Below are 115,343 nucleotides of genomic sequence, written 5' to 3'. Positions count from 1 at the left end.
ACTTTTTTCCTTAACCTGAATTACATCGCCTGGATTCAATAAGTAAGAAGGAATATCAACTAACTGATTGTTAACAAGAAAATGACGATGTTTAATCAATTGTCTTGCTTGTTTTCTTGAAGAAGCAAAACCAATCCGGTAAACTACATTGTCCAATCTTCTTTCAAGAAGTTTAACAAGGTTTTCACCTGTCTTACCTTTTTGCTTTATAGCTTTCTCAAAATAGTTTCTGAACTGAGTTTCGAGTAAGCCATATATTCTTTTAATCTTCTGCTTTTCTCTAAGCTGAACACCATATTCAGAAATTTTAGCACGACGCGAAACTCCATGTTGACCAGGAGGATAGTTTCTCTGTTCGATTGGGCATTTATCAGTAAAACATTTCTGCCCTTTCAGAAACAATTTCTGTCTTTCTCTTCTACATAATTTACAAACTGAGTCTGTATATCTTGCCATTTATGAACTCTCCGTTAAATTAAACTCTTCTTTTCTTTGGTGGTCTGCATCCGTTATGCGGAATAGGAGTTACATCTTTAATCGAGGTAATCTCGAGACCAGCTGTGTGTAATGCTCTTATTGCTGCCTCCCTGCCAGAGCCAGGACCTTTAACATAAACTTCTACTTTTCTTAAACCTAAATCATAAGCTTCCTTAGCTGCTGCTTCTGCAGAAACCTGAGCTGCGAAAGGTGTATTCTTTCTTGATCCTTTGAAACCATTTTTTCCGGCAGAAGACCAGGAAATTGTATTACCATAAATGTCTGTAATGGTAACAATAACATTATTGAATGTTGCTTTGATATGAGCAACACCATTTGCATCAACATGAGCACGCTTCTTAACTTTTTTTGCAGTTTTTGCCAATTCAAATCCTCCGAATTACAATTATTATTTCTTAGATGGAGCTTTTTTCTTTCCAGCAACAGTTTTTCTTTTACCTTTTCTGGTTCTGCTGTTGGTTCTGGTTCTTTGACCGCGAACAGGTAAACCTCTTCTGTGTCTTAATCCGCGGTAAGCACCAATATCCATTAATCTCTTTATATTCTGTTGAACTTCAGATCTTAAAGCACCTTCAACTTTGTAATCGGCTGTAATAACTGATCTGATTTGAGCTACTTCTTCTTCGTGAAGATCGCCGACTTTTTTATTCGGGTCAACATTAGCTTTCTGAAGAATCTCAGCAGCGGTTGTTCTTCCAATACCATAAATGTACTGAAGACCATATAAAATTTTTTTTGCTTTTGGTAAATCTACACCTGCTATACGAGCCAAAGATAATCTCCTTCTTTAATAATAATTAACCTTGTCTTTGTTTGTGTTTTGGGTTTTTGCAGATAACTCTTACAACACCCTTTCTTTTAATTATCTTGCACTTATCGCACATCTTTTTAACTGAAGCTCTTACTTTCATTTTATTATCCTACTTATATCTGTAAGTTATTCTTCCTTTTGTTAAATCATATGGAGATAATTCAACAGATACTTTATCTCCAACTAAAATTTTTATGTAATGCATTCTCATCTTACCGGAAATGTGAGCTAATATTTCGTGACCATTATCCAATTTAACTCTGAAAGTTGCATTGGGTAAAGTTTCAGTAATAACTCCATCAACTTTAATTGGTCCTTGTTTAGCCATTATGCTACCGTTAAAATTTCCGGTTTATTTCCATTAACCAAAATTGTATGTTCAAAATGAGCAGAAGGTAAACCATCCGCTGTAACAACTGTCCAACCATCATCCAATGTTTTAACTCTCCAATCGCCTGCATTAACCATAGGTTCAATTGCCAGTGTCATTCCGTTCTTAATCTTTGGTCCAGTTCCTTTTATTCCATAATTCGGAATTGATGGGTCTTCGTGTAAAAATCTTCCGACACCGTGTCCACATAAATCCCGAACGATAGAAAATCCATTTGCTTCAACATAACTTTGAACAGCAAAAGAAATATCATGAATTCTGTTTCCGACAATTGCCTGAGCAATTCCTTCGTAAAGTGATTTTTCTGTAACCTCAAGCAATTTTCTTTTTAATTCAGATATTTCTCCAACACCAACTGAAAGAGCAGCGTCGCCATAGTAATTATTCTTTAACACACCTACATCAATCGAAATGATTTCCCCTTCTTTCAAAATTCTTTTTCCAGGGATTCCATGAACAACCTCATCATCAATTGAAGCGCAAATCGAACCCGGAAAAGGTTTTGTCCCCGGCTGCGAATAACCCTTGAATGCCGGAGTACCTCCATTGCTTCTGATATAATCTTCAGCAATCAAATCAAGTTCTTCAGTTGTTACCCCAGGTTTTACTTTTGACTTTACCAGATGCAGTGTCTCAGCAACTATTCTGCAACTTTCTGCTATGTAATCAATCTCTTTTTTACTTTTAATCAGTATCACAAAAAATTATCTTCTGCCTTTTATCTTTCCTGATTTCATAAAGCCATCGTAATGTCTCATCAATAAATGCGATTCAATCTGCTGCAATGTATCAAGAGCAACACCAACAATAATAAGCAAACTTGTTCCACCAAAGAATTGAGCAAACTGACCGGTAACTCCCCAGGCAGATACAAATGCAGGAAGAATTGCAATGATTGCCAGGAATATTGAGCCCGGTAAAGTAATCTTGGTCAGAATGTTATCAATAAAATCTGATGTTTGTTTTCCAGGTCTGATGCCGGGAATGAATCCTCCCTGTTTCTTCATATTGTCTGCAACATCTTTCGGATTGAAAGCAATTGCTGTATAAAAATAAGTGAAAAATATTATCATCAATGCATAGATTATTGAGTAGACTGCAGACTGATAATGAAACAAATTAGCAACTGACTGTAAAAATTCATTATTTGGAAAGAACGATAAAACTGTATTCGGTATAAACATAATTGCCTGAGCAAAAATTATAGGCATAACACCGGCAGTGTTAACACGAAGAGGAATATATTGTGTAACACCACCATAAATCTTTCTACCAACAACTCTTTTAGCATATTGGACAGGAATTCGTCTTGTGCCCTGAGTAACAAGTACAACACCAGCAATTATCAAAAACATAAACGCAAAAATTATAATCTCAACTATAATTGATCTCTGTCCTGCCTGAATAAGTCTGTATTCGTCAAGTAAAGCAAATGGAAATCTGGCAATGATACCGATAAAGATTATAAGAGATATTCCGTTACCGATACCTTTCTCAGTAATTTGCTCACCCATCCACATCATAAAGATTGTTCCTGCAGTCATAATCACGATAGTAGATAACACCCATCCAATTCCTCTTACAGGGTCCGGAACGATTGGCATTCCATTAACTTCAAGATTTAAAAGTCTTACAGTTACTCCCCAAGCTTGCATTGCCGAAATCAAAACTGTTCCGTAACGAGTAAGCTGTGTAATTTTCTTTCTGCCTTCTTCACCTTCCTGCTGAAGCTTCTGGAAATAAGGAACCACTGCACCAAGCAACTGAAGAATAATTGATGCAGAGATGTAAGGCATAATGCCTAGTGCAAATATTGCTGCATTATGAAAAGCACCACCAACAAACAAATCATATAAACCAAAAAGACTATCAGATGATTGATTCTTCATGCTTTCAGTAAGCAACGCAGCGTCAACACCCGGAGTTGTAAGATGCGAGCCAAGTCTGACAATAAATAAAAGAACTAAGGTATAAATTATTCTTTGCCTGAGTTCGTGTATTTTGAAAATATTTCTGAAAGTATCAGTAAATTTTGACATTTGGTCCCGTGTTAAATCTTTGTGATTGAACCACCAGCAGCTTCTATTTTCTGCTGAGCTGATTTACTAAATGCATTTGCCTGAACAGATAATTTGGCTTTCAATTCACCTTTGCCAAGAATTTTTACTGGTTTATTAACTGATGAAATCAAACCAAACTTTTTAAGGTCTTCTAAGGTTAAAGTTATATTATCAAGTGCATTTTCATTTGCAATTCTTTGCAGTGCATTAAGGTTAACTACCTGATATTCTGTTTTAAAGATATTAGTAAAACCAAACTTTGGAATTCTTCTTTGTAAAGGCATCTGACCGCCTTCAAACCAGGCTCTGAATTTTGCACCTGATCTTGATTTCTGTCCATTCATTCCACGAGTTGCCTGACCACCGTGACCAGAGCCTTCACCACGGGCAATTCTTTTTCTGTTTTTCTTTGCACCTTTTGCATATTTAAGATTACTTAAAATATCCATGATAATTTCCCGCTTATTCTTTTACTTCTTCTACTTTAACTAAATGACTAACTTTTCTAATCATTCCTCTGATTTGAGGAGTATCGTTGTGAACTTTGAAATAATTAGGTCTCCCTAACCCCAAAGCTTTGATAGTTCTTTTCTGGTCTTCAGGACGATCTATTATACTTCTAACTTGTGTAACTTTTATTTTAGACATTTTATCCTCAGTTAGCAAATAATTCTTTTACAGTTACGCCTCTTTTAGTTGCCATCTTTCTGGCATCAACTTGCTGTGTGAGAGCTTTAAGAGTTGCTTTAACCTGATTATGCGGATTACTTGAACCCAAAGATTTAGTAAGAACATCAGTAATGCCGGCAGCTTCAAGTACTGCTCTTACTCCACCACCAGCAATAAGTCCGGTTCCGGGTGAAGCTGGTTTAAGCAACACCTTACCTGCTCCATACTTACCAATGATTTCGTGAGCAACAGTTCCGCGAATTACAGGAACCTGAACAAGATTTTTCTTTGCGTCATCAACACCTTTGGAGATTGCATCAGTCACTTCGTTAGCTTTTCCAAGGCCAACTCCAACTATTCCATTACCGTTTCCAACAACAACAATAGCGTTAAAGCTAAATCTTCTTCCACCTTTAACAACTTTAGCAACTCTGTTGATGTGAACGACTTTTTCTTTTAATCCTTCAACATCTGTAGGCTTTGCAACTTTAAATTTATTCTCCACTTTTTACTCTGCTTTAATTATTAGTTAAACAAAATTTTTCCTTTGGCTGCCGGGAGAGGATTCGAACCTCTACATACGGCTCCAAAGGCCGCTGTCCTACCATTAGACGACCCGGCAAGATTCAAAACTTTAAACCACCTTCTCTGGCACCATCAGCAACAGCTTTTATTCTTCCGTGGTAGCGGAATCCGTTTCTGTCGAAAACAACTGTTGTAATATTATTCTCCAGAGCTTTCTTTGCAATTAGAGTTCCAACAAGCTTACTTTTAGAAACCTTGCCGGAAGTTTTTTTAACATCATCAAGAATTTCTTTAGATAAGCTTGATGCAGCTACAAGAGTTTTTCCTGTAGTATCATCTATAATCTGAGCGTAAATCTGATTAAGACTTCGGTAAACTGATAATCGTGGTCTTTCAGGAGTTCCGAAGATTTTCTTTCTTACTCTGATTTTTATTTTTTCTCTTTTTTTGGTATCTCTCTTAAACATTATAATCTCCCAATCTCTTATTTACCAGCTGTCTTTCCAGCTTTTCTTAAAATCTGTTCATCAGAATATTTAATTCCTTTACCTTTATAAGGTTCAGGTTTTCTGAATGATCTTATTTTTGAAGCAACCTGTCCAACAAGCTGTTTGTCAATTCCGGATACAATTATTTGTGTCGGAGTTGGAGTTTCTAATTTTATTCCAGCAGGAGGAATAAAATAGATTGGATGCGAATAACCAATAGTAACTAACAGATTAGTTCCTTTTAATTCAGCTTTGTATCCAACACCAACTATGTCCAAAACTTTTTTATAACCTTCAGAAACACCTTTAATCATATTCTGTATAAGTGCTCTTGTAAGTCCGTGCAAGGCACGATTTTCCTTAAAATCATCAGGTCTTTTAACTTCAATAACATTGTTCTCCATCTTAACAGAAATATTCGGATGAACAGTGGTTTGAAGTTCACCTTGAGGACCTTTAACTTTAACAACCTGACCGCTTACTGTTACTGTTACTCCAGCGGGCACTTCTATCGGTTTTTTACCAATTCTTGACACTTTATCTCTCCAACTAAAATTTTACCAAATATAGCAGATTACTTCGCCACCAATTGACTGGCTTCTTGCTTGCTTATCAGTAAGTAATCCTTTTGATGTAGATATGACTGCAGTACCAAGTCCGTTCAGAACTCTTGGTAATTGTTCTGCAGGTTTGTAAACTCTTAATCCTGGTTTACTGATTCTTCTTAAACCACTTATTGCCGGGACCCCACCACGATATTTCAACTGAATACGAAGAATGTTCTGTTTGTTGTCTTCAATGATTGTATAGTCGTGTATATATTTTTCAGTCTTTAAGATTTCAGCAATCTGAATTTTCATTTTCGATGCAGGTATATCAACTCTTAGCAATCTAGCTTTAGAAGCGTTTCTAATTCTTGTTAAAAAATCTGCTATCGGATCTGTAACTGCCATTTAATAACTCCTTTTTTACCAACTTGACTTTTTTAATCCGGGAATTTCACCTCTAAGAGCCATTTCTCTTAGAACTAATCTTGATACACCAAACTTTCTGTAATAAGCTCTTGCACGACCAGTAAACATACATCTGTTTTTTAATCTTGTAACAGATGAGTTTCTAGGAAGCTTTTGAAGAGCTTCATAATCACCTTTTGCTTTAAGTTCTTCACGAAGTTTTTTGTATTTCTCGTAAAGCTTTTTTCTTTTTTCGTCTCTTACTATTGAACTTAATCTTGCCATTTAATTATTTCCTTTTAAGCTTGGTTAACTTCTTTTTTTCTAAATGGAAATCCGAAACCTTTGAGTAACTCGTAAGCTTCATTATCAGTTTCGGCTGTAGTTACTATTGTAACATCCATTCCAACTATTCTGCTTACTTTATCAACATTAATTTCCGGAAAAATAATTTGTTCTTTTACACCTAAAGTATAATTACCTCTTCCATCAAAAGATTTATCAGATAATCCTCTAAAGTCTCTTACTCTCGGAAGAGCAATGTTTATGAGTCTATCTAAAAATTCATACATCTTTTCTCTTCTTAAAGTAACAGTTGCACCTATGTTCATTCCAGCACGAAGCTTAAAGTTAGAAATAGCTTTCTTAGCTTTTCTGATACTTGCTTTCTGTCCGGTAATTGCTTCAAGTTCTTTTACTGCTTCTTCAAGAATTTTAGGATCTGAAACTGCTGCACCAAGTCCCATATTTACAACAATTTTAGAAATCTTAGGAACCTGCATAACATTTTTATAATTAAATGTTTTCATAAGTTCCGGTGCAACAACATTCTTGTAATATTCAGCAAGTCTGCAGCGGATTTTAATTTCTTTTTCGGATGCTTTTGAAACCTCAGCTTTAGGAGCATCCTTTTGTTTAGTTTGTTTATCAGCTTGTTTAGTTTTCTTTTCAGCCATTATCTAAAACCCTAATATTATTTTATAACATCTCTCCGGAAGCTTTGCTAACCCGAGCAATTTTCTTTTTTCCGGTTTTTTCATCCAAAATTATTTTAGCGCCTATTCTTGTTGGTTCATTAGTTTTAGGATCAATTATCATAACATTTGAAATGTGAATAGGAGTTTCTTTCTCAAGAATTCCGCCCTGAGGATTTCTCTGAGAAGGTTTTGTATGTCTTTTTCTCAGGTTTATTCCTTCAACAATAACGCGGGATTCTTTAGGAAACACTTTTAATACTTTTCCGGTTTTACCTCTGTCATTACCGGCAATTACCATTACTGTATCGTTTTTCTTTATTTTCATTCTCATAAATCCTTATAAAACTTCAGGAGCTAATGACACAATTTTTGTAAATTGTTTTTCTCTGAGTTCACGGGCAACAGGACCAAAAATACGTGTTCCTCTTGGTTCGCCCTGGTTGTTAATAAGCACTGCAGCGTTTTCGTCAAATCGGATATAAGTTCCGTCTTTTCTTCTGACTTCTTTTTTGGTACGAACGACAACTGCTCTAGAAACTTCGCCTTTTTTAACAGCGCCATTAGGGATAGCTGACTTCACGGATACAACAATTGTATCACCAACAGAAGCATATCTTCTGTTACTGCCTCCGAGTACTCTTATACAGCGTACTCTTTTGGCTCCGGAATTATCAGCTACAACAAGATTAGTTTCTTCTTGAATCATTTTTTATCAAACTCCTTACTTGGCTTTTTCAACAATTTCTACTAAACGCCATCTTTTTCTTTTGCTAAGAGGACGTGTTTCCATAATTTTTACTTTATCACCAACAGAGCATTCTCTTTTTTCATCGTGAGCCATAAGCTTTGTAGTTTTCTTAAAATATTTTTTATAAATAGGATGAGCTACTCTTCTTTCAATTGCAACAGTAATAGTTTTATCCATTTTATTACTTACAACAATACCAATTCTGGTTTTTCTAAGCGAACGTTTTTCCATTAAGATTTAGCTCCTTCTTTGGTTTTGCTATTAGCTTCTTTCTGAGCTTTAAGTTCTCTTTCTCTAAGAACTGTTTTCATTTTTGCAATATCTCTGCGGACGAGTTTTAGTTTAGCAGTGTTAGTCAATTGTTTAAGATGATGAGAGAAACGAAGATCAACAAGATTTCTCTCTTCTTCCTGAATTCTTTTAATTAACTCGTCAGTGCTCATTTCTCTTATTTCATAAATTTTCATTTTACAATCCTCTATTCGTAATCAGGTCTCTGAACTACTTTTGTTTTAATTGGCAGTTTATAAGAGCAAAGTTTTAAAGCTTCGTTAGCTAATTCTTTCGAAACTCCACCAACTTCAAACATTATTCTTCCTGGTTTAACAACGGCAACCCAAAATTCCGGAGCGCCTTTACCTTTACCCATTCTTGTTTCAAGAGGTTTTTTACTAACTGGTTTATCAGGGAAAATTCTAATCCAAACCTTACCATCTCTTTTCATAGATCTTGAAAGAGCAACTCTGCAAGCTTCAATCTGTCTGCTTGTAATCCAGGCTGGTTCCAAGGCTTTTAATCCAAAATCACCAAAAGCAACTGAAGAACCGCGATAAGCTTTACCTTTTCTTCTACCTCTTTGTGCTTTTCTGTATTTAACTCTTTTGGGCATTAACATAAGAATAAACTCCTGGTAAAATTATTCTGAAACTCTTTTGCCCAGAATTTCTCCTCGGCAAATCCAAACTTTAATTCCTATTGAGCCGTAAACTGTTTCAGCTCTTCCATTTGCATAATCAATATCTGCTCTTAAAGTGTGTAAAGGAATTCTTCCCTCCTTATACTGTTCAGCTCTTGCTATTTCAGCACCAGCCAAACGTCCTGAACACATTACTCTAATTCCCTCAGCACCCATTCTCATTGCAGCAGTGATTGCCATTTTCATTGCTCTTCTGTAAGAGACTCTTCCCTCAATCTGACTGGCAATGTTTTCAGCAACCAGATAAGCATCGAGTTCCGGTCTTTTTATTTCGGATATCTGAACTTTTACATCTTTATTACTGATTGTTTTTAATTCTTCTTCGAGCTGTGTTATTTCTTTACCGCTTTTACCAATAACAACACCCGGACGCGAAGTATGAATATTAACTATAATATTCTTAGATGTTCTATCAATTACAATTCTTGAAATGCCAGCTTTCTTTAATCTGTTTCTGATATAAGCTCTTAGTTTACTGTCTTCCTTCAACTTTGGAGCGTATGATTTCTTTTCATACCAGTTGGAATCCCATCCTCTAATTACTCCAACTCTTAATCCGATCGGGTTTGTTTTCTGTCCCAAAAATATTCCTCCTGATTTTAAGCTTTACTGGCTACTACAATTGTTAAATGACAAGATCTTTTTCTAATTCTGTAGGCACGACCCATAGGTGCCGGTGAAATTCTTTTTAAAGTGGGTCCTTGATTTACATAAACTTCTTTAACATACAAATTTTCAGGTTCAACTCTTTCATTCTCATTTGAATTTACTGCATTGGCAACAGCAGATCTTAAAGTTTTTTCTACATGCTTTGCTGCCGCTTTAGGAGTAAAATGTAAAACTTCCAATGCTCTTTCAACCGACATACCTCTGATGAGATCAACAACTAATCTCATTTTTCTGGGTGATGAACCTATGTATTTATTTACTGCTCTGGCTTCCATAATACTTTCTCTACCTAATTATTAACCTTTAGCTGCTTTATCAGCTTTTGTTCCCGGATGACCTCTGAAAATTCTGGTCGGTGCAAATTCACCTAATTTGTGTCCCACCATATTTTCAGTGATGTAAACAGGAATCATTTGTTTTCCATTATGAACAGCAATAGTGTGTCCGACAAATTCAGGAATAATTGTAGATGAACGAGACCAGGTTTTAATAATTTTTTTCTGATTGGTATCGTTTAGCTTTTTAACTTTTTCGTAAAGTTTATAATCTACAAATGGACCTTTTTTAACCGACCTTGGCATAATGTGATTCCTATTACTTACTTACGTCTTTTAATAATGAATTTGTTTGATTGTTTTTTTCTTTTTCTGGTTTTCAAGCCTTTAGCTTTTTGACCCCACGGAGAAACCGGATGACCACCACCTGATGTTTTTCCTTCTCCACCACCCATCGGATGATCAACTGGATTCATCGCAACTCCTCTTGTATGAGGTCTGATTCCAAGCCAACGACTTCTTCCTGCTTTACCGATACTTATATTTTCATGTTCAGCATTTCCTACCACACCATAAGTTGCATAACATTCACTTCTTACCATTCTCACTTCGCCTGATGGCATTTTTAGCTGAGCATAATCACCTTCGCGAGCCATAAGCTGAAGTGATGTTCCGGCGCTTCTTCCTAACTGTCCACCTTTGCCTGGTTTTAATTCCACATTATGAACAAATGAACCTAATGGCATTTCTTTAAGCGGAAGAGCATTACCAACTTTAATTTCACTACCAGGACCAGACATTACTGAGTCACCAACTTTTAATCCGTCTGGAGCGATGATATATCTTTTTTCTCCATCAGCGTAGTGTAATAGTGCTATTCTGCAAGTTCTGTTCGGATCATATTCAATTGAAAAAACCTTTGCAGGAATTCCATGTTTATCGCGTTTAAAATCTATGATACGATATTTTCTTTTATGTCCGCCACCGCGATGTCTTGCAGTAACTCTTCCTAAATTGTTTCTACCACCAGATTTCGTTAAAGAAACTAATAATGATTTTTCAGGTGTTTCTTTGGTAATTTCTTCAAAAGTAAAATTAGTTCTGAATCTTGTTCCTGGTGTTACTGGTTTTAATTTTTTTATACCCATTTTTTATCCTGACTATACTTGCTCAAACAATTCTATTGTTTCGCCTTCTTTAAGAGTAACGATCGCTTTTTTGAATTTTGCTGTTCGTCCTTCAAATCTACCGCTTTTTCTGAATTGAGTTTTAGTTTTGCCTTTGTAGTTAATTGTTTTAACATCAACTACATGAACATTAAATTTCTGTTCAATTGCTTTTTTAATTTCTATTTTATTTGCTTTAGGATTTACAATAAATCCGTATTTACCTTTATCAGCAGTAAGATTTGTCATCTTTTCAGTAATAAGCGGTCTAATTAAAATCTGATGCATATTAGTTCACCGCCTCTCTACTCTTTGAAAGAATATTTTCTATTACATTCACGGCACTTTTTTGCATAACCAGAACCTGGTTATTCAGTAAATCATAGGTTGTTGCTTTTGCAGCTTCAAGTACCTGAACTTTTGGTATGTTACGACCTGATTTATAAACTTCCGGTTTATAATCGCCTGTAAGCAAAAGAACTTTCTTACCTGATAATTTTAATGATTCAAGAACATTAACAAAATCTTTAGTCTTCGGTTTGTCGAAAGAAAAATCTTCCACAACAATCAACTGCTCATCTTTTACTTTATAACTTAAAGCAGATTTACGAGCCAGCTGTTTAACCTTTTTAGGTAAATCCTGTCTGTAATCTCTAGGTCTTGGTCCAAAAATAGTTCCGCCACCAACCCAAAGAGGTGATCTTATCGTACCTGCACGAGCACCGCCTCTACCTTTTTGTTTCCATGGTTTCTTACCACCACCTCTGACTTCTCCTCTTTCCTTCGCCTTATGAGTTCCTTGTCTTTGGTTAGCAAGGTATGCTTTCACATCAAGGTAAATTGCGTGGTCATTAGGTTCGATTGCGAAAATATTTTCAGAGAGTTCGATTGTCTCTCCGCTTTTTGAACCATCTATTTTTAATACATTAACTGTCATTTTTTACCACTTAATTCTTTATCAGTTCTACTATAGAGTTAATTGCACCGGGAACAGCTCCCTTAACAAAAATTAAATTTCTTTCAGGATCAACTTTTACAACTTTTAATCCTCTTACGGTTACATTCTCATAGCCCATTCTTCCAGCCATTCTCTGACCTTTAAATACTCTTGAGGGATATGAACTTGCACCAATTGATCCCGGAGCTCTTACACGATCACTTTGACCGTGAGTGGTCATTCCAATTCCACCAAAACCATGTCTTTTAACAACACCTTGAAAACCTTTTCCTTTGCTTTTACCTGAAACTTTAATGATATCACCTTCGCTGAAGATTGAGCATTTTATCTCATCTCCAATTTTGAATTCCGATACATTAAAGTTTTTGAATTCTTTAAGTACACGTTTTGGTGAAAGATTATTTTTCTTAAAATGACCTGCCAAAGGTTTATTTACTTTTTTCTCCTTCACACTTCCAAAACCTAACTGAAGCGCCTGATAACCATCTTTTTCTGTGGTCTTAATATCAACCACAGTGCAAGGTCCTGCTTCAATCACGGTAACCGGAATGACTTCACCTTCATTTCCAAAAATACTTGTCATTCCTAATTTTTTTCCGATGATACCAGACATCTTTTCTCCAATATTCATTAAAGCTTAATCTCAATATCAACACCCGCCGGAATATCAAGCTTACTTAAAGATTCGACGGTTTTGTTGTTTGAATTGTGTATATCAATGATTCTTTTATGTGCCCTGGTTTCAAACTGTTCTCTGGATTTCTTATCAACATGAGGAGATCTTAAAACAGTAAAAACAGTCTTTTTTGTCGGAAGCGGAATGGGTCCAGATACAACAGCACCAGTGCTTCTAACTGTTTTGATAATTTTTTCTGTTGATTTATCAATCAGAATATGATCGTACGATTTCAACTTTATTCTAATCTTTTGTCCGGGCACTTAAAATTCTCCTTATTTTATTAGATAAGAAAAGGGAGAAGTTATCTCCCTTTTCAGCAAACATAATTTTTTATTCAATGATCTTTGTTACAACACCAGCACCAACAGTTCTACCACCTTCACGAATAGCGAATCTTAATCCTTCTTCCATAGCTATTTCAGAAATTAATTCAACAGTCAATCTTACATTGTCACCTGGCATAACCATTTCTGTTCCTTCTGGCAACTGAGCAACACCGGTAACATCAGTAGTTCTGAAATAGAACTGTGGTCTGTAACCGTTAAAAAATGGTGTGTGTCTTCCACCTTCATCTTTTGAAAGAATGTAAACTTCACCTTCAAATTTCTTGTGTGGAGTAATTGAACCTGGCTTAGCCAATACCATTCCTCTTTCGATTTCTTTTTTATCAACACCTCTCAAAAGTAATCCTGCGTTATCACCAGCAATAGCTTCATCAAGTTCTTTTCTGAACATTTCAATACCGGTAACAACTGTTTTCTTGTGAACACCTAAACCAATCAACTCAACTTCTTCGTTTAATTTTACTCTACCTCTTTCTACTCTACCAGTAGCAACTGTACCACGACCTGTAATTGAGAATACATCCTCAACAGGCATTAAGAATGGTTTATCAATATCTCTTTCTGGTAATGGAATGTAGCTGTCAACAGCATCCATTAAGTCCCAAATGCACTGATATCTTGGGTCATCTACAGGGGCATTTTCCTGTCCTGCTTCAAGAGCTTTCAAAGCAGAACCTTTGATAATTGGAATCTCATCACCCGGGAATTCATATTTGGATAAAAGATCTCTTAACTCTACTTCAACTAATTCAATCAATTCAGGATCATCAACCATATCGATCTTATTCATAAATACAACTATTCTTGGAACACCAACCTGACGAGCTAAAAGAATGTGCTCTCTTGTTTGAGGCATAGGACCATCAGTTGCAGCAACTACAAGAATAGCTCCGTCCATCTGAGCTGCACCAGTGATCATGTTTTTAACATAGTCTGCGTGACCAGGACAGTCAACATGTGCGTAGTGTCTTTTCTCAGTAGAGTATTCTACGTGAGCAGTTGCGATAGTAATACCTCTTTCTCTTTCTTCAGGGGCATTGTCAATACTATCGAATGTTCTTACCTGGGATAAACCTTTTTTTGCAAGAGCCATTGTAATGGCTGCAGTTAAAGTAGTTTTACCATGATCTACGTGACCAATAGTACCTACGTTAACGTGAGGTTTACTCCTGTCAAATTTTTCTTTAGCCATCGGAATCTCCTTTTTATTTTTCTTCTTTTAGTTTTTTAATTCTGAATTATGTAGTTGCTGTTGATCTCTTTGATGTTGATTTTTCTGCAATTTCTTCTGCAATTGATTTTGGCACTTCTGCGTAATGATCAAATTGCATTGTATATAAAGCTCTTCCCTGTGTCATTGATCTTAATATGGTTGCGTAACCAAACATTTCAGACAATGGTACAAAAGCTTTTATTACCTGAGCATCTTTTCTTGCAGAAAATCCTTCTATCTTTCCTCTACGGGAGTTCAAATCTCCCATAACATCTCCGAGGTATTCCTCGGGTGTGATAACTTCAACAGACATAATTGGTTCGAGTAATACAGGGTTAGCTTTTCGGGCGGCAGCCTGAAATGCCATTGATCCTGCAACTCTGAATGAAATTTCATCTGAGTCTACATCGTGATATGATCCATCGTATAGCTTTGCTTTAATATCTACCATTGGGAATCCGGCAATAACACCATTCTTCATTGCATCCTGAATTCCCTGTGAAACTGCCGGAATGTATTCTTTAGGAACAACACCACCAACAATCGCATTTATAAATTCATACCCTTTACCTGGTTCATTCGGCGAAACTTCAATCCAAACATGACCATATTTTCCTCTTCCACCAGACTGCTTAACAAACTTTCCTTCTGCCTGAACAGTACTGGTAATTGTTTCTCTGTAAGCAACCTGTGGTTTTCCAATATTAGCTTCAACTTTAAATTCTCTTTTCATTCTATCAACGATGATCTCTAAGTGTAACTCACCCATTCCGCTAATTAATGTCTGACCAGTCTCTTCATCAACCTTAACTTTAAATGTCGGATCCTCGTCTGAAAGCTTGGATAAAGCTTCTGATAATTTATCCTGATCAGCTTTTGTTTTTGGTTCGATAGCAATCTGAATAACTGGTTCAGGAAATGTCATTCGTTCAAGTACAACAGGATCATTTTCTGTACAAAGAGTATCACCTGTTTTAGTAAATTTCAATCCAACTGCGGCAGCAATATCTCCTGCTCTTACCTCACTTATTTCCTCTCTATGATTAGCGTGCATTTGAAGAAGTCTGCTAATTCTCTCTTTTTTTCCGCTAACCGAATTAAAAACATAAGAACCGCTTGAAAGTGTACCTGAGTAAACTCTGAAGAATGTTAATTTACCTACATAAGGGTCATTCATTATTTTGAAAGCTAATGCAGTGAATTTCTCATTTTCATCAATTTTTCTCTTTACAATATCATTCATTCCAATATGATGAGCTTCAATCTCTTTCAAATCAGCTGGCGATGGTAAGAAATCAACAACTGCATCAAGAAGTTTCTGCACGCCTTTGTTTTTGAAAGAAGAACCACAGAGAACAGGAACAATTTTAAGTTCAATGGTTGCTCTTCTAAGAACAGATTTAATTTCATCAGGAGTTATTTCTTTACCTTCCAAATATTTCTCGAGCAATGTATCATCCACATCAGAAACTGCTTCAAGCATTTGGGTTCTGTACTTATTAGTAATCTCCTGTAAATCTTTGGGAACAGCTATTTCATCATAGGTAGTACCTAAGCTGTCTTCGTGATACATTCTTGCATTGTTCTGAATTAAATCAATCACACCCACGAACATATCGCCTTCACCAATTGGCAGATTGATTGGAATCGCGTTTGCACCAAGTCTTTCCCTCATCATCTCAACTGCGTGGTAAAAATCCGCACCAATTCTATCCATTTTATTTACAAAAGCGATTCTCGGTACACCATATTTATCTGCCTGACGCCAGACTGTTTCAGACTGAGGTTCAACACCACCCACAGCACAAAATAATGCAACTGCTCCATCCAAAACTCTTAATGATCTTTCAACTTCAACTGTAAAATCAACGTGACCAGGAGTATCAATTATATTAATCTGATGGTTATTCCAATAACAGGTAGTAGCAGCACTGGTAATTGTAATACCACGCTCTTTTTCCTGCTCCATCCAGTCCATTGTTGCTGCACCATCGTGTACTTCACCAATTCGATGCGTTTTGCCGGTATAATACAGAATTCTTTCTGTAGTTGTGGTTTTACCGGCATCAATGTGAGCCATAATCCCAATATTACGAACTTTATCTATACTTATCTTATTTGCCATTGATTTCTAAACCTACCTTACCATTTAAAGTGTGCAAACGCCTTATTGGCTTCTGCCATTTTGTGAGTATCTTCCTTTTTCTTAACTGAGGAACCTTCATTATTTGATGCAGCTAAAAGTTCACCCGCTAATTTTGCAGCCATAGATTTTTCTCCGCGGGCACGTGAGTAAGTTTTAATCCATCTCATTGCCAGCGCAGTTCTTCTTTCAGGTCTTACTTCAGTTGGGACCTGATAAGTAGCACCACCAACTCTACGGCTTCTAACTTCAATAACCGGAGCTACATTTGAAATAGCTTTCTTAAAAACTTCGAGTCCGGATTTTTTAGATTTTTCTTCAATAATATCAAATGCTGTATAAACAATATTTCTTGCGGTAGATTTCTTACCGCGAAGCATTATACTGTTTATAAATTTAGCCACCAATACATCATTGTATTTAGGGTCTGGCTTTACATATCTTTTTTCTGCTCTTCGTTTTCTCATAATTATTTAGCTTTTGGTTTTTTAGCTCCGTATTTAGAACGTCCTTTTTTACGATCTTCAACACCACTGGTGTCGAGGGTTCCTCTGATTATATGGTATCGAACACCAGGTAAATCTTTTACTCTACCACCACGAATCATAACAAGTGAGTGCTCCTGCAAATTGTGCCCTTCACCGGGAATATAAGCTGTCACTTCAATATTGTTTGTAAGTCTAACACGGGCAACTTTTCTAAGTGCTGAGTTAGGCTTTTTAGGAGTTGTAGTGTAAACTCTTGTACAAACACCCCTCTTCTGAGGACAACCTTCTAATGCCGGAGCCTTGTTTTTAGAAAGAATTTTAACTCTTCCTTTTCTAACTAATTGATTTATTGTGGGCACAAAATCTCCTAATGTTTAACTTTTCAAATTTTTTCAGACTTCAAATATATCCTTTAGTTCAAATTTTGTCAAGAAAATAGAACTAAAATTATTAAACTCATTTTAGTGTGTGATTATAATTCACACCTAATTACTTTGACTTTCCTTAATCTCAGATTCTTTAGGTTCTGCTTCTTCGGATTTAAGGATGATGTTTCTGTATTTTTTCAATCCTGTTCCGGCTGGAATCAGATGACCCATTACAATATTTTCTTTTAATCCGAGTAAGTGATCAGTTTTGGCTTCTATTGCAGCATTTGCCAGTACCTTTGTTGTTTCCTGGAATGAAGCCGCAGATAAGAAGCTCTCAGTTGAAAGTGCTGCCTGGGTAATTCCTAAAAGTATATGTTCAAATGTTGCTGGCTCAGCATCTCTAGCAATAATTTCCTTTTTACCTTTCTTCTTCAGATCAGCATTAATTTCTCTGTATTTGCTCTTAGTTATCAATTGACCATTCTTAAATTTAGAATCACCCTTATCTTCAATGTAAACCATATTTGAAATACGGTTATTTTCCTGAATAAATTCTACACGATCAACTAAATCTTCTTCAAGGAATTTTGTATCTCCGGGAGAAACAACTTTCACTTTCTGCAACATTTGTCTAACTATTACCTCAATGTGCTTATCATTAATCTTAACACCTTGAAGTCTGTAAACATCCTGTATTTCATTTACAAGATATTCCTGAACTGCACTCGTTCCTTTGATAGCAAGAATATCGTGCGGATTAACTGGCCCGTCTGTTATTTTTTCACCGGCAGGAATTTCGTCACCATCCTGAACAAGAATATGTCTTTGCAACGGAACACTATATCTCTTCTCATCCGAGCCGTCAACTGCCTGGACAATAATTTCTCTGGCTCCTTTCTTCCTTGAACCGAACTTTACTATACCTTCAATCTCTGAAACGATAGCTGGTTCGTGAGGGCTTCGGGCTTCAAACAATTCAGTAACACGAGGCAGACCACCTGTGATATCTCTACTCTTAGCTGTTTGCTTTGAGATTTTTGCAAGTGTAGTTCCGGCGGAAACCGATTCTCCTTCTTCAACACTCAGATATGATCTAACAGGTAAGTTGAACGATTTAACTTCTCCGTTTTCTGCTTTAATTAAAATGCTTGGGGTTAGATTTTTATCTTTTGATTCCAGTACAACTTTCTGAACATGTCCAGTTTGCTCGTCAGTAACTTGTTGTAAAGTTACCCCATCAATCAGATCAACAAATTTTACAACACCGGCAACATCTGTGATAATCAAAGAGTTATAAGGATCGTGATTGTAAAGCGGTTGACGCTTTTTAACAGGTTGTCCATCGTTTACGAGAAGCTCTGCACCGTAAGGAACATCATATTTCTTGAGTTGTCTGTTATTTTCATCTAAAATTTCAATAACACCTCTACGACCGGTAACAACTTTCACTTTAATGTCCGGACCACCAAACGGATCTCTTTCTATCTTCTCAACAAACTGAATTCTTTCATATTTTACGATACCGTCAGTGTTTGTTTCAACCTGGCTTTGGGATGCGATACGAGAAGAAGTACCACCAAGGTGAAATGTTCTGAGAGTAAGCTGGGTTCCGGGTTCACCGATTGACTGAGCAGCAATAATTCCAACTGCTTCACCAATCTCAACCATTTTGCCTGTTGTTAAATTTCTTCCATAACATTTAGCACAAACACCTCTCTTCGATTCACAGGTAAGAACTGTTCTGATATAAACCGAATCGATATTTGCATCTTCAATTCGTTCAGCTATTTCTTCGGTAACCATGTTACCAGCTTCAATAATAAGCTCATCTGTTCGCGGATCGTAAACATCCTGCTGAACTACTCTTCCGGTGATTCTTTCTGCAAGTGGTTCGCGCTCTTCTTCAACATCTTTCAGTGCTTTGACTTCAATTCCTAAAATTGTTCCGCAATCTTCTTCTGTAATTATAACATCCTGAGAAACATCAACTAATCTTCTCGTGAGATATCCTGCATCTGCAGTTTTTAATGCAGTATCTGCAAGACCTTTTCTTGCACCGTGTGTTGATATGAAGTACTCAAGAACTGACAAACCTTCTTTGAAGTTTGCTACAATTGGATTCTCGATAATTTCACCTGCCTGACCAGTCAGAGACTTTTGAGGTTTCATCATCAATCCTCTCATTCCTGCAAGCTGACGAACCTGTTCCTGAGAACCTCTAGCACCTGAGTCAACCATCATATGCAATGAGTTAAAGCCCTGATTATGATGACGAATCTTCTCCATCAAAGCGCGGGCAACATTGTTTGTTGTGTGTGTCCAAACATCAATAATCTTATTGTATCTTTCAGCATCAGTGATAACACCCATTTCGTGTTCATTTAATATTGCTTCAACCTTTTTGTTTGCCTGAGCAATGAGGGTGTCTTTTTCTTCAGGAACAACCATGTCTATAAAGCTTACTGAAATACCACCAGCAGTTGCATATCTGAATCCTAAGTCTTTCAAATCATCAAGGAACTTAGCAGTAACTTTATTTCCGAGCTTCATAAACATTTTACCAATTATACTGCTGAATGCTTTCTTCACAAGTAACTGGTTAATGAAGCCCATTTCTTTTGGAACAATCTGATTGAAAATGATTCTACCAACAGTAGTTTCAATCATTTGTCCATCAATTCTAACTTTAATTTTTGCATGAAGTCCAACAACTTTATTATCATAAGCAATCAACACTTCTTCAGGCGAGGAAAATGTCATACCTTCGCCAAGATCACCTTCTTTCATCTTTGTAAGATAATAGCAACCTAATACGATATCCTGTGTTGGAATAACGATAGGACTTCCATTTTGTGGTGAAAGAATGTTATGACTACTGAGCATCAATAACATTGCTTCGAGCTGAGCTTCATAAGATAAGGGAACATGCACCGCCATCTGGTCACCATCAAAGTCTGCGTTAAATGCAGTACAAACCATTGGATGAAGCTGAATTGCTCGCTCGTCAATCAGAACAGGTTGAAACGCCTGAATACCTAATCGGTGAAGCGTTGGAGCTCTGTTTAATAATACCGGATGTCCTTCAATGATTTTTGCAAGTATCTCCCAAATAATAGGATCTTTTCTGTCAACAACTTTTCTTGCACTTTTAACAGTTTTATTGTGTCCCCGCTCGATGAGTTTTCTGATAATAAATGGCTTAAACAATTCAACAGCCATATCTTTTGGAAGACCGCATTGATGTAATTTCAATTCCGGACCAACAACGATTACTGAACGACCGGAATAATCAACTCTCTTTCCCAGAAGATTCTGTCTGAATCTTCCTTGTTTTCCTTTAAGCATATCGCTTAATGATTTCAGAGGTCTGTTGCTATCGCTTCTTACGGCACTTCCGCGTCTTGAATTATCGAATAATGCATCAACAGCTTCCTGAAGCATTCTCTTTTCGTTTCGAAGAATTACTTCAGGAGCTTTAATATCTATAAGTCTTTTTAATCTGTTGTTTCGAATAATTACTCTTCTGTAAAGATCATTCAAATCACTTGTTGCAAATCTTCCACCTTCCAATGGAACCAAAGGTCTAAGTTCTGGTGGAATAACAGGAATGTAACTTAATACCATCCATTCAGGTCTGTTCGGAACTTTACCTTCCTCTTCTTTGAAAGCTTCAATTACACGAAGTCTTTTCAGAAGGTCTTGTTTCTTCTGTTGTGATGTTTCAGTTTTTAATTGTTCTCTTAATTCAGTTGAAAGCTGTTCAATGTTAGTCTTACGTAAGATTTCTCTAACGGCATCTCCGCCAATTCTTGCAACAAATTTTTTCGGATCTTCATCATCAAGTTTTTCATTACCATCAGGTAAAGAGTTAAGAACTTCATAATACTGTTCTTCAGAAATTAAATCTAAACGGTTCAATCCTGTTGGTCCCGGATTAAGAACAAGATAAGATTCGTAATAAATTACTTTTTCTAATTCTTTAAGACTTAATCCGATTATGTTTCCGATTTTAGAAGGTTGAGTTCTGAAAAACCAGATATGCACAATTGGAACCGCAAGAGCGATGTGTCCCATTCTTTCTCTGCGCACACTTTTCTGAGTAACTTCAACACCACATCTGTCGCAGATAATTCCTTTATATCTTATTCTTTTGTATTTGCCGCAGTAGCATTCCCAATCTCTTGTTGGACCGAAAATCTTTTCGCAGAATAAACCATCTTTTTCGGGTCTGAATGTCCTGTAATTAATTGTTTCAGGTTTTGTTACTTCACCATAAGAGCGTCCGAGAATATCGTCAGGACTTGCTAAACTGATGGTAATACTGTTAATATCTTTCATTGCATTTTCTTGAATTCTAAATGCCATTTTTATAATCTCCTAATTTCTATTTAAGGATTTACACACCTTTTAGTTAATCTTAATATCGAGACCAAGACCTTGTAATTCTTTAATCATTACATTAAATGCTTCAGGAATATTTGGTTCAGGAAGATTTTCACCTTTAACCAAAGCTTCATAAACCTTTGCACGACCAGCAACATCATCGCTCTTAACAGTCAGAATTTCCTGAAGAATATGCGAAGCTCCATAACCTTCTAATGCCCAAACTTCCATTTCTCCAAATCGCTGACCACCAAATTGAGCTTTACCGCCGAGTGGCTGCTGAGTAATAAGTGAGTATGGTCCAATTGACCTTGCGTGAATTTTATCATCTACAAGGTGACTGAGTTTAAGCATATAGATGTAACCACAGGTTACTTTCTGATGGAATTTTTCACCTGTTCTTCCATCATATAAGTCAGTTTTCGAACCAGGATCAATTCCTGCTTTTTGTAACCATTGCTCAACATCTTCTAACTTTGCACCATCAAAAATTGGAGTAGCGAATTTGACTCCCATTTTCTTACCGACCCAACCAAGAACGGTTTCATATAATTGTCCAAGGTTCATTCTTGAAGGAACACCAAGTGGATTAAGTATAATATCTACAGGAGTTCCATCTGGTAAGAAAGGCATATCTTCAACCGGGACAATCTTAGCAACAACGCCTTTATTTCCGTGTCGTCCAGCCATTTTATCACCAACAGAAAGTTTACGCTTTTTAGCAACATAAACTTTTGCAAGCTGAACAATTCCCGGAGGTAATTCATCTCCACTTTGAATTTTAACTTTTTCTTTTTTGTACTCTTCTTCAATATCAACTTTTATATCAAAGTAATTCTTGAAGAGAGTCTTAACCATATTATTTACTTTTTTAGATTCGAACCAGTCAGCAGTATAATCAAGCTTTGTAACATCTTCCATTTCAGAAAAAGTTTTTTCTTTAATGGTTGTTCCGCTTCTTAAAACAACGCTTCCATCAAGATCTCTGATGCCTGTTGTAGTTTCGCCTTCAGTAATCTTTGTCAATTTCTCAACTAGCTTGTTATAATGCTGTTGTAATTTCTTTTTGAAATCCTGATCAAGCTGTTCAAGTGCAGCTTTCTCTTGTTTTTTAGATTCATTATCTCTTTTCTTGCGACTGAATAATCTTGTTTTGATTACAGTACCTCTCAAACCAGGCGAAGCACGTAGCGAGGCATCTTTTACATCACCCGCTTTATCTCCGAATATTGCACGAAGAAGTTTTTCTTCCGGTGTAGGATCGGTTTCACCTTTCGGAGTAATTTTTCCGATAAGAATATCACCTTCTTTAACTTCAGCACCTTCTCTTATTATACCGTTTTCATCAAGATTCTTTACTGCTTCTTCACTGACATTTGGGATTTCTCTTGTTAATTCTTCTTCGCCTCGTTTTGTTTCTCTAACCTGCAACTCAAATTCTTCAATGTGAATTGAAGTATAAACATCTTCTCTAACAACTCTTTCACTAATAATTATAGCATCTTCAAAGTTATAACCTCTCCAAGGCATAAATGCTACAAGAACATTTCTACCAAGTGCGAGTTCACCCTGATCAGTTGCAGCTCCATCTGCTAATACATCTCCTTTTTTAACTCGCTGACCTTCTTTAACAATTGGTTTTTGATTTACACAAGTTTCCTGGTTTGTGCCCTGGAATTTTGTGAGTTCATAAACTACTTCTCTGGTTTCGTTAAAGCTGGTAAGAGCTTCAAAACTATTGGGATTAATATCATACTTAACAACTATTCTGTTTGCATCAACACTTGCAACAACACCATCATCTTCAGCTATAAGTAAAGCTCTTGAATCATAGGCAACTTTTCTTTCCATACCAGTTCCAACAATAGGAGCTTCTGGTTTAAGCAATGGAACTGCCTGGCGTTGCATGTTTGATCCCATCAATGCTCTGTTAGCATCATCGTGTTCAAGAAATGGAATTAATGCTGCTGCTGCACTTACAATCTGAGCAGGTGCAACATCCATATAATGAACTTCTTCAGGATGTACTATTGGAAATTCACCTTTGTATCTTGCTTTTACTCTTTCATTGATAAACTTGCCTTGTTCATTTATAGGTGCATTTGCCTGAGCAATAATAAATTTATCTTCCTGCTCAGCAGAAAGATATTCAACTTCATTTGTAACTTTTCCTTTAACAACTTTTCTGTAAGGAGTTTCTAAAAATCCATATTTATTAACGCGAGCATAAATTGTAAGAGAAGAGATAAGACCGATGTTTGGTCCTTCAGGAGTTTCAATCGGACAAAGTCTTCCATAATGAGTATAATGAACATCTCTTACTTCAAACCCTGCTCTTTCGCGGGTAAGACCACCAGGACCTAATGCAGACATTCTTCGCTTATGAGTCATCTCAGCCAATGGATTAGTTTGATCCATAAATTGTGATAGCTGATTTGTTCCGAAGAATGCATTTATAACACTTGTGATAGTTCTTGCATTTACCAAATCCTGCGGTGTAAAGTTTTCGGTATCGCGCATATTCATTCTTTCTTTAATTGTTCTTGCCATACGCGCCATACCAACATTAAACTGCTGCGAAAGTTGTTCTCCAACAGTTCTGATTCTTCTGTTTCCTAAATGATCAATATCATCAACCGGAGCAATTCCATTTTTAAGATCGATGATGTATCTCATTATTGCAACAATATCTTCGTTTGTCAGAACAGTCACATTTTCAGGAACATTCAACTTCAACTTGTCATTCATTCTGTGACGACCAACTTCACCTAAATCATATCTTTTATCATTAAAGAATAATTTTTCAATTAGCTGCTCGGCAGATTCCAAATCAGGAGCTTCACCGGTTCTTAATTGTCTGTAAATTGAATAAAGTGCTTCTTCTCTTGATGTAGAAGTGTCTTTCTGAAGAGTATTAACTATTAAATCCTGATCAGGTGAACGATCAGATTTTATGAACTTCAAAACATCTATTTCTGCTTCTTTAACTCTTTCAACATCTTCTTCACTGAAGATTGCACCACGAGTTAGAAAAATTTCACCAGTTGACATATCGAATAAGTCGCTGGCAACCATTCTTCCGATAAAGTTCTCAAGCTTGGATTTTTTAACCGGTACTTCTTCAACCAAATCAAAAAGTTTTAAGATTTGTTCGTCAGATTCATAGCCGATTGCTCTGAGTAGTGTGGTTGCAGGGAATTTTTTTCTGCGATCGATATAAACATACATTACATAGTTTATATCTGTTGCGAATTCAACCCAGGAACCTCTCAGAGGGATAATTCTGGCTGTGTAAATAGGAGTACCATTTGGATGCAGAGTTTGAGAGAATGCAACTCCTGGTGAACGATGTAATTGCGATACAATTACTCTTTCAGCACCATTAATAATAAATGTTCCCTTCTCTGTCATAAAGGGAAGATTGCCAAGATAAACTTCTTGCTCAACAGTATTGATAAATTCCTGAGTATCCTGATCTTTAGTTGAAAGTCTGAGTTTGGCTTTCAATGGTGCAGAATATGTTAAACCTCTTTCAAGACATTCCTGAACAGTGAATCTGGGTTTTTCAACATAGTATTCCAGAAAATCAAGACGGTAGTTTTCTTTATTATCAAGCACAGGGAAATTTGTCAAGAAGACCTGTTGAAGTCCTTTGTTCTCTCGCTTTGAAGGTGGAACATTGTGCTGCAGGAAGTCTTCAAATGTTTCCGTCTGAATACCTAACAGATCAGGAACATCAAGAACAGATTTAATTCGGCTAAAAGAAATGCGGTTATTATCCAATTGGAATCCTCCTAAAAGATTTCAAATTCATTAAAACTTATTACTAAAAACACAATTCATAAATACAACAAAGCGATAAGACGGTAATTTTCCGCCTTATCACTTTATTTAATGCAAAAAATCGAAAAATAAATTATTTAATAGTTACGGTAGCGCCGGCTTCTTCTAATTCTTTTTTGATTTTTTCAGCTTCGTCTTTTGATACACCTTCTTTAACTGTTTTTGGTGCACCATCAACGAGATCTTTTGCTTCTTTCAAACCTAAACCGGTGTGTTGTCTTACTACTTTTATAACATTGATTTTCTTGTCACCAGCTGACTGAAGGATAACATCAAATTCTGTTTTCTCTTCAGCAGGTGCTGCATCACCACCAGCAACAGGACCACCAGCCACTAAAACCGGAGCAGCTGCTGTAACACCGAATTCTTCTTCAAGTGCTTTCTTTAATTCAGCTGCTTCAACTAATGAAAGGGCTTTAATTTTTTCAACTATTTCAGCAATTTTTTCTGACATTTTACTTCTCCTGATTATTAATTTTCATAATTAAAATTTATGCTGCTTTTTTAGAAATCTGATCAATAACACTTACCAGATCTCTGAATACAGCGTTAATTGAACCAACAATGCCTGAGGCAGGCGCGTTTATGCTTGAAAGTATTCCGGCAATTAAATCTGCTTTAGTTGGCAATGTTGCTAACTGATCTAACTGATTTCCGGAATAGAATTCAGTTTCAATGTAGCAGGCTTTAAGCGAAAACTTTTTATTCGCATCAAAATATTTTTTGATAATCTTTGCAGGTGCAACAGGATTGTCAAATGCAAATGCAAATCCTGACATACCTTCAAGATTATCAGCTAATTTTGAGTACTTACCTGTTTCAGCTAGAGCGCGCTTGAATAAAGTATTCTTGAAAACTTTATAGGTAACACCCTCTTTTCTGAATTGGTTTCTGAGTTCGCTAATGTCTGCAACATTAACTCCTGAATAATCTGCCACATAAACAGCAGTAGATTTTTCAATTAGTTCTTTCGCCTCGGCAATGATCTCAGATTTTTCGTTCTTATTCATATTTCTCCTGTTTCAGAGTTTATTAAATCGAGTCGGTTAGAAGCATTTTTTTGAGTGCGTAAACTCTTTAATAATTATATTGCAATTTCTTCTTTAGATATCTTAAGCCCAGGACCCATTGTACTTGAGAGATATAAACTCTTAACATACTGTCCTTTTGCTGTAGGTGGCTTAAGCTTAATAATAGTGTTGAGAAATGCTTTGGTATTCTCAACTAATTTATCAACTTCAAAATTCAATTTGCCAACTGACGTGTGAACGATACCTGTCTTTTCAACACGAAATTCAATTTTACCGGCCTTAACTTCTTTAACAGCTTTTGCAACATCCATAGTAACAGTTCCACTCTTTGGATTTGGCATTAGACCTTTCGGACCTAATACTTTTCCTAATTTACCTAAATCAGCCATGGTGTCTGGTGTTGCAATAATAACATCAACATCAGCCCAACCACCTTTAATTTTTTCAAGATATTCTTCAAAGCCAGCATAATCAGCACCAGCATCAAGAGCTTCCTGAATTTTTGGGCCTTTAGCGATTACAAGCACCTTGACTTCTTTTCCGGTTCCGTGAGGCAGAGATACTGTTCCTCTTACCATCTGATCAGCGTGTCTCGGATCTACACCAAGTCTGATTGCAACATCCAATGATTCAACAAACTTAACCGAAGAAAGCTCTTTTAGTGTTTTAACTGCCTCTTCAATTGAATACTCTTTTTTAGTATCAACTTTTTCTAAAATTTTCTTATTTCTTTTTGTTAGCTGCATTTCTCTTTCACCTTCTTTTCATTAAAATTAGTCTTCGACTGTAAGTCCCATACTACGAGCCGTTCCGGCGACCATACTCATTGCATGTTCGATGTCGTGAGCATTTAAGTCTGGCATTTTAAGCTGAGCAATTTCTTTAATCTGGTTCTTTGAAACTTTACCAACTTTAGTTTTATTTGGCTCTGCAGAACCTTTTTCAATCTTTGCTGCTTTTTTCAAAAGTACTGCTGCCGGAGGAGTTTTCGTAATGAAGGTAAATGATTTATCACTATATACAGTAATAACAACAGGAATAATCAATCCTTCTTTATCCTGAGTTCTTGCATTAAACTGCTTGCAGAACTCCATAATGTTTACACCCTTTTGACCTAGAGCTGGTCCAACAGGTGGTGAAGGATTAGCTTTACCAGCTGGTATCTGAAGTTTTATATAACCATCAATCTTTTTAGCCATAATTATATCCTAAAATAAGTTAAGTTATTTTTCTAATTCTGCCTGAACAAAGTCAATTTCTACCGGAGTTTTTCTTCCAAAAATTGAGACCATCACTTTTATTTTCATTTTCTCTTCATTTACTTCTTCAACGGTTCCGGTAAAATTATTAAATGGACCATCAATAATTTTTACAATATCACCACTTCTGAAAATAGTTTCGATTCGTTCTGTATTACCATCCTGAGTGATTCTTCCTACAATTCTTTTTACTTCATCAGGTTGAAGCGGATTTGGTTTCTTTCCAGAGCCAAGAAATCCCATCACTGATGGAGTATTCAGAATAAACTCTTTCACACGGTCATCCAAATCAGCATTAACCAGTAAATATCCCGGGAAAAAGTTTTTTGTTTTACTTTTCTTCTTACCGTCTTTAACTTCTATTACTTTTTCAGTAGGAACTAAAATGTCCTGAATTTTCGCTCTAAATTCTTCGTTATCACGCAATCCTGCTTCTAATAAAGCTTTGACTTTATTTTCGTGACCTGAAAAAACTCTTAAAACATACCACTTTGGTTCCATTACCTAAAAAATTCCCTTTAATACTTGATTAATTAACATATCAATTACATAAGTAAAAGCAGCAAGTACCAGACAAACTACAATCACAATTTTTGTAGATTCAAAAAGCTCATCCTTGGTTGGCCAGGTAACCTTTTTCATTTCCTTTACAACATCCTGGAAGAAAGTAATGATTTTTTCTTTCATATTTGACTCAATAGTTTATAACTATGTTCGCACGTCAGGAGGGACTCGAACCCCCAACCTGCGGTTTTGGAGACCGCTGCTCTAGCCAATTGAGCTACTGACGTATCTAAAAATTTATTTAGTTTCTTTGAAGATAACATGTTTTTTTGCCACCGGATCATACTTTTTATACTCAACCCTTGAAGGATGAGTTCTTTTATTTTTGGTTGTGGTATATCTATATCCGGTACCGGCCGTACTCTCAAGAACGATAATTTGACGAGTGTTTCCTTTTGCCATAAAAATATCTCCAAATTTGTTGAGCTGACGACCGGGATTGAACCGGTGACCTCATCCTTACCAAGGATGTGCTCTACCAACTGAGCTACGTCAGCAGCTATATTTAAAACATTAAAATATCCCTCAACAGGGATATTGATTGAGCGGGAGACGGGACTCGAACCCGCGACCAACAGCTTGGAAGGCTGTGACTCTAGCCAACTGAGTTACTCCCGCAAAATTTAGTGGGCGGCGAGGGATTCGAACCCCCAAAGGCTCACGCCAACGGATTTACAGTCCGCCCCGGCTCTCCAACTCCGGCGTCCGCCCGCACTTCTCTTATTAAAAGAGAGCCACAAATATATTTTCTATAATGTAAAAATGCAAATTTTTATCCATTGCAGATTTTTATTTACCTTTTTGAGTAGGAATTCGGTAAAAATTACCGAAAGGTAATTTCTATCTGGTAGGATTTCCTCAAAAAGTCGAAAAATCACTTAATTTCTACAAAATCGAATTTTAAAATGGCGACAATTTTGGTACAATGGTTGTCAATAACCTAGCAAGCGTTAAAAATGTCCTTAAATTAAATCATTAATAAAAACAAAAGGGGAAAAGCCATGAAAAACACAATTCTTTTTTTCACAATTCTTGTTTCTATTTCATTTTTTGCTTGTTCAGATTATAATAGTGAATCATCACTTATTACTGAACCTTCTTTAGAGAGACCAATTGTTGGTACTCCAAATAATAATTTTCCTTATCCTTTCCTGTTTACATTTGAAAAGATAAAAGATGTTACCTTTTCAAGAATTGATGGCAAGGGTACAGTTGAGGTTTATATAAAAGATGATCCAAGCAAATATTCTGACTTCTATGTAACTTTTGAATATATAGTCGATGTTCCGAAAGAGCTAATATATGTTCAGAATAATGGAGAAGGAGTGCTTGTTTTAGAAAATGTACGACCCGAGTACATTACTGATATTAATGTGTATGGTGCTAAAATAGTGGACATTTCGAGAGAACAAGTACTTCCATACGGAGATGGGCACAAATTAGCTCCGCTTCAGATTTTTGGTTATAAAACTGAGAAAGAAAATATTCATGTTTATTATAAGACTTTTCCTTACTATGTAAAATTTGTGTTCGGTGAATTGAATACAAAATCTGGTGATTTTCTTGTATTCTTAGCTAAACCAAAAGGTGAAGAATTTGTAATTCCAGAATTTAATAAATATGGGGTGTTTGATCTTAAACTTTACGGTTATGTTACTCCTCTCGAGAGAAATTCCGCTTCTGAATAACTGTAAAGTTTAATGATTCCCGATAAAGAGCCGGCAATTTTCAGCCGGCTTTTTTAATGCTTCCAAAGCTCTCTATCAAGACTTCGGTATTGAATAGCTTCGCTAATATGCTGGGGTAAAATGGTTTCTGAATTTTCCAAGTCGGCAATAGTTCTGCTAACTTTTAAAATTCTATCATAAGCCCTGGCAGATAGACCTAATTTAGTCATTGCCATCTTCAGTAATTCTTCTCCTGCATCATCGAGTTTACAAAATTGTCTTATTTCTTTTGAACCCATATCACCATTAGAATAGATATGTTTGAAGTCTCTAAATCTTCTCAATTGAATTTCTCTGGCACGAATTACTCGCTCACGAATAACTTCTGATTTTTCACCTGATGCTTTGGAGGAAAGCTCTTTATATTTTACTGCAGGTACTTCAATGTGAATGTCAATTCTGTCTAAAAGAGGCCCTGATATCTTAGCCATATACTTTTGTATCTGAGGAGGTGAACAAGTACATTCTTTATTAGGATCAGTATAAAAACCACACGGGCAAGGATTCATTGCAGCGGCTAACATGAAGTTTGCTGGAAAATCAAGGGATAATTTTGATCTTGAAACTGTTACTTTAGAATCTTCAAGAGGTTGTCTGAGAACTTCGAGTACATTTTTTTTGAATTCGGGTAACTCGTCAAGAAATAAAACTCCGTGATGTGCAAATGAAACTTCGCCAGGTTTGGGAAATGATCCCCCACCAACTAATGCTGCATCAGATACTGTATGATGCGGACTTCTGAATGGTCTCTCAGTTATAATCGCTTTTTCCTTTGGCAGAATCCCGGCAATTGAGTGGATTTTTGTTGTTTCAAGTGCTTCATCAAAAGTCATCGGAGGAAGAATTGTCGGCAATCTTTTTGCTAACATAGTTTTGCCTGAGCCGGGAGGACCAATCATAAGAATATTATGAGCACCAGCAGCAGCAACTTCAAGTGCGCGCTTTACATTTTCCTGCCCTTTCACATCTGCAAAGTCAAGATGATATTGATTTATTGCAGAGAACAGATTTTGCTTATCAGTTATAGTAACTTCCTTTTCTAAATCACCATTAAGAAAAGCTATTACTTCTGATAAATTGTCGAAGCCATAAACATCAACACCATCAACAATAGCAGCTTCCTGTGCTGAATCATTGGGAAGAATTATTCTTTTGATTGATTTGTTTTTTGCTTCAACAGCAATAGGTAATGCACCTTTAATATGCCTTAGAGAACCATCTAATGACAATTCTCCAAGAAAAATTGTATCAATTAATGAGTTGAGTGGAACTAATTCGAGAGCAGATAAAATTCCAATGGCTATTGGTAAATCAAAAGCGCTTCCCTCTTTTTTAATGTCGGCTGGTGCTAAATTGATTGTAAATTTTTTAACTGGAAATTGTATGCCTGAATTTTTGATTGCAGCTATTACTCGTTCACGGCTTTCTTTAACTGCATTGTCGGGCAACCCAACAATAATAAAACCGGGAACCTGCTTTTCAACATGAGTTTCAACTTCAACAAGATAAGCTTCAATTCCATATGTTGCACTGCTTAAAACCTTTGAAAGCAATTCCCACCCAATAGAAATGAGTAATGAAAAATTTTATTTATATTTTCTTAGAAATTCGATTCTGTCTTGTAATTGACTTACAGGAATAAGAAGCTTATCTTTTCCATAAATAGCATCTTCCCGATTTGTAAAAGCTAATTCATAATCTTTACTCATAACAATTGCTTCTTCAGGACATACTTCTTCACATAAACCGCAGAAGATGCATCGAAGCATATTTATTTCGAACTTCTCAGGATATCTTTCTTTTTCTCTTTCAGTTTCTGCTGCCTGAACTTCTATTGCGAGTGCAGGACAAACTCTTGAACAAAGTCCGCAAGCGACACATCTTTCTTCACCGGTTTCTTCGAGAACCAAAACAGGTCTGCCACGATAAGATGGGGGTGGGATAAACTTTTCTTCCGGATATTCCATTGTGAATTTTGGTCTTACCATATTTTTGAAAGTAAGAGCAAGACCTTTAGCAATCTCCGGAATATATATTTTCTGCCAGAATGTTAAATCTTTTTTTCTTTTCTTTAATGAATTAGATGTTTGAGCCATCTTCACACTCCGTTAAATTCAATTTAGTTTGTTAACATAATTATTACAGCAACCCAGATTATATTTATCAGTGAAAGCGGGAACATTACCTTCCAACCTAAATTCATTAACTGATCGTATCTGAATCTCGGTATACTCCATCTTACCCAAATGAAAAAGAACAGCATTGCACCCATCTTAACAAAGAAAGAAGCTATTTGAGCAACGGTCAACCAGGTACCGGACAGTCCTAAACTTTGTTCAAATGGTAAATGCCAACCACCTAAATATAAAGTTACAATCATCGCTGAGGCAATAACCATATTCGCATACTCTGCAAGAAAAAAACCTGCAAACTTCATTGAGCTGTATTCGGTGTGGAAACCACCGACAAGTTCCGGTTCAGCTTCTGGTAAATCAAATGGAAGGCGATTTGTTTCTGCAAACGCTGAAACTACGAATGTAATGAATCCGATTGGTTGAACAATCGCATTCCATAATCCTGCCTGCGAATTAACTATGTCAATTGGTCTTAGTGATTCTGCGAGAAGAAGAACACCGCCAATCGAAAATCCCATCGAGATTTCATAAGAAATCATTTGTGCTGAAGATCTTATTCCACCGAGCAATGAATATTTACTTCCGGAAGACCAACCAGCAAATGTAATTGCATAAACTCCCAATGAAGTCAAGGCAAGGACATAAAGAATTCCCATATTAACATCTGCCACTACAAGAGAGATATCATAACCAAAAATATTGATATTTGGACCGATGGGAATGACTGCATAAGTTGTAAAAGCAACAAAAAGAGCAATCATAGGTGCAATTGCGTGAACAATTCTGTTAGCTCTTTCCGGAACGATATCTTCTTTCAATAAAAGTTTGAAGACATCAGCAAAGGGCTGAAGGATTCCCTGCCAGCCAACTCTGTTTGGACCAATTCTGTTTTGTGCCCAGGCAGCTATTTTCCTTTCGAAATAAACAAGGTATGCTACTGTAATAAGCGTGATGCCCAATACCAGAACTATTTTTATTAAAGAGATTATCAAAATTTCTGTAATGCTCATTTGTTAACTCCGCAATTAAACTACATTTACTTTTTCAAGTTTAAGCTGAACACCTAAATCACCAATCACATCATAATCTAATCCTTTAAATTCAGCAATGGAATTTGTCATTTCATCGAAAACATCTTCTGCCATTTGATATTTCCATTTTGAACCGAGAACATTTGCAAGCGATGTAAGAATTTTCCAGGTTGATCTTGCATCAAAATGTTTTCCCTGCGCCCAACGATCGAATTTTGTTCCGAACTTATCCAATCTTGAAAGAGCCATTCCTTCAAGAGCTCTGTCAACTTCTATTGTTGCAACAGCAGGACGAATTCTTTGAAGTCTTCCCTGAAAGTTTATAAATGTTCCATTTTTTTCTGCGTAAGTTGCTGCCGGAAAAACTATGTCTGCAAAATTTGTTGATTGATTAAAATTGGTTGCGTGAACAATAAACACTTCAAGTTTAGCAAGATATGTTTCTAATTCCGGATTAGCAGTTAGAATATCATCTTCTACCAAATAAAGAGCTTTGATTTTTCCTTCTTTGATTGACTTAATTATTCCATCAATGTTCAACCCATTTTTCTGAGGTTTAACACCAACCAATTCTGCTCCAAGTGAATTTGGAGTTAAATCTTCTCTTCTGAGAATGTCATCTGCAAAACTGTAATCAATGTGGCGGAAGAAATCAATATTATTTGTACCAAGAACACTTCTGGCAAATTTTGAAACAATATAGTTATCTTCACAAGTAGCATAAGGAGATCCAATAACTGCAATCTGATCTTTACTTAGGGTTTTCAATCTAGAAGCAGCTTCAGCAAAAGCTTCGTCCCAACCGACTCTGACAAGCTTTCCTTCTTTTCTTAAATGGGGTGAGTCAACTCTGTTTTCAGCATTAACAAACTTAAATGTATTTAATCTTCCGTGATCACACATCCAATAACTATTAACTTCTTCATTATGTCTTGGAGTTAATCTTAATATTTCATTATTGCGAACCCAAATTTCAATGTTGCAGCCACGAGAACAACCAATGCAGACTGAGTTTGTATGTGACATATCCCAAACTCTTGCTCTAAATCTGAAGTCAGCATTTGTTAAAGCTCCAACCGGACAAATATCAACTACATTCATCGAGTATGGATTATCCAACTCTTCGCCAGGGAATGTAGTAATTGTAACTCTGTCTCCTCTTTTAGTAAAAGTAAGTTCAGAATCTTTGGCAATTTCATCGCAGAAGCGGATGCATCTTGAACAGGAAATACATCTTTCGGCGTCAAACATTACACGCGGACCAATCTTAACTCTCTTATCTTTATGAACTTTTTCTTCAACAAATCTGCTTTCTCCAATGCTATGCTGATATGCGTAATCCTGAAGTTTGCATTCACCAGCTTCGTCACAAATGGGACAATCCAAAGGATGATTGATGAGTAAAAATTCCATCACAGCATTTCTTGCTGCGATTGCTTTTGGTGATTCTGTGTGAACAACCATTCCATCAGAAGCAACTGTTGCACAAGCTATTACAAGCTTTGGCATTTTTTCCACTTCAACAAGACACATTCTGCAATTACCCGATACAGATAATTTCGGATGCCAGCAGAAATGTGGAATTTCTATTCCGTGATCTTTTGCTGCTTCGATGATAGTTTGACCTTGTTTAAACTCTATTTCTTTTCCATCAATAATTATTTTTGGCATATCTGTCTCTTCAATTATGCTGCTTTGTTAATTGATTTATTTTTTGAACCTAATGTAATTGTGACTAATTCTTTTTGTGAAAGAACTTCATTAGCTATTTCTATGACTTCAGCTTTTGTTACCGAGTCAATCTTTTTAATTATTTCTTCAATACTTAAAATTTTTCCGTAATGAAGAATTGAATTTGCTAATCTGATCATTCTGTTTGTTGTATTTTCCAGACTTAAAATTGTATTGCCTTTTAGATATTCCTTTACACGCTTTATTTCACTTTCTTTAATTTTACCATCAATAATTTTATTGAACTCTCTGTTTATAATCGTATAAACTTTTTCCCAATGTTTTTCACTGGTTGAGTAATAAACTCCAAATGCAGAAACATCTTTATAAGAATTAAGAAACGAATTTATCTGGTAAGTAATTCCAAGTTTTTCTCTAACTGCCTGAAACAATCTTGAACTGCTTCCTTCTCCAAGCAATGTTGTCAGAATTTTAAGTGTCGTTCTTCGTTCATCATTGAAGCCAAATGATGTTCTGCCGATTATCGTATGTATCTGATTGGTTTCTTTTTCCACATAAAAATCATCGGCAAAATTTTTAACAAAAGTTTTTCTTTTTTGGTTCGAATTTCCAGACTTTAAAACTATTGATTTTTGAGCAAGCTCAACAATTTTCTCGTGTTCAATACAACCGGAAGATACAATTAACAAATTATCAGCTCGGTAAAACTTTTTATGATACTGATGTAATAGTGTCGAATTAAAGGATAAGATATTTTTTTCTGTTCCGATAATCGGATAGCTAAGTGAATTTCCAGCAAAAATTTTCTCTTCAAATTTGTCGAAAATCAGTTCCTCAGGATTATCTTCAATATCCCTTAATTCATCAATAACAACACCGGCTTCTTTTTTAATATGCGAATCTTTGAACAAAGGATTTTGAACGAGGTCACTCAAAACATCAAAATAAAGATTAAAATTATTCTCAAGTCCACGGACATAAACACAAGTTTCTTCTTTTGAAGTAAATGCATTAAGATAACCACCGTATGATTCAATTGCGTCGGAGATTTGTTTAGCGGTTCTGTTCTTTGTTCCCTTAAAAATCATATGTTCAATGAAATGAGTAATTCCATTGTTGCGGGAATTCTCATCTCTTGAACCAACATTAATCCAAAATCCAAGCGAGAAAGACTTGAAATGTGGAATGTATTCAGAGATTACCTTAACGCCGGCCGGTAAAACTGTTATTTTATAATTATCCAAAATTTCTATCTGCAAAATGCTTATTAAATCGGTTTCAAATATAGAGATTGAGCTTCAGCCAATCAAGGTAAGTTGTATTTGTTTGACAGGTAAAAATAAATATTAAAGACTTCTACAATTGCGCAGAAGTCTTTAAAGAAATTTTTATTCAGGCCTCTACCAAATCGGGATACTTTTCAAGATACTTTTGATAAAAATCCCCGATTGCCCTGTAAGCTTTTTCTAGTATTTGTTCATTTGGTAAAAACACAACTCTGAAATGCTGAGTACCCGGAACCTGACCAAATCCACTTCCCGGAACAACAACAACACCAGTTTCTTTGATTAACTCAGCAACAAAATGAGAATCAGGTTGTTTCATATGCAATCTTGGGAAAGCATAAAATGCACCTTCCGGTTTAACACAGGAAATTCCCGGAATTGAATTCAACATCTCAACCGTAAGATCTCTTCTTTTGGTAAGCTTCTGCATTGCAATTACAAGATGTTCCTGACTTCCTTCGAGTGAAGGTTTTATTCCATATTGCTCAGGATGATTTGCAGATAATCTTGCGCGCAAAATTTTATTTATAGCTTCGATATAATCAGAAAGAACTTCTTTTCTTCCACTAACAATTCCCCACCCGATTCTGAATCCCGGAACCATATAATTTTTTGACAATCCACCAAAGGTAATACAAGAAACATCTTTATTAAGCGAAGCTATTGAAATATGTTTCTTCCCATCGAACAAAAGTTTGTCATAAATTTCGTCGGCAAAAATTACAAGATTATGTTCAAGAGCGAGATCAACTATCTGCTTTAAATTTTCCTCTGTGTAAAGTGAGCCAGTAGGATTATTCGGATTGATTAAAATTATCGCTCGTGTTTTATCATTTATTTTTGATTTGATATCATCAATATCAGGTAGCCATCCGTTTTCTTCATTAAGATAATACGGATTTTCCATCATCTGAAGTTTACTGGCAATTGCAGTGTAGAGAGGATAACCAGGAGTTGGGGTAAGAACATTTTCGCCATCATTTACCAAAGCCGTGAGACAAATATCTATTGCTTCACTTGCACCTGTAGTAACAAAAATATCGTGAACATTTGTGATTCCTTTTTTTTCGGCTTCTCTTTCGATTGCCTCAACTGCTTCTTTTATTCCGGATGAAGGAGCGTAACCATTTTTGTTTTCCAACATAGCTTTATATGTTGCATCAACAAGATGTCGAGGTGGTTCAAAATCAAAAAGATTCGGGTCACCAATATTCAGGTACAACATTTCTTTTCCTGATTTAGCAACCTGATTTGCTAAAACTACAATATCTCTGACTGCGTAGGTAATGTTATTTGTCCTGACGGCTGGTGTTATTTTGTTGGGCATAGTAAACTCCGGTATTGTATAAAATATTCATTAGAAAAATAATGAAATTTTGAGAGAAAATTTGTGAAAAATTTTTAATAGAAAAGATGAATCTTGTTTTTGTGCAATTTGTTAGGCGAAGCTTTAAAATGGAGCAAAAATTTTGTTCTTCCTGCGGAACAAAAATAGCTGAAACAAAAGGGCTGACTTAAGAAAGTTGACAATTCTTGTTTAGTCAACCCTATTTTTTAATTAAAGTTTATTTTGTTTCATATAAATATCTTATTTCAAATACCGGTTCTTCAAGAAGATTGAGACTAATTGCTTTAATTAATCTTTTTGCATAATCATAATGATATAAAAATTTGCTCACTTGCTTTCCATCACTATCATATTCAATTGATTGAGTCTTCAAATCCAGATCATTATATGTGAATGAATTTTTCCTGATAAGATTATTATCAGATTCGAATTCCGCTTCTTCAATTAATCTGTTGTTGGTATCATAATTATAAGTTGTCTTTGCAACCTGTTCACCACTATCATCAAATTCAATTTTTTCTTTAAGATTACCAAATGAATTTAATCTGTATACAATTTTTTTGGTGATTGAACCTTCGCTGTTATAATAAACTTCTTCAGATGGCTTACCATTGTCATAATAATTTACAATAAGTTTTTCCTCGAGTTCCCCTTCTGGATTAAACTTTGATTTACCACTTAGTAGATCACCTTTATATGAATAAACAAATTTTGCTTCAGGTTCTCCATCTGAATTATAAAGTGTCTCTTCTTTCAGTAAATTATTCTCGAACTTATAAATTGATTTTTTTTCTAACTCACCGTCAGAATTATATACAGCATATTCTTTAACTTTATCTCCATCATACTTAAATATTTCTTTCATTTCAATTTCTCCATCTGAGTTGTAAAGAATATGCTCTGTCATTTTCTGATTACTATCATAAGCATATTTTTCTTTCTTCAGAATTGAACCATCGGAATCATATTCCGAGAATTCTATTACATTTCCACTATCATCAAAATGCTTCTCTGAAACTTTGATTCCTTCATCCTGAGCAGAACCAAATTTATAAAAGTGCTTTGTCTGAACTATGTGAGAAATTTTTTGTGCTGATGATTTAGAATTATCGTCTGCATTTTTCTGATTGGTATCTGTTACATTTTCTTCAACAATTTTCTTTAAATCTGTTTGCTTGGTATCAGTTTGTTCTTTTTTATTAACATCTTTGATTACCTCCTTAACAGATTTCTTTTTCTTTTTATCCTGAGAGAATGTAACCGATTCATAAAAACAGGAAAGTGAAAGTATCAGAATAAGAGTGAGAAATAATTTCGATTTCATATTTCCTCCTTTGTTAGGTTCCCGTGCTTAATTAGAATTGTTTTACTACTGAAATTTAGCGTAAAGAAAAGACAAAGTCACAAAGAATTTTTTATAAAATTCTCTGCCTTAGAATTTCGAAGAGAAGTATTCCTGCTGCGACTGAAACATTGAGAGATTGAATTTTCCCTTTCATCGGAATGTGAACGAGGAAATCACATTTATCCGCAGTTAATTTTCTTATGCCTTTTTCTTCATTACCAACAATTAATGCAACAGGCATTTTATAATCAATTTCAGTATATGGTTTTGAATTACCGAGATATGAACCGACAATCCAGAAACCTTCTTTCTTAAGCTCATCTATTGCATTTGCTAAATTATTAACCTGACATATCTTAACAATCTCACTCGCACCTGCAGATGTTTTAGCTACAGTTTCATTTATCGGTGCCGAATTATGTTTTGTGATAATGATTCCATCAACTCCGCTGCATTCTGCTGTTCTTAAAATTGCACCAACATTATGTGTATCCTGAATTGAATCTAATATTAAGAGAAGTGGGGCCTCACCCAAACCCTCTCCTAAGGAGAGGGCTTTTGAATTTTTGAATTTTGCTATTTGAATTATTTCCTGAAGTGTATAGAATTTTTGCGAAGATTTTAGAGCAACCACACCTTGAGCATTTTTGTCTTTTACAATTTGTCTGAATTTCTCTAGTGTAATTTGACTTACTTTAACTCCCTTTTTCTTAGCTGCAACACGAATTGCATTAATTATTCCGCCTTCCTGACCATACAGAATATAAACCTGAGTTATTTCCTCATCGCTGTTCAGAGCTTCCAGTACAGGTTTTCTTCCGATTATAAGATTCATCTTTAAACAAATTCACTTGAGAATGAAAACATTGATTTATCGATTTCAAATGTGCAGAACTTTCCGTTGTTCTTTTTCTGAGGGAGAAATTCTTTTACAAGTTCAATTTCTTTTTTGAATATGTTAAAATTCAGTATCGCTGAATTAATACTTCCATCCTGTTTGATGATGTTCAAAGTGTATTCGCCGAACAGATCTTCAAAATCTATTTCAGCTGTTGCTGGCTGAGCTTGAACCAGATAATCATTCTGTGCTGATAAACCCAATACACTTATATCAATTTCATTTTTTTCTTTTCTTGACTGAGTGGAAATTTTATAATTCAAAGCGGAAAAAATTTTCAGAGTTTCTAACTGAAAACGATACTTTTGTTTTTTAGAGACTGAATCGTAATAAAAATAAATTTTGCAGTTGAATTCTATTTCTTCTTTTTTCTTTTTGGGAATTGCTTTTTTGAGTTTGTCAATTGTTTTTTCCCTTGCTTTGGGAATCTTAGGAACTTCCTTTGGTTTTTTAAGCGCCATAATTCTTTACCCGACTAATAAGTGTACTCAACTCACTTAGTTTAATATTTTCCTGCTGACCATTTGATAAATTTTTAAGTACAAGCTCTTCATTCTTATATTCATCACCACCAACAAATAAAACAAATCTTGAATTCATTTTATTTGCCTCGCGCATCTGAGCTTTAACACTTCTGTTCAGATAATCGTAATCAACTGTTAGATCATTCTTCCTCAGTTGCGAAGCAAGCTCAGAAATCTTTAAAAGTAAATCATTATCAATTCTTACAAGATAAATGTCAATTGAAGGTTCAGGAAGATTCAGTACATTTTCATTCTCACAGGCAAGAAGGATTCTTTCCATTCCCGCTGCAAAGCCAACGCCCGGAGTTGATTTACCACCAAGTTCTTCTACAAGTAAATCATATCTGCCACCACCGCAAAGTGAACTCTGTGCTCCAACTTTTCCGCTGATGATTTCAAAGGTAGTTTTAGTGTAGTAGTCCAATCCGCGAACAAGTTTTGGTTCAACTTCAAAAGGTATATTTAGATTCCTCAGATAAGTTTTAACAACTTCAAAATCATTTTTACTTTCATCATCAAGATAGTCAATCAGCAAAGGAGCATTTTTCATTATTTCCTGGTCTTGTTCGGCTTTACTATCGAAAATTCTCAAAATGTTTTTTTCAAATCTGATTTTACTTTCTTCGGTCAGTTTATCTTTTTTATCCGATAAATATTTTCTCAGTTCATTCTTATAATTTTCTCTTGCAGAAGGAATTCCGAGTGAATTTATTTTTACAGATAAATCTTTTAGTCCAAGCGATCTTAAAATTTCAAAAGCCATTTCGATCATTTCAGCATCGAGTAAAGGCGAAGCGCTGCCAAGAGCTTCGGCACCAAACTGATGGAATTGACGAAGTCTTCCTGCCTGAGGTCTTTCCTGTCTGAACATCGGAGAGATATAAAAAACTTTTGTAAGAGGTTGCTTTTCGCCAAGTGAATGTTCGATGTAAGCACGAACCACTCCGGCTGTCATTTCAGGTTTAAGAGTAACTGATGTATCACTTCTATCTTTGAAAGTGTACATCTCTTTACTAACAATATCTGTTTCTTCACCAATTCCTCTTGCAAATAATGCTGTCTCTTCAAAAACAGGTGTTCTGATTTCTTTATAATTAAAATTGTGAAAAATTTTTTTAACAAGATTTTCGAGATGATACCATTTTCTGATTTCGGATGGAAGGATATCCCTGGTACCGGTTATTGCTTTGATCATAAAAATTCTAATTGAGGTTTGTAATAAGCTCAGATTTCGAGATAACTTTTTTCTTCTTCCAGAAACACATTCATAATCTCGTCTGATGTCTCAGCATTCATAAGTCTTATTCTGAAATCATCTTTGTTCATCATACGGGATATTCTGCTGAGCAGTTTAATATGCGCACTAATCATTGTTTCTTTTCCGACTAAAAGAAAAATCAAACTAACAGGATTACCATCAAGAGCATCGTAATCAATACCATCTTTCTTTCTTCCGAAAGCTGCTATTATTTCTTTCACCGCATCAGTTTTACCGTGTGGAATTGCAAAACCTTTTCCAACGCCGGTTGACATTATATTTTCTCTTTCTAGCACGGCATTTCTTACCTTTTCAATGTCTTCAACTCTCGGATCATTTTTAAATAAATCAATAAGTTCGTTAATAGCAGATTCTTTATCAGAACTTTCAAGTTCTGCAATAATAAATTCTTTGGATAAAATTTCGCTGACTTTCATTAAGATGAACTGTTAAATGAATAAAATTTTGTATAACAATTTAACAATACGGGTAAAGTTCTGCAATTAAATGTTAATTCATCATTGCAATGAGTTTGTAATAAGCTGTTTTTGCAGGTTCGAATTCCGGATTCAGCTCAAGTGAATCTGAGTAATATTTCAGTGCTGTAAAATAAGATCCTCTGAGCTCATAAATTTTTCCCAAATGATAGAACGGAATATATCGTGTGGAGTAATCCTTAGCATCCAGAGCTTTTTGAAACCAATAAACAGCATCATCATATTTGTTGAGTGCAAGCAGGTAAGTTCCAATGTCATTATAAGGATTTCCATAATCTGGATCTAATTCAATTGCGATTTTACATTCCTCAATAGCTTCCTCAAATTTTTTTTCAAGACTTAAAGCCCAACCAAGATAAGTGTGTGCTTTGGCAGTAGGATAATACTGAAGTGATTTTCTGTAAGCTTTAATGGCTTCCTGAATTTTTCCACCTATGTGCAACCTGTAAGCTTTTTCAAAATATTCTAATGCCAGATTTTCTTTTTCTTTATCTATCATTTTCCTCTTTCCTTTATATCAGATTTTCCGACTCTTATTTAATTAACAATCATTAAAAAATCAACTTAACTGAAATCTGTGGTGATTCAAAGCAAAACAAATGTTCATTAATTGAAGTTCTTAAGTAAAATTCTTCTGATTAATTGTCCTTTATCCATATTAATAATCGAAAATTTAAGATTAAAATTGACAATCAAATTTAGATAAGTTCGTTTGCAGGATTAACAGACCTAATTTTTAATAAGGGCATTCAGATTTGATTTATCAGGAATATGTAAGGTTTAGTTAAAAAATTTATTACAGGATAAAGCAATTTTATTTGATAGTATTGTATTAAAACATTCAATTCAGGAATAAATGTTTATAAAAAGCCTCGACATCAACAATCGTTGGTTGATAAAAATAAATGTTGATTTGAGCTTGATAGATTTCTTAAACAAGATGAAGAAACAACATTTTATTTTCCCGAGCAAATTGGATTATCAGTCTGTTTTTTTAACAAAATTATTTTAAGTAAATCAATTTAATCGTCTTAAAAATTCCATCTACATTCATTTTAAGAAAATATGTTCCACTTGAATAATCTGAAGCATTCCAGACAAAAGAATATTCTCCGGCTGACTGTTGACCATCAAATAATGTTTCGATAAGATTTCCTTTAACATCGTAAATAGATAAACTTACCTGTCTGGCAGGTGTCTTTAGTCTGTACGAAATCTTTGTTGATGAATTAAACGGATTAGGATAGTTCTGATAAAGTTCAAAATTTCCCGGTGAAGTAATTTCATCATCAACATCGGTGGGATTATCAATTCTTATGTTAATCATCATTCCATCATCTTCGTGTTCAAGATTATGGCAATGAAGAAGATATGTTCCGGAATAGTCAACAAACTTTACAAGTACACTAACTGTTTCATTGGGATTTATAAGTACTGTATCCTTCCAACCTTTATCATTGGGCGGAATAGTGGTATTTCCGTTTCGTGAGTAAACCTGAAACATAACACCGTGTATGTGCATCGGGTGATATTCATTTGTGTTGTTAATGAATTTCCATTCTTCAAGTTCATCCTTAATAATTATTTCATCAATCCTGTTTATATCGAATGTTAACCCGTTGATTCTATGCATATTGCTACCTGTCATAATCCTGGTAAGAGTAAAGTTTCTCGTCCTTCTTATGTCATTAACATTATAGTATTCGATAGTTGACAGATTATCGGGCACTATTCCATTTGAGTTTCCATTTCCGATTATATTAAAAGTAAGAACATTCATTTCCAATCCCTGAGGATAAGTTCCACCCGTTCCTGAGAACGGAAGAGATTTCAATACTACAGATTCCCCGACTGTATAATTAGAAAAATCAATCAGAATATCAGCTCGCTCGCCGGGTGCTAAGAAAAAATTATTAATCTGAGCCGGATGATCTTTCAATCCTGAATCAGAAGCAATTAGCCAGAAATTACTATTATCTGATAGTGCCAGTTTATAGACTCTTGCGTTGGAACCGTTTAAAATTCTGAATCTGTAAAGGGTTTTCTGCACATCGAAAAACGCATCTGGTGTACCGTTTACTAATGGAAGATTGCACAAGTATCCAATCATTACAATTTTTGAAAGTTCGTCTTCAATCTTTGCAGCACACGAAGCACAATCAATATTTTTCAGTTGATATTTTTTCATAAAAAATGACCTATTGATTCTTTTCTTTAACTAATAAAATATCCGGCAATTCCCAGAATGATTAATAAAGCACCTGTAATTGTTTTTTCATGGTGTTCAAGGAAATGTGACTTTATCTTTTTCACACCTTTCTTTCCAAGCCACACAAGCAGAAGCATTCCGGCAATGGTAATTACAGTATAGATAATCGAAACCGAAATTATTCCTTGCCAGCCGAGTTTGCTTGCAACAAAAAAATATGCTTCAATTTCAAGACAAGGAGAAAAGAACATCGAAATTGTAAGTGTAAGAATTATTGCTTTAGTTGTTCTCTTTTTAACTTCATCAATATTAATTTCATGAGAATGATGATGGTGATGATGATGTTTGTTTGCCCTGATACTCAGCACAAGATAAACACTTCCAAGAAGAATCAAGATGCCTGGTGCAATCACTCCAACAATAAATGAATAGGAACCGGATAATTTATAACCGAGGAATCCCACAATTATTCCAATAATTATTGTACTAAGCGTATGTGCAAAACCAGAAATTGCTGTAATCCCGAGTGTTAGTTTTTCACTCCACTTTTCTGCTTTTGAAAGAGCCACCAACGGAATCCAGTGATTTGGTATTGATGCGTGAACAATGCTCAATAAAAAAGCGCCTAATATTATTTGAGATAAGCCGGTCATAATTCCCTTTCTTCTTTCTTTTTTTCTACCCAATCAAAAATAGTTGGCAGCACTACCAGTGTTAACAATGTTGAAGTAATTAAGCCGCCGATTACAACTGTAGCAAGCGGTCTCTGCACTTCTGCACCGGGAGAAGTTGAAATCGCCATTGGAATAAATCCTAAAGAAGCCACCAGTGCTGTAGTTATAACCGGACGCAAACGAATTTCAGAACCTTTGATAACCGCATCTCTGATATTCATTCCTTCTTTAATAAGTGTGTTATAATAAGTAAGCATAACAACTCCGTTAAGAACTGCCACTCCAAACAAAGCAATGAATCCAACGCCGGCGGATATTGAAAACGGAATATCTCTTATCCACAATGCAACAACACCACCCACAACCGCAAAAGGAATTCCCGTAAAAATTATCAGTGCCTGCCGGATTGAATTAACTGAAACAAATAATAAAATAAATATTAATCCTAATGCTATCGGGACAACAATATATAATCTTTCAGTTGCTCTTTCAAGATTTTCAAACTCACCACCATATTTAATCTGATAACCAACCGGAAGATAAATTTGTTTATCAATCTTTATTTGTAATTCTTCAACATAACTTTGTAAATCTCTTTCACGAACATTGCTTTCAGTAACAATCATTCTTCTTCCCGCCGAGTGAGAAATTTCTGCAGGTCCTTCAATCATCATAAAATCCGCAACATCACCAAGACGAATGAGGTTCCCGTTATTAGCTGATGGAACGAGTAAATTCTGTATTGATTCAATATTATTGCTTGATTGCTGATTCAATTTTACAACGAGGTCAAATTGCTTTTCTCCCTCATAAATTTTCCCCACATTTGTGCCTGCAAGCGCAGTCTCAATTAGAATATTTACATCAGAAACATTTATTCCATATCGGGCAATTTTATTTCTATCAATTACTATCCGAAGCTGAGGGAGACCTTCTGTCTGCTGGACACGAATATCAGCAGAACCCTTTATTCTCTGCATCAATTCAGCGACATCATTTGCAATGCGTGCAAGAGTATCGAGATCCTCGCCAAAAATTTTCACACCCACATCCGAACGAACCCCTGCAATTAATTCATTGAAGCGCATTTCAATCGGCTGTGAAAATCCTCCACCAATACCGGGAATTCTGTTCATCACTTCAGTCATCTTAGCGATCATTTCGTCTTTTGTTTTTGCAGTTTTCCATTCCTCTCGTGGTAGCATCTTTATATAAACATCGCTTTGATAAATACTCATCGGATCGGTTGCAATTTCAGGTCTGCCGGTTTTGGTAACAACGCTTATGACTTCAGGTATGGATTTTAATTCAGCTTCAAGCATCTGTGCAGTATGAATTGATTCGGTAAGAGAAATACTGGGCAATCGTCTTAATTCAATAAGTATATCACCTTCATCAAGTGTAGGAATAAATTCTCCTCCTAATCTAGTGAACAAAATCAGTGAAGCAATAAAGATTAAAGCTACACTTGCAACCACAATTATCTTATGCTTTAATGCAAAGAGAAGAGTTTTATTATAACGGGGTTTCAGGAATTTTATTACCGGACTTTCTTTCTCCGCTACCTTTCCATTCTTAAAGAAGAAAGTGCTTGCAACCGGAACATAAGTTAAAGTCAGGAACAACGCACCAATAAGAGCAAAGACGACAGTGTAAGCCATTGGTTTGAACATTTTTCCTTCAGTTCCCTGCAGAGTTAGAATTGGAAGATAAACAATGATAATTATTGAAACTCCAAATACAAGTGGTCTTCCGACTTCTAAAAAAGAACCGATTAATGTTTGTTGCACACCTTCAGTTTTTTTGGTTGAATGTTGTCTTTCATGAAGTTTACGAATTGCATTTTCCATCAGTACAACTGCACCGTCAACAATAATTCCAAAATCAATTGCTCCAAGCGACATGAGATTACCGGAGATCCCATTAAGCTTCATCATAATTAATGCAAATAACATTGATAGAGGAATAACTGACGCAACGATAAAACCACCGCGCAGATTCATCAGCAGAAGGAAAAGTATCAGGATAACAAGCAAACCACCTTCGGTAAGGTTTCTGATCACTGTCCGGATTGTTTTTTCAACCAATTCTGTTCTTTCATAGAAAGGAACGATACGAACTCCTGAGGGAAGATTTTTTTCTATTTCTTTCACACGCTCTTTGACTCTCTCTGTAACTAATCTTGCATTTTCACCTTTAAGCATCATAGTCATTCCGGCAACAATTTCAGTTTTGCCATTTAAGGTTGCAGCACCCTGACGAATCGCTGCGCCTTCCTGAACCTGAGCAACATCTTTTACAAAAATCGGAATTCCATCATTAGCTTTAACAATAATGTTTTCGATATCAGATATTGTTTTGGCAAGTCCTTCGCCAACAACAATGTATTGCTCCTGTTTATGCTCAATGTATCCACCAGGAGCGTTTGCGTTGTTTTTTTCAACTGCTTCAATTACATCACGCAGGGAAAGGTTATACTTCAAAAGTTTTTGCGGATCAATTTGAACCTGGTACTGTTTCAGCTCGCCGCCAAAAGTATTAATTTCTGCCAATCCAGGTATTCCAGCAAGTTGTTTGGAAATTATCCAGTCCTGAATTGAACGAAGTTCCATCGGAGTATAACCTTCACCAACAACCTGATATTGATAAACTTCACCAAGCCCTGTTGTTACTGGTCCAAGTTCCGGTTCAAGTCCTGCGGGTAAATCCCCTTTTGCTTCCTGAAGCCGTTCAAATACGAGCTGCCTTCCAAAATAAGTATCAACATTTTCTTTAAATATTACTGTTACTGCCGATAGACCAAACTTTGAAACAGAACGAACTTCTTCAATGTCAGGAAGGTTTTGCATTGCGACTTCGATAGGATATGAAACAAGCCGTTCAATTTCCTGTGGTGCTAACGCAGGTGCAACAGTAAATATCTGAACCTGGTTTGTAGTAATGTCAGGAACAGCATCAATCGGTAATTGGTTGGAGGCAATAATTCCGCCGATAATCAAGGCAATAACTCCGAGCATTACAAACATTCTTTGGCGGACTGCGAAGAGAATTATTTTATTAATCATCAGTGTTCATCCTCCATAAAGGTTTCTTTTGAAAGCTCGGATTTAAGATAAAATGTTCCTCTTGTTACAACTTTTTCTCCGGCTTTTAGCCCATTAAGAATTTCGGTATAATCTTTAGTTTCTTTACCTAAGCTGATTTCTCTTCTTTGAAATGTAGTATCATTTAATGCGACAAAAACATAAGCACCATTTTTCTCTTTCATAATTGCAGTGGTGGAAACTTTCGGATTTTTGCCTCCAAGTTTTGAAAAGACTTTAACGGTTACAAACATTTCCGGTTTCAGTTTGCTGGCTGTGTTAGATACTTCAAATCTTGCCTTGATTGTGCGGGAAGCAGATTCAACCACATCATAAATTCTTGTCAGCTTAGCTTTGAATGAATCATTTGGATAGGCAGCGGGAATTACTTCGCCGGTTATTCCTTCTCTTATTAAAGTCAGATCTTTTTCAAAAACATCTGCAAGCACCCAAAGGTTCTGAAGATTTGCAAGAATGAAAAAATCCTGACCAACATCAACAAATTCCCCAAGACGAGCTTCACCGCTTATCAATGTTCCTGCAAAAGGTGCACGAACAGGAAGCAAGGTTAATGGAGAATGATTATCAGCAAGATTCTGAATTTCTTTTTGGTTTAATCCAATTACTTCAAGTTTCTTTTTCGCTGATTCATAAATTGATTTTGCGGTTGCATATTCTGGATCGTTTTCGTTTATTCTCTTTAATCTCTCTTCTGCCTGAATAAATTCGGATTGCATCGCCAGAAAATCCTGGCTGTAAAGTTCAAGAATAACATCATCCTTATTCACACGATCCGAAATAAGTGCACGAACCTTTTCGATTCTACCTCTGATGCGTGAAGTAATGTGGGCAGTTAATGCTTCATTCAAGGCAATTCTACCCGAAAGAATCAGAGGGATATCAACTTCTTTAATTTCAACAGTTTCTGTTTTTAAATCAATATGTTGAATCTGGTGAGAAGTGAGAGCAATTTCGCTTTTTACATCTGTGTGGTTTCTTTCAGGATAATTCTTGCTTTCATTGTTTTCATCTGTTTGATTGTCACAACTAACAAACAGAAAAGCAGTTGTTATTAAGTAAATTAGAATTAATCTTTTATTCATTTTGTCTCCTTAAAAATTTTTATAACCAATATTTCAATAATTGACCTGTTAAAGATGCTGGATTCTGATAGAAAACTTTATCCGTGCAAATCAGATTAATCAGTTAAATCCGTGTTCCATTTTTCTGCTGCAGTTTCAAGCTCAGCTAATGCAACAAGTGTATTGTAAACTGTGCGTGAATATTCGACTTTGGTTGCACGATATGTTCTGTAAATATCAAACAGATTCAGCAAATCAATCTGATTGTTTTGATATGCAGTAATTCCGGCACGAAGTTCATCTTCAATATCTCTCAGGAGTGAGGTATCAAACAATCTCAACTGTTCTTCGGCAAAGAGAAGATTATTAAGCGCTGTTCTGATCCTTTGAGTAACTTTTATTTTAGCAGACTGATAACGAACTTCAGCAATAGAAAGATTAGCTTCTGCTTCCTGAACATCACCTTGCACTCCGGTTGAATAAAACATTGGCAGAGATAGGCCTATCTTTAATCCAAAATATTGATCAAAACCTTTTAACGGCAGTGATTGACGATTCTGAAATGCCAGACCAAAGTTAAAATCGGGCAAGGCATTTTTCTGAGAAAGGGATAAAGCTGATTTATTCTGCTGTACCTGAAGTTCAATTATTTTCAGAAAGTTACTTTGAGAAGAGTAAAATTCAATGATAGTATCATTTTTTATTTCTGAATATTTATAGCTTAAAGAGTCAGTGAATTTAAACCCGGTTCCGTAGTCATTTCCTAAAAGAATATTTAATTGTGCTATTACCTGCTGATAATTTTTCCGTGCCTCAAAAAGCTCATTCTTTAATCTTGCTGTTTCTACCTTTGCACGAATAACATCAAGATAGCTGCTAGTACCAGCTTGATAGCGGTCGGTAACCTGAGCAAGAAAATCATTAAGAAGATTTATGTTTGATTCAATGCTCTCAACTATCTGATTTGCGAGAAGTCCTCTGTAATAAATCTTCTTAACTTGAGCTGTAATTAATTTTTTAACTCTTTCATAATTTAATTCGGCAATTCGTTTCTGATTTTCTGCAGCCTGAATTCTATTACTTCTTTTCCCGAAAAACTCAATCGGCTGATTAAAGTTTATATCGAGCTCGCCGGCGTTTCCAAATTCATAAATATTCGGAATCTCGTTTACTTCAAATGAAAGCTCTGCATTTTGTATTCTTCCTGCCTGAAGAACTTTTCCCACGGAAGCCTCAATTTCTTTTGAAGCAGAAATTATTTCGGGGTTGTACTGCAGACTAATTTCGATTGCTTTGTCCAGAGATAATTTTATAACATTGTTAGTATCCTGTGCATATACATTTGTTACTAAACAAACTGATATGAACAAAAAGAAAGTTTTAAGCATAGGCGCTCCTTAACTGATAAATAATATTAATTGATTCCGAAGGAAAAAAAATTTAATTTGAAATCAGGAAGTGACTTAAAATCAAATTAGTAAAGTTCTGTTTAAGAGATAAGTAGAGGGAAGTACTAAATGATAAAAGCAAAAATTTTGGTGTTTCTCGTAAAGTTCTTTCTGAAGTTCAAATTTTAGCAATGATGGACAGATGAAATCAATATGAATAAAAACCTGAGTCGCATTTTTATCGCTTATTGAAGTTTTTACAGAGGCTTCCTTGATCAGTTTACAATAATCATAAGTTTGTTGACATTCGCTTTTACCTTCAAACTGTTCTAATATTTCAGAATGAATAAAGTTGAAAGCCAGAGCAAACAAAAAAATTGCAGGTAATATTTTAAGAATAAAAGATCGTCTCATATGAATTTCTGAAGCAAATATAATAAAACGGTTATTTAATATGCATCCATTCTATAATGAACCAGTAATTGCAGACTAGATTTCCGCTTTTAATCATCTTAAAATTTTCTGTCCCTTCTTTAACTGAATCTTATACTGCATCTGTTGAATCCAAACCGTGCAGGTTTTTTATCGCCTGCACTTCAGAAGACACAAATAATTTCTTCGGATGAATTGTAAAAGTTAAAATCCGGACTCAGAACGTTTTCTAATTAAATGATACAATTAACAATAAATTTGTAATTGATAACTAAATACTTAGGATATTTTTAACAATCGGGCATTTATTGCTACAATAATTGTACTTAGTGACATCAGTACAGCTCCAAGTGCGGGACTAAGAATTATACCTTCTGAGTAAAGCACTCCTGCAGCCAGTGGTATTGCAATAATATTATAACCCGTTGCCCAAATTAAATTCTGAACCATTTTGTTATAAGTTGCTTTTGCGAATTTAATTAATGAAACAACATCTTTCGGATTGCTTTTTACTAGGATAATGTCCGCAGTCTCAACAGCTACATCTGTTCCTGTACCAATAGCAATACCTATATCAGCTTGTGCTAGTGCGGGTGCATCGTTCACTCCATCCCCTGTCATTGCCACAATCATCCCACGACTCTGCACCTCTTTAACTTTCTCTGCTTTCTTATCGGGCAGCACTTCCGCAAAATAATCATCTAGTTGAATTTCATCAGCAACCCATTTTGCAACCTTCTTGTTATCACCGGTAAGCATCATTGTTTTTATTCCTAACTCTTTAAGTTGTTTTATTGCTTCTTTTGATTCTTCCCTGATAATGTCAGCTAAGGCAATAGCACCAATTACTTTGTTATCAATAAGAACAAATACAACGGTTTTACCCTGAGCAGATAATTTTTCAATCTTATCTTTTTCTTGAAATTCAATTTTATTCTCTTCAAGATAGCCGGGACTAACTACTTTTACATCTTTTCCATTCACATTTCCTTCGGCACCTTTGCCCGGTATAGAATTAAAATTCTTTACTTCAAATTTTTCTTTTGTTGAATTAACAATTCCCTGTGCAATCGGATGTTCTGATTCTGATTCAACTGCTGCAGCATATTTTAGAATTTCTTTTTCGTCAAAGTTTTCATCAAAAGAAATTGTTTCTGTTACTCCGAACTCACCTTTTGTTAATGTTCCTGTCTTATCAAAAATAATTGCCTGAATATTCCTTGCTTGTTCAAAGGCGTTTCTGTTTCTAATTAATAATCCATGTTTCGCAGAAAGTGCTGTAGAAACTGCAACAACTAAGGGAATCGCAAGCCCAAGTGCATGAGGACAGGTTATAACCATTACTGTTACTGTTCGCGATAATGCAAAGTTGAAACTTTCGCCGGTGAACATAAGCCAGACAAACATTGTAATTGCACCAGCGCTGATTGCAATAATCGTTAACCAGAATGCTGCTCTGTTCGCAAGGTTTTGAGTTTTGGATTTACTTTCCTGTGCTTCCTTAACCAGCATTACTATCTGTGAAAGAAAAGTTTCATCACCAATTTTCTCAACCTCAATTTTGATTGAACCTTCACCGTTTATCGATCCGCCGATTACATTATCACCTACACTTTTGGAAACAGGTTTTGATTCGCCTGTGATCATCGCTTCATTAATTGATGTCTTTCCTTCATAGATTTTTCCATCAGCAGGAATTTTCTCTCCGGGTTTAATTAATAATTTATCTTTATGCTTAAGTTCTGAAACAGGAACATCAGCAATATTTCCAGTATCATCAATTTTATGAGCTTCGTCTGGCATAAGTCTGGCAAGTTCTTCAAGTGCTTTTGAAGCTCCCATTACCGATTTCATTTCAATCCAGTGACCCAGAAGCATAATATCAATCAGCGTTGCAAGTTCCCAGAAAAAGACTTCGCCTTTAACTCCGAAAACAACGGCACTGCTGTAGAAATAAGCAACTGAAATTGCAAGTGCAATTAAAGTCATCATTCCGGGCTGCTTGTTTTTCAGTTCATCAACCAGACCTTTTAAGAAAGGATAGCCGCCATAGAAATAGACGAAAGTGGAAAGAACAAACAATACATAACTATCACCAGTGAAACGCAAAGCTTCTTTAAGCCCGAGAAAATGATGGATCATTGGTGAGATAATAAGAATCGGGATTGTAACTATAACTGAAACCCAGAACCGCTTACGGAATCCTTCAATCGTATGTCCCTCATGTTCAGAATGGCTATGTCCGCTATGCTTTTGCTTTTTATGATCCATGGTTTTATCAGAAACTTTGCCAGCATGTTCTGAATGATGCATTTCTGAGTGACTATGGTGCTCCATATGTTCATTATGGTGATGATTATGTTTGTGATCCTGATTCATAGCTTCCTCCTTAAAAAATAGGATGCTTGTTAATAACCAAAATTAAGTCTACAGCAAGATTCGATTAAAAGAATTGTCTGATTCTTCTTTATAATAAGAACAAATTATTAATGATGGTGTTCACATCAATATGAGAATGATTTTCATCAGAATGTCGTGATTTCATTTGTTTCCTAACATAGTTAAAACCAGATATTTTAACTTTTAGTATGTAACAGTTATTCCCACACCTAAGCCCATATCGCTGTCATAATGTGTAGAGGCTGAAAAATATTTTGTAAGAATGTACCGGAAACCCGCCATGTATTCTTTATCTGTATTTACCATCATGTTGAAACGTAAACGGCTTGTTATAGATATATCTTCCCTGCTTAATTGAAAACGGAACTTACCATCACTATCAACTCTTGCATCAGCAATAAACAGCAAAGGTAATGTATATGCAATACCAGCTACAATTGTTTGGCGATCATTTTTATTACTCTTTTGACCAAACATATTTTTTTCTTCATCGCCAAAAATATTTTTTGGTCCGCCTTCTTTTTTAAAATGATAATCAAAGCCGATGTAAGGAAACAACCACTGCATATGGTCAAGATATCGCCCGATAAATGTTTCACTCTCATAGCTATGCTCGTCGTGATAACCCAGATGCCATATAGTTTGCAGTTTCCAGCGGGTATTGGAATACATAGCTTCTCCATCACTTCCATTGCTTTCCACACCTGCCCGCCCCATAAGATGAAATTCACGATCATCATCATAAAGTCTTTGAATAGCATTTTCAGGATCAGACAGATCAGGATTCGGAGGAGAATTTTCGTAGCTGAAAACCCTGCCCATTCCTGACATCATGTGGTAAAGAATATGGCAGTGAAAAAACCAATCTCCGCCCGGCTCTGAAGCAGCAAATTCTATTGTATCTCTTTCCATTGGCATAATGTCAATAATATTTTTCATAATTGCATATTCACCTTGTCCGTTCAGCAATCTGAAATCATGACCGTGCAAGTGCATTGGATGGCGCATCATACTATTATTGAAAAGAATTATTCTAAGATTTTCAACTTTCCTGATTAGTATTTTATCGCTTTCAGAAAGTGTTTTATTATCCATTGACCAAACATAGCGGTTCATATTTCCGGTCAATTCAAATTTCAATTCTCTGACTGGTCCATCAGGCAAAGTTGTTTTTTTGGTACTCTTCAGCATCTCGTAGTTCAGTGTTACAATATCCTGCTCTTCCTGATTTTGATGATGATGTCCCATCTCCTGCATATCTATATCTTCCATTTCATTATAACCTGTGATTTCCGGATACATAACAGTATTCATATCCATCTGCTGATTCTGCATCCTCATTCCTTCCATTTCAATAATATTGCCGTTCATATCCATCATATCATTCATCATTTTCATTCCGGCAAAATATTTCAACTTTGGCAGTTTTTGTGCGGGAACCTTTTCCCCGCTTCCTAACCACAAAGAAGCTGACCCTGTACGGTCTTCCGGGGTTACGAGAAATTCATAACTTTTGTTTTCGGGAATGGTGACAATCACATCATAAGTTTCTGAGACAGCTATAATTAATCTATCAACTTCAACCGGTTCTACATCATTACCGTCGGTGGCAACAACAGTAATTTTACCACCAGAGTAAGTAAGCCAAAAGTAATCTGATGCACCTGCATTGGAGATACGCAGCCGTACTTTGTCACTTGCTTTAAACTGCGGTTCTTCATTTTGGTTTTTCCCGTTTATCAAAAAATTATCATAATATACATCGCTTACATCCATCGCATTCATCCGCTTCCACTCATTGGTGATTTTAGTTCCCAAATGTCCGCTGATCAATGCTTCTCCATAACTTTGAGTTGCACCCTTTTGAATTGCAAACCAATCGGAAGCTGCTTTAAGACTTCGGTGTACTTCTTCCGGATTTATATTTGTCCATTCACTTAGTACAAGGTTCAATGTCGGTATTTCCGGTTCATCGTTTCTTTTAAGCATTATAAAAGCGCCGTACATACCAATTTGTTCCTGGAAACGTGAGTGGCTGTGATACCAATGCGTACCGTGCTGAATGATCGGGAATTTATATAAATGAGTTGTATGTGGTGCAATAGGATTCTGTGTGAGATTTGGAACACCATCATACCTGTTAGGAAGAAAGAGGCCGTGCCAGTGCAGTGATGTTTCTTCATCCAGATTATTGTGAACCCATATTTCTGCTGTGTCGCCTTCCGTAAATGTTAATGTAGGCATTGGAATTTGTCCGTTTACTGCTATAGCACGTTTTTCTTCTCCGCCAAGTGTAACGATTGTATCAGCAATGTATAAATCGTAACGGACAGTTTTCCCGGATGTGGTTGGGATAAGTTGGGCAAAGATTGTTATCGAAGTCCAAATGAAGAATAACAGAGTGATAATAGTTTTTTTCATAAAGATATTATTAAGTTTTTATCTATTTAAAGAAAGACTGTCTCTTGTATTTCTGATCCAGTTAATTAGCCGTTCTTTCTGTTCCTCGGACAGTTGCGCTTCTTTGTGTAGCAGCCGATATGCAGGCAAAGGCATAGCATCATTTTTAATTTGAGTCTCAATTCCCCGCAGCTTGCTTATTTGTCTTCTTTTAGAAAGAGAACCAAACTCACTGAAATTAATTTGAGCTTTGCCATTCTTAATATCATTTGCTAAAAACCATCCTATCGGTTGAATATTAGAATACCACGGATAGTTGGTATTATTACTATGACAATCATAACATGCATTTTTTATAAGAGTATGCACATCTGCCGGAATATTGAATGTTTTTGATATATCCGTTTGAAATAGCTGACCGCTGATATTACGGTCAGGTCGTATAAATTGGATCGCAATAAATATGACAAGCAATGCAGCCAGTATCCTAAGTGATATTTTTTTTACTGCAGTTCCGGAAGTCATTTTATTTCTTCCTTAACAGATCCACAGGTAAGCATCTTTTTACCATAATACGGATTCTTTATTGTTTTAGATTCGCTTAACCAATAAGCTCCTTTCTTATCATTGTACATAGGGCAAAAAAGCTTATATAAAACCTGGCCGCCGCCAAATTCTTTTACCAGATCGTACACATCTGTAGTGAGCATATCAAAATGTTCCCTTTGATGATCTATCTTGCCGGCATTCTCACTTATATGTTCTGCATTTTCTTTAGCATCTTCTTCAACATCTTCATAAAATTTCCTTTGTTCAGGACTTAAAGAATTTTTATCCAGTTTTCCTAACGCAGCAACTAATTCTTTACCGGAGGCTGCTGCATCTTTCGAATTGTCATTCACCAAGGCATTTTTCAGATGCAGATAATGTTCTATAATTTCTTTCATTGATGCAGTTATTTTAGGGCTAACATTATGTGAAGCAGATGTCGTATCGCCCTTTGTTGTAACAACAGTTGCATCTTTTTTGTTTTGATGCTGATGTTCTTGCTGGGCTGTTATAATAACACCGGAATACACAACAAAAACCAAAGCTAACACAATTACATTCTTCATTTCAGGACCTCCTTTAGTTGTTAATAATTTAGCGGGTTACTTTTTTGTATTAAACTATTGTTTGATTCGATAATAATATTACATAGCAATCTCTGTTTCATATTTTAAATATTTATTTACAGCAATCTTTCCCTTTGCTTGCTTTTTTAAACTTTCTAAAACCAATGAAAACGATAACACCAATGAAACCTAAACCAACAAGTATTTCCATAATCCCAACTTTTTTTTATAAAATAAAATTAAATCCTGCAGAAATTGTATAGTCAGAAGTTGAATTGTTCAATCCAACAGAGCCAATCATTGTATAACCCAGACCGGAATTTATCAAATATGTGTACCCAACTGATAGTTGTTTTGGGGAAGCAAATCCCGGTACAATGGTTGAGTACGAATCATATTCAATAAGCAACAGATGATTGCCTCCGCCAAAATTGTTACCAACGCCTGCACTAAATGTAATCGGATTCTCAATACTATCCTCTGAAGAATTTCCTAAGAATAAATATCCGGTTTGAACATAAAACAAAAAAGTTCCAATAAATTTTCTTGCACTTACTGCAAGATTAAAATCATATTTACCAGTACCGATGTTTAGGGAAGGTGAAGCTGTCGGAAATTTTACAAATCCGTCAGATGAAAAAGCCGGTAATGAATTTGTTTCTTTAACAAAAGTATAACTGCCATAAAGATACATATCTCCAATACCTGTATTCAGAGCCGACATTCCCAAACTTCCGTTCATCATTGATCCTTGACCACCCGAGCCATGCATACCCCCGCCAAAGTTATTTCCATTTCCACTTCCATTTGGAAAGTACATTCCTCCAAGTTGTGTATAAGAACCGGATGAGTTGAATACCAATGGTAAACTCAGGCTCAGGTAATAATCCTGAGCCTGATATCGGATTCCGCCGTACAGGTAATAAGCCATATTATGAGAACCATCAGACAAAGTTCCACCCACCGCAGTAAGAGAAGTGCTGACAGAAAACCTATCCTGTGCTGCTGTAGAAGAAAATGCGAGTGTGCCAATAAGAAAAATATGTGCAGCAGAAATACTGACAGATTTCTTATAGCAAGCTATTACTCTGATTCTCTTTTTCACTTTATCTTCTCTTGCTGTAATTGTTTCATCATTTCATCATAGTTATTCATCATTCCCTTCATATTATCCATCATCTCTTTCATCTGACTTTGCATCTTTTCATTCTTCATCATCTCATAATTTTTCATCATGTCATTCATATGATTCAGAAGGTTGTTCATTTCACCTGACATTTCATTCATGTTTTCCATAAAATTCATCATGTCTTTTGTATGCTGCATCTGTTCCATATTTTTCATTTGGTTGGTCATACTATTCATCTGTGCAGACATTTGATTCATGTGCTCCATCATTTGCTGCATTTGCATCATATTGTTCTGCATCATCTGATTCATATTATTATGCATATTATCATGCATCTGTTGAGCAGTGCCAGTAGTGTTCAGAAACAGAACTATCAATAATATAAACTGTACTCCTAAAGACTTTTTATTGTCTATAATCGTTAACATTTTTTTACCTTTCAATTTAGTTAATTACACTTTATTTCACTTTGAAATTGTGTTTGATAAGATTCTCTTTAGCTTTCTCCAGGGATACTTCTTTTAAAGTCATTCCACATTGAGGACATTCTCCGGGTTTATCGGAGATTACATTCCAGCACATCTGATCCTGATAAACTTTACCATCTTTGTTTTCATCAATTACTTTCAGATCAATTTCACCTTTACGAATAATTGAGCTTTCCGTTAGAGAATCAGATTTCATTTCATGATTCATATTGTCCATTTTTTTATCAGATTTCATTTCGGAATGCTTATTAGTGCTGTCTGCATCCATGTATGACATCTCCATGGTGGTATGTGATTTATGTCCTGAACAGCATCCTTTTGAACATTCTTTTTTCTCTGTTTCAGTTTTTTCCTGTGCAAGTGTAAATACACTGAATAAAGAAACAAGTGCGATTGTGATTACAAGTTGTTTTAACATTGTGTTACTCCTATTATTTTTGAATAAATGAGATACTCAGTCAATCTTAGTGCTTGCAATGTCTTTGTGGAGAGAAAAAAATTGTTATCACCACTAAGGCACTCAGGACACTAAGTTTCACTAAGAATCTTTAAAATTAATTATATGTTTCAACTCTCTTTTTTTAATCGAATAAAAAATTGCCGGATAAACAGTAAGTTCCATAATCATACTTGTTATTATTCCACCAACCATTGGTGCAGCAATGCGTTTCATTACATCTGAACCTGTGCCAATACCAATTACTATCGGAAGTAAACCAAGTAATGTAGTCATCACAGTCATCATCTTTGGCCTGATTCTTTTTACAGCACCTTCGAAAATTGCTTCACGGAGATCAGCTAAACTGTTCAACATTCCATTCTTCTTAAATTTTTCATAAGCGATATCAAGATATAGCAGCATCACAACTCCGGTTTCAGCATCAACACCAAGCAGAGCAATAATTCCAACCCAAACAGCTACTGATAAATTGAAACCAGCAAAATAAAGGTACCATATTGCTCCAACCATTGAGAAAGGCATCGCAAGTAACACTATTCCGGTTTTTGTAACCGACTTTGTATTCATATAGAGCAAAACAATTACAATCAACAGTGTTAATGGAATAACAAGCGCAAGATGTGCGGAAGCTCTTTCCATATATTCAAACTGTCCGCTCCATTTAATTGAATATCCGGCGGGTAGAACAAGGTTCTTATTTATTTCTTCCTTAGCATTTTTGATGTATGTACCAATATCAATATCCTGTATATCAACATAGACCCAGACATTTGGTCTTGCATTCTCTGATTTGATCATTGAAGGTCCGGTCCGGATAATAATTTTCCCAAGTTGAGCAAGAGGAACATTTCCACCCATCGGAAGCGAGACGAGCACACGCTCCAGCTGATCAATATTTTCTCTGTAATCTCTCTGATATCTCATATTAACAGGATATCTTTCCAAACCCTCAACGGTTTGGGTAAGATTCATCCCGCCAACAGCAGTCATAAAAACATCCTGAACATCACCAACTGTTAAACCATATCTTGCAATTGCGTTACGGTCAATCTCAAAGTCAACATAGTTTCCACCAAGTGATCTTTCAGCAAAGGATGAACGGGTTCCGGGAACATTTTTCATCAATGTTTCTACTTTTGCACCCAGAGAATCAAGTGTCATCAGATCAGGTCCGGCTATTTTAATTCCGATAGGAGTTTTAATTCCGGTTGAAAGCATATCAATTCTGGTCTTAATAGGCATTGTCCAGGCATTTGTCAATCCTGCAATGTGAACTGCTTTGTTCATCTCATCGACAAGTTTATCAGGGGTCATTCCCTCGCGCCACTGATCTCTGGGTTTAAGTCGAATCGTTGTTTCAATCATTGTTAAAGGTGCCGGGTCAGTGGCGGTTTCGGCCCTTCCGATTTTTCCGAATACTGATTCAACTTCGGGAAAAGTTTTAATGATTTTATCGGTCTGCTGCAGAATTTCTTTTGCTTTGGTAATTGAAATTCCCGGCAGAGTTGTTGGCATATAAAGTAAATCACCTTCGTACAATGGAGGCATAAATTCAGAGCCAAGTTTTGAGAAAGGAATTATAGTTATGAGAATAATAACCAGAGCTGTTCCCATTACCAACCATCTTTTCTCCATTACAAAATCAACAACCGGATGATATATTTTAACCAGAAGTTTTGTTATAGGATTTTCTTCTTCCTTTCTCAGTTTACCACGAACAAAATAACCGATTAAAATCGGAACTATTGTAACAGCGAGAATTGCTGCACCAGCCATTGCATAAGTTTTAGTGAATGCAAGAGGACGAAACATTCTGCCTTCCTGTTGTTCCAGTGTAAAAACAGGAAGAAAAGAAATTGTAATAACCAGAAGCGAATAAAAGATTGCCGGGCCGACCTCTTTTCCTGATTCAAGAATCACATTCCAATGTGTTCTTCTTTCATTCAGTGGTTTATCTTTTTCTGCAGATAGATGAGATGCAGCATTTTCAACCATAACAATTGATGCATCAACCATTGCACCTATTGCAATTGCGATTCCTCCGAGTGACATTATGTTAGCATTTATTCCCTGCAATCGCATAATTAAAAATGAAATGAGAACTGCAGTCGGAAGAGTAAAGATGGCAACAAAAGAACTTCTTATGTGAAGCAGAAAAGCTATTATTACCAAAGCAACTATTAATGTTTCTTCAAATAACTTGCCTTTAAGATTGTCAATAGCACTTTCAATAAGTGAAGACCTGTCATATGCGATATCAATTTTTATATCTTCAGGTAAGGATTTTTTTAACTCTTCAAGGCGTTCTTTTACTTTATTAATTACTGATAAGGCATTTTCACCATAACGGATTACAACTATTCCACCAACAGTTTCACCTTCACCATTCCAGTCTGCAATTCCTCTTCTCAATTCCGGACCAACATTTATGGTTGCTATGTCTTTTAAATAAATCGGAGAGCCTGTCATTGGTGAATTTCCGATTGCAATATTTTTCAGATCATCAATACCTTTTATATAGCCAAGCGCACGAACCATATATTCCATCTCACCCATTTCGATAATTCGTCCGCCAACATCGTTGTTGCTTCGCTTAATTGCCATTTCCACCATCTGTAATGGAATATTGTAATAAGCCAGCTTTGTCGGATCAATATTTACCTGATATTGTTTTACGAATCCACCAATAGAAGCAACTTCAGCAACACCTTCTATGGATGAGAGTTCATATCTTAAAAAGAAATCCTGAATTGAACGGAGTTCCTGCAAATCATGTTTATCAGAATTCAGTGCGTATTGAAAAACCCAGCCAAGTCCGGTTGCATCCGGGCCAAGCTGCATTTTAACTCCCGGCGGCATTTGTGCCTGAATCGTGCTGAGATATTCCAGTACTCTGCTTCTTGCCCAGTAAATGTCTGTTCCATCTTCAAAGATGATATAAACCATTGAAAGTCCGAACATCGAATAACCTCTAACATCTTTTGCATAAGGAACCGAAAGCATTTTTGTTGTGAGCGGATAAGTAACCTGATCTTCAACAATTCGTGGTCCCTGACCTTCGTATTCGGACATAATTATTACCTGCACATCACTTAAATCCGGAATTGCATCAACTTTGGTTGTTGTTAATGCCCAGATGCCAAGTGCAATAAGGGCAATGGTAAAAATGATTACTAAAAATTTATTATTGATTGACCATTCAATAAGTCTGGCAATCAATCCTTCTTTATTTTGACCTGATGTTATCATTTAATTTCTCCAAAATCTTTTTGATACTGTCGTTATCACACTTTATTCATAGAAGTGTGACAATCATCCTTCGCCAGGCTCAGGATGACAACGCAATTATTTTTTATATTCAAAACCATGTTTCTCAAGATTATTTTTCACCTGGTCAGTTGTATATTCTTTGAGTTTCATATTACACAAAGGACATCTTCCGGATTCATCTGAAATAACATTCCAATCCATCGGGCATTCCCAAAGTTTCCCATCTTTATTTTTATCAATCGATTGAACATCGATTACACCTTTGTGAACAATTGATAATGAATGATCATGATTTTCCATATTCATTTCCTTCATATCGTTTTTCATTTTGCTTTTTTCGTTTCTCGTTTCACTTTTTCCGTTTCTGGTCTCACTTTTATCTTCTTTCATTTTGTCTTTCACATTTATATCAGAAGAATGAATATGAGTTCCGGTCTGAAACTGACTTACCGCAGCTCTGAGGTTGCTTTCAGAATCAATTAAGAACTGAGCTGATGTTACAATTTTATTTCCTTCATTCAGTCCACTTAGTACCTGATAATAACCATCGGAGTAAATTCCAAGCGTTACCTGCTGCGGTTTAAATTTTCCATCTCCCAAATCAAGAATTACAAGATCCATTTTACCGCTTCGTATTACTGCATTTTCAGGAATGACTGGTGTAGGTTTTAATTCAGGACCTTCGATTACAACATTAGCAAACATTGATGGTTTAAGTTCGTTGTTTCTGTTCGGCACATCAATCCGGACTTTTACTGTTCGTGATTGCTCATCAAGTGTCGGATAAATAAATGAAACTTTACCCCGGTATGTTTTTCCCGGAAAGGATTTGAAGTTGATAATAGCATTTGAGCCGATTTTTATTTTGGGAATTTCGTATTCATAAACATCAGCAATCAGCCATAGATTGGACAGGTTTGCAATTTTGAGCAGAGGTTCACCTGCCATAATCTTTTGTCCTTCAAGAATATTTTTCTCAAGGACCGTGCCCGAATTTTGTGCATAAAGTGTTACTGTAGTTTTAACTTCACGGGTTTCTTTCAATCGTTTAATTTCCGAATCAGAAACATTAAGCAATTGAAGTTTTCTCACAGCATTCTTTAACATTTCATTACTACTGTTTTTAATTTCTTCAATTGAGATATCTTTAAGAGAATTCTGATAAGAAAGCGCTGTAAGTAATTCCTGTTGTGCTGAGACAAGCATTGGAGAGTATATCTCCATCAGTTTTGCACCTTTTGAAACCAACTGACCGGTGTAATTGACATATAGTTTTTCAATCCAGCCATCAACTTTTGTAGTAACGATATATTCCTGTGTTTCGTCAGTTACAAGAATACCGTTTGTCGTAACCTGCGAAGAAAGCTTCCTTAGTTCAACTATGGCAGTTTTGACATTCATATTCTGCTGGACCTGTGGATCGATAGTTACTACGCCTTCAGCACCGGCTTCATCTTCATAAACGGGTACATAATCCATTCCCATTTCATCTTTCTGCGGATGATCAGAAATTACATTAGGATTCATTGGATTCCGGTAGTAAAGAATTTTTCTCGGAGAGTCCTTTGTACCTTCTCCGGATTTTTGATTGTTATTCTTTATTGGCGTTAATTTCATTTCACAGATCGGACAGTTTCCCGGTTTATCAGAAATTATTTGCGGATGCATTCCGCATGTATAAAGCTGTTTTTCTCCTGATAAATTTTCAGAAGATGGACCTCCAGCAATAAATAAGAAGTAAACCGGTATAATTATTACTATTGCTAGTATTGATATGATTAAAATTTTCTTTTTCACTTTACTAACTCCTAAAATTTTTCTTTCATCTTAGTGAAATCATCCAATTCCTTTTCACCTCTCTTTTTTGGAGAGGGGCCGGAAGTGAGGATTTTACAATTTAGTTCCTGTTAAAAATTCAAGTTCAGCTATTTGTTTCAAGTAATCGGCTTTCAGACGATATAAATTCTTCTCAATTGCATAAAGATTATTCTGTGCTTCGATCACATTCATAAAATCAATTTCACCAACCTGATAAGAAGCAAGAGCCGAATTAAAATTTTCTTTTGCCTGAATTAGCGAACCTTGTTCAACAAGTTCAATTCTGTGTTTCAGAGAATTCAGTTTTGCAACTGCCATTCCGAATTCACGCTTAAGCATCTGAACTGAAGCCGAGTATTGTTCACGAAACATCTCCTGCATTGATTTAGTTTCCTCAACCATTGCACTTACCTTTCCACCATAATTCAAAGGAAGTGAAATATCCAGCATTAATGATATCATATTCTCCTGTGCCATTCCATCCGGTTGAATGTCTTCTCTGAAAGCATACTGAGCAGACAATCTGAACATCGGATAAAAGTCATATTCTGCAACAGATTGATTTAATTTTTCTTTTTCTTCTGCAATCTGAATTCCTCTGAGGTAAGGACGATTGGCTTCAGCTTTTGAGACTAATTCATCGATATTTATATGAGCAAAACTAATTTGAGGAAGTGAATCTGTTTCTAATTCAGTTGAAGGACTTCTCAGTAACAAAGAATTAATTGCAGAAAGTTGTTCCGCTTCTTCGCTATTTAAGGCTGCAATCATTTCCGACATTTTAGTAAGCTCGAGTTCAACTCTGAAAACATTCTGCTGACTTGCATCTGCAACAGAATACATCGATCTGACTACATCCAAAATTTGTTTCATCAACTGACGGGATTTTTCTGTCAGTTCAATTTCCTTTCGGATGTAGATCAACTCATAATAATTCTGAGTTAAATCTTTTATGATCTCGTTTCGTTTATCGTTGTATTCCTGTTTAACAATTTCCACATCTTTGCTGTTCGCATTTTCTTTTGCACTTAGTGTTCCCGGGAATGGAAATTCCTGGCTTAATCCGACAACTTTTGCAGTCATCATTTCTTTATTAAATGATAATGATGGAACCGGCAGACTCATCACACCAAGTGAAAGCATCGGATCAGGCAGGTTTGAGTTTTGCTGAATACGATTCTCTGAAGAGCGAATTTTTGCCTCGTACATTTTGAGCTCAGGGCTTACCTGCAAAGCAATATCAATCAAATCCTGAAGTGATTCTTTCTGAGCAAAAGTATTATTTATTAAAAGTGTCAGAACTATAATTAAAATTCTGATTTTGTTCATCTTAAACTTCCTTAAAATTATCTGAAAACTTTTGGAAAACTGTTAGAAATTTTCAATTTAAGTAAATGGATATACTTATCCCGAAAATTCCGAAGATGGAAAGATAAGTGAGATTAAATCAGAAATGAATGATTTGAAAGGTAAATGTCTGGTTTGTTAAAAGTTGGTGGAGAAAGATCTTTAAAGAAAAATCTTTTTGTGAAGTGTTCGGTCAGAATATTATCCGTTAAGAAATTAATGATGACTTCAAAGTTCGAAGTTCTGTTTGCCAGTTCAGTTTTAATCAAAAGAAATTGATCATCAACATTGAGATAAATAAAATTGATTTGACAACAGTCAGAATTTTCTGAAGAAATAATAGTTTTCCCTTCAATTGAATTTTCGGAACAGCAGGATGATTGCTCTTCATTTAACTCTACACTGCAAACATCACAGCTATTCATAGAGGTCTGTTCCATCATCTGGCAATAATGATAATACATCGGAATACCAGTGGTAGATACAAACAATAGCAATGAGAGACTTATTATTTCAATTTTTTTCTTCATCATCTGGTAACAAACATATAAATTTATTTGACCTATCACAAGAAGCATTGAGACTAATTTGTATAAAATATTAAGAAAGTTTTATAAATAAATTAAACTGCGGTAATAATACATCTAAATAAGAAAGGTTGCCTTCAAGAATTAAATTCCTTCAGGCCACCCTTAAATATTTCAGATTATTTAGCCTTTTTTATCTTTTCTCATCTGTTCTGCAAGTTCTTTAATCTCAGAAAGACTCCTCTGCATTTCACTCCATCCATACCACAAAGCATAATCAGGATTAGCATGGAATGTTCCCTGAAAAGTTCTCATTCTGTGTTCAAGAAACATAACAAATAATTTCTGCTCAATAACTGTTGGTGCATCGTGGAATGTTAACAACATAGGAAAAGCATAAGGATAATTAGCCGGTTTAGGAATTATCTGATCTTTATATAATCCGGCAACTATTCTGATAGCTTCTGCCATCAGATGATCAGCTTCCCGAATCATCTTATCACCTTTTTCAAGTTCAGCTTTTGCAAATTTCTCTGAATGACAATTTCCACAAGTCTTAATCATTTTGTTTCTTTCCTTATCGAAAGATTCCTGATCTAATCTTGCAACATCAGCTGCTTTAACTACATCAAGAAGAGCTGTTGGTTTTCCTTCAGGATCTAAAACACCCAGGGCTTGTAAAATTGTAATCTGATCATTTTTCCATCGCTCGTCCTCAGGAAGAGGAAGTTTAACAGCTAAAAATCCCCAGGCAGTTCTAACTTCGTGGTTTCCATCCTGCATATGGCAAGTCTGACAAGTTGGAGCAGATGTTCCTTCGGGAAGTGTTCCATTTTGTTTGAGAAGATATCTTACACCATGCTTTGAAGCGGAATACATTTCCCACTGTGGATGATCAAAACCCATATGACAGGTTTGACATGCCTGCGGTTGCTGAGCTTCAACCTTTGAAAATGTATGGCGTGTATGACATGCATCGCAGCTAGCAACACCATGTTGCTGGCCATCAGCTTTTAATTGTTTTATTTCATCATCAGATTTTAATCCAACTTTATGACAACTTCCGCAACCTTTCATTCCTTCAGTTAGATACATTGGTTGTAAATGGAATGTTGGCATTGCTTTCATAGATGCCCAACCTAATGCATGTTTGCCTTTACTAAACTGAGTAACCTGTGTTTCATGACATGTCTTACAAGTCTCGGGAGTTGGAAGAGAAACTTTATCAACATTGGAAGCATTTGTATGATCGCTTCCATGACAAGTTTCACAACCAACATCATTCTGTGAATGTTTACTAATCTGCCAATCGCTGACAATATTTGGAGTTACCATTTTATGGCAATTGACACAATTAGCCGCAGTAACAACAAAGCTTAGTGATAAAGTAATCACAAAAGCTGAAATGAATGTTTTCATATCCACCCCTGTATACTGAATAAATTATGTTAATTAAAGATTAGCTGTAATCATTAAATAAGTCCAGAATGCTATATCTTCTCGTGGAGAATAAAGACTTTTCATTATATCTGCCGGAAAGAAAAGACTGCCGCCCCAGGTAACATTTGTTCCCTGCGCAAATTTGTAAATTACAGTCAAATCAATTTCCTGTCCGAATGTATTTTGGTCAGAAGCTGATTTCTGATTTGACATAAAGTGATGAATATCAGCAGCAAAACCGAACTTGGAATCAACCGGGTTAAATGCTGCCTTGAGATAAAAATCATTTACACCCAAACCAAATGCATTTGACGGGAAGTAATCCATATATCCGTAAAATTTATGATTAGTTCCATAGCTTGGTAAATATGTATTTGATTTATCGGTTTTGGAAGGATCGATTCCTGAAAGTATATCAACACCAAGTCCGAATGTTGAGATTCCTGCATTGTAATTTCCGGAGACTGAAATCATATATGCACTTACATCTCTGACGCCTCTGCTGCCAAGTTGATATCCAGCTTCAAAGACTGTTGAAAAGTCACCGTAATTTCCCCAATATGTTCCACCAAAAGTAAATACTTCAATAGTGTTGGTATCCGGTCTTACATCTTTTCTGTCTATTTCATAGAATCCTGTTAAATCAAATTTACTTTTGTCAGAAATTTTATTCTTCTTGTAAAAACCATAAATGCTATGTGATGGTGTTTCCTGTTGTGGAAAAGGATAAATAGATGGAGAAGGATTATTAATAAAACTGACAGCTTCATTCAATGTTAATGCGAACAAATCCAGATCCCAGGATTCCGGCATAATTGAAAATCTTACGCCGTCAAAAGATCTTCCGATGTAGCTCCAATTTGAAGCACCAAAAAATCTTTCAGTCCCATAAATTATAGCAAATCTTCCTGCCTGAACAGTAAAATCAAGATCAAATGGTTTAATCAATTTTACATAACCTTGATATAAATCAACATTCGCTGTGTAAGTAGTCGGACTTCCTTCTTCACCAAATACTCTTGAATCCTGAAATTGAACAAAGAAATTCACTTTGCCGGAAAAGGTTTTTTCAACCCCAAGTCTGGTTCTCATACTCGTAAATGTGAGTGGATGAGTTGAATTGGAAAAATCCCGTCCATCAACTTCAGAACGAAGCTGAACTTGGCCGTTAAGTTTCCAACCATCAATCTCTTGCGAGAGTGTTAAATTTGATTGAGTCAAAAAAAAGATAGTAAACAACAGTATGATTTTTTTCATATAATACCTTTCAGAATTTGGTTAGCAGAAATTTATTTTTACCAGAAATACAGTTTATAAAAAATTCATTTTAGGTTCTTATAGAAATGTGTCACATCCCGGTTTAACAAAATGTGACACAATCAAATAAAATTATTTTTTTCTATTCTTTCAATTTGTACTCAAATAAATAACCTTGTCTTTTTCTTGCCTCTTCATCCCATTGTTTTGTTGTAGTATTCAAAAATTCTTTTTTAGCTTCTTTCAGCTTTGGCATATCTAGACCGATAAACTTCTGAGCTTTTTCTTTTGTTGAAATATCGGGAAGTTCGACAGGATATTTCCAACCTTGTTTTACAAACAAAGCAGCAAGTTCCCTTCTTGCCTGTTCACCTTTCTGAATAGCAGTGCCAAGAACCCGTAACGCTTCAACGGGTGCATGGAAGCCAAGTCCGTTTGCCGCAGCAACCCAATCCCATCTCCATTGAGCATGACGAATGAGTTTAAGAATTTCTTTCATTTGTTCCTGAGTAGCACCATTGTCCCAGGCAAATTTTGCTTCAATGTGCGCAGCTGCAATAGTCTTTTCTGCTATTCTTCTGAGTTCTTCAACTCTATCCTGCCTGTCATATACATCCTGAATTAATCTTGGTGTTTCTTCACGATGACAAACCTGGCAAGTGTTTGCAACATTGTTCAAAGGAGATTGAATATGATGGTCAGTAAACTTAACTCCACCTTCACTCTTATAAGGCATATGACAATCTGCACAAGAAACACCTCTGATGGCATGAATTCCGGTTTTGTATAATTCATAATCCGGATGTTGAGCTTTTAACATCGGAGCTTTGGATAATGCGTGTGTCCAATCAGAAAATTCTATCGCATCAAAATATGCTTCCATAGAATCAGCACTGAATCCTTTATCCCAGGGAAATGTTAAATACTTGCCTTCACCTTTGAAGTAATATTCAACATGGCATTGAGCACAAACAAGTGAGCGCATCTCTTGTCTAGAAAAACTATTTATATCTTTTCCCTGTCGCTGGAATGCTTCAATAAGTGCCGGACGAGTTATTCTTAAATTCATAGTTTTCGGATCGTGACAATCCTGACAACCGATAGGATTTACAATTTCAGAACCGATGTCTTTCCATTTTGCTTTGTAAAAATTTGTTGTTCCCATTTGATTCATCATTCGAGGGACATCAGTACTTTTACAAGTCCAGCAAGTTGCAGGCATTGGACTGTTTACATTATCACCCGTTCTTAAAGTATTTCTCACATCCTGAACTGCATAAGCATGACCTCTTCCCTGATTATAATCTTTAGAGAAAGCATAACCAGCCCACAGCACAACAAGTTCCGGATATTTTTCAAGATAATCAATCATCTTGGAACCTCCGTGCTTGCTTGCAAAATCCATATTCAATGTTTTAAGATATGATTCATACTCTCTCGGGAAATTTTCACCCCAGACTTCGTTTCTTGGCTCCCATTCGGCAATTGGTTTTAACATCTGAAGTGTATAAACTGATTCTGTTCTTCTTTCAATAATTGAAGATGCAAGTAATCCCAAAAGAAAGACGACCACAGCGGTGCCGAAAAACAGCAGCCAACCAAGCCATGGTTTATTTTTAATTATTTCACTTATTGGTTTCATAGATAATCTCCTGAAATTTTTAATTCGATTTTTTTAACCCTAAAGTCTCTTCCATCCAGGATGGAATTGGTGAACTTAGTTGTGGTACTCGTGCATAAGGAGCAGAAGTTAAACTGTTTACTCTGCCGTGAGGTGTTTCCCTGTGGCAGTCCCAACAGTAGCCATCTCCTTCTCCCTGAATTCTTTGTCCGGAAATTGCCCTTAATGAAATCGGATGAATTACATTCTGATGACATCTGATGCAGTTTTGCTGAACAGCATCTTTGCCAGCTTGTTTGATTCTGATAACCTGCGGTTCAAGACGGAATGTAAATACATACGAATGCCGCATACCATCCATCGCTTTGAAAAGATATGTGTTGACAATATTGTCATGTGGAATGTGGCAATCATTGCAGGTTGCAACTCTACCGTGACTTCCTCTTTCCCAAGTTGCAAAGTATGGTGCCATAACATGACAATTCACACAAGCAACCGGGTCATCTGAAAGGTAAGAAGTTGCGCGGGCAAGATGTAAAGTTAACAGAAGTAATCCAACACCTATTCCAACAAGAACAATTACCAAAAATCTCCATTGAGGAGGTGGAATAAGAGCTTTTAGTAATTGTATTGGTTTCATAGATGTGTATGTTTGTTGAATGGTTATGTTGAATTTGTTTTACAGGATTTTAAGAAATCTTTTCTAGATTGTTCAATTTTTGATTTGATAATTATTAGTTCATCTTCAGTCAGAAGTTCCTGAATCATATTGAATAAAATTCTTTCTTCTTTTCTGATATGTTCTTCAAGTTTACGACCAATCAAGTCCATTTCATCAATCAGGTTAGAAGTATTCTCCAGAGCCAGAATCTTTTCGTAAAAAAACTTATGTTCATTTACCAGTTCATCAATAAGAGCATCACATTCTTTTGATTTACCTTTTGCAGATGGGAAAAGAATTTTTTCTTCATCAGTAAAATGCTGAGTTAAATCATTCCTGAATGTTTCTATTGCATAATTCATTTTACCTTTTGGTTCGGTTGGTAAACCTTTATGAGGAGGAGCGTTCTTCTTTAAAAGCTGCGCAAGCATCAATCCCTTTTGATGATCTCTTGAAAGTTCTGCTATTGCCTGGTGTCTTTTCATTTTTATCAGACTAAAAATTTTTTTTCGAGTAATGCTGCTTTCGGAAAAAGAATTACATTTTCAAGATAAATTACTTTTCTGATATACTCAATAATATCATTGATTTTTTCTGCAATTGCAGAATTAATTTTTTTTTGACTTAGTTCATCATCAATTAATATTTTTAACCTCTCTGTTGCATCATTTATTGATTCGTGATCAGATTGCATCATATTTATTGGATTTACGACCGTCTCAAAGTAAGGTTTTTCAAAAGGTATTTCGTTACGAGCAGCTTTTGCCAAATTAATCAGATAAGGAAATAAAATTTTTTCTTCCTTATAAATATGATGTTTAAAGTCCTTTAAAATTTTTTCAAATATTTCCTGAAGTGCTTTTTCTGAATCAAGTTTTTCTAAAAGACTTTCGGGAAAAAACTTTTTGTCTTCCATAAGTTCATCATGCATTCTTTTTATTTCTTCAGTTATTTCATCTACTTCCATCTTTTTAATTTTGTTTAAATCTTCCGTTTTCAATTCCCTTTCACCTCAGATTTTATTTCATTGTTTGCCTGTTCATTAAGTTGTTTCATTGCATTAGGACCGGTTGGATGACCATAACTGTTCATCATTTTGTAGTGAAGTAAATATTCTTCTTTTGTTACTTTATTTTGCCAGTTACCTGTAAAGATTCCAAGTCCGGTTACGATTAAGAAAATAGAAACAATTCCGATCGCAACATACCTTTTGTTAATTTTTTTCTTTGACGGAAGAAGTGAATTTAACTGCAAAGTATCTTTAACGGGACAAACATCAACACAATTCAAACAAGTAGAACATTCATCTGAAATAACTGTTTTAACTTTATCGACTTTTATGAATGAAGGACAAGCTTTATTACACAAACCACAATCAATGCAGCTTGTTGTGTTTCTTTGGATTTTATTTGGACTGAGAAGAGAAAAAATCCCGAGTAATGCTCCATAAGGACAGAGGAATCTGCACCAAAAATTTCTTATAAAAATTGAAAGAACAAACAGAACTGAAATCACGATGAGTGAAGTTCGGGAAATGTTTGCGAAGAAATAGTACATCTTGATATCTGCAACAATATTATATGGGCTATCCAGAAAATATTTAATTGCAAGTGGTGTCATAAGAAAAATTACTGAGTAAATGAGAAATCCAAGCATCAGATATTTGAGACTTCGCAAAGGATAATCTAAAAATTTTGGAAGCTTTAATCTTCTCTTAAAAATTTTCTCACCGAAATCGCCAATTAATTCAGAAAGAAAACCAATTGGACACATCCAGCTGCAAAATGATTTTCCAAAGACAAGCGACATTAAAACAATTGCGAGAAAGATAAATAATCCTGCAGGATGAGCCTGATGAATTTCACCGGTTGTGAGCAGATAATAAAAACTCATAAACGAACTGATCGGAAGAAAGCCATCAACTCCGGGAGGTCTTTGATAGAAAGCTGAAGCTCCGTTTGTTTCGAGAAATCTTACGAAAAGATAAAACTCGACCCCAATCCAGATACATAAAAATGCAAAAAGAGATTGAACAGCAAATCTGATTTTTTGAATCCCCTTTTCGTTATTCCTGATTATTTTATTTTTCTTTTCCATAGCAGACCAAATTGTCTGATTAAAAAATAAATTTTTTAAATCTTTCCGATTTTGTTAATTGTTTTCTCTTTGAATTTGTCCATCGTTTCAGCGGCTAACATTTCGTAAGCTTTCGATCGTAACTCTCCCCATTTGTGATGAACCGGACAAGGTTTATCCGGCGAACAAGATGGGAAACCCAAAACACAACTGTTGAAAATATCCAAACCATCAATTGCAGCAACGATATCAATTAACCTGATTTGTGATGGTTGTTTTGCAAGCATAAATCCACCTGACTTTCCCTTCTTCGAATCAACTATTCCGCTTTCAGTAAGATTCTGAAGAATCTTTGAAACAAACTCTTTTGGAATTTTTAATTTCTTAGCAATCTCTTCGGAAGGGCAAACACAGCCAGGTTCTTTAGCAGCCATATAAAGTACTGCCTGAAGTCCGTATTCACATTTTTTTGAGAAGATTACAGTCATTTTTCAAAACCAGATTAAATTGTCTGATTAAAAATAAATGAGTTTTAATTAATTATCAAGCGTACTATTAAAAATCTTTCCTGTTAAAACTTCTCAAGCCAACAAAAAACGGAATTCCAATCCAAATTATAAGAGATATAAATGATATGATAATTCCCAAACTACTGCCATAAAATTTTTTAAAGAGAGCTCCCGTTAATCCAAGTAATGCTGAGATATCAAAATTCAGAATGAAGAGTGTTCTTGAAAGGTCTAACGGGTTAAGAAGTGTAAATGCAATAAGAAATTTTTCAATTGGATAATCCTGAAATAAATAAATGATGAGAAGCATAAAACCATCAAATACGATTGCAGTAATTAACCAGAAAAATATTGATATACTTAGTCCTTTTACTTTGTCAGTAATTTTTGTAGAAATTAAAAACGAAATTGCAATTGAAAGCAAAGTAAGAAGAGAGCTAATCAATACTAGTAATAATGTTAGGCTCAGTCCTTCAGAAAAATTTCCGAATAATAAAAATGGTAAAAGAATTCCTGTTACAAGACTAATTATCAACGGGAGACTGGTTCCTAAGAATAATCCAACAAACAAAGCATTACGTGGTATTGGTTGACACAAAATCATTTCAATGTATTCTCTTGAATTATAAAAATACATTGTGCCAAATATCAAACTAATCAGCGGAACGAGATAAACCGTAAGATTAAATAAACTAAGCAAAGCTTTCATGGTATTATTTTCAAATGAAAAAAGCGCATAAGAAGTAAGGAAGAAAAACAGAAAGAAGAAAATCACCCATTTACTTCTCAATACATTATTGAATTCAAATTTCAGGATTTTTGAAATGAGCTGCATTATTTTCTCACTTAATTTGATTTATGTGCTTTTTTACTGTCAACACTTAGTTCGCCTGAACCAAATAAAAAGAAAACACTGAGAAGAAATAATACCATCACAGATAGTTCAAGCGATTGACCGCTTGCAAGAAATCCTTTTGAAAGATGCACTAAGAAAACTGCTCCGAAAAGAATTGGTATCTGAATAAGTGCTGCTAATCGTGTGAACAATCCGATTGCTAACAAAAATCCACCAACAAGATGAACAATTGCGATGTAAGAATACATCCAGAAATATTTTTCACTTCCGGCAAGCTGCGTTAGTTTATTAGGGTCAGTAATAAATAAAAGTCCACGAATGAATAAAGCTCCACCAACAAAAATTCTGAGGAATGCATAAGCATAACTCTGGTTTTGTTCAAACCAATTAAAGAATTTTAAATTCATCTTGCCTCCCTAAAAAATATTTTTGACTTGATTAAAAATCATTTCAGAATTTTTCTCCTTTTGCCTCACGAATTTGACTGCCAACAGGTCTTATTCTTCCCCACATCGAATAGAAGAAAAGCATCATTGCAACAACCTGAATTATTGAACTGAGAGCTATTAAAATTCTCAGCAAATCAGATATCATAAAGTTAGATGTAACTTGAAAAATAAATCTTAATCCTGTTCCAATAGTCATCAGCCAGTAAGTAATTAAAATCAGGTCGGGATTATATCTTCTATCATCTTTTTCAGCTCTTGGGAAAAACCACAAAGCTACTCCCATTATCATCATCATTACAGAACCAACAAGAATTAAATGAGTGTGTGCTGAAATTAACTCCTGACTATATCCGGCCTTAAAGATGTATTTTGAAATTGACATATAGAGTCCGGTTAATATTCCAACTATCAGAAAGATTACACTGGTTTTAATAAAATATCTTACTGTGGTGAACATCTTTTAATTACATTCCCAATTGAAGTTTAGCTTCTTCTGACATTTTATCAGGTGTCCATTTTGGTTCCCATACAAGATTTACATTTACACTAATATCAGGGATTGTCATCTCAATGATTCGTTTTACCCAATTTGTGATGCTACCGTGCATCGGACAACCAGGAGTAGTTAATGTCATTGTTATATCAATATTGTTTTCTGAGATGTTTATATCATAAACTAAACCGAGATCTACTATGTTGATACCTATTTCAGGATCAATTACTGTCCTTAAGATATCAGTGATTTTTTCTTTAGTTATTTTGCTTGTCATATTCTAACTCCTGAAAATTTTAATCATATTGAATGAGAAGATTATAGAGCTGATAAGTAATATCGAAAAACCAAAAAGCAGAAGAACCTTTAGCTGAAATGATAAAGAAATTATTGAGATAACTAATCCTGAGATCATTAAATATAAATGATACTCTGCAAGTTTTTCATTAAACATATCCTTTAGCATTGGTACTTTTTCAATTCCAACTTTACTACTGTATTTATGATACCAAACCAGAAAAGGAACAATCTTATACATTTGTCCAACTATAAGAGTTGAAGCAAAACCAACTAAAAATAAAATTCCATACACAAGAGTTAAGTTGATTACATTCTCATAATTGAAAAACAGAAAAGAAAAATTTAATAAAGTTGTAATTCCAAGAATGAACAAAGAAATAGCAGTGAATTTTAAACCAACATCAAGTTTCTTCCTGATTCTTTTCCTGAAAATGACAGAAATCTGAATAAGATAAAGCAGCATTCCGGCGAAGATCACTGAACCAAATATTACATTATAGAATTGTGTGTCTGGATAATGCATAATCCAGTTTACTCCGAGCAATCCAATATTGATTAGAGCTACTGCCCAATTTGCGAGATTAAGTTTATAATCGTGTGAAAGTGTAAACATTGGAATAAGTTTAAAACTAACTCCCATTACAACCATTCCAACCCAGCCAACAAAAGCTGTAATTACATGAAGTTTAAGGTATTGCAGATGATTTAATTTTATAAATGGAGTGTCGAGATTAATTGAAAGTAAAAGTCCCGCAACAGCAGTTGTTAATAACCAGAAAATAGATGAAGCGAGATAAGTTCCTGTAAGATTCCATTTCTTCACTTTTACCATTGAAGCAATAATGTTAACTGAAAATATCAACATAGCTGTGTTTAATAAAACAGCAGGTAATGTAAAACTAAGTGCTGAACCAAAGTGCCAGAATTTATAAACAAGTAAAATGATTCCAAGAGAAAAAATCCAGAATTGAACTTCGGCAAGAATTGTACTGAATAATTTTACCTCGAGCACAACCGGCACGAGTTGAAACATTGCTCCAAAAATTATCATCGTAATAAATCCAAGTGTAGCGATGTGAGTGACAGATAAAATTTTCGGTTGAAAATGATGACCGCTTATATCTTCATAATTCAGAGTAAGCAATAAATTGAAAATCACAAATGAGATTATTGCAGCGATAAAATATTTAGCAACAATTCTGAAAGGTGGCGAATACGCACTTGCAATTTGATTATTCTGAATCATACATCTTTATGCTGTTTTTTGAAAATCAAAACTTTGTAGTAGTTGGAATCAATTTTATGAGCCGTTGCTTCAAAACCTCTCTCTTCAAGTTTAGGATAAAGCATTACTGGTTCGCGATGATGATGCACAAGTAGTATTGTGTTATCATCAAGCTCATTCAATTTTTCAAAAATTTTCATCATTGGTTCAGGTGGAGGAAGTTCACGAACATCAAGTTCGATTACTTTCTCAGTCTTCAATTCGCTTTCAGTCTGATCAAAAAGTTTATTTTCCATTTGTTTAAAATTTTCCTTCTTTCTGAAGAAGTAAACTTTGAATACATCGGCAGTTTTTTCCGTATAATGGTCAAAGCCTTTATTACCAAGTACAGAATAAAGTGGAATAGGTTCGAAAGAATTTATCAACAATAAAATTTCATCTTGTTTTAATTCTCTAATTTTTGACATAATATCATTAAACGGATCTTTTCCCTGTTCAAGAATTGGTCTTACATCAAGCTCAATAATTATATCTTCTGAAATTGATTTTAATTCATCTGGTTTGTTATCGTTTAAAGATTCAATTTTATAATTTTTGCTGATTGTATCTGACATATCAAAATCCTTTTTAATTGCTTTGTTTAATTCGATAAGTAAATCATCCGGATTAACTCCGGCAATGCTTGCAGCCTGAATGACATTAACTCTGCTTGCTAAAGTTTTTCTCAATATTTTATTTTCTAATTTTTTAAAGTGAGGACTTACTTTTATAAACACTTCAAGAGTTTGAGGATATTTATTAAGTATCTCCGATATTTTCATATCACTTGTAATCATATCTCAATTCCACAACGCTCTTTCTTCTAAAATTTTTGCTACAGCTTTCTCCAGTTTCACTTCACCTTTTTCTATTAAAAGATTTTGTAATGAACCTTTGTAATAAATCTTACCATCAAGCAGGAAAATAATTTCATCAGCAAGCTCTTCAACTTCACTCATTATGTGCGAAGTGAGAATAATTGTTTTTCCTTTTTTCTTTTCAATAAATACCATCTCCTTAAATCTGTTACTGATTACCGGATCCAGTCCGGCAGTTGGTTCATCAAAAATTAAAATTTGCGGATCGAACATAAGAGAAATTACAGCACTAAGCTTTTGTCTGTTGCCACCTGACAAAGTGCGAATCGCTTTGGTTAGCTCACCAGACAGTTCAAACTCTTTAATTAATTTTTCTTCAGGTTGATCTTTTCTGTTGCGTAAATCTTTTATCATACTCAAAACTTCATACAAAGTCAGATTTTCCGGATAGCGGGCAATTTGTGGCATGTAACCAATGTTGCTTCTGTAATCATAATCTCCGTTAATTTTTTTTCCATTAATTTCTACTGAACCAAAATCCGCTTTAACCAATCCGAGAATTATTTTAATTAAAGTAGTTTTGCCTGAACCATTCGGACCAACTATTGCAGTTACTTTACTTGTCTGTATTTCTGCATCAATTCCTTTTAATACTTCAAGCTTATTATACTTTTTTATGATGTTAGTGAATTTTATCATATTCAAAAAATATCTTTAAAGTTCATCTGTTTATATTTATTTGATACATACTCGGTTTATTATCTACAAGATCTACAGGAGTAAGTGACGGAATAACACTCTCTGTAAGGTTCAACAACTCTATGAATAAGCTGTTGATAAGAATCATTGATGTTTGCTGTCTTTCAACAATTACAGAAAACATTTTCACAGGACGAAAAGCTACATCACCAATTCCATCTTTGTTAAGATCGTAGCCGCTGTAACGACTCCAGTAATTACCTGAAAAATCATTAAAATTATTTCTGCTGTTAGTGAGAATATCGAATGAATTAGTAATAAAATTATTGCCGTAAAAATAATTATTCATTGAGTTTGCCATCAGTTTAATTCCCCACCCGTTGCTGATGAAATTATTCATTCGCACAGTAATCCTGCTGCATCCTTCAAGATAAAGCCCATTAGTATTTTTTTCGAAATGATTTTTTTCAATCAGGCAATCAGTCAAATCTTTAAGCAAAACTCCGAATGAAGCAGCGCCCCAATTGTTAATGAACTTGTTTTGCTTCATAGTTACATTTTTAGTGTACATAACCGCAACGCCAGCACCATTAGATTCAAAAGTGTTGTTTATGTAGCTGCAACTATCAGAGAACATAAAGTGTAATCCATAACGAAGATTGAATTTGCTGAAATTATTTTTAATCAGAGAATGCATCACAAATTCAAAATAAATTCCATCACGATGCCCGATAATAGTATTGCCTTCTATTGTTATTCCCTTGCTGTACCAGAGATGAATTCCATTACCGGAGCTGGTTTCAGTTTTATTTGATGCTTCCAGATAATTATTCCTGATTACACAGTTGTAAGATTTGGAGAGATAAATTCCGAAAAAATTATTTTCAAGAATATTATTTTCAATAACACAATCCGAAGACTCAACTAATTTTATAGCAGCATTCTCCTGCCGATAGCTGATTCCAGCATCAGTGATTTTAAATCCCTTAACTGTAACATTGTTTGCTTTGATTGTTAATACTTCATCTTTTTTATTTCCCTGAAGTACAGGATAATTTTCTCCTTCGAGCGCAAGGGGTTTATCGATTTTAATGTTATTGACTTTATAAATTCCAGATTTGAAAATAATAGTTGAACCTTCAGGTGCGCTTTCTAATATTTTTTCGACATTGTCAGAAGGAGTAACAACTAGACGGCTTTGAGGGTAAATATTGCTGCTAATAAATAATAAGAGTATGTAAATCAGATTTTTCATTTTCTAATTCTAATAACATAAAAATCACTCTTCGTTGGCAAGCTCAAACACTTCATTATAATTCATCTCCTGCCCACCATCTTTGTTGATAATTTCATTCAATTTGTCCTTTGATGCAACGCTAAGGACATTCATTCCCATTGGGCTTCTGTAAACATCACTTTTAAGAAAGAATGCATTTTTTAAGTTGATTAACTCTCCTGGTTGTGAAAAATCATTCACCCATTCAGAATGAATTTCTTCTTCCTTAATAAAACTTTTCTTGAATTGAAAAAGACATTCAATTGAATCGAACTTATAAATTTTATTTTTATGCGTAACAATTTCTGCGGCGTATTTATTATCTGTAATATTCATTTTACAGAATTCACAAATATCATTTCCATAGTCAATTGGTTCTGGTTTTGGTGAACAGGCTAAAAGTCCAAACATCATTATGAGAGTTAATAATCTGAATTTCATTGTGTCCTCAGGTTTTCTTTTTCTTATCAATTATCAATGCAATGAAAGCAAGTGCTACAGAAATTAAAATTATATAAGATGAAATTGTCGGAAGCGAAATTGCATTTATATTCAACAATTGTTTTGAGCCGATTAAAGGAGGTTGATAAGTCATACCAGGAACTTTAATCGGAGCATTCGGATCAAGATTATGTCCGTAATTATATTCCCACATATAAAAATCATAAAGACCAATTGCACCGAGAATTAAAAATAAAATTATCCAGATGTAAACCATTTTTCTGCTTCCTTTGAACGCATTGAACAAACCAAATGCTATCATAAATCCAATTGCGAAGGGCATGATTTTTAATTCGGGTATATCATCAGGATCAATATGTTTCATGCCGATGTAATGGTTTAAGCCATTGATATTCTGCAAGTCGTTTTCTTTCAAGCCTGTGATTTGATTTACCCATATTCGCAAGCCAAGTCCTTCTGGATATTGTGGTGCTTCGAGATTAATATTCCACAGAGGAAAGAAATAAACACCGATAAGAAGAATTGCAGAAATCAATAAAAGTTTTTTTGATGTTGGATGCATTTTATCATCTCTCTTTACTTAATCATAGTTAGTAACATTATTGTACTTTCAAGAGCTAGCAGTCCGTGAGGTATATTAGGAGGAAGGAGAATAATTTCTCCTTCCTCAACCTGAAATGGATTTCCTCCAATTGTTATCGTCATTCTGCCTTTAACGATCTGAACAAGAGCTTCGTATGGAGATGTATGTTCTGTTAAAGATTCATCTTTATCAAATGCAAACAAAGTTATATTTCCATTTGGCTTTTTAATAATCTGTCTGCTAACAATAGACTTCTCCTGAATTTTAATTGCTTCAAATAATTTCTCTTTCAAAATCTCCATACTGATTTCTCCTTTTATTTCTTTTCCGGACTTCCGGTGTAATAAACAAGTGGCACATTTGAATTTGCAGGCGATACTCTTACATAGCCCTGCATTTCCTGATGTAAAGCCGAACAGAAGTCTGTGCAGTAAAATGGATAAACACCTGGCTTCATTGGTTTCCACAAAATTGATTTTGTTTGTCCAGGCATTATTAGTAATTCAGAATTTGTCATTCCTTTTACAACAAAACCATGTGGAATATCCCAATCCTGCTCTAAATTGGTAACATGGAAATAGACATTGTCACCAACTTTAATTCCCTCGATGTTATCCGGTGCAAAGTGGCTTCTGATTGCAGTCATATAAACATGCACATTATTACCTTTTCTTTCAACACGAGCTTCTTTTTCGCCATTAGTTTTATACGGATGTTGATTTTCTTCAATCTTATAGAACTTAGTACTATTCTTCATTAAAATGTCAGCAGCAATTGCCTGTGCATAATGAGGTTCTCCAACTGTTGGAAAGTCGAGTAACATTTTCATCTTTTCACCGGTTATATCAATTAACTGAGCTGATTGAGTCAATTCCGGTCCGGTTGGAAGGTATCTGTCTTTTGTAATTTTATTTAACGCAATAACATATTTACCCCACGGCTTTTTGCTATCGCCACCGGGAATGCAAAGATGTCCGATTGAATAATAAACCGGAATTCTGTCAACCACTTCCCAGGTACCTAATTTCCACTTTACAATCTCTGATGAAATAAATGCTGAAGTATAGGCATAACCATTTCCATCAAATTCTGTATGTAGCGGACCTAAACCAGGATTCTGCACTTCACCAGCTACAACTGCATCATATTGAAGAACAGGTATTCCATCAACTTCACCGTCGAATTTCTTTTCTTCAATTGCTTTAATCATCTTGCTGAATGAGTGAACCGGAATTACTGTTGCGAGCTTACCACCAGCAACAATGTATTCACCTGATGGATCAACATCAACACCATGTGGAGATTTAGGTGTAGGTAAATAATAAATCATCCCCGGACAATCTTTAGGATCAAGCACAAGAACTTCTTTTTTAACATCACTAAATGCAAAATGCTTTTTCTCATCATAATAATTGTGATAGTATTTAGCACTCATTTTTTTAGCTTTGCCTTCTTTTACATACTTCTCTGCAAGTTTCCAATTAACTGCAGCAATAAAGTCTTTATCATTTTTCGAAGCATTAATTTCAAGAAGTGAATTTGCCTGTTCTGTATTATAAGAAGTAAAGAATGCCCAATCGTGTGAAGGACCTTTACCAGCATGTGCAAGATCATAATTAAAACCAGGAACAATTATTTGAAAAGCAAGGTTTAGTCTTTCTGTCTTTGGGTCAAGTGCAATAAAGCTAATTGTACCTTTAAAGTTTTCTTTATAAGAAGTTAAAGGAACATCAGCTTGAGGAATTGGTACACTAAAACGGGTTGATGCAACTATGTATTCAGTGTTTTCTGTAACAAATGGTGAAGCATGGTTTCCAGCTGAATTAGGAATTTCTACAATCTCTGTAGTTTCAAATGTTCTCAGATCAATTTTAGCAACTCTCGGTGTGTTATTTCCATTAATAAAGATAAATCTTCCATCAGGAACCCCATCAGTCATTGAAAGCTCAGGATGGTGAGCATCATCCCAGGGAATAAATCCATACGAAGTCATCAACATTGCCTTTGTATCTTCAGAATAACCATAGCCTGTTTCAGGATTTTGAGAAAAAACAGATACGGTTTTGAAATGTCTACCGGAAGGTAGTCCATAAACGCCCAGTTGTCCACTAAATCCACCTGAAGTAAAGAGGTAAAATTCGTCATAAGAGCCGGGAGCTACATAAACCTGAGAAGCAACATCACCGCTAATAGCATCTTTTGACTGCTGACAGCCAAAATAAAAAACAGCAACTGAGATAAAAGTTAAGCTTAAAATAATTAAGCTTTTTTTATTATTTGATTTCATAGATACCTCATAATTGATTTGTGATTTATTTATTTGCCCACTTCTCTGAAATATTCAAGTAATGCTCTTGCATCATCGAATGAAAGATTTTGATTTGTCATCTGAGTCATATATTCTGCTAAGAGCTTTTTAACAACAGGATGTTTTTGTTGCATTTCTTCAGGATTTAACATCATATTCATGATGAACTCCGGGGTTCTTCTTTTAATCACATCTCTTTGCGCCGGACCAACATAGCGTTCATCGAGTTTATGGCAAGCAACACATTTTGTATTAAATATCTCCTCCCCCTTTTTAACTAATTTTGGATCAATGGGTCCTAATTCGAGTTTTTGTTTCACCGGTCCAATTCCGTTCTCTAGTTCGAACTCAGAAAGTCCGGCAGATAAATCATTATTAACTGACTTTGTTTTGCTGAAGTCTGCAGCTTTTTGTTCATCTCCTCCACAGGAAGTAATCAGAATGGTAACCACAAGAACAAACACAAGCGGTAAAGCACTGTTTAACATTCTTTTCATTTGTTTCTCCTTTTATAATAAGACTTTTAAGTCTGATTTAATTTCAAAATAAAACTACACTATGATTCGTTCAAATTCAGATTTTTTTGTCTGATTAAAATTATGAAAATTTTTCTATACAAGTCAAGCATTATCTTTCATACCCAAGTTGATTTCTTCAAAAGATTGAAATAAAGCACATAGTTACTTTCAATCTATTTAAAAAATACATTATTGAAACTGTATTAGACTCTGGATGAATAGTTGAATGTTTTGTTTAAGAAGTAAATATGAAGATTATGATTTTCCGGAATTAATATCATTCCTTCTCTCATCAAAAAGTTTTCCGATTTCTGCACCGATAATAAAAACGGCAGCTGTGTAGTATATCCAAAATGCGATTACAACAAGCAAAGCATATGTACCATAAATTTTTCCCCAGGTTTGAAAGTGAGAGATATAATAACCAAAAGCAGTTTTGGCTCCAACCCAAAGTAATGAAGCCCAAATTGCCCCCATCAATGCAGAGGTTCGTCTTATTTTGCGTGTAGGCACCAACCGATAGAACAAATACATAAGAAACAATATTACAAGGAAGGAAATTAAAATTGTATAAAGCTGCTGAAATACAGGTGCATTAAAAAATTGCAGATACTCAGTTACATCCGCAATCTTTCTTAATAATTCAATAAAAGGTAAAGCAAGTATCGATGCAAAGAAAAGTAAAATAGCTACGATGATAATTAAAAAGTCCCTGAGTTTTCCTAAAAAGAAATTTACATCAACTTCCTGTCCGTTAATCTTATTTAAAACAGTTCGCATACTGCTGAAGAAACCACTTGCGGCAAAGAACAAACCGACAAAACCAATTATTCCTGCAGCGTTTTTGAATTCAACTACTTCATAAACACGACTGAATATTATTTGTTTTGTGAACTCAGCATATTGATCATAAGGAATTACTGTATTGATAAGATTTATTATCTGCAGTTCCATTTCCTCTGAACTCAGAAAATTTCCAAGTATCCAGAAAGCAATCAGAACAAGCGGTATGATGCAGGTAAAAAGTGAGAATGCAAGTCCACCTGAGAGTAAGAATACATGATGACGATCTATCCTGTCATAAAGACCGCCAAAGTAATGTTTGATGAATGACCAGACTTTTGCCCAGACAGGATTTAGATGAACCAGTAATCTTGCTTTGCGATAAAACTCATATAACTTTGACTCCTTTACTATTTCTAAGAGCTTATTCTTCACCGCTCATAATCTTTGGAATAGTGTTAAAGTAAATTTCTGATAGCTCATTCAAACCTATCTCAAAAAAATCTTTAATCTTAAGTGAAGTTCCTTTTACTGAACCTAATTTGATGAATGAGATGTTACTGAGTTTAAGTTCATGTTCAAGTTTAAGAGAATTTGATTCTGATGTCGAAATAATTATTCTTGTTTGAGATTCAGAAAATAAACTGAAATCTTTTCTGGATTTAATTGGAATTTGAACTTCACAACCAATCTGTTTTTCCTGGTTTACAATACAGCACTCAGCCAAAGCTGAAGCGACTCCTCCTTCGGTAATATCATGTGCAGATTTAATCAATCCTTTTCTTATAAGATTTAACACAATATCGTGCAATTTTTTTTCTTCATCAAGATTTATTTGCGGACAATCACCAGCGACAATGTTATGAATTATTTTCAAATACTCGCTTCCACCAATTTCTTCTTTGTCTTCACCTAATAAATAAATTACATCACCTTCATCCTTAAAGTAAGATGTTGTTATGTGTTTTAAATCTTCAACCACTCCAACCATTCCAATTGTTGGTGTTGGATAAACAGCTGCATCAGGAGATTCGTTATAAAAACTTACATTCCCACCTGTAACAGGAGTATCAAACTTTCTGCAAGCTTCTCCCATTCCCGATATTGCTTGTGCGAACTGCCAGTAAACTTCAGGTTTATATGGATTACCAAAGTTCAGGCAATTCGTAACTCCAAGTGGAACGCCACCGGAACAAACAATATTTCTTGCGCATTCTGCAACTGCAATCTTTGTTCCTTCTTTTGGATTAAGATAAACATACCGTGAGTTGCAATCTGTCTTCATCGCCAATGCTTTATTAGTCCCTTTGATATAAATTACTGCAGAATCACAACCAGGACCAACAATTGTGTTAGTTCTTACCATCGTATCATATTGATGATAAACCCATTGCTTTGAAACTATGTTAGGTGATGAGAAAACTTTTAAAAATGTTTCTTTAAGATCTTTTGGTTCCGGTAAAGTACTTTTATTAAACTTTCTTGTTTCTTTCAGATACTCAGGTTCTTTTTGATCACGGATATATACCGGAGCGCCACCACCGAGAACAAGTTCAAAAGCAGGAATGGTTGCTTTGCGCTCTCCCTGATAATCAATGTGTAGAAGACCATCATCAGTTACTTCACCAATAATTTCACAATTTAAATCCCACTTTTCAAAAACCTGTTTAACTTTATCCTCAAAACCTTTTTTGACACAGCAGAGCATTCGTTCCTGACTTTCACTCAGCATTATTTCATAAGCAGTCATTCCATCTTCCCGAAGCGGTACTTTATCAAGATTTATTTTCATTCCGGCTTTTCCCTTTGCACTCATCTCACTTGTCGAACAGGAAATTCCTGCAGCACCCATATCCTGAATTCCGATGAGCCAACCATTTTTTATAATTTCAAGAGTTGCTTCAAGTAAAAGTTTTTCTGTAAAAGGATCACCAACCTGAACAGATGGTCTTTTCGATTCAGACTTTTCAGAAATTTCTTCTGATGCAAATGTTGCACCGTGTATTCCGTCTCTTCCTGTTGATGAGCCAACAATCATTACAGGATTTCCGACGCCTTTTGCCACTGCAGAAGCAACATGTTTTTTGTTTACAATTCCAACTGCCATTGCATTTACAAGCGGATTGCCCTGATATGATTCATCGAAGTAAACTTCTCCGGCTACAGTTGGAACTCCAAAGCTGTTGCCATAATCTCCGATTCCACGAACAACACCGTCAAATAAATATCTTGTGCGAGCATCTTCTAATGAACCAAAGCGAAGTGAATTTAATGAAGCAATTGGACGAGCGCCCATTGTAAAAATATCACGCATAATTCCACCAACACCTGTTGCTGCTCCCTGATACGGTTCAACAGCTGAAGGATGATTATGGCTTTCAATTTTAAATGCTACTGCTAAGTCATCACCGATGTCAATAAGTCCGGCGTTTTCTTCTCCAGCCGCAACAAGCAACCTTCCACCGCTGCGTGGTAAAGTTTTTAATTGCGCAATGGAATTTTTATAACTGCAATGCTCACTCCACATTACAGAAAAAATTCCAAGCTCTGTAAAAGTTGGTGTTCGACCGAGAATTTTTAAAATACGATTATACTCTTCTTCAATTAATCCATGCTCTAAAGCAAGCTCAAGTGTAACTTCTGGTTCTTTCATGCAAATAAATAATTTTTCTGAAAAATTTTATTATGAAATATAAAGGAATGAAAAATAAATAGATAAGAGTTAAATCGGTGTCAATAAAAAAGCGGGCATTAAGCCCGCTGTTTTAACTTTAACTTCTGCCGCCGGCAGATAAGTTTTAACTTTTATTTCATCAGCAACATTTTCTTTACTGCTTTGAAGCTTCGCCTGCTTCTATTGAGTAGAAGTAAACTCCGCTTGTGAGATTACCGCCATCGAAGTTAACTTCATATCTGCCTGCCTGCTGCAATCCGTTAACAAGTGTTGCAACCTTTTCACCAATTGCATTATAAACAGATATATTAACCATTGCATCTTTGGCAAGCGAATATTTAATCAATGTTGAAGGATTGAATGGATTTGGATAATTCTGCTCAAGTGCAAATGTAAGTGGAGGATTTACTTCGACTTCAACAGTATTTGAAAATACATACTGACCATCATAATCAATTTGTTTTAGTCTGTATGTATATTTTCCATGATTTCACATTCTTATCAGTGAAGGTGTAGGATTTGTGTTCTGTTGTAGTCCCAAATCCTGGAACATAACCAACAACTTCAAAAGCTCCGCCGTTACTCCTCTGAATTTCAAATCCCTGATTATTAGTTTCAGTAGCAGTATTCCAAATAAGCTCAACATTTTCATTAACCGCTTTTGCAGTAAATGAAGTCAATTCAACTGGAATAACATAAGTTAGTTCGATATCATCAACATACCAGTTATCAATATTGAATGAATTTCCATTATAGAATAATGCTAACTTCAAATTTGCAGCATCTGAAGGGGGTGTAGTAAAGGATGTTGTGATTGTTTCTGGTCCAACATTTCCCGTAGGATTATTCAACTGCCATAAAGGAGTGTAAGTTGCACCATCATCATAAGTAACTGCAATTCCCATAACACCACTTGGATTAGCATACCAATCAAGATAATGTTTTAGAATCAAATCCAATTGAGTGTTGTTTGGTGCAGTAATATTTATAGACTTAAGATAAGAAGCACCGTTAAATGATGGAGTCCATGTTAAACGACATTCAGATGGATTTTGTCCGCCTGCGTTGTTGCTCGATTGAACAGACCAGTTTGTTAATCCAAGAGGACCAACAGGTGTCCAGTTTGCTAAATCAGGGAATGGTTCTATAAATAGTGTACCGGGAGATAATTCGGTTCTGAAAGACCAGAATGGACCACCAACACCGCAGGTATCGTTTTTACTTATTACTCTCCATCCATAATTTTTATTGTACTGTAATGGACCTGGAACTGCAATTGAAGAAATTACCGGACCATCATAAATCATTGATAGATTACCTGCTTCACCAAACCAAACCTCACACTGAGTTGCACCGTTTCCATTTGTCCAGCTAAGTTGAGAAATACTAATTGGTACATTCGTCAATCCATCAGCCGGAGTAGGATTACTAACAGGATCAACCGGGCAAGGAGGACCAACAGAAACTTCTGTAATCCATGCCTGATAGTTACCTGTTCTGTCATCAGTCCAGAATGGGTAAGCTTTGTTATTTGCAGCAGCTACTCCAATATAATCGCCCTGATAACCACCAGCCAATCCAGCAATTGGTTTGGGTCTGAAGTTTTGATCACTAACACGGAAGTTTGTGAAGCTTATACCGCCATTGTATGAAACAGCCATATAAACACCGGAACTATCATTTGTAGTTTCTCTGTTATCGTAGAAAACCACAAAAAGATTTCCTGTTGACTGATCTACAGTACACCAGGGGAAATACTGATCTTTACCATTATTCAATGCATCATCATTAACTCTTACTGGCGAACTCCAGGTAGCTCCGCCATCAGTTGATCGGATTAAAACAACATCGGGATCTGAGCCAGCAGGAGCAACGCCTCTTTGTGGCCAGGTTATATAGATGTAACCGTTATTTGGTCCGCCGCTTCTGTCAACAGCCATTGAAGGAAATGAAGCAACACGGATTGATGTGGGTTTTATATTTCCTCTGATACCAAAATTAAAATTGCCATTAGGAGTTAAAGCACCATAAATTCTTGATTTGGTCCAGGTAACTCCGCCATCAGTTGATTTAGCAAAGCCAATTGCATCTTCGCCACCTGGCCAGCTATCATAAATTGCAAAAGCAACATAAACTTCTCCATTTGGTCCTGTCTGGACATTAACGCCTTGTGCATGGCTGCCGGGATTTAATGAAGATGATAAATTAACCGCCGCACTCCAGTTTTGTCCGAAGTTTGTTGAGTATTTTATTACTGCATCATTATCATTTGCACCACCAAAGTCAGTCCAAACATCATATAATCTGTTCTCGTATGGAGAACCAACCATTTTATCAATCATAAGATGATTTTTATCAGCTAAGGAACCAGGATTTGGTGCAACGGTGTATGTTGTCCAGGTAGTTCCATTATCAGTTGAACGGGCAATACCTTGTCCACCAGGATTATCAATATATCCAACATAAAAATATCCGTTAGTGCCGATAACAACAGCGGGGTCGCCTGAGTTAGTTCCGAAAGGTGGATTATTAAAACCAGTCCAATTTGTATCACCACTTAATGTCCAATAAACACCGGTACCGTAAATAGTTGTATAAGGCCAATTTGTTGCATTTGCAGAAGCAAAAAGAATGTTGTCATTTAAGGGGTGAATATCTATACTAGTTTCAGATTGCGTTGAATTGTTCGAAGGTAAGATTCTAAAATTGGGATTTACCGTTATTCCACCATTGATATCATAAAATCTTTTTATATAATCTGCTTGTTGAAAATTATATTCAGACTTTCCAAAATCTCTATAGTTAGGATCAGGTTCTAATTTCGACCATTTTTTTTCTATATCTACAAAATTTTGAGAAAACAATATGTTTGAAAATAACACAATAAGTATAAGATTGATGAGCGATATTTTAAAGTTATTATTCATAATAATTCCTTAATTTTAGTTAACTATTTGACTAGAATCATTTTTTTTACATCAACAAAGTCACCGGCTGAAAGCTTATAATAATAAATTCCATTTGAAAGATCAGAAGCATTAAATTCAACACTGTGAATACCTGGCTCTTTGAATTCATTGACAAGTATAGCTACTTCATTACCTAACACATCGAAAACTGTTAAATTAACTGACTGCTTTGTGTTTATTGAATATTGAATAACAGTCGAAGGATTAAATGGATTTGGATAATTCTGCTTTAGTGAAAATTCCCCTGGTAAGTGAGATAAGGATTGGGATTTAACTAAATTTTCAATTGGCGGGCCTCCGCCGCCCATATGAATTCCATCAATAACTGTTAATTTATTAGGATATATTGGATTTCCAACGCAAAAGTTTATCGTTTCATAAACCAAATTAATCTCTACATAATCCCGATTGTTTACCTTAAAAAAATCACTCCAATAATACCAAGGGGCATACTGTCCTAACCAAGTATTTGTGCGACTCACTGTAACACCGTTAACCTTGACATAAAGGCTGCAGGCATACCATACCCATCCCCCGTATTCGCATGGAGCAACAATGTTATAGGCATTAATTTCCAAATTATAAGAACCATTAACGTAAAAACTGCAAGATTCAATGCCAGTAGAACCATTTGCTTCAACAGTACAATTTAAACCGTATGGCTGTGCTGTTAAGATTCTACTTACGAAAAAAAGAATCAGAAAGAAAAACATTAGGAATTTCCTTTGCTCTGAAAATATTTTCATTTCAGCTCCTCTTGTGATTGAAGATAGTTAGTTAATTAATTTTTGGATAAGTAAGTATTAAACATTCACTAAAAATTTTAATTGAGCGGTATCGAACCAGAGGAAATTTCTGATTTGATTAACGCCTGAATATTCTCTTTTAAATTCTGCCCGATTTTTCCTGCCAAAACTTAAAACATTTTTAGATAACTTCGCAATAGTCTAATGAAAAATTTTTTTATGGTTCTACTGACAATAATCTTACCAATATGTTTAGTGTTAATGACATCTTTAATCCTTATAGGACTCAAGAGAGTTTTTCAACAGACTCCAGGAACCACTACTTCATTTCAAAACATTTCTATAATAATTCCATTCAAAAACGAACAAGAGAACATTTCTGATTTGTTGAATGCATTAAAGAATCTTGATTACCCTTCGGATAAATACGAAGTGATTTTTGTTGATGATAATTCTTCGGACGATTCAACAAAGTTACTGAACCAAAATTTGATTGATAACTATAAAGTTGTTTTTGCATCAGATAAAAAATATCCGGGCAAGAAAGGTGTAATTGATATTGGAATACAAAATTCAAAGTTTGATATAATTGCAATTACTGATGCGGATTGTGAACCTGAATCGAATTGGCTAAAATCAATATCAAACAAAATTGATGATGGGAATGATATTGTGTTTGGCTATTCACCACTTAGAAAAGGAAAAAGTCTGATTAGCAAAATTTCGTCATACGAAAATTTCAGAAATTATATTTTATATTTTTCATCTGTAGGGTTCGGAATTCCTTATTCAGCAACTTCAAGAAGTATTGCTTTCATAAAAGAAGTTTATTACAGATTAAATGGCTATTCAAAAACACTTGAAACTCTGAGCGGCGATGATGATTTATTTTTAAGGGAAGCAGTAAAACAAAAATTGAAGATAGCGACTTTCAGAAATGGGAATGATCTTGTTCATTCTAAAGCTTCAAAATCTTTCAAAGAATATTTTAACAGAAAAAGCAGGCATCTGAAAACTTCACATCATTATCTTCTGAAGCATAAGATTATGCTTGCATTCTGGCATTCAGTAAATATTTTCTCTTTATACTCAATCTTGCTGATTCCATTTTCAAATTGGTTCCTGTTCCCTTTCGTCATAAAGATGATTCTGGATATTGTAGCTACACAAACTGTTCAATCAAAATTAACAAGAGATTTTAAGTGGAATGAAATCCTCTATCTCCAACCGGTTTATGAAACACTTTTAATTGTAAATTTTATCAATTCAGTTTTCAGAAAGGATAAATGGAAATAATTAAAACTCTACCTGTTTGGTTGGATAAAACTCATCCCAATTTTATAAGATGGGAAAGAGCTCGCAATATTTCGGTTGAGCGAGGCAAATTTGTTAAGTTAATTCTTGAGCAGCATTGCGAACTTCGCAATTTAACGATTCTTGATCTTGGCAGTGGTGAAGGTGGAACTTCGAAAGTTTTATCTGATAATAATTTTGTCATTAGTACTGATATAAATCTTTTTCGGCTGAGAAGACAAAAAGAAAATTTCAGATTAAGAAAATCATTTCAGGCAAACGCAATCGAACTTCCATTCGCTGATTCAACTTTTGATTTAGTGATTATTCAGGATGTGATTGAACATATTGAAAATCTCCATCAGCTTTATAAAGAAGTAGTCAGAGTATTAAAAGCTGATGGGATGATTTATTTAAGTACTCCAAACCGACTTTCAATTATAAATTTTATTTCTGATCCTCATTGGGGAACTCCAATTATTTCAATTCTTAACAGAAAACTTTTAAGAAAATATTTTATCAGATATTTCAGGAAGTCTGAGTTTAACAGAAAAGACATTCCACAACTTCTCTCACTTAAAAGATTGTGGAATTTGTTTTCTGATAGATTTGAAATTAGAATAATGACTAATTTTTCAGTTGATGAATTATTCAGAGAAAACAAAGGAATTGTGTGGAGTGATTTTCATCTTAGTCTCATTAATTTACTGAAGCGAATTAAAGCTGATAAAATTGTTAGAAGAATAAGCAATAACAATTACGGATTTGTAAATAAATATCTTACTCCAACTTTCTACTTAGTAATGAAAAAGAAATGTGTTTAGTTTGAATTCAATAACTGTTAAAATATTTTTGGAACACAATTATGGATTACAAGTTACTCGTTCAAAAAGCAATTGAAGCCAAACAAAATGCTTACGCACCATATTCCAATTTCAGAGTTGGTGCTGCATTATTAACCGATGATGACCAAATAATAACTGGTTGTAATGTAGAAGTAAGTTCTTACAGTCTTACAATTTGTGCAGAAAGAAATGCAATCTTTCAGGCATATTCAGACGGAAGAAAAAAATTTAAAGCAATAGCTGTTGCAGCAGATACAAAAAACTATATCTCGCCTTGCGGAGCTTGCCGACAAGTAATTTCAGACCTCTGCGGAAATATTGATGTAATACTTATAAATGGAAATAATGAATATCAGGTTTTGAAAGCAAATGATTTACTTCCGTTTGCGTTCAGCGATAAAGAATTAAATAACAGGAAATAAATTTTATGGAACCTCACGCAATACCTAACGGAACCGGTTGGATTGAAGTAATTGCCGGTTGTATGTTCTCAGGGAAAACAGAAGAATTAATAAAACGACTTAAGCGCGCGCAAATTGCCAAACAAAAGTTAAAAATCTTTAAACCAGAAATTGATATTCGATACTCCTCTGATTCAATTGTCTCGCACAGCGAGCAATCAATGCCATCTGCATTGGTTAAAGATTCAAAAGAAATTCTCACTCTTTCTGAAGATGCTCAGGTAATCGGAATTGATGAAGCTCAATTTTTTTCAAATGATTTGGTTGATGTTTGTATCGAGCTTGCAAATAAAGGTAAGCGAGTAATTGTTGCCGGACTTGATCAGGATTATCGTGGGATTCCTTTCGAACCAATGCCTCAATTATTAGCAGTTGCAGAATACATAACAAAGCTTCACGCTATTTGTGTTGTTTGTGGAAATCCCGCAAATAAAACTCAACGAAAAGTTGCAGTAAAAGACAGAGTTGTTGTCGGTGCTTCAGATGTTTATGAAGCACGATGCAGAAAATGTCATTACATTCCTGAAGAATCATAGAGAAAAATATTATGATAGTAGAATCATTATTTCGCGGCATCATCGGAATTTTTGTTTTGATTGGAATTGCTTTCCTTCTTTCAAATAATAAAAAGAAAATTAGCTGGAGGTTGGTAATTGCAGGATTATCAATTCAATTAGTCTTTGCTCTTTTTATTCTTAAAGGTGAAGAGCTTAGAAAATTTTTCTTCATTCTTGGTTGGCCCAAAGATTTTTTCAATGGAGTTAGCTACATATTTGTCCTGATACTTAATTTCACAACAGAAGGAGCGAAATTTGTTTTCGGAAATCTTGCTCTGGCTCCTGGCTCAGAAAATTCTCTGGGATTTTTCTTCGCATTTCAGGTTTTGCCTACAATAATTTTCTTTGCATCGTTGATGTCCATTCTCTACTATCTCGGAGTAATGCAACGAATTGTTCAGGCAATGGCATGGGTAATGGCAAAGTTGATGGGCACAAGTGGTGCCGAATCACTTTCCTGTACTGCCAATATTTTCGTCGGACAGACAGAAGCACCTTTGATGATTAAACCGTACATCGAAAAGATGACCAAAAGTGAAATTCTAACTGTTATGGTTGGTGGAATGGCTACGATTGCTGGTGGAGTTATGGCAGCTTACATACAAATTCTTGGAAGTGCTTATTCGGTTTCTCACGGAATTCCTTTAATCGAAGCGCAAAAATTATTTGCCACACAACTTCTTGGTGCAAGTGTTATGGCAGCTCCCGCTGCAATGGTTATTGCCAAGATTTTGTTCCCCGAAACATCAGAACCATTAACCAAAGGTACAGTAAAAGTTGAAGTTGAAAAGACCGCAGGAAATATTATTGAAGCTGCGGCAAATGGTGCTGGCGACGGACTTAAACTTGCTCTGAATGTTGGTGCAATGCTTATTGCTTTCATCGCTTTGATTGCTTTGATTAATTATCTGCTTAACGGTTTAGGAGATATTGTCGGAATTAATGAATATCTAAAAACTACTTTTGGAAGCCCGTTAAGTTTTCAACTTATAATTGGGTTGATTCTTCAGGTTGTAGCATTTGGAATTGGTGTCCCCTGGCACGATGCTCTTACTTTCGGAAGCTTATTGGGAACAAAGATTGTTCTCAATGAATTTGTTGCTTATTCCGAAATGGGAACATTAATTGAAACAGGTAAACTTGTTACCGATAAATCTATTCTTATGCTTACTTATGCGTTATGTGGATTTGCAAATTTCAGTTCGATAGCAATTCAGATTGGAGGACTTGGTCCGATTGCACCAAGCAGAAAATCAGATATTGCTGCTCTGGGAATTAAAGCTGTAATTGGTGGTGTTATGGCAACATTAATGACTGCTACTTTAGCCGGACTTTTCTTCGCAGGTTGATGAATGAGAATAAATCTCAATCTTAAGTACGAATCACTGATTAAATTCTTTGCAAATGAAAATCTGCCATCACCTGATATTGCAATAGTTCTTGGCAGTGGACTCGGTGATTTTGCAAATCGTTTGGAGTCAAAAAAAGTCTATCGCACTTCCGAATTGCCTGGTTATCCTCCATCAACAATAGTTGGGCACGAAGGGAAAATTCACATCTCTGAAAAGTATGGTAAGAATGTTTTATTATTTCAGGGAAGAATTCATTTTTACGAAGGATATAAAATAAGTGAATGTGTACTACCGGTTTTCATCGCCCACAAATTAGGATGTAAGAAAATAATCTTAACCAATGCTTCCGGTGGAATTAATCCAAATTTTGCTCCCGGTGATTTAATGCTCGCAAATTCGCTTAACGGAATTTTCATCAAGAAAGAACTTACTCACTTGATTGGATTAAGTTCTCTTGAAGCAAAAAATTTTTTATTAACTCTTGAGCAAAATTCATTAACTAAATTGATTAAAATTGCTGCCAATGAAGTTGGAGTTGATATTAAACAAGGCACTTACATTTATGCTAAAGGTCCGTCATACGAAACTCCAGCCGAAATTCAATTCTTCAAAAAGTTTGGAGCTGATGCAGTTGGAATGTCAACCGTTCACGAAGCAATTTTTTCAACTTACCTTGGAATGGAAACAGCAGTGATTTCCTGCATCACAAATCTTGCAGCAGGAATTTCAGATAAAAAGCTGTCACACGCTGAAGTGACGGAAACTGCAGAAAAAGTAAAAGAAAAATTTTCGCTGCTGCTCGAAAGTGTAATTAAATCAATTTAATTTCGGATACATAATTTTTCTGAAAATTCCTCACTTGTCAAAATATAAAGGGAAGTGATATTTAACAGAAAACCTTACTTTAGCTCTATTTTATGCATTTCTAATGATTATTACACATCAATTTAATTGACTTTTGCTGCCTCATGGTTTAAGTTTGACAGCTAATTATTTAGAAACTCCTAATCAGAAACAAAAAAACAGGTGTTATGAAAGAGTACAGATTCAGGATAATAATAATTCTTGCTGCAATTGCTCTTAGTATTTATCTGTTATATCCAACCTATTTGGATTATCAGAACAACAAACACATTCAAAGTGTTGTTGAACAGAAAAAGCAGGAAATCCTTAAACAAAACCCTCAAATTTCCAAAAGTGATTTGGAAGAATTACTCACAATAGTTGAAGACAGCATCAAACAATCCGATCCTTCAATTGTTGAAAACAGACTAAAAAGATTAAAACTCGGACTTGATTTGCAAGGCGGTATGCGTGTCGTACTTGAAGTGAACACTGCAAAACTTCTTGAAAAACTTGCAAATAATCCCGATCAGGTTTTCAATTCTACTCTTGCTGAAGCAAAAAAAGAAGCTGAAACATCCGATGAATCAGTTGTTGAAATTATTGCACGAAAACTTCAGCAGAAAGGAATAAGATTAAGCAGATACTTTGGTACCGTAAGACAGGATGATGCAGAAATTATCGCTCAGTTGAAAAAAGATTCTGAAGATGCTGTAACCCGTGCAATGGAAATCATCAGAAACAGAGTTGACCAATACGGTGTTTCTGAACCATCAATTCAAAGACAGGGTTCACGAAGAATTATTGTTGAATTACCCGGCATAGCCAAAGAAGAAGAAGCTAAACAACTTTTACAAGGAACTGCTTTACTCGAATTCCGTTTGGTTAAAGATCCTGATTTCACTTATCAGATAATGGAAAGAATTGATAAAGCTTTGGCAAAAGTATTAGCAGCCGGTAACGATTCTTTATTAGCAGAATTATCAGACACGACAAAAAAAGCCGACACAACTGCTGCAGCCGATACAACTCAAAAACAATTGACTGAAGAAGAATTCAGACAGCAGCATCCTTTCTTTTCTGTGGCTTTACTCGATCCGCAAGGCAGAAGCGCCGATGCATTTGTGAAAGAAGATGACAGAAATAAAATTCAGAGATGGTTATCATTACCCGAAGTAAAAAAAGAAATTCCTGATAATGTTGAGTTTGTTTTCTCCGCAAAACCTGTAAGTACAACTCAGGATGGTAAAAAAGTTTATTTTATGTACCTGGTGAACAGACAACCTGAATTAACAGGTGGAGTAGTTACAAATGCAGTCGCAACACTTGACCCAAACAGTTCAGCACCAATTGTTAATATGGAAATGAATTCAGAAGGTGCTGTTGAATGGGCAAGAATTACCGGAGCTAATATCGGAAAAAGAATTGCAATAATGCTTGACGGAAAAGTTTTTTCTGCTCCTGTTGTAAGAGGAAAGATACCCGGTGGAAGATCTCAGATTGAAGGTATGGAAAATCTTGATGAAGCAAAGTTGTTAGAAATTGTCCTTAAAGCTGGTGCGCTCCCTGCACCTGTTGATGTAATTGAAGAAAGAATAGTTGGACCTTCTCTAGGTGAAGATTCTGTACAAGGAGGATTAAACTCTGCATTATTCGGATATCTTGCAGTTGCAGTATTTATGATTATTTACTACAGACAATCAGGTTCAATTGCTGCTGCAGTTTTAATTCTCACTATACTTTTTATACTCAGTGTTTTAGCAGGATTCAAAGCAACACTTACATTACCTGGTATTGCTGGTATCGTGTTGACAATCGGAATGGCGGTGGATGCTAATGTACTTATTTTCGAAAGAATGAGAGAGGAATTAGCAACCGGAAAAACGCTCAAGGCATCAATTGACAGTGGTTTTTCAAAAGCTATGTCTGCGATTATTGACTCAAATATTACAACATTCTTTACAGGAATAATTCTCTATCAGTTTGGAACCGGACCTGTACAAGGATTTGCACTTACGCTTATGATTGGTATTGCTTCAACATTATTCAGTGCATTGGTTATTTCCAGATTAATTTTTGATTATCTCGCATCGAAAGGTGCAAAAATCTCTATCGGTTAATTAGATTAAGGAGTTTATAGTTCAATGAGAATATTTCATAATTTAAATGTCAATTGGATGGGAATGCGAAAAACATTCTACATCGTTTCATTAGTGTTATTCCTTATCGGAATGCTGAATGTAGTATTTCGCGGACTTGTGTTCGGAATAGATTTCAAAGGTGGTAGTGAAATCGTACTTCAATTTGAAAAGCCGGTTGATGTAGCTAAGATTAGAAATGATCTTGCTAATATCGGACTTGGCGCAGTTGAAGTAAGAACATTTGGTGCTGAAACAGGAATACTTGTAAGAACAGAACTTCAGGAAATTCCAAAAGAAATTTATCCTAAAGTTGTTGAAAGAATCAGAGAAAATATTAATAAGATTATGCCAGGTGTTCCATATCAGATTGTTGATTCTACCATTAACTCAATTACAGTAGAATTCACTAATCCTGATACAACCAACACAATGATTGCAGAACTTTTTGCACAAGGTTTTCAGACAGGAAAAGTTTCTGAGGAGCTTGATAATAAACAAATGCTTGTAAGAGTTGGTATTGCTGACTGGATTAAAGAAGTCCTGCGCGAAAAAGTAAAAGACAATCCTTTTCAGGTTGTTAAGGAAGACAGAGTTGGGCCAAAAATCGGTGAAGAATTAAAAAGGGATGCTGTGCTTGCAGTGCTGCTTTCACTTGTTGTAATTCTTATCTATCTCGGTTTCAGGTTCAAGTTTATCTTTGCTGTTGGTGCTGTTACTGCACTTTTCCATGATGTTTTAATTACAGTTGGTTTATATGCAGTTCTTTATGGAGTAATTCCGGGATTAAATCTTGAAATTGATCTTCCTGTGGTTGCAGCATTTTTAACTCTTGTTGGTTACTCGATTAACGATACAGTAATTGTGTTTGATAGAATAAGAGAGAATATGAAAATTCATAAAACAATGCCTTTGGAAGAGTTAATAAATAAAAGCATCAATCAAACAATGAGCAGAACTATCATTACTGGTTTTACCACACTTCTTGCAGTATTCGTACTTTTTATTCTTGGTGGTGATGTTTTAAGAGCATTCTCTTTCACACTTTTATTCGGAATTATAATCGGAACATATTCATCAATATTTGTTGCATCTGCATTAGTTCTTGATTATGCTCAGAAAGCAAAGAAAAAAGTTCAATTCTCGTAAAAAATATTTTTAGTTTTGTAAAAGCCGGTGAAATATTTCATCGGCTTTTTTATTTTCTTTTCGAATTAGTTTTTCATACAAGTTTTATTAGAATATCTTTGCATCAAATCAGATAAAGTTTTGGATAATGAAATTTTTTCTAAGTGCACTAATAATTTTTAATATTTCTGTTTATAGTCAAATTATTGATTCAACGGTAAACTCTTCGCAGGATTTTCCAACATTAAATGATGATATTAAATCTTTTTTTAATACAGGTAAAAATATTTTTCAAGCACCTTCTAAGTTTGATAATAAAGATTGGATTACTTTTGGTTCTTTGATAGCACTTACTGCTTCTGCAACTTTATTGGATGAAGATAACCGAGAGTTTTGGTTAAATAATAAATCACAGACTCTGGATTACATTTCTGAATTTGGAAGAATCTATGGAGAAATTTCCTATGCAGGAATTTTTGCAGGTACTCTTTATTTTGGCGGAAGGATAACGAAGAACAAAGATTTAACTGTTACAGGAAGGATGCTAATCGAAGGTTTATTCTATGCTGGCGTTACTACAACTTTAATCAAATTTGTTTCAGGCAGAAGCAGACCATATAAAAATGACGGACATCTTGATTTCAGATTTTTTCAAACTACTAATGATTATACTTCATTTCCGTCCGGACATTCGACAGTAGCATTTACAACATCAACCATATTATCAGATAGAATTGATAACACTTATGCAACAATAGCGCTCTATTCATTTGCTCTTTCAACTGTATGGCAGAGAATGTACAGCGATAATCACTGGTTGTCTGATACAATTATGGGTGCTTTGATTGGTTATTTTATAGGAAAAGCAGTAATCAAATTTGATGACTCTTCCGAAACTACTGATAAAGCAAAATCTAATCCTGACTTGATTGACTCAAATTATTACGAAATTTTCAGCTTAAAATATTCATTCTGAACAGTGCAAAAAGTTTCATAACATTTTGAAAAATTTTACTCTCTTACAATCATCAAACAATTCCCAACAAGTCTTTCGCCCGTCAGGTCAGAAGGACTGTTAACAACTTTATCATTTATAATTAAAGTTGTAGAACCACCTCCATCGAGATTTAATCCAAAGTGAATACCTTCAGTAATCATCAGATTTGAGAATTCAAGAAGCGTCATTCCTCTGCTCATTTGCTGTCTTCCATCAACAGTAATAAAGTATAAGGTTCTTTTATCCGATGAAAATCCTATTCCACTTCTTGGGTGACGCTGTTCGGAAAATTTTTCTGTTATTCCTTCAATTGCCGGATTCCTCCTAATCATATTCATTCCATCTTTAACCAAAACAGGCCAGCCACCAACAAGAGACTTTATGTTTTTTACTTTTGGCGAAAAGTTATAAATAATTTTTAAAGTGTCACCAATTTTAATTTCTCTATCAAGATAGTATGCAAACTTATTATTTGCAGAAAGGATTATTCCCTGCGCAGGAATTTCATAATTTCTTAAAGTTGTTTTGGCAGTTGTAATGAAAATCAGTGTATCACCATTAGTCTGTAAAGGAAATAAAACGAAATCCACTACAAACCATTCTTTGGGAGAAACAGGAGTAATCTTACCTTGAAAATGATTATAAACAGTTATCGAATTACTATCTGCTTCCGAATTTACTCTTCTGATCTCCTCGACATTTCCATTTGGTAAAATTAAATTTCCACTAAATACAAACTGATCAATGAATAAATTATCTTCATTATCAGATGCAAATTGTGAGTTTGTAAATGAGTTAAAAGGAGAGTCAGAAAATTTAACTGCTTTTACAATTTCGCCGTTTGAAATCATATTGCTGATTATTTCTCCATCAGCTTCAAAAAAATCACCGTTGATTGCAGCTATCACATTAAATCCGGAGAGTTTATATCGCGAAACCATTTGACTTGTAGTTTCTTTGGTGTTCAGTAGTTCATTTGCTTTTACAGATCGGATTGTCAAATCAGGTTTTTTAATATCCACTTTCAGAATATTAATTACCAATGTGTCATTCTGATTGATAATTTTTTTATGAATGACTCCATCCGTAATCTGAGTTTCCTGAACATTTACCTGCGGGAAAATTGAAATGAAAGAAAAGACAAGAATAAATAATATCTTCATAGCTCTACCTCCTTTTATTAAAATTAATTTTTAACTTTTACAATCACCATTGTCATATCATCGTGTTGCTCTGCTTTACCTCTGAATTGAATTATTTCTTTCTCTATTTCATCCATAATTGAAGTGGAATGCAGATGATTATTCTCAGAGAAAATTTTCATTAATCTTTCTTCGCCGAACAATTCATCGTTTTCATTCATAGCTTCAGTAACTCCGTCAGAGAAAAATGAAAACAGTTGTCCACTCTTTAATTCTATTTCCGACTCTTCCAAATGTTTATCAAACAGTGAACCTTTATCAAGCCCGAGCGCAATTCCATTAGTTCTTAAAAGTCGTGTTCCTTCATCGTCGTGGATTAAAACAGGTAAATGTCCGGCGCGACATAATTTTACTTTCATTTTTTCTATATCAAACAAAGCGAGAGTTAATGTTATGAACGAACCCGGCTCAAGAGAATTATACAATAATTTATTTGCTTCAATCAGAATTTCACGAGGAGAACTTCCCTCTTTGCAATATAGTTGAATTATAGTTTGCAACTTAGCCATATAAAGTGAAGCCGAAAGCCCTTTTCCCGAAACATCACCAACTGCTACGAATATTTTGTTTTCTCCAATTGGTATTAAATCATAGTAATCACCACCAACATGCATTGCTGGTAACATTATTCCGCAAATATCAAGTCCATTCAAATTCGGGACGCAGGAAGGTAAAAGTCCTTTTTGAATATTTCTTGCAAGCTCAAGGTCGTGCTCAATTTTTTGTTTTTCAACTTCGCTTTGATATAAGCGGGCATTCTCGATTGCGATGGCTAACTGATTCGCTGCAGCATAAAGAAGTTCAATATCTTTTCCGGAAAACTGTGAGCCGGAATGTTTCAGACCAAACAATAAAGCGCCAATAACTTTTGATTTTACAATCAAAGGAATTATTGTAAAAATTTCTTCTTCAGTCAGCGTTTCAGATTTTTCTCCAAACATTTGATTAAAATTTTCTCTGCTTATCTCAGGGTACTCTTTGATTTCAAGACTAGAATAGTAAAAATTCCAAATAGAATTTTTATCCAGCTCGCAATCAGTATGACTAAGACCATGATGTCTGACAAGTTTTAGAATATCAGATTTATCATCATTCAATAAGATTGCAAATTTCTTAAGCTTAAGTGAACCAACAAAAGTATTCAGTGTCAGATTTAGAATTTTTTCCTTTCCAACCACTGTAGAAATTTCATTACTGAATTTTATCAACACATTCTGAAAAGCGAATTGCTCCGGATAAAATTTTTCAGTTAAAAATTTTAATGCTTTTTCTTTAGTTGATTGAAATCTTATCGCAAAAATCATAAAGAGAACTATTGCAATGATTCCTTCGTTGCCAAATCCAATAAGACTACTTAAGCTTTGTCCTAAACCATAAATAGATAAGAAGTAAATCGCAACTACGGTGGCTGTAGCAACACTATAAAAAATAGTATTCTTAACAACTTCACTAACATCGAGAAGATGATATTTGAAGATTGCATAAGCAAAAATCATCGGAACAAGTATTAGCAAAATCACCGGGAAATAATACTCAGGAGAGTTGAAAATTGTATCTGCTAAAGCCGGTGCTATTGTAGCTAAATAAATCTGAACTGCAAGCGCAAATACAAAAGAAAAAATTATCAGCAAAATTGGTTTTCTCTTATGCTTATCTTCCTCTTTTAAGAATAGTACAACTAAGGTAATTCCTGCTGTAATATTCGTAATGGTATTAACAATTGCGGTAAGATTCTGATATTTTCTGAAATCCATTAGAATTCGTAGATCAAGATTCCAGAATTCTACTATAAGTGACATTGAATAAAGAAACAGTAGTGATGGCAGAATAATGAATAAGGCTTTTACCCACTTATTCTGAGCAAATTCAATTGGCTTGAAAAAATTCCAGATGAAATAAAGAAATGTAAATGGCAGCGCAGAAGCTCCTATTGAAGCTAATATATAAACTATTAAACTTCCGATTGGATAGGTCTGAACAATTTCGAACAGACTAATATTTTGCGGAAAGAAATTGAAAAATGTTGTTAATACAAATGTAATGGAAAGAAGGTAGAATAATCTTTGTTGTCTGCCGTCTGGTTTGACTGAATAAACCATAAATCCAATGAGCAACCAGATAAGTGCACTTATGTTAAAAGTTAGAGCACCAAAGTTTAAGAGCTTTTTGATTTTTACTTTTGTGTTAAGAATTGTTCCATCAGGTTTTTTAACAACATAATCAGCATAATCACCGCTTTTTACAGTATTCAAAACAATCTGAGCCTGCTGATCATTTAATACATTATAATTATTTATGCTTATAAGTTGATCGCCATCTCTTATTCCGGCTTCCCAACTTACTCCACCCACTTTAACTTTAGTGAAATAATACGCAACACTATCCTGATTTACTTTTTTACCCAGCCACAGACATTCATCATTTGAAGTAACATTTATATTAAACGAAACATAAATATTTATAACTTCCAGAAACAATAAAATTATTGTCAGTAATCCTACTAATCTAACTCTGTTTCTGAAAAAGAAAGTCCTTAATTTATTCATAGCTATCTTACTCTAATGATCATCATGGTTAAATCATCAGATTGCGGTGCACCTTCAACAAATTTTTCAATTTCTTCTCTTATTTTTTTAAGTGTTTCATTTGATGTGAGTTGCGAAGTACTGAGTGCAATTTTCTCAAGTCGTTCTTCGGAAAATTCCTGTGAGAAAGGATTCATTGCCTCTGAAACACCATCAGTGAACATTATTATTTTATCACCGCTTTCAAGTTGAATTGAATTACTGTTATATGGAAGAAGAGTTTTCATAACACCAAGAATAATTCCTCCTTCGGAAAATCTGATTATCTCATTATTGCGAACAAGTATCGGAGGATTGTGTCCGGCATTAACATAGGTTAATCTTTTTTCATTATCATCAAGTAATGCCCAGAAAAAAGTAATGAATCTTCCATCCGAAGTATTTTGAGAAATCAAATCATTTATTAATCCTGTTGCAGTTGCAATATCAATATTCTGCTTGCTAATAACTTGCAGGAACGCCTGCATATTCGCCATCAGTAATGAAGCCGGAATTCCTTTGCCAGAAACATCAGCAATTGCTATGATGTATTTTCCTTCATCAACTTTTATGATATCGAAATAATCTCCGCCAACCTGTTTTGAAGGAAGATTAATTGCAGCTATATCAAAATTATTTGTGGCAGGAATTTGTGAAGGCAACAGATTCTGTTGAATCTCTCTTGCAAATTCAAGTTCTTCTTCTAACTTTTGTTTTTCCAAAGCTTCTTTGAACAATCTTCTGTTCTCAAGCGAAATTATTGCAAGACTTCCGACTGAATAAATAAACTCAATATCATAATCGGAGTAATCAAGATTGTTAACTCGTTTACCAAGAATTATTAATCCCTTCACTTTACCCTGAATCTGCATCGGAACAATCAATTGAATTCCAATTTCAAAAAGTTCAGGATAAGATTTTTCAAGCTTTGTACGATTAAGTGGCGTTTCAATTTTAAGATAATCATACTTTCGCAATTTGCTCAGAAGCTCATCAATCTGAAATTTAGATTCAAGAACCTGAATTGCTGAGCCTTCAAAGTTTAATATCGCATAATTTGAAACAAGGAACTGACCCATTAAAGAGTAAACAAGTAAGCGTGATACTTTTGTTGATTCGGAAAACAAACCAAATTCTTTACTGAGTTCAAACAAAGAATTTAATCTTTGAATACGGGAATCAAGTTCACGATTTACTTTTTTCAGTTCCTGAACAACTAAGGAATTCTGTATCGCTGTTGCTGCAATATTAAGAATTGTTTTAAGAAATTCTCTGTCATCATCGGTGTATTCTTTACCATTTAATTTTTCTCCAAGACAAACAAAACCAATACATCCAACAGATGAACTGATTCTTTCACAGATTTTTAGATGTGCAGATTCAAAAAAGCTGTTTAGTTCTTCCTTCATTTCACAATCTTTATCAGCAGTAACATCAGGAAAGATTGAGAGAACTTCATCAGGAATTCCTTTTGAAAGTTTGATTTGGAAATGATTGCCTTCCTTTAATGCTACCAAACCTCTTATTGCTAAAAATTTTCCGAGGCAGGTGAGTAATACATTGTTCAGAATAAATTCAAGTTCGAGACTTGAGTTGATAACTCTGCTGAATTCAATGAGTGCAGTTAAGTTTCGTTTAACTTTTAAGTTTTCAACTTCTGACATTGCTAAGCAGCTTTTATTTTTTTTGTAAGGGAAACACGATTAAACTTTCCAGGAACAGATTTGTATTTTACTTCATCCATCAGAGTTTTCATCAAATACATTCCAAGCCCACCAACACGATGCTCCCGATAATATTTCTGAAGATCGGGTGAAGGTACAACATCAGGGTCAAATGAAATCCCGTTATCTTCAATCGTAATAGTAAAAGCAGATTTATCCTGTTTGATTTCGATAATTATATCTCCATCAGGAGAAAATTTGTAAGCATGCTTAATAACATTTGTACAAGCTTCATCAACAGCAAGAATCATATTATCAATATCATCCTTGCTGAAGCCCGCTCTTGAGGCATTTTCACTGATGAAATCTCTAATCTTCGAGAGATTTTCAGTTCTGCTTTTTACTATTAGTTTATCTGTTTTCAAAATGTTACTCGCTGAATTTTTTTATCGCTTCTTCTTCAGTCTTAAAAATTTCATACAAAAGCGGAAAACCAAGAAGATCAAAAATGTTGTAAACCTTGTCACTCATTGAGGCAAGTTTTATATCGCCCTGATTCTCGCGTACTTTTTCAATGTAAGCCATAAACACTCCCAATCCTGCTGAGCTTATGTAAGCAAGATCCCGGAAGTCAACAACAATTTTATATTTATTGTTGTTTATCAGTTCATTGAATTTGTTTTCAAGAACAGGAGCTGTATGAGCATCTAAATATCCTTTGAGTTTGATGATGCTGATATCGCCTTGTTCTTTCAGAGTTGTGTTAAATTCTGCCATTTATTAATCCTTTTAATTTTTATTCCACCTTAATATAAGTAAAGTTATATCATCATACTGAGTTGAATTGTTCGCAAAAATAGATACTTCAGATATTATTTCCCTTGCAATCTGTTCGATATTCTTATCAAGATTGCGTTTGATAGTTTCAACAAATCTGTTGTCTCCAAAATCTTCATTATTCTGATTCTTTGATTCTGTTATTCCGTCCGTATAAAAGATAAGTGTATCGTTCATCCGCAATTTAATTTTTAAATCATCGAGATTCTCAGAAAAGCTTTCAGTATAATCCAAACCTAGTGCTAATCCCTTTGGTTGATATTTAATTATTTCACCATCTCTGATTAATAAAGCCGGACAGTGACCAGCTCTTGCAAATTCAAATTCGGATGTAATGAAATTAATTTTTCCATAAAGAGCACTTACAAAGTTTTTACGATGAAGAGTTCTTGATAAAATTCTGTTGGCTTTAACTAAAATTTCTTTTGGTGATGCTAAAATTTTTGATAGAGATTCGAATATTCCTTTGATTTCAGCCATTACAAACGCTGCTGAGATTCCTTTGCCTGCAACATCTCCAATGATAAATGAAAATTCGTTTTCTTTGTCTGTATAATAATCAAAGAAATCTCCACCGACTTCAAATGCAGGAATAAATATTGAGCTTATCTGAAGCTCATTAAATTTAGGATCATTTGCTGGTAGCAGTTTTCTCTGCATTTCACGAGCAACATCAAGTTCTTTTTCCAGTCTTTCCTTTTCGATTGACTCTTTTAATAATCTTGAATTCTCCAGAGCAATTGAAGCATATTCAGAGAAAGCATTTATTGCTTTTGCTTCATCATCATAAAATAAAAGTCCGCTTTTTCTTGCAGCCAGAAGATAGCCCTTAACTTCGGTTTGAGTTTTAAGTGGAGAAATTATAACCGAACTCAGGTGCTCACTTAATTTAGATTTTACTGACGATTTTTCAATAGAACAAATTTTTGCTTTGGTAAGATTTTTACATTCACCGGAATAAAGAAGATAGTTATTAATCTCAGTAATATCTTTTTCAGAAATATTTTTTAGAGATATTGTTTCATAAGTATTTCCGTTTTTCATTACAATCCAGGATGCATCCGCAGTGCTGACCTTTCTCGTCAGGTCAGTTATTGTATCAGCAAGTTCATCAAAATCAATAACCTGATTTATCAAAGTAGAAAATAAATGTAATGAAGAAACTTCTTCTGCTTTTCTATCAAAAGCTTCCGCTGTTGGCAAATGAAATAATACAGTAAAAAACAATACGCCGAAGTAAACTAAACTATAAATCAAAATCAGAAGAGCGATTCTGTTAAATCCTGTCGAATAGGATTTCAAAGTTTCTGAATGAAGTGAAATATCGGCAGAGTATCCAACCAAAACCGAAGCAAGTACAGTAATTGCCAATGAGATAAGTAAAAGTTTATACTTTTCTTTTTTGTTTAAAAAAGCAATCCAGGAAATACCGAAAGAATTTTTTACGATCAGAAGAATGGTAACAACCATAAACGCGGTTGAAACAGCTTGATTTATTTCCTGGAATATTGTGAATGATAAAGCTGAAAGGATTCCAAATGCAATTAACAGCTGAAAATAGATAGGATTGTATTTAATTCTTTTCGAGTAGTAAAATTCTTTCAGTACAACAAAAATGAAAGTTAATCCGAAAGCAAAAATGCAGAAATAGATTATTCCAACAACATTAGAGGCAAAACTAAAAACAGACAACTCTGCATTTAATTTTTGAACTAAATTATCCATAAACATCTGAGCTGTCCAGATAGACATTAACAGAATGCCAAGTAATACAGCCACTGCAAAAGTAAGACTAAGAAAAGATATTTTATTAATTCTTATATATTCTTTAATCTGAACAGACAGAGAGAATAATAATGTAATTGCAACTAAATCCTGCAACACTGAGAAAATAGTGGAAGTATTTCCTGCTTTTAATGTTACTATAAAGAATAATAGCAGTGCTGATATTATACTGATAGTCAGATGAAAATTTTTATAAATTCTGTTGAGATACATTCATTAGTATTTCTTGTTCAACAGAAAATTAAACTAAAGTAATTAAAACACAAAGGAATGAATTATAAGCGGGCTTAATCAAAATAAGCGGTAAAATAAATTGATAGGTGGAAAGCTCAGAAAATCAGATTTCTATCTGATCCTCGAGCATTTTAATGATTTCTTCATATTCCTGTATCTTTTCTTTATTCTTAAGGTTCTGCATATCCTGCCTGAACTTCTCAATTTCTTTTCTTAACTGCTCAATTTGTCTTCTTAATTCTTCATTCTGTTTAATGAATAAGCTATCAACCATTACTTTTATTTCTTTTGATGAAGAATCATTATAAAAATTTGTTGTATTTGATTTTCGTTTTTTATTGTTTAATTCAATTCGCTTGTTGTTTTCTTCAATTACAGAATCAACATTTACCTCGTGATTTTTTGGAATGTAATTGTACTCTCTCTTGTATTGAAAATTCTTTGAAACAGGAACTTCTGGTGGAGCTGGTGGTCCGACATTAACAACAGAAAAATTTCTGGTAGCTTCGCTTATTATTGAGGCAATTGAATCGAAGTTTGGTAATTCAACTTCAGGAACATCAAATTTTTCAAGATGAACCTGAACACCGTTATTGTGAACGAATATTCTGAAGTTCTCATCAGATTTTATTTTGTCTTTCAGATTAGCTAATGTACTATCTGTCTTGAATTTGAAAACAATTTTCTGCTTACTGTTTTCCTTTTCAATTTTCTTCAATTCCTGAGCAACCTTTTTCATTTCTCTGTCCAGCTCAGCCATATCAACATTAATTTCTGTTGAGAATACTGTATCAGGAGTAACAATAATAAAATCTTTCGGTGAATCTGTCTTCACTTTTTCTAACCAGACAATATTCTTATCAACAACCGGAAGGTTTCCGACCGGAGCAATTTTCTGGAAATTTTCATTACCATGTTTTTTTGCAAATGAGAGAATATCTGCAAGAACTGCTTTACGGAGATTCCAGATATTAGGATTTACAGCAATTGCATTTTTGTCGCTTACTAAAACCTGAGATGATATTTTTTCAGAATAAACTTTGAGCAAAGAATCCATTTGAGACCTTTCCTGTTCATTTAATTCAAGTGCATTGACAAAATTCTTCAGATTCTCTTTTGAGCGGGCTTCAGAGTTTTGTTTTATTTCAAGATATTCTTTACCACTTGGATCATAACTCAATTTAAGAATCTGAGAGTTTGAAGGATCGAGCGGAAGTTCTTCATTCAAAGCAAAATTAAAAATATCCTCACTCGAAAGATTAGCTGTATAAAGTAAAGGTTTAAGATTCGATTTGTAAAAATCAGCAAGATTTCCCTTCTGTTGTTCGATTATGTTTTTAATAAACTGTGGATTGATACTCAAAACAAAAATTAAAGCGATAGCCAATCCTGAAAAAGTAAATGCAGGAATCCACTTTTTTATTTTCTCAGATTTGCTGTGTGCTGAGTTGAGCGAAGCCATCAATCGTTCTTCAAAGTAAAATGATTCTTCCAACTTAGGTTTGGATTCGTTTGTTACAGATTTTAGTCTCTTCAGCTCGTGTAACTTTCTCTGAAGTTCGAGTGATGATTTAATTTTTTCTTCAATATAGATTTTTTCTTTTGGAGAAAGTTCTCCATCAAGATAAGCTGAAAGCATTTCAATATCGTATCGGTTATTTTTCATACAAACAACTCCTTTTCAAGTGGTTCAAGAATTTTCCGCAGAGCTTCTCTTGCCCTGAAAATTCTTGATTTAACAGTTCCAATTTCACAGTTAAGTGTTTCAGCAATCTCCTGATAACTGAATCCTTCCATATCTCTGAGCACTAATGGAATCCTCAGCTTATCAGGTAGCTGAGCAATTGCATTTCTGACAATTTCTTTGATATCAGGATCTTCATTTATTCTGAAAGAAGCGATATCTTCTTCTTCATCTTTTATTGGTGAAAATATTCTTCTGACAGCTTTTTTACGAAGATAATCTTTACACTTATTAACAGTAATTCTATAAAGCCAGGTCGTGAATTGAGATTCGAACCTGAAGTGTTTAAGGTTTTTGAATACTGTAATAAAAACATCCTGAGCAATATCATCAATTACATCAGGTTCCATCAAAGTAAGATAAATAATGTTACGAACCTTTTCCTTATGCCGGTTTACAAGAACTTTGAAGGCATCATCATCACCATCAATAAATTGTTTGATTAACGAAAAATCGTCATCAAGAGTTAATATTTTGGGCTGTTCCATATCTTCTTTTTTATTATCAGAATTCATAGGGTTTAGACGATGTTTTATTTTAGTTGTTCCTAAAATACACTGTAAAAATAAAAAGTGTTAGATAAAATGATGATTGGCGGATAAATATGATAAAACAAACTTGCATGAGTAACACTGCTTCTTTAATTTCACACAAACATTTTTAGGAGATTATCTATGAAAATTAAAACTTATGAAAAGTATAATGCAGTTGTTGTTGAGCTCAAAGGTGATGTTATGGGCGGAGATGACACGAAAGAATTTAATCAGCTCTTACACAAACTGATTGATGAAGGCAAGAAAAATGTAATAATTGATCTTTCCGGAGTTAAATTTATGAATAGCTCTGGACTGGGAATGTTAATCAGCGGATTAACAACAATGAAAAAAGAAAATGGAAATCTTAAACTTGCCAATGTTGGCGATAAGATTGAAAGTCTTCTCATTATTACAAAACTCATTACAATTTTTGAAACCTACGAATCCGTTGATGAAGCTGTTAAAAGCTTAGGTGAATAATAATTAGATTAAAAGCTCCGGATCAAAAACCGGAGCATTATTTTGTTCAATAAAATCCCATCTTAATAGGAAATCAAATGAGTGCAACCGTATTAGTCGGCTCGCAGTGGGGCGATGAAGGCAAAGGAAAAATTGTTGATATACTAAGTGAAAATTTTGATATAGTTGCCCGTTATCAGGGTGGTGCTAATGCCGGACACACTGTGATGATTGGCGATAAACAATATATCCTTCATTTAATTCCATCAGGCATTCTAAGAGAAAATGTAATTTGTGTTATAGGCAACGGAGTGGTTATTGACCCACAGGCTTTGCTGGAGGAAATAGCTCTTCTCGAATCACACGGAATAAGTGTTGAAGGAAGATTGTTTATCAGTCAGAATGCTCATCTTATAATGCCTTATCACAAACTTCTCGATTCAATAAGTGAACTTGGCGAACAGAAAATCGGAACCACAGGCAGAGGGATTGGTCCGTGTTATATTGATAAGTATGCCCGTAAAGGAATCAGAATTGTAGATTTGTTGAATAGAACTGAGCTTGAGAAAAAAATCAGAATGAACCTTAAGGAAAAAAATGATTTACTTCAGAAAATCTATTCACACGAAGGTTTGGATGTTGAAGCGATTGTAAAACAATATCTCGAATTTGATAAAGCAATAGATAAATACATAAAAGATGTTCCTGCATATTTGAATCAGGCACTTGACGAAGGTAAATCAGTATTGCTTGAAGGTGCACAGGGAACATTCCTGGATGTTGACCACGGGACTTATCCTTTTGTTACTTCAAGCAATCCGACTTCAGGTGGTGCTTGCACAGGAACAGGAATCCCACCAACAAGAATTAATTCAGTAATCGGAATTGTTAAAGCATATACTACTCGTGTTGGAAACGGTCCATTCCCAACCGAGCTTACAGATGAAGAAGGTGAAAGACTTCGACAAATAGGAGCGGAGTTTGGTGCAACAACAGGTCGTCCTCGTCGTTGTGGATGGTTCGATGCATTTCTTGTTTCATATTCTAAAATGATAAATGGAATTACATCCGCTGCCGTAACAAAACTTGATGTCCTAAGCAATTACGAAAAAATAAAAGTATGTATTGGTTACGAATTGAACGGTAAAAGATTAAAAACTTTCCCAACAAATGTTGAACATCTGAACAATGTAAAACCAATTTACGAAGAAGTTGATGGTTGGATGGAAGATATTTCCAATTGTACAGATTATGATTCTTTGCCCGAGAAAACCAAAAACTATCTGAATTTTATAGCAAAGCATTCCGGAATTAATATCAGCATTGTTTCGGTTGGTCCGAAAAGAAAACAAACTTTCTGGGTGACCCGATAATAAATTTATCAGTCAGTTTTTATCGTCTGGATTTTTGTTAATTCAGATATGATCTTTTGAAAAAAATTTATTACAATTATGAAAATGTCAGGCGGTCCTGCCTCTGTTAACTTAAAGCTAATTCTGATATTGATTGCATTGGCAATTGCTTTCGGAACTTTGTACTACACAAATCAATTAGTTTCTAAGCTTCAGGAAAAAGAAAGACAGATTGTTGAACTTTATGCAAAAGGCATTGAGTATATTGCTAATACCGATAATCCTGATGCGGATATAACTTTTCTTTTTGATAATATCATTAAACCGATTGACTTCCCGCTCATCTTAACAGATAAAGATGATAACATCAATCTGGATAGTAAATCTGATTTAAGGAATATTAAACTTGATTCAACTCTTTCAAGAAAACAGCAGGAAGAATTTCTTTATAAAATGATGAAAGAAATGGATGAACTTCATCCGCCAATCAATATTACCTATGCTGATACTCTAATCCTTACCAGAATTCATTATGGTGATTCGGAACTCATTAAACAACTTCAGTTTTATCCCTATCTTCAAATTGCGATTGCAGGATTGTTTATTCTTCTTGGTTATATCGGATTCAGTTATATCAAAAAATCTGAGCAGAGCAATATCTGGGTTGGAATGGCGAAAGAAACTGCACATCAGTTTGGAACACCGATTTCAAGTCTGATGGGTTGGCTTGAAATGCTAAAACTTAATTACAACGATCCGAATAAGGTATTAGACATTGCAGAAGAAATTTCTAATGATGTAGAAAAACTAAATAAGATTACTATTCGATTTTCAAAAATTGGTAGCAAACCTGATTTAAAACCACAAAATCTTTTTGAAGAAGTAACTAAAGTAACCGACTATTTTAACAGAAGATTACCACAAACAGGCAAAACAGTTGAACTGCAAATAAAAGGAGATAAAAATCTTTGTGCGATGATAAACTCTGATTTATTTGAATGGGTTATTGAAAATCTTATTAAAAATGCTCTTGATGCTATTGAAGATAAAAACGGTTTGATTGCTATAAACATTATTGAAGGTAAAAAATTTGCAGAGGTGGAAGTTGCTGATAACGGAAAAGGTATTGATTTAAAGAGAAGAAAAGATGTTTTCAGACCAGGTTATAGCACAAAGAAACGCGGTTGGGGTTTAGGGTTAAGTCTTTCAAAAAGAATAATTGAAGGTTATCACGGCGGAAAAATTTTTGTTAAATCATCAATTCCAAATGAAGGTACTGTCTTCAAAATTCTATTGAAGAAATGTTAGTCATTAACTCATTTCAAGCATTCGCTCAATTGGTTTGAGAGCTCCGAGCCGCAGTTCTTCATCCATTACAATTTCAGGGAATTTGTTTTTCATACACAAGTAAACTTTTTCCATAGTATTCAATTTCATATATGGACATTCATTGCAAGAACAGGATTCATCCTGAGGTGGTGCCGGAATAAAATTTTTATCTGGTCTGGCTTTTTTCATCTGGTGAATTATTCCTGTTTCAGTTGCAACTATGTAACTGTTTGAATCATCCTCCTGAATAAACTTCAACAACTTACTAGTTGAACCAATAAAATCGGCATGCATTAATACAGGTTCTTCACACTCCGGATGAGCAATAAGTTTAGCATCAGGATATTTTACTTTAAGTTCCAAAATTTTTCTTTCGCTGAATGTCTCGTGAACGATGCAGCTTCCTTCCCAAAGAAGCATTTCTCGTCCCGTTTTTTTGATTAGATATTTACCAAGATTTCTGTCTGGCGAAAATAAAATTGGCTTATCAACAGGAATCTGACTGATAATTTTTTCAGCATTGCTTGAAGTGCAAATAATATCACTCAATGCTTTAACTTCTGCCGTGCAGTTGATGTATGTAATTGCAATATGATCGGGATGTGCTTCTCTGAATTTTTTAAACTCATCAGCAGGACAACCTTCGGCTAATGAACAGCTTGCTTCCAGGTCAGGTATTAAAACCAGTTTATTTGGATTCAGAATTTTTGCTGTCTCTGCCATAAAATGAACACCGGCAAAAACTATTACATCTGCATCAGTTGCTTTTGCTTTTTTAGCCAATTCAAGACTGTCACCAACAAAATCGGCAATATCCTGAATTTCTGATTCCTGATAGTAGTGAGCGAGAATTACAGCATTCAAATCTTTTTTTAGTTTAATAATCTCTTCTCTCAAGTCCAAAGCTGTATTAACGATTGAATCAGTCATCTTAAAATCTCCTTTATTTCTCCTTCAAATCGGTAAATAGTGAAAAATACCTGTAAATTTTTCCAGATTATGGTTTTTCCGTTAAAAAAATTAACAAAAACGCATAAAAGAAAAAGCGAAATAAGTGGCACCAACATTGTCAAGTAAATAACGAAATAGTTTAAGCATAGCATCCCTCCAAAAATGACACACGAAACTGTTGGATGTCGCCCTCACCATCCAACAGTTTTCTTTTTAAACACCTCTGAACCTTTCAAACAATTCTTCCAATGATTTTTTTACTAAT

119 protein-coding genes and 5 tRNA genes (2 of these 124 cut by a window edge) are annotated in these 115,343 nt (G+C 35.0%); 13 read left to right on the top strand and 111 right to left on the bottom strand.

Features of this window, described 5'->3' with window-relative positions; all coding sequences use genetic code 11:
• From rpsD to Q0X14_RS14900, 46 genes are all read right to left on the bottom strand, one after another.
• A protein-coding gene (rpsD, locus tag Q0X14_RS15125; RefSeq protein WP_297840455.1) for a 30S ribosomal protein S4 crosses the window boundary here: on the bottom strand, positions 1-456 show its 5' portion. Its footprint begins 171 nt before the window's first position; only the first 456 of its 627 coding nucleotides appear in the window; it begins with the start codon at positions 454-456; the stop codon falls past the left edge of the window.
• Between the two features lie 19 nt (positions 457-475).
• Entirely contained in the window at positions 476-862 is a 387-nt protein-coding gene (gene rpsK / locus Q0X14_RS15120) for a 30S ribosomal protein S11 (protein ID WP_014559804.1), read from the bottom strand.
• Between the two features lie 24 nt (positions 863-886).
• Positions 887-1,270, bottom strand: a complete 384-nt coding sequence (gene rpsM, locus Q0X14_RS15115) for a 30S ribosomal protein S13 (RefSeq protein WP_297840451.1) — start codon at positions 1,268-1,270, stop codon at positions 887-889.
• A 25-nt stretch (positions 1,271-1,295) separates the two neighbouring features.
• Positions 1,296-1,409: a 50S ribosomal protein L36 gene (gene rpmJ, locus Q0X14_RS15110; protein ID WP_014559802.1), complete on the bottom strand. Its 114-nt coding sequence runs from the start codon at positions 1,407-1,409 to the stop codon at positions 1,296-1,298.
• Positions 1,410-1,418: 9 nt separating this feature from the next.
• A complete protein-coding gene (gene infA, locus Q0X14_RS15105) occupies positions 1,419-1,637 on the bottom strand; it encodes a translation initiation factor IF-1 (RefSeq protein ID WP_014559801.1) in 219 nt (72 codons plus the stop codon).
• Positions 1,637-2,398, bottom strand: a complete 762-nt coding sequence (gene map / locus Q0X14_RS15100) for a type I methionyl aminopeptidase (RefSeq protein WP_297840443.1) — start codon at positions 2,396-2,398, stop codon at positions 1,637-1,639. Before map ends, infA begins: the two co-directional genes overlap by 1 nt.
• 6 nt (positions 2,399-2,404) lie before the next feature.
• Positions 2,405-3,739 (bottom strand): preprotein translocase subunit SecY, encoded by a 1,335-nt coding sequence (gene secY, locus Q0X14_RS15095; RefSeq protein ID WP_297840441.1) that lies wholly within the window; start codon positions 3,737-3,739, stop codon positions 2,405-2,407.
• 11 nt (positions 3,740-3,750) lie between these two features.
• On the bottom strand, positions 3,751-4,209 hold the full coding sequence (gene rplO, locus Q0X14_RS15090; RefSeq protein WP_297840439.1) for a 50S ribosomal protein L15: 459 nt from the start codon (positions 4,207-4,209) through the stop codon (positions 3,751-3,753).
• Positions 4,210-4,222: 13 nt separating this feature from the next.
• Entirely contained in the window at positions 4,223-4,408 is a 186-nt protein-coding gene (rpmD, locus tag Q0X14_RS15085) for a 50S ribosomal protein L30 (RefSeq protein ID WP_297840435.1), read from the bottom strand.
• Positions 4,409-4,415: 7 nt separating this feature from the next.
• Positions 4,416-4,934 carry a 30S ribosomal protein S5 gene (rpsE, locus tag Q0X14_RS15080; protein WP_297840432.1) on the bottom strand — a complete coding sequence of 173 codons (519 nt, stop codon included), beginning with the start codon at positions 4,932-4,934 and terminating at the stop codon, positions 4,416-4,418.
• A gap of 43 nt (positions 4,935-4,977) precedes the next feature.
• Positions 4,978-5,051 (bottom strand) — tRNA-Gln (locus Q0X14_RS15075).
• A 4-nt stretch (positions 5,052-5,055) separates the two neighbouring features.
• Complete coding sequence (gene rplR / locus Q0X14_RS15070; protein ID WP_366522815.1) at positions 5,056-5,424, bottom strand: 50S ribosomal protein L18; 369 nt, start codon at positions 5,422-5,424, stop codon at positions 5,056-5,058.
• 14 nt (positions 5,425-5,438) lie between these two features.
• The gene (rplF, locus tag Q0X14_RS15065; RefSeq protein WP_297840426.1) at positions 5,439-5,978 is read right to left on the bottom strand and encodes a 50S ribosomal protein L6; all 540 of its coding nucleotides are present in this window, start codon (positions 5,976-5,978) and stop codon (positions 5,439-5,441) included.
• A 21-nt stretch (positions 5,979-5,999) separates the two neighbouring features.
• The gene (gene rpsH / locus Q0X14_RS15060; protein WP_297840423.1) at positions 6,000-6,395 is read right to left on the bottom strand and encodes a 30S ribosomal protein S8; all 396 of its coding nucleotides are present in this window, start codon (positions 6,393-6,395) and stop codon (positions 6,000-6,002) included.
• A 15-nt stretch (positions 6,396-6,410) separates the two neighbouring features.
• Complete coding sequence (gene rpsN, locus Q0X14_RS15055) at positions 6,411-6,680, bottom strand: 30S ribosomal protein S14 (protein WP_014559792.1); 270 nt, start codon at positions 6,678-6,680, stop codon at positions 6,411-6,413.
• A 14-nt stretch (positions 6,681-6,694) separates the two neighbouring features.
• Positions 6,695-7,351, bottom strand: coding sequence for a 50S ribosomal protein L5 (gene rplE, locus Q0X14_RS15050; protein WP_297840417.1), 657 nt, complete (start codon positions 7,349-7,351; stop codon positions 6,695-6,697).
• Positions 7,352-7,373: 22 nt separating this feature from the next.
• Positions 7,374-7,697 carry a 50S ribosomal protein L24 gene (gene rplX, locus Q0X14_RS15045; RefSeq protein ID WP_297840414.1) on the bottom strand — a complete coding sequence of 108 codons (324 nt, stop codon included), beginning with the start codon at positions 7,695-7,697 and terminating at the stop codon, positions 7,374-7,376.
• A 12-nt stretch (positions 7,698-7,709) separates the two neighbouring features.
• Positions 7,710-8,078: a 50S ribosomal protein L14 gene (rplN, locus tag Q0X14_RS15040; protein ID WP_014559789.1), complete on the bottom strand. Its 369-nt coding sequence runs from the start codon at positions 8,076-8,078 to the stop codon at positions 7,710-7,712.
• Between the two features lie 15 nt (positions 8,079-8,093).
• Positions 8,094-8,351, bottom strand: a complete 258-nt coding sequence (rpsQ, locus tag Q0X14_RS15035; RefSeq protein WP_297840411.1) for a 30S ribosomal protein S17 — start codon at positions 8,349-8,351, stop codon at positions 8,094-8,096.
• Positions 8,351-8,587 (bottom strand): 50S ribosomal protein L29, encoded by a 237-nt coding sequence (rpmC, locus tag Q0X14_RS15030; RefSeq protein ID WP_014559787.1) that lies wholly within the window; start codon positions 8,585-8,587, stop codon positions 8,351-8,353. Before rpmC ends, rpsQ begins: the two co-directional genes overlap by 1 nt.
• An 11-nt stretch (positions 8,588-8,598) precedes the next feature.
• Entirely contained in the window at positions 8,599-9,015 is a 417-nt protein-coding gene (rplP, locus tag Q0X14_RS15025; RefSeq protein ID WP_014559786.1) for a 50S ribosomal protein L16, read from the bottom strand.
• A gap of 21 nt (positions 9,016-9,036) precedes the next feature.
• Positions 9,037-9,678, bottom strand: coding sequence for a 30S ribosomal protein S3 (gene rpsC, locus Q0X14_RS15020; RefSeq protein WP_297840406.1), 642 nt, complete (start codon positions 9,676-9,678; stop codon positions 9,037-9,039).
• 17 nt (positions 9,679-9,695) lie between these two features.
• Positions 9,696-10,040, bottom strand: coding sequence for a 50S ribosomal protein L22 (rplV, locus tag Q0X14_RS15015; RefSeq protein ID WP_297840404.1), 345 nt, complete (start codon positions 10,038-10,040; stop codon positions 9,696-9,698).
• A 21-nt stretch (positions 10,041-10,061) separates the two neighbouring features.
• Positions 10,062-10,346: a 30S ribosomal protein S19 gene (gene rpsS, locus Q0X14_RS15010; RefSeq protein WP_014559783.1), complete on the bottom strand. Its 285-nt coding sequence runs from the start codon at positions 10,344-10,346 to the stop codon at positions 10,062-10,064.
• A gap of 17 nt (positions 10,347-10,363) precedes the next feature.
• Positions 10,364-11,188, bottom strand: a complete 825-nt coding sequence (gene rplB / locus Q0X14_RS15005; protein WP_297840400.1) for a 50S ribosomal protein L2 — start codon at positions 11,186-11,188, stop codon at positions 10,364-10,366.
• A 12-nt stretch (positions 11,189-11,200) separates the two neighbouring features.
• Positions 11,201-11,494, bottom strand: a complete 294-nt coding sequence (gene rplW / locus Q0X14_RS15000) for a 50S ribosomal protein L23 (protein ID WP_014559781.1) — start codon at positions 11,492-11,494, stop codon at positions 11,201-11,203.
• 1 nt (position 11,495) lies between these two features.
• The gene (rplD, locus tag Q0X14_RS14995; protein WP_297840394.1) at positions 11,496-12,143 is read right to left on the bottom strand and encodes a 50S ribosomal protein L4; all 648 of its coding nucleotides are present in this window, start codon (positions 12,141-12,143) and stop codon (positions 11,496-11,498) included.
• 10 nt (positions 12,144-12,153) lie between these two features.
• A complete protein-coding gene (gene rplC / locus Q0X14_RS14990) occupies positions 12,154-12,777 on the bottom strand; it encodes a 50S ribosomal protein L3 (RefSeq protein ID WP_297840391.1) in 624 nt (207 codons plus the stop codon).
• Positions 12,778-12,794: 17 nt separating this feature from the next.
• Complete coding sequence (rpsJ, locus tag Q0X14_RS14985) at positions 12,795-13,103, bottom strand: 30S ribosomal protein S10 (protein WP_014559778.1); 309 nt, start codon at positions 13,101-13,103, stop codon at positions 12,795-12,797.
• 70 nt (positions 13,104-13,173) lie between these two features.
• Complete coding sequence (tuf, locus tag Q0X14_RS14980; protein ID WP_014559777.1) at positions 13,174-14,379, bottom strand: elongation factor Tu; 1,206 nt, start codon at positions 14,377-14,379, stop codon at positions 13,174-13,176.
• 46 nt (positions 14,380-14,425) lie between these two features.
• Positions 14,426-16,525: an elongation factor G gene (gene fusA, locus Q0X14_RS14975; protein ID WP_297840384.1), complete on the bottom strand. Its 2,100-nt coding sequence runs from the start codon at positions 16,523-16,525 to the stop codon at positions 14,426-14,428.
• Positions 16,526-16,542: 17 nt separating this feature from the next.
• Positions 16,543-17,013: a 30S ribosomal protein S7 gene (gene rpsG / locus Q0X14_RS14970; RefSeq protein ID WP_041294061.1), complete on the bottom strand. Its 471-nt coding sequence runs from the start codon at positions 17,011-17,013 to the stop codon at positions 16,543-16,545.
• The gene (gene rpsL, locus Q0X14_RS14965; RefSeq protein ID WP_014559774.1) at positions 17,013-17,390 is read right to left on the bottom strand and encodes a 30S ribosomal protein S12; all 378 of its coding nucleotides are present in this window, start codon (positions 17,388-17,390) and stop codon (positions 17,013-17,015) included. The genes rpsG and rpsL overlap by 1 nt, the downstream gene beginning before the upstream one ends.
• Positions 17,391-17,516: 126 nt before the next feature.
• Positions 17,517-21,767, bottom strand: coding sequence for a DNA-directed RNA polymerase subunit beta' (gene rpoC, locus Q0X14_RS14960; RefSeq protein WP_297840379.1), 4,251 nt, complete (start codon positions 21,765-21,767; stop codon positions 17,517-17,519).
• A gap of 42 nt (positions 21,768-21,809) precedes the next feature.
• Positions 21,810-25,568, bottom strand: a complete 3,759-nt coding sequence (gene rpoB / locus Q0X14_RS14955; RefSeq protein ID WP_297840376.1) for a DNA-directed RNA polymerase subunit beta — start codon at positions 25,566-25,568, stop codon at positions 21,810-21,812.
• A 133-nt stretch (positions 25,569-25,701) separates the two neighbouring features.
• Complete coding sequence (rplL, locus tag Q0X14_RS14950) at positions 25,702-26,082, bottom strand: 50S ribosomal protein L7/L12 (RefSeq protein ID WP_297840373.1); 381 nt, start codon at positions 26,080-26,082, stop codon at positions 25,702-25,704.
• A 37-nt stretch (positions 26,083-26,119) separates the two neighbouring features.
• Positions 26,120-26,638 carry a 50S ribosomal protein L10 gene (gene rplJ / locus Q0X14_RS14945; protein WP_297840371.1) on the bottom strand — a complete coding sequence of 173 codons (519 nt, stop codon included), beginning with the start codon at positions 26,636-26,638 and terminating at the stop codon, positions 26,120-26,122.
• A gap of 74 nt (positions 26,639-26,712) precedes the next feature.
• The gene (gene rplA / locus Q0X14_RS14940) at positions 26,713-27,405 is read right to left on the bottom strand and encodes a 50S ribosomal protein L1 (RefSeq protein WP_297840369.1); all 693 of its coding nucleotides are present in this window, start codon (positions 27,403-27,405) and stop codon (positions 26,713-26,715) included.
• A gap of 27 nt (positions 27,406-27,432) precedes the next feature.
• Complete coding sequence (gene rplK, locus Q0X14_RS14935) at positions 27,433-27,858, bottom strand: 50S ribosomal protein L11 (RefSeq protein ID WP_297840366.1); 426 nt, start codon at positions 27,856-27,858, stop codon at positions 27,433-27,435.
• A 24-nt stretch (positions 27,859-27,882) separates the two neighbouring features.
• On the bottom strand, positions 27,883-28,419 hold the full coding sequence (gene nusG, locus Q0X14_RS14930) for a transcription termination/antitermination protein NusG (RefSeq protein ID WP_297840363.1): 537 nt from the start codon (positions 28,417-28,419) through the stop codon (positions 27,883-27,885).
• Positions 28,420-28,422: 3 nt separating this feature from the next.
• The gene (secE, locus tag Q0X14_RS14925) at positions 28,423-28,605 is read right to left on the bottom strand and encodes a preprotein translocase subunit SecE (RefSeq protein ID WP_297840360.1); all 183 of its coding nucleotides are present in this window, start codon (positions 28,603-28,605) and stop codon (positions 28,423-28,425) included.
• A 30-nt stretch (positions 28,606-28,635) separates the two neighbouring features.
• Positions 28,636-28,709, bottom strand: a tRNA-Trp gene (locus Q0X14_RS14920).
• A 10-nt stretch (positions 28,710-28,719) separates the two neighbouring features.
• Positions 28,720-28,884 carry a 50S ribosomal protein L33 gene (gene rpmG, locus Q0X14_RS14915; protein WP_014559765.1) on the bottom strand — a complete coding sequence of 55 codons (165 nt, stop codon included), beginning with the start codon at positions 28,882-28,884 and terminating at the stop codon, positions 28,720-28,722.
• A gap of 22 nt (positions 28,885-28,906) precedes the next feature.
• Positions 28,907-28,979, bottom strand: a tRNA-Thr gene (locus Q0X14_RS14910).
• Between the two features lie 47 nt (positions 28,980-29,026).
• A tRNA-Gly gene (locus Q0X14_RS14905) sits at positions 29,027-29,100 on the bottom strand.
• 9 nt (positions 29,101-29,109) lie between these two features.
• A tRNA-Tyr gene (locus Q0X14_RS14900) sits at positions 29,110-29,193 on the bottom strand.
• 290 nt (positions 29,194-29,483) lie between these two features.
• On the opposite strand from Q0X14_RS14900, the gene Q0X14_RS14895 reads away from it, so the two are divergent.
• A complete protein-coding gene (locus tag Q0X14_RS14895; RefSeq protein WP_297840356.1) occupies positions 29,484-30,170 on the top strand; it encodes a hypothetical protein in 687 nt (228 codons plus the stop codon).
• Positions 30,171-30,223: 53 nt separating this feature from the next.
• On the opposite strand, the gene Q0X14_RS14890 is transcribed toward Q0X14_RS14895, so the two are convergent.
• The 55 genes from Q0X14_RS14890 to Q0X14_RS14620 form a co-directional block, all read right to left on the bottom strand.
• A complete protein-coding gene (locus Q0X14_RS14890) occupies positions 30,224-31,762 on the bottom strand; it encodes a YifB family Mg chelatase-like AAA ATPase (protein ID WP_297840353.1) in 1,539 nt (512 codons plus the stop codon).
• Between the two features lie 33 nt (positions 31,763-31,795).
• Entirely contained in the window at positions 31,796-32,305 is a 510-nt protein-coding gene (gene nuoI / locus Q0X14_RS14885) for an NADH-quinone oxidoreductase subunit NuoI (protein WP_297840351.1), read from the bottom strand.
• 23 nt (positions 32,306-32,328) lie between these two features.
• Positions 32,329-33,354: an NADH-quinone oxidoreductase subunit NuoH gene (gene nuoH, locus Q0X14_RS14880; RefSeq protein ID WP_297840349.1), complete on the bottom strand. Its 1,026-nt coding sequence runs from the start codon at positions 33,352-33,354 to the stop codon at positions 32,329-32,331.
• Positions 33,355-33,369: 15 nt separating this feature from the next.
• Entirely contained in the window at positions 33,370-35,046 is a 1,677-nt protein-coding gene (locus tag Q0X14_RS14875) for a molybdopterin-dependent oxidoreductase (protein WP_297840346.1), read from the bottom strand.
• A 14-nt stretch (positions 35,047-35,060) separates the two neighbouring features.
• Positions 35,061-36,311: a pitrilysin family protein gene (locus tag Q0X14_RS14870; RefSeq protein WP_297840343.1), complete on the bottom strand. Its 1,251-nt coding sequence runs from the start codon at positions 36,309-36,311 to the stop codon at positions 35,061-35,063.
• 148 nt (positions 36,312-36,459) lie between these two features.
• Positions 36,460-37,680 carry an aminotransferase class I/II-fold pyridoxal phosphate-dependent enzyme gene (locus Q0X14_RS14865; protein ID WP_297840341.1) on the bottom strand — a complete coding sequence of 407 codons (1,221 nt, stop codon included), beginning with the start codon at positions 37,678-37,680 and terminating at the stop codon, positions 36,460-36,462.
• A 238-nt stretch (positions 37,681-37,918) separates the two neighbouring features.
• Positions 37,919-39,025 (bottom strand): hypothetical protein, encoded by a 1,107-nt coding sequence (locus Q0X14_RS14860; RefSeq protein WP_297840338.1) that lies wholly within the window; start codon positions 39,023-39,025, stop codon positions 37,919-37,921.
• A 91-nt stretch (positions 39,026-39,116) separates the two neighbouring features.
• A complete protein-coding gene (gene rlmB / locus Q0X14_RS14855) occupies positions 39,117-39,881 on the bottom strand; it encodes a 23S rRNA (guanosine(2251)-2'-O)-methyltransferase RlmB (RefSeq protein WP_297840335.1) in 765 nt (254 codons plus the stop codon).
• A 2-nt stretch (positions 39,882-39,883) separates the two neighbouring features.
• Complete coding sequence (locus Q0X14_RS14850; protein ID WP_297840333.1) at positions 39,884-40,405, bottom strand: hypothetical protein; 522 nt, start codon at positions 40,403-40,405, stop codon at positions 39,884-39,886.
• Positions 40,395-41,663, bottom strand: a complete 1,269-nt coding sequence (gene hisS, locus Q0X14_RS14845) for a histidine--tRNA ligase (RefSeq protein ID WP_297840331.1) — start codon at positions 41,661-41,663, stop codon at positions 40,395-40,397. The genes Q0X14_RS14850 and hisS overlap by 11 nt, the downstream gene beginning before the upstream one ends.
• 29 nt (positions 41,664-41,692) lie before the next feature.
• Positions 41,693-42,163, bottom strand: a complete 471-nt coding sequence (locus tag Q0X14_RS14840; RefSeq protein WP_297840328.1) for a PTS sugar transporter subunit IIA — start codon at positions 42,161-42,163, stop codon at positions 41,693-41,695.
• Between the two features lie 73 nt (positions 42,164-42,236).
• The gene (locus Q0X14_RS14835) at positions 42,237-42,722 is read right to left on the bottom strand and encodes a tetratricopeptide repeat protein (RefSeq protein WP_297840325.1); all 486 of its coding nucleotides are present in this window, start codon (positions 42,720-42,722) and stop codon (positions 42,237-42,239) included.
• 504 nt (positions 42,723-43,226) lie between these two features.
• Positions 43,227-44,411: a multicopper oxidase domain-containing protein gene (locus Q0X14_RS14830; RefSeq protein WP_297840322.1), complete on the bottom strand. Its 1,185-nt coding sequence runs from the start codon at positions 44,409-44,411 to the stop codon at positions 43,227-43,229.
• Positions 44,412-44,437: 26 nt separating this feature from the next.
• Complete coding sequence (locus Q0X14_RS14825) at positions 44,438-45,085, bottom strand: hypothetical protein (RefSeq protein WP_297840320.1); 648 nt, start codon at positions 45,083-45,085, stop codon at positions 44,438-44,440.
• On the bottom strand, positions 45,082-48,171 hold the full coding sequence (locus Q0X14_RS14820; protein WP_297840317.1) for a CusA/CzcA family heavy metal efflux RND transporter: 3,090 nt from the start codon (positions 48,169-48,171) through the stop codon (positions 45,082-45,084). Before Q0X14_RS14820 ends, Q0X14_RS14825 begins: the two co-directional genes overlap by 4 nt.
• Complete coding sequence (locus Q0X14_RS14815; RefSeq protein WP_297840314.1) at positions 48,171-49,292, bottom strand: efflux RND transporter periplasmic adaptor subunit; 1,122 nt, start codon at positions 49,290-49,292, stop codon at positions 48,171-48,173. The genes Q0X14_RS14820 and Q0X14_RS14815 overlap by 1 nt, the downstream gene beginning before the upstream one ends.
• A 95-nt stretch (positions 49,293-49,387) precedes the next feature.
• Positions 49,388-50,659, bottom strand: coding sequence for a TolC family protein (locus Q0X14_RS14810; protein ID WP_297840311.1), 1,272 nt, complete (start codon positions 50,657-50,659; stop codon positions 49,388-49,390).
• Positions 50,660-50,740: 81 nt separating this feature from the next.
• The gene (locus Q0X14_RS14805; RefSeq protein ID WP_297840307.1) at positions 50,741-51,073 is read right to left on the bottom strand and encodes a hypothetical protein; all 333 of its coding nucleotides are present in this window, start codon (positions 51,071-51,073) and stop codon (positions 50,741-50,743) included.
• Between the two features lie 297 nt (positions 51,074-51,370).
• Complete coding sequence (locus tag Q0X14_RS14800) at positions 51,371-53,470, bottom strand: heavy metal translocating P-type ATPase (protein WP_297840304.1); 2,100 nt, start codon at positions 53,468-53,470, stop codon at positions 51,371-51,373.
• Between the two features lie 204 nt (positions 53,471-53,674).
• Positions 53,675-55,912, bottom strand: a complete 2,238-nt coding sequence (locus Q0X14_RS14795) for a multicopper oxidase domain-containing protein (protein WP_297840301.1) — start codon at positions 55,910-55,912, stop codon at positions 53,675-53,677.
• Positions 55,913-55,930: 18 nt separating this feature from the next.
• Positions 55,931-56,416, bottom strand: coding sequence for a heme-binding domain-containing protein (locus Q0X14_RS14790; RefSeq protein ID WP_297840298.1), 486 nt, complete (start codon positions 56,414-56,416; stop codon positions 55,931-55,933).
• A complete protein-coding gene (locus Q0X14_RS14785) occupies positions 56,413-57,006 on the bottom strand; it encodes a DUF3347 domain-containing protein (protein ID WP_297840295.1) in 594 nt (197 codons plus the stop codon). Before Q0X14_RS14785 ends, Q0X14_RS14790 begins: the two co-directional genes overlap by 4 nt.
• Before the next feature lie 226 nt (positions 57,007-57,232).
• Entirely contained in the window at positions 57,233-58,111 is an 879-nt protein-coding gene (locus Q0X14_RS14780) for a hypothetical protein (RefSeq protein WP_297840292.1), read from the bottom strand.
• Entirely contained in the window at positions 58,108-58,563 is a 456-nt protein-coding gene (locus Q0X14_RS14775) for a hypothetical protein (RefSeq protein WP_297840290.1), read from the bottom strand. Before Q0X14_RS14775 ends, Q0X14_RS14780 begins: the two co-directional genes overlap by 4 nt.
• A gap of 31 nt (positions 58,564-58,594) precedes the next feature.
• A complete protein-coding gene (locus Q0X14_RS14770; protein ID WP_297840287.1) occupies positions 58,595-59,041 on the bottom strand; it encodes a heavy metal-binding domain-containing protein in 447 nt (148 codons plus the stop codon).
• Between the two features lie 120 nt (positions 59,042-59,161).
• Entirely contained in the window at positions 59,162-62,332 is a 3,171-nt protein-coding gene (locus Q0X14_RS14765; RefSeq protein ID WP_297840285.1) for a CusA/CzcA family heavy metal efflux RND transporter, read from the bottom strand.
• 96 nt (positions 62,333-62,428) lie between these two features.
• Positions 62,429-64,150, bottom strand: coding sequence for an efflux RND transporter periplasmic adaptor subunit (locus Q0X14_RS14760; RefSeq protein WP_297840283.1), 1,722 nt, complete (start codon positions 64,148-64,150; stop codon positions 62,429-62,431).
• Positions 64,151-64,243: 93 nt separating this feature from the next.
• Positions 64,244-65,500 (bottom strand): TolC family protein, encoded by a 1,257-nt coding sequence (locus Q0X14_RS14755; RefSeq protein ID WP_297840280.1) that lies wholly within the window; start codon positions 65,498-65,500, stop codon positions 64,244-64,246.
• A gap of 113 nt (positions 65,501-65,613) precedes the next feature.
• Positions 65,614-66,051, bottom strand: a complete 438-nt coding sequence (locus Q0X14_RS14750; protein ID WP_297840277.1) for a hypothetical protein — start codon at positions 66,049-66,051, stop codon at positions 65,614-65,616.
• A 177-nt stretch (positions 66,052-66,228) separates the two neighbouring features.
• Complete coding sequence (locus Q0X14_RS14745) at positions 66,229-67,464, bottom strand: multiheme c-type cytochrome (protein ID WP_297840274.1); 1,236 nt, start codon at positions 67,462-67,464, stop codon at positions 66,229-66,231.
• 33 nt (positions 67,465-67,497) lie between these two features.
• A complete protein-coding gene (locus Q0X14_RS14740) occupies positions 67,498-68,742 on the bottom strand; it encodes an alginate export family protein (protein ID WP_297840271.1) in 1,245 nt (414 codons plus the stop codon).
• A 142-nt stretch (positions 68,743-68,884) separates the two neighbouring features.
• Positions 68,885-70,384: an ammonia-forming cytochrome c nitrite reductase gene (gene nrfA, locus Q0X14_RS14735; RefSeq protein WP_297840267.1), complete on the bottom strand. Its 1,500-nt coding sequence runs from the start codon at positions 70,382-70,384 to the stop codon at positions 68,885-68,887.
• A gap of 19 nt (positions 70,385-70,403) precedes the next feature.
• Positions 70,404-71,003, bottom strand: a complete 600-nt coding sequence (gene nrfH / locus Q0X14_RS14730; RefSeq protein WP_297840265.1) for a cytochrome c nitrite reductase small subunit — start codon at positions 71,001-71,003, stop codon at positions 70,404-70,406.
• A 23-nt stretch (positions 71,004-71,026) separates the two neighbouring features.
• Positions 71,027-71,509: a hemerythrin domain-containing protein gene (locus tag Q0X14_RS14725; protein WP_297840262.1), complete on the bottom strand. Its 483-nt coding sequence runs from the start codon at positions 71,507-71,509 to the stop codon at positions 71,027-71,029.
• A gap of 5 nt (positions 71,510-71,514) precedes the next feature.
• Positions 71,515-72,024, bottom strand: coding sequence for a hemerythrin domain-containing protein (locus Q0X14_RS14720; RefSeq protein ID WP_297840258.1), 510 nt, complete (start codon positions 72,022-72,024; stop codon positions 71,515-71,517).
• Positions 72,021-73,121, bottom strand: coding sequence for a 4Fe-4S binding protein (locus Q0X14_RS14715; protein ID WP_297840255.1), 1,101 nt, complete (start codon positions 73,119-73,121; stop codon positions 72,021-72,023). Before Q0X14_RS14715 ends, Q0X14_RS14720 begins: the two co-directional genes overlap by 4 nt.
• Positions 73,122-73,156: 35 nt before the next feature.
• Positions 73,157-73,588: an Rrf2 family transcriptional regulator gene (locus Q0X14_RS14710; protein ID WP_297840253.1), complete on the bottom strand. Its 432-nt coding sequence runs from the start codon at positions 73,586-73,588 to the stop codon at positions 73,157-73,159.
• Positions 73,589-73,655: 67 nt separating this feature from the next.
• Positions 73,656-74,444 (bottom strand): ABC transporter permease subunit, encoded by a 789-nt coding sequence (locus tag Q0X14_RS14705; protein WP_297840249.1) that lies wholly within the window; start codon positions 74,442-74,444, stop codon positions 73,656-73,658.
• Between the two features lie 11 nt (positions 74,445-74,455).
• The gene (locus tag Q0X14_RS14700) at positions 74,456-74,872 is read right to left on the bottom strand and encodes a DoxX family protein (RefSeq protein WP_297840246.1); all 417 of its coding nucleotides are present in this window, start codon (positions 74,870-74,872) and stop codon (positions 74,456-74,458) included.
• Positions 74,873-74,915: 43 nt separating this feature from the next.
• Positions 74,916-75,371 (bottom strand): cbb3-type cytochrome c oxidase subunit I, encoded by a 456-nt coding sequence (locus Q0X14_RS14695; RefSeq protein WP_297840243.1) that lies wholly within the window; start codon positions 75,369-75,371, stop codon positions 74,916-74,918.
• Between the two features lie 7 nt (positions 75,372-75,378).
• Positions 75,379-75,684 (bottom strand): metal-sulfur cluster assembly factor, encoded by a 306-nt coding sequence (locus tag Q0X14_RS14690; protein ID WP_297840240.1) that lies wholly within the window; start codon positions 75,682-75,684, stop codon positions 75,379-75,381.
• Between the two features lie 3 nt (positions 75,685-75,687).
• Positions 75,688-76,953 carry a hypothetical protein gene (locus Q0X14_RS14685; protein WP_297840237.1) on the bottom strand — a complete coding sequence of 422 codons (1,266 nt, stop codon included), beginning with the start codon at positions 76,951-76,953 and terminating at the stop codon, positions 75,688-75,690.
• Positions 76,950-77,768, bottom strand: coding sequence for a DUF2249 domain-containing protein (locus Q0X14_RS14680; RefSeq protein WP_297840235.1), 819 nt, complete (start codon positions 77,766-77,768; stop codon positions 76,950-76,952). The genes Q0X14_RS14685 and Q0X14_RS14680 overlap by 4 nt, the downstream gene beginning before the upstream one ends.
• A 3-nt stretch (positions 77,769-77,771) precedes the next feature.
• The gene (locus tag Q0X14_RS14675; RefSeq protein ID WP_297840232.1) at positions 77,772-78,488 is read right to left on the bottom strand and encodes an ABC transporter ATP-binding protein; all 717 of its coding nucleotides are present in this window, start codon (positions 78,486-78,488) and stop codon (positions 77,772-77,774) included.
• Positions 78,489-78,510: 22 nt separating this feature from the next.
• Positions 78,511-79,743 (bottom strand): nitrous oxide reductase family maturation protein NosD, encoded by a 1,233-nt coding sequence (locus Q0X14_RS14670; RefSeq protein WP_297840229.1) that lies wholly within the window; start codon positions 79,741-79,743, stop codon positions 78,511-78,513.
• 24 nt (positions 79,744-79,767) lie between these two features.
• A complete protein-coding gene (locus Q0X14_RS14665; protein ID WP_297840226.1) occupies positions 79,768-80,205 on the bottom strand; it encodes a nitrous oxide reductase accessory protein NosL in 438 nt (145 codons plus the stop codon).
• 7 nt (positions 80,206-80,212) lie between these two features.
• Entirely contained in the window at positions 80,213-80,788 is a 576-nt protein-coding gene (locus Q0X14_RS14660; protein WP_297840224.1) for a hypothetical protein, read from the bottom strand.
• Between the two features lie 14 nt (positions 80,789-80,802).
• Positions 80,803-81,111 (bottom strand): cupin domain-containing protein, encoded by a 309-nt coding sequence (locus Q0X14_RS14655; protein ID WP_297840221.1) that lies wholly within the window; start codon positions 81,109-81,111, stop codon positions 80,803-80,805.
• 14 nt (positions 81,112-81,125) lie between these two features.
• A complete protein-coding gene (gene nosZ, locus Q0X14_RS14650) occupies positions 81,126-83,096 on the bottom strand; it encodes a Sec-dependent nitrous-oxide reductase (RefSeq protein WP_297840218.1) in 1,971 nt (656 codons plus the stop codon).
• A gap of 29 nt (positions 83,097-83,125) precedes the next feature.
• Positions 83,126-83,614, bottom strand: coding sequence for a cytochrome c (locus Q0X14_RS14645; RefSeq protein WP_297840216.1), 489 nt, complete (start codon positions 83,612-83,614; stop codon positions 83,126-83,128).
• Between the two features lie 276 nt (positions 83,615-83,890).
• Positions 83,891-84,853 carry a YihY/virulence factor BrkB family protein gene (locus tag Q0X14_RS14640; RefSeq protein WP_297840214.1) on the bottom strand — a complete coding sequence of 321 codons (963 nt, stop codon included), beginning with the start codon at positions 84,851-84,853 and terminating at the stop codon, positions 83,891-83,893.
• Positions 84,843-87,071, bottom strand: a complete 2,229-nt coding sequence (gene purL / locus Q0X14_RS14635; RefSeq protein ID WP_297840212.1) for a phosphoribosylformylglycinamidine synthase subunit PurL — start codon at positions 87,069-87,071, stop codon at positions 84,843-84,845. Before purL ends, Q0X14_RS14640 begins: the two co-directional genes overlap by 11 nt.
• Before the next feature lie 175 nt (positions 87,072-87,246).
• Entirely contained in the window at positions 87,247-87,549 is a 303-nt protein-coding gene (locus Q0X14_RS14630; protein WP_297844763.1) for a T9SS type A sorting domain-containing protein, read from the bottom strand.
• The gene (locus Q0X14_RS14625; RefSeq protein ID WP_297840210.1) at positions 87,545-90,019 is read right to left on the bottom strand and encodes a sialidase family protein; all 2,475 of its coding nucleotides are present in this window, start codon (positions 90,017-90,019) and stop codon (positions 87,545-87,547) included. The genes Q0X14_RS14630 and Q0X14_RS14625 overlap by 5 nt, the downstream gene beginning before the upstream one ends.
• A gap of 23 nt (positions 90,020-90,042) precedes the next feature.
• The gene (locus Q0X14_RS14620) at positions 90,043-90,807 is read right to left on the bottom strand and encodes a T9SS type A sorting domain-containing protein (protein ID WP_297840208.1); all 765 of its coding nucleotides are present in this window, start codon (positions 90,805-90,807) and stop codon (positions 90,043-90,045) included.
• A 261-nt stretch (positions 90,808-91,068) separates the two neighbouring features.
• Here Q0X14_RS14620 and Q0X14_RS14615 point away from each other — a divergent pair, with 261 nt between their 5' ends.
• From Q0X14_RS14615 to Q0X14_RS14575, 9 genes are all read left to right on the top strand, one after another.
• Positions 91,069-92,103 carry a glycosyltransferase gene (locus tag Q0X14_RS14615; protein WP_297840205.1) on the top strand — a complete coding sequence of 345 codons (1,035 nt, stop codon included), beginning with the start codon at positions 91,069-91,071 and terminating at the stop codon, positions 92,101-92,103.
• A complete protein-coding gene (locus Q0X14_RS14610; protein WP_297840202.1) occupies positions 92,094-92,924 on the top strand; it encodes a class I SAM-dependent methyltransferase in 831 nt (276 codons plus the stop codon). Before Q0X14_RS14615 ends, Q0X14_RS14610 begins: the two co-directional genes overlap by 10 nt.
• 41 nt (positions 92,925-92,965) lie before the next feature.
• Positions 92,966-93,367 carry a cytidine deaminase gene (gene cdd / locus Q0X14_RS14605; protein ID WP_297840199.1) on the top strand — a complete coding sequence of 134 codons (402 nt, stop codon included), beginning with the start codon at positions 92,966-92,968 and terminating at the stop codon, positions 93,365-93,367.
• Positions 93,368-93,372: 5 nt separating this feature from the next.
• Entirely contained in the window at positions 93,373-93,942 is a 570-nt protein-coding gene (locus Q0X14_RS14600) for a thymidine kinase (RefSeq protein ID WP_297840196.1), read from the top strand.
• 14 nt (positions 93,943-93,956) lie between these two features.
• The gene (locus tag Q0X14_RS14595; protein ID WP_366522814.1) at positions 93,957-95,312 is read left to right on the top strand and encodes a nucleoside transporter C-terminal domain-containing protein; all 1,356 of its coding nucleotides are present in this window, start codon (positions 93,957-93,959) and stop codon (positions 95,310-95,312) included.
• Positions 95,313-95,315: 3 nt separating this feature from the next.
• Positions 95,316-96,140: a purine-nucleoside phosphorylase gene (locus Q0X14_RS14590; protein ID WP_297840190.1), complete on the top strand. Its 825-nt coding sequence runs from the start codon at positions 95,316-95,318 to the stop codon at positions 96,138-96,140.
• Between the two features lie 206 nt (positions 96,141-96,346).
• A complete protein-coding gene (secD, locus tag Q0X14_RS14585) occupies positions 96,347-98,278 on the top strand; it encodes a protein translocase subunit SecD (RefSeq protein ID WP_297840188.1) in 1,932 nt (643 codons plus the stop codon).
• A 24-nt stretch (positions 98,279-98,302) separates the two neighbouring features.
• Positions 98,303-99,445 carry a protein translocase subunit SecF gene (gene secF, locus Q0X14_RS14580; RefSeq protein ID WP_297840186.1) on the top strand — a complete coding sequence of 381 codons (1,143 nt, stop codon included), beginning with the start codon at positions 98,303-98,305 and terminating at the stop codon, positions 99,443-99,445.
• Between the two features lie 127 nt (positions 99,446-99,572).
• Positions 99,573-100,400: a phosphatase PAP2 family protein gene (locus Q0X14_RS14575; protein ID WP_297840183.1), complete on the top strand. Its 828-nt coding sequence runs from the start codon at positions 99,573-99,575 to the stop codon at positions 100,398-100,400.
• 35 nt (positions 100,401-100,435) lie between these two features.
• Here the strand turns inward: Q0X14_RS14575 and Q0X14_RS14570 are convergent, their stop codons facing one another.
• From Q0X14_RS14570 to Q0X14_RS14535, 8 genes are all read right to left on the bottom strand, one after another.
• Complete coding sequence (locus Q0X14_RS14570; RefSeq protein WP_297840181.1) at positions 100,436-101,584, bottom strand: phosphodiester glycosidase family protein; 1,149 nt, start codon at positions 101,582-101,584, stop codon at positions 100,436-100,438.
• A gap of 23 nt (positions 101,585-101,607) precedes the next feature.
• On the bottom strand, positions 101,608-104,169 hold the full coding sequence (locus Q0X14_RS14565) for a SpoIIE family protein phosphatase (protein WP_297840179.1): 2,562 nt from the start codon (positions 104,167-104,169) through the stop codon (positions 101,608-101,610).
• 2 nt (positions 104,170-104,171) lie between these two features.
• Positions 104,172-105,851, bottom strand: coding sequence for a SpoIIE family protein phosphatase (locus tag Q0X14_RS14560; RefSeq protein ID WP_297840176.1), 1,680 nt, complete (start codon positions 105,849-105,851; stop codon positions 104,172-104,174).
• A 2-nt stretch (positions 105,852-105,853) separates the two neighbouring features.
• On the bottom strand, positions 105,854-106,276 hold the full coding sequence (locus tag Q0X14_RS14555) for an ATP-binding protein (protein WP_297840174.1): 423 nt from the start codon (positions 106,274-106,276) through the stop codon (positions 105,854-105,856).
• A 4-nt stretch (positions 106,277-106,280) separates the two neighbouring features.
• On the bottom strand, positions 106,281-106,628 hold the full coding sequence (locus Q0X14_RS14550) for an STAS domain-containing protein (RefSeq protein WP_297840171.1): 348 nt from the start codon (positions 106,626-106,628) through the stop codon (positions 106,281-106,283).
• 12 nt (positions 106,629-106,640) lie between these two features.
• Positions 106,641-108,686, bottom strand: a complete 2,046-nt coding sequence (locus Q0X14_RS14545; RefSeq protein WP_297840168.1) for a SpoIIE family protein phosphatase — start codon at positions 108,684-108,686, stop codon at positions 106,641-106,643.
• Positions 108,687-108,810: 124 nt separating this feature from the next.
• Positions 108,811-110,373, bottom strand: coding sequence for a hypothetical protein (locus Q0X14_RS14540; RefSeq protein WP_297840165.1), 1,563 nt, complete (start codon positions 110,371-110,373; stop codon positions 108,811-108,813).
• Complete coding sequence (locus Q0X14_RS14535; protein WP_297840163.1) at positions 110,370-110,966, bottom strand: RNA polymerase sigma factor; 597 nt, start codon at positions 110,964-110,966, stop codon at positions 110,370-110,372. Before Q0X14_RS14535 ends, Q0X14_RS14540 begins: the two co-directional genes overlap by 4 nt.
• A 159-nt stretch (positions 110,967-111,125) precedes the next feature.
• Between Q0X14_RS14535 and Q0X14_RS14530 the strand changes: the two genes are divergently transcribed.
• From Q0X14_RS14530 to Q0X14_RS14520, 3 genes are all read left to right on the top strand, one after another.
• Positions 111,126-111,467, top strand: a complete 342-nt coding sequence (locus Q0X14_RS14530) for an STAS domain-containing protein (protein WP_014559692.1) — start codon at positions 111,126-111,128, stop codon at positions 111,465-111,467.
• A gap of 77 nt (positions 111,468-111,544) precedes the next feature.
• Positions 111,545-112,819: an adenylosuccinate synthase gene (locus tag Q0X14_RS14525; RefSeq protein ID WP_297840158.1), complete on the top strand. Its 1,275-nt coding sequence runs from the start codon at positions 111,545-111,547 to the stop codon at positions 112,817-112,819.
• A gap of 78 nt (positions 112,820-112,897) precedes the next feature.
• Positions 112,898-114,106 carry a HAMP domain-containing sensor histidine kinase gene (locus tag Q0X14_RS14520; protein WP_297840156.1) on the top strand — a complete coding sequence of 403 codons (1,209 nt, stop codon included), beginning with the start codon at positions 112,898-112,900 and terminating at the stop codon, positions 114,104-114,106.
• A gap of 3 nt (positions 114,107-114,109) precedes the next feature.
• Here the strand turns inward: Q0X14_RS14520 and nadA are convergent, their stop codons facing one another.
• On the bottom strand, positions 114,110-115,057 hold the full coding sequence (gene nadA, locus Q0X14_RS14515) for a quinolinate synthase NadA (RefSeq protein WP_297840152.1): 948 nt from the start codon (positions 115,055-115,057) through the stop codon (positions 114,110-114,112).
• A 234-nt stretch (positions 115,058-115,291) separates the two neighbouring features.
• Positions 115,292-115,343, bottom strand: the 3' portion of a protein-coding gene (gene aroB / locus Q0X14_RS14510) for a 3-dehydroquinate synthase (protein WP_297840149.1). 1,037 nt of this gene lie beyond the right edge of the window; the window shows 52 of its 1,089 coding nt (coding positions 1,038-1,089); the start codon falls outside the window, past its right edge; the stop codon is at positions 115,292-115,294.

This window comes from Ignavibacterium sp. (genome assembly GCF_025998815.1).
Taxonomy (GTDB): domain Bacteria; phylum Bacteroidota; class Ignavibacteria; order Ignavibacteriales; family Ignavibacteriaceae; genus Ignavibacterium.
Note: the sequence above shows the minus strand (reverse complement) of the source record. Positions and strands in the feature narration are given on the sequence as shown.

Bases quoted from the DNA above. Each gene is read 5' to 3' on its own strand.
- nuoI (WP_297840351.1), bottom strand. From the start codon at position 32,305: ATGGCTCAAACATCTAATTCATTAAAGAAAAGAAAAAAAGATTTAACA.
- Q0X14_RS14775 (WP_297840290.1), bottom strand. From the start codon at position 58,563: ATGTTAACGATTATAGACAATAAAAAGTCTTTAGGAGTACAGTTTATA.
- rplL (WP_297840373.1), bottom strand. From the start codon at position 26,082: ATGTCAGAAAAAATTGCTGAAATAGTTGAAAAAATTAAAGCCCTTTCA.
- rplC (WP_297840391.1), bottom strand. From the start codon at position 12,777: ATGTCTGGTATCATCGGAAAAAAATTAGGAATGACAAGTATTTTTGGA.
- Q0X14_RS14700 (WP_297840246.1), bottom strand. From the start codon at position 74,872: ATGAATTTAAAATTCTTTAATTGGTTTGAACAAAACCAGAGTTATGCT.
- rplW (WP_014559781.1), bottom strand. From the start codon at position 11,494: ATGCATCAGATTTTAATTAGACCGCTTATTACTGAAAAGATGACAAAT.
- nadA (WP_297840152.1), bottom strand. From the start codon at position 115,057: ATGACTGATTCAATCGTTAATACAGCTTTGGACTTGAGAGAAGAGATT.
- Q0X14_RS14610 (WP_297840202.1), top strand. From the start codon at position 92,094: ATGGAAATAATTAAAACTCTACCTGTTTGGTTGGATAAAACTCATCCC.
- purL (WP_297840212.1), bottom strand. From the start codon at position 87,071: ATGAAAGAACCAGAAGTTACACTTGAGCTTGCTTTAGAGCATGGATTA.
- Q0X14_RS14795 (WP_297840301.1), bottom strand. From the start codon at position 55,912: ATGAAAAAAACTATTATCACTCTGTTATTCTTCATTTGGACTTCGATA.
- rplV (WP_297840404.1), bottom strand. From the start codon at position 10,040: ATGGAAGCCAGAGCAGTAAATAAATACATAGGTTCATCACCCAGAAAA.
- nrfH (WP_297840265.1), bottom strand. From the start codon at position 71,003: ATGAAACCAATACAATTACTAAAAGCTCTTATTCCACCTCCTCAATGG.
- rpmJ (WP_014559802.1), bottom strand. From the start codon at position 1,409: ATGAAAGTAAGAGCTTCAGTTAAAAAGATGTGCGATAAGTGCAAGATA.
- nosZ (WP_297840218.1), bottom strand. From the start codon at position 83,096: ATGAAATCAAATAATAAAAAAAGCTTAATTATTTTAAGCTTAACTTTT.
- rpoC (WP_297840379.1), bottom strand. From the start codon at position 21,767: ATGGCATTTAGAATTCAAGAAAATGCAATGAAAGATATTAACAGTATT.
- rplP (WP_014559786.1), bottom strand. From the start codon at position 9,015: ATGTTAATGCCCAAAAGAGTTAAATACAGAAAAGCACAAAGAGGTAGA.
- rplX (WP_297840414.1), bottom strand. From the start codon at position 7,697: ATGAAAATAAAGAAAAACGATACAGTAATGGTAATTGCCGGTAATGAC.
- Q0X14_RS14545 (WP_297840168.1), bottom strand. From the start codon at position 108,686: ATGTATCTCAACAGAATTTATAAAAATTTTCATCTGACTATCAGTATA.
- Q0X14_RS14695 (WP_297840243.1), bottom strand. From the start codon at position 75,371: ATGTTCACCACAGTAAGATATTTTATTAAAACCAGTGTAATCTTTCTG.
- Q0X14_RS14805 (WP_297840307.1), bottom strand. From the start codon at position 51,073: ATGAGACGATCTTTTATTCTTAAAATATTACCTGCAATTTTTTTGTTT.
- rplN (WP_014559789.1), bottom strand. From the start codon at position 8,078: ATGATTCAAGAAGAAACTAATCTTGTTGTAGCTGATAATTCCGGAGCC.
- Q0X14_RS14565 (WP_297840179.1), bottom strand. From the start codon at position 104,169: ATGAATAAATTAAGGACTTTCTTTTTCAGAAACAGAGTTAGATTAGTA.
- cdd (WP_297840199.1), top strand. From the start codon at position 92,966: ATGGATTACAAGTTACTCGTTCAAAAAGCAATTGAAGCCAAACAAAAT.
- Q0X14_RS14520 (WP_297840156.1), top strand. From the start codon at position 112,898: ATGAAAATGTCAGGCGGTCCTGCCTCTGTTAACTTAAAGCTAATTCTG.
- rpmD (WP_297840435.1), bottom strand. From the start codon at position 4,408: ATGTCTAAAATAAAAGTTACACAAGTTAGAAGTATAATAGATCGTCCT.
- Q0X14_RS14800 (WP_297840304.1), bottom strand. From the start codon at position 53,470: ATGAATCAGGATCACAAACATAATCATCACCATAATGAACATATGGAG.
- Q0X14_RS14535 (WP_297840163.1), bottom strand. From the start codon at position 110,966: ATGAATTCTGATAATAAAAAAGAAGATATGGAACAGCCCAAAATATTA.
- fusA (WP_297840384.1), bottom strand. From the start codon at position 16,525: ATGGCAAATAAGATAAGTATAGATAAAGTTCGTAATATTGGGATTATG.
- secE (WP_297840360.1), bottom strand. From the start codon at position 28,605: ATGAAAGAAAAAATCATTACTTTCTTCCAGGATGTTGTAAAGGAAATG.
- rplB (WP_297840400.1), bottom strand. From the start codon at position 11,188: ATGGGTATAAAAAAATTAAAACCAGTAACACCAGGAACAAGATTCAGA.
- Q0X14_RS14570 (WP_297840181.1), bottom strand. From the start codon at position 101,584: ATGAAGATATTATTTATTCTTGTCTTTTCTTTCATTTCAATTTTCCCG.
- Q0X14_RS14820 (WP_297840317.1), bottom strand. From the start codon at position 48,171: ATGATTAATAAAATAATTCTCTTCGCAGTCCGCCAAAGAATGTTTGTA.
- Q0X14_RS14560 (WP_297840176.1), bottom strand. From the start codon at position 105,851: ATGTCAGAAGTTGAAAACTTAAAAGTTAAACGAAACTTAACTGCACTC.
- Q0X14_RS14645 (WP_297840216.1), bottom strand. From the start codon at position 83,614: ATGAAAAGAATGTTAAACAGTGCTTTACCGCTTGTGTTTGTTCTTGTG.
- rlmB (WP_297840335.1), bottom strand. From the start codon at position 39,881: ATGAATCTTATAATCGGAAGAAAACCTGTACTGGAAGCTCTGAACAGC.
- Q0X14_RS14865 (WP_297840341.1), bottom strand. From the start codon at position 37,680: ATGCCCAACAAAATAACACCAGCCGTCAGGACAAATAACATTACCTAC.
- secD (WP_297840188.1), top strand. From the start codon at position 96,347: ATGAAAGAGTACAGATTCAGGATAATAATAATTCTTGCTGCAATTGCT.
- Q0X14_RS14835 (WP_297840325.1), bottom strand. From the start codon at position 42,722: ATGATAGATAAAGAAAAAGAAAATCTGGCATTAGAATATTTTGAAAAA.
- Q0X14_RS14705 (WP_297840249.1), bottom strand. From the start codon at position 74,444: ATGCAGCTCATTTCAAAAATCCTGAAATTTGAATTCAATAATGTATTG.
- Q0X14_RS14550 (WP_297840171.1), bottom strand. From the start codon at position 106,628: ATGGCAGAATTTAACACAACTCTGAAAGAACAAGGCGATATCAGCATC.
- rpmC (WP_014559787.1), bottom strand. From the start codon at position 8,587: ATGAAAATTTATGAAATAAGAGAAATGAGCACTGACGAGTTAATTAAA.
- Q0X14_RS14625 (WP_297840210.1), bottom strand. From the start codon at position 90,019: ATGAATAATAACTTTAAAATATCGCTCATCAATCTTATACTTATTGTG.
- Q0X14_RS14615 (WP_297840205.1), top strand. From the start codon at position 91,069: ATGACATCTTTAATCCTTATAGGACTCAAGAGAGTTTTTCAACAGACT.
- Q0X14_RS14690 (WP_297840240.1), bottom strand. From the start codon at position 75,684: ATGACAAGCAAAATAACTAAAGAAAAAATCACTGATATCTTAAGGACA.
- Q0X14_RS14790 (WP_297840298.1), bottom strand. From the start codon at position 56,416: ATGACTTCCGGAACTGCAGTAAAAAAAATATCACTTAGGATACTGGCT.
- secY (WP_297840441.1), bottom strand. From the start codon at position 3,739: ATGTCAAAATTTACTGATACTTTCAGAAATATTTTCAAAATACACGAA.
- nusG (WP_297840363.1), bottom strand. From the start codon at position 28,419: ATGGAACCAAAGTGGTATGTTTTAAGAGTTTTTTCAGGTCACGAAAAT.
- secF (WP_297840186.1), top strand. From the start codon at position 98,303: ATGAGAATATTTCATAATTTAAATGTCAATTGGATGGGAATGCGAAAA.
- Q0X14_RS14860 (WP_297840338.1), bottom strand. From the start codon at position 39,025: ATGAAATCGAAATTATTTCTCACTCTTATTCTGATACTTTCACTTTCC.
- rpsS (WP_014559783.1), bottom strand. From the start codon at position 10,346: ATGCCAAGGTCGGTTAAAAAAGGTCCATTTGTAGATTATAAACTTTAC.
- Q0X14_RS14725 (WP_297840262.1), bottom strand. From the start codon at position 71,509: ATGAAAAGACACCAGGCAATAGCAGAACTTTCAAGAGATCATCAAAAG.
- rplA (WP_297840369.1), bottom strand. From the start codon at position 27,405: ATGCAGCTAACAAAAAGAAATAAGAAAATTTTAGAAAAAGTTGATACT.
- Q0X14_RS14680 (WP_297840235.1), bottom strand. From the start codon at position 77,768: ATGATTACAAGTGATATGAAAATATCGGAGATACTTAATAAATATCCT.
- Q0X14_RS14530 (WP_014559692.1), top strand. From the start codon at position 111,126: ATGAAAATTAAAACTTATGAAAAGTATAATGCAGTTGTTGTTGAGCTC.
- Q0X14_RS14770 (WP_297840287.1), bottom strand. From the start codon at position 59,041: ATGTTAAAACAACTTGTAATCACAATCGCACTTGTTTCTTTATTCAGT.
- Q0X14_RS14715 (WP_297840255.1), bottom strand. From the start codon at position 73,121: ATGGAAAAGAAAAATAAAATAATCAGGAATAACGAAAAGGGGATTCAA.
- Q0X14_RS14675 (WP_297840232.1), bottom strand. From the start codon at position 78,488: ATGATAAAATTCACTAACATCATAAAAAAGTATAATAAGCTTGAAGTA.
- Q0X14_RS14895 (WP_297840356.1), top strand. From the start codon at position 29,484: ATGAAAAACACAATTCTTTTTTTCACAATTCTTGTTTCTATTTCATTT.
- Q0X14_RS14755 (WP_297840280.1), bottom strand. From the start codon at position 65,500: ATGAACAAAATCAGAATTTTAATTATAGTTCTGACACTTTTAATAAAT.
- rplE (WP_297840417.1), bottom strand. From the start codon at position 7,351: ATGGCTGAAAAGAAAACTAAACAAGCTGATAAACAAACTAAACAAAAG.
- Q0X14_RS14575 (WP_297840183.1), top strand. From the start codon at position 99,573: ATGAAATTTTTTCTAAGTGCACTAATAATTTTTAATATTTCTGTTTAT.
- Q0X14_RS14830 (WP_297840322.1), bottom strand. From the start codon at position 44,411: ATGAAAAAATATCAACTGAAAAATATTGATTGTGCTTCGTGTGCTGCA.
- Q0X14_RS14785 (WP_297840295.1), bottom strand. From the start codon at position 57,006: ATGAAGAATGTAATTGTGTTAGCTTTGGTTTTTGTTGTGTATTCCGGT.
- Q0X14_RS14810 (WP_297840311.1), bottom strand. From the start codon at position 50,659: ATGCTTAAAACTTTCTTTTTGTTCATATCAGTTTGTTTAGTAACAAAT.
- rplO (WP_297840439.1), bottom strand. From the start codon at position 4,209: ATGGATATTTTAAGTAATCTTAAATATGCAAAAGGTGCAAAGAAAAAC.
- Q0X14_RS14590 (WP_297840190.1), top strand. From the start codon at position 95,316: ATGAGAATAAATCTCAATCTTAAGTACGAATCACTGATTAAATTCTTT.
- rplJ (WP_297840371.1), bottom strand. From the start codon at position 26,638: ATGAATAAGAACGAAAAATCTGAGATCATTGCCGAGGCGAAAGAACTA.
- Q0X14_RS14840 (WP_297840328.1), bottom strand. From the start codon at position 42,163: ATGAAAGTCAGCGAAATTTTATCCAAAGAATTTATTATTGCAGAACTT.
- nuoH (WP_297840349.1), bottom strand. From the start codon at position 33,354: ATGAGCATTACAGAAATTTTGATAATCTCTTTAATAAAAATAGTTCTG.
- Q0X14_RS14745 (WP_297840274.1), bottom strand. From the start codon at position 67,464: ATGAAAACATTCATTTCAGCTTTTGTGATTACTTTATCACTAAGCTTT.
- Q0X14_RS14620 (WP_297840208.1), bottom strand. From the start codon at position 90,807: ATGAAAATATTTTCAGAGCAAAGGAAATTCCTAATGTTTTTCTTTCTG.
- nrfA (WP_297840267.1), bottom strand. From the start codon at position 70,384: ATGAAACCAATAAGTGAAATAATTAAAAATAAACCATGGCTTGGTTGG.
- hisS (WP_297840331.1), bottom strand. From the start codon at position 41,663: ATGATCAAAGCAATAACCGGTACCAGGGATATCCTTCCATCCGAAATC.
- rplK (WP_297840366.1), bottom strand. From the start codon at position 27,858: ATGGCTAAAAAGATTGATGGTTATATAAAACTTCAGATACCAGCTGGT.
- Q0X14_RS14525 (WP_297840158.1), top strand. From the start codon at position 111,545: ATGAGTGCAACCGTATTAGTCGGCTCGCAGTGGGGCGATGAAGGCAAA.
- rpsN (WP_014559792.1), bottom strand. From the start codon at position 6,680: ATGGCAAGATTAAGTTCAATAGTAAGAGACGAAAAAAGAAAAAAGCTT.
- rpsH (WP_297840423.1), bottom strand. From the start codon at position 6,395: ATGGCAGTTACAGATCCGATAGCAGATTTTTTAACAAGAATTAGAAAC.
- Q0X14_RS14670 (WP_297840229.1), bottom strand. From the start codon at position 79,743: ATGAAAAATCTGATTTACATACTCTTATTATTTATTAGCAGCAATATT.
- infA (WP_014559801.1), bottom strand. From the start codon at position 1,637: ATGGCTAAACAAGGACCAATTAAAGTTGATGGAGTTATTACTGAAACT.
- rplD (WP_297840394.1), bottom strand. From the start codon at position 12,143: ATGACAGTTAATGTATTAAAAATAGATGGTTCAAAAAGCGGAGAGACA.
- Q0X14_RS14815 (WP_297840314.1), bottom strand. From the start codon at position 49,292: ATGAATAAAAGATTAATTCTAATTTACTTAATAACAACTGCTTTTCTG.
- Q0X14_RS14655 (WP_297840221.1), bottom strand. From the start codon at position 81,111: ATGGAGATTTTGAAAGAGAAATTATTTGAAGCAATTAAAATTCAGGAG.
- rpsQ (WP_297840411.1), bottom strand. From the start codon at position 8,351: ATGGAAAAACGTTCGCTTAGAAAAACCAGAATTGGTATTGTTGTAAGT.
- Q0X14_RS14710 (WP_297840253.1), bottom strand. From the start codon at position 73,588: ATGACTGTAATCTTCTCAAAAAAATGTGAATACGGACTTCAGGCAGTA.
- Q0X14_RS14665 (WP_297840226.1), bottom strand. From the start codon at position 80,205: ATGAAATTCAGATTATTAACTCTCATAATGATGTTTGGACTTTTAGCC.
- Q0X14_RS14765 (WP_297840285.1), bottom strand. From the start codon at position 62,332: ATGATAACATCAGGTCAAAATAAAGAAGGATTGATTGCCAGACTTATT.
- rpmG (WP_014559765.1), bottom strand. From the start codon at position 28,884: ATGGCAAAAGGAAACACTCGTCAAATTATCGTTCTTGAGAGTACGGCC.
- Q0X14_RS14850 (WP_297840333.1), bottom strand. From the start codon at position 40,405: ATGGCGCTTAAAAAACCAAAGGAAGTTCCTAAGATTCCCAAAGCAAGG.
- tuf (WP_014559777.1), bottom strand. From the start codon at position 14,379: ATGGCTAAAGAAAAATTTGACAGGAGTAAACCTCACGTTAACGTAGGT.
- Q0X14_RS14740 (WP_297840271.1), bottom strand. From the start codon at position 68,742: ATGAAAAAAATCATACTGTTGTTTACTATCTTTTTTTTGACTCAATCA.
- Q0X14_RS14540 (WP_297840165.1), bottom strand. From the start codon at position 110,373: ATGAAAAATAACCGATACGATATTGAAATGCTTTCAGCTTATCTTGAT.
- Q0X14_RS14750 (WP_297840277.1), bottom strand. From the start codon at position 66,051: ATGATGAAGAAAAAAATTGAAATAATAAGTCTCTCATTGCTATTGTTT.
- Q0X14_RS14875 (WP_297840346.1), bottom strand. From the start codon at position 35,046: ATGCCAAAAATAATTATTGATGGAAAAGAAATAGAGTTTAAACAAGGT.
- Q0X14_RS14600 (WP_297840196.1), top strand. From the start codon at position 93,373: ATGGAACCTCACGCAATACCTAACGGAACCGGTTGGATTGAAGTAATT.
- Q0X14_RS14685 (WP_297840237.1), bottom strand. From the start codon at position 76,953: ATGATTCAGAATAATCAAATTGCAAGTGCGTATTCGCCACCTTTCAGA.
- Q0X14_RS14825 (WP_297840320.1), bottom strand. From the start codon at position 45,085: ATGACCGGCTTATCTCAAATAATATTAGGCGCTTTTTTATTGAGCATT.
- Q0X14_RS14660 (WP_297840224.1), bottom strand. From the start codon at position 80,788: ATGCATCCAACATCAAAAAAACTTTTATTGATTTCTGCAATTCTTCTT.